106 protein-coding genes, 3 pseudogenes and 1 riboswitch (1 of these 110 cut by a window edge) are annotated in these 110,842 nt (G+C 73.6%); of the genes and pseudogenes, 56 read left to right on the top strand and 53 right to left on the bottom strand.

Annotation, left to right across the window (positions count from 1 at the left end):
* Positions 1–1,763 carry the 5' portion of an endonuclease/exonuclease/phosphatase family protein gene (locus ACZ66Z_RS27700; protein ID WP_469938075.1) on the bottom strand. It extends 106 nt beyond the left edge of the window, so 1,763 of the gene's 1,869 nt are visible here — the first part of the coding sequence; the start codon lies at positions 1,761–1,763; its stop codon lies beyond the left edge, outside the window.
* Positions 1,764–1,972: 209 nt separating this feature from the next.
* On the opposite strand from ACZ66Z_RS27700, the gene ACZ66Z_RS27695 reads away from it, so the two are divergent.
* The 4 genes from ACZ66Z_RS27695 to ACZ66Z_RS27680 all read left to right on the top strand — a co-directional run bounded on the left by ACZ66Z_RS27695 (position 1,973) and on the right by ACZ66Z_RS27680 (position 7,149).
* Positions 1,973–3,445, top strand: coding sequence for a hypothetical protein (locus ACZ66Z_RS27695; protein ID WP_469938074.1), 1,473 nt, complete (start codon positions 1,973–1,975; stop codon positions 3,443–3,445).
* A 357-nt stretch (positions 3,446–3,802) separates the two neighbouring features.
* Positions 3,803–5,227: an alkaline phosphatase PhoX gene (locus ACZ66Z_RS27690; RefSeq protein WP_469938073.1), complete on the top strand. Its 1,425-nt coding sequence runs from the start codon at positions 3,803–3,805 to the stop codon at positions 5,225–5,227.
* 54 nt (positions 5,228–5,281) lie between these two features.
* The gene (locus ACZ66Z_RS27685) at positions 5,282–6,010 is read left to right on the top strand and encodes a GntR family transcriptional regulator (protein ID WP_469938072.1); all 729 of its coding nucleotides are present in this window, start codon (positions 5,282–5,284) and stop codon (positions 6,008–6,010) included.
* Between the two features lie 122 nt (positions 6,011–6,132).
* Complete coding sequence (locus tag ACZ66Z_RS27680) at positions 6,133–7,149, top strand: 1-aminocyclopropane-1-carboxylate deaminase (protein WP_469938071.1); 1,017 nt, start codon at positions 6,133–6,135, stop codon at positions 7,147–7,149.
* 15 nt (positions 7,150–7,164) lie between these two features.
* Here ACZ66Z_RS27680 and ACZ66Z_RS27675 read toward each other — a convergent pair whose 3' ends face one another.
* Together ACZ66Z_RS27675 and ACZ66Z_RS27670 are read right to left on the bottom strand one after the other, a co-directional pair.
* Complete coding sequence (locus ACZ66Z_RS27675) at positions 7,165–8,409, bottom strand: TerD family protein (protein ID WP_469938070.1); 1,245 nt, start codon at positions 8,407–8,409, stop codon at positions 7,165–7,167.
* Between the two features lie 36 nt (positions 8,410–8,445).
* Positions 8,446–8,685: a hypothetical protein gene (locus ACZ66Z_RS27670; RefSeq protein ID WP_469938126.1), complete on the bottom strand. Its 240-nt coding sequence runs from the start codon at positions 8,683–8,685 to the stop codon at positions 8,446–8,448.
* 55 nt (positions 8,686–8,740) lie between these two features.
* Here ACZ66Z_RS27670 and ACZ66Z_RS27665 point away from each other — a divergent pair, with 55 nt between their 5' ends.
* Positions 8,741–9,742, top strand: a complete 1,002-nt coding sequence (locus ACZ66Z_RS27665) for an AraC family transcriptional regulator (RefSeq protein WP_469938069.1) — start codon at positions 8,741–8,743, stop codon at positions 9,740–9,742.
* A 253-nt stretch (positions 9,743–9,995) separates the two neighbouring features.
* On the opposite strand, the gene ACZ66Z_RS27660 is transcribed toward ACZ66Z_RS27665, so the two are convergent.
* On the bottom strand, positions 9,996–10,805 hold the full coding sequence (locus tag ACZ66Z_RS27660; protein WP_469938068.1) for an NAD-dependent epimerase/dehydratase family protein: 810 nt from the start codon (positions 10,803–10,805) through the stop codon (positions 9,996–9,998).
* A 213-nt stretch (positions 10,806–11,018) separates the two neighbouring features.
* Here ACZ66Z_RS27660 and ACZ66Z_RS27655 point away from each other — a divergent pair, with 213 nt between their 5' ends.
* The gene (locus ACZ66Z_RS27655; protein ID WP_469938067.1) at positions 11,019–11,954 is read left to right on the top strand and encodes a 5-dehydro-4-deoxyglucarate dehydratase; all 936 of its coding nucleotides are present in this window, start codon (positions 11,019–11,021) and stop codon (positions 11,952–11,954) included.
* On the opposite strand, the gene ACZ66Z_RS27650 is transcribed toward ACZ66Z_RS27655, so the two are convergent.
* The 6 genes and pseudogenes from ACZ66Z_RS27650 to ACZ66Z_RS27625 all read right to left on the bottom strand — a co-directional run bounded on the left by ACZ66Z_RS27650 (position 11,899) and on the right by ACZ66Z_RS27625 (position 19,658).
* Entirely contained in the window at positions 11,899–12,171 is a 273-nt protein-coding gene (locus tag ACZ66Z_RS27650; RefSeq protein WP_469938125.1) for a hypothetical protein, read from the bottom strand. The genes ACZ66Z_RS27655 and ACZ66Z_RS27650 overlap by 56 nt on opposite strands.
* Before the next feature lie 124 nt (positions 12,172–12,295).
* Positions 12,296–12,481, bottom strand: a pseudogene (locus ACZ66Z_RS27645) (GntR family transcriptional regulator); the annotation flags it as partial.
* Between the two features lie 144 nt (positions 12,482–12,625).
* On the bottom strand, positions 12,626–15,412 hold the full coding sequence (locus tag ACZ66Z_RS27640; RefSeq protein ID WP_469938066.1) for a SpoIIE family protein phosphatase: 2,787 nt from the start codon (positions 15,410–15,412) through the stop codon (positions 12,626–12,628).
* Complete coding sequence (locus ACZ66Z_RS27635) at positions 15,409–17,511, bottom strand: SpoIIE family protein phosphatase (protein ID WP_469938065.1); 2,103 nt, start codon at positions 17,509–17,511, stop codon at positions 15,409–15,411. Before ACZ66Z_RS27635 ends, ACZ66Z_RS27640 begins: the two co-directional genes overlap by 4 nt.
* A gap of 132 nt (positions 17,512–17,643) precedes the next feature.
* Positions 17,644–18,027: a hypothetical protein gene (locus ACZ66Z_RS27630; RefSeq protein ID WP_469938124.1), complete on the bottom strand. Its 384-nt coding sequence runs from the start codon at positions 18,025–18,027 to the stop codon at positions 17,644–17,646.
* A 182-nt stretch (positions 18,028–18,209) separates the two neighbouring features.
* Positions 18,210–19,658: a peptidoglycan D,D-transpeptidase FtsI family protein gene (locus ACZ66Z_RS27625; protein WP_469938064.1), complete on the bottom strand. Its 1,449-nt coding sequence runs from the start codon at positions 19,656–19,658 to the stop codon at positions 18,210–18,212.
* Positions 19,659–19,796: 138 nt separating this feature from the next.
* Here ACZ66Z_RS27625 and ACZ66Z_RS27620 point away from each other — a divergent pair, with 138 nt between their 5' ends.
* The gene (locus ACZ66Z_RS27620; RefSeq protein WP_469938063.1) at positions 19,797–20,894 is read left to right on the top strand and encodes a hypothetical protein; all 1,098 of its coding nucleotides are present in this window, start codon (positions 19,797–19,799) and stop codon (positions 20,892–20,894) included.
* A gap of 203 nt (positions 20,895–21,097) precedes the next feature.
* Here ACZ66Z_RS27620 and ACZ66Z_RS27615 read toward each other — a convergent pair whose 3' ends face one another.
* From ACZ66Z_RS27615 to ACZ66Z_RS27605, 3 genes are read right to left on the bottom strand one after another with little or no spacing between them, the layout of a single operon-like run.
* On the bottom strand, positions 21,098–21,712 hold the full coding sequence (locus ACZ66Z_RS27615; protein ID WP_469938123.1) for a response regulator: 615 nt from the start codon (positions 21,710–21,712) through the stop codon (positions 21,098–21,100).
* A gap of 41 nt (positions 21,713–21,753) precedes the next feature.
* A complete protein-coding gene (locus ACZ66Z_RS27610) occupies positions 21,754–22,989 on the bottom strand; it encodes a sensor histidine kinase (RefSeq protein WP_469938062.1) in 1,236 nt (411 codons plus the stop codon).
* A complete protein-coding gene (locus ACZ66Z_RS27605) occupies positions 22,986–23,999 on the bottom strand; it encodes a hypothetical protein (RefSeq protein ID WP_469938061.1) in 1,014 nt (337 codons plus the stop codon). Before ACZ66Z_RS27605 ends, ACZ66Z_RS27610 begins: the two co-directional genes overlap by 4 nt.
* A gap of 173 nt (positions 24,000–24,172) precedes the next feature.
* Here ACZ66Z_RS27605 and ACZ66Z_RS27600 point away from each other — a divergent pair, with 173 nt between their 5' ends.
* Positions 24,173–24,670 (top strand): cupin domain-containing protein, encoded by a 498-nt coding sequence (locus tag ACZ66Z_RS27600; RefSeq protein WP_469938060.1) that lies wholly within the window; start codon positions 24,173–24,175, stop codon positions 24,668–24,670.
* A 9-nt stretch (positions 24,671–24,679) separates the two neighbouring features.
* On the opposite strand, the gene ACZ66Z_RS27595 is transcribed toward ACZ66Z_RS27600, so the two are convergent.
* Positions 24,680–25,450, bottom strand: coding sequence for an IclR family transcriptional regulator (locus ACZ66Z_RS27595; protein WP_469938059.1), 771 nt, complete (start codon positions 25,448–25,450; stop codon positions 24,680–24,682).
* Between the two features lie 153 nt (positions 25,451–25,603).
* On the opposite strand from ACZ66Z_RS27595, the gene ACZ66Z_RS27590 reads away from it, so the two are divergent.
* Entirely contained in the window at positions 25,604–27,106 is a 1,503-nt protein-coding gene (locus tag ACZ66Z_RS27590; protein WP_469938058.1) for an aldehyde dehydrogenase (NADP(+)), read from the top strand.
* A gap of 15 nt (positions 27,107–27,121) precedes the next feature.
* Here ACZ66Z_RS27590 and ACZ66Z_RS27585 read toward each other — a convergent pair whose 3' ends face one another.
* A complete protein-coding gene (locus ACZ66Z_RS27585; RefSeq protein WP_469938057.1) occupies positions 27,122–27,517 on the bottom strand; it encodes a zinc-binding dehydrogenase in 396 nt (131 codons plus the stop codon).
* Between the two features lie 9 nt (positions 27,518–27,526).
* Between ACZ66Z_RS27585 and ACZ66Z_RS27580 the strand changes: the two are divergent.
* The 4 genes and pseudogenes from ACZ66Z_RS27580 to ACZ66Z_RS27565 form a co-directional block, all read left to right on the top strand.
* Positions 27,527–28,059: pseudogene (locus tag ACZ66Z_RS27580) on the top strand (helix-turn-helix transcriptional regulator); the annotation flags it as partial.
* A 90-nt stretch (positions 28,060–28,149) separates the two neighbouring features.
* On the top strand, positions 28,150–29,715 hold the full coding sequence (locus ACZ66Z_RS27575; RefSeq protein WP_469938122.1) for a phosphatidylinositol-specific phospholipase C domain-containing protein: 1,566 nt from the start codon (positions 28,150–28,152) through the stop codon (positions 29,713–29,715).
* 235 nt (positions 29,716–29,950) lie between these two features.
* Positions 29,951–30,658, top strand: coding sequence for a DsbA family oxidoreductase (locus ACZ66Z_RS27570; RefSeq protein WP_469938056.1), 708 nt, complete (start codon positions 29,951–29,953; stop codon positions 30,656–30,658).
* A gap of 110 nt (positions 30,659–30,768) precedes the next feature.
* Positions 30,769–31,827, top strand: a complete 1,059-nt coding sequence (locus ACZ66Z_RS27565; protein ID WP_469938055.1) for an aminotransferase class V-fold PLP-dependent enzyme — start codon at positions 30,769–30,771, stop codon at positions 31,825–31,827.
* 15 nt (positions 31,828–31,842) lie between these two features.
* On the opposite strand, the gene ACZ66Z_RS27560 is transcribed toward ACZ66Z_RS27565, so the two are convergent.
* Positions 31,843–32,355 (bottom strand): MarR family winged helix-turn-helix transcriptional regulator, encoded by a 513-nt coding sequence (locus ACZ66Z_RS27560; RefSeq protein WP_469938054.1) that lies wholly within the window; start codon positions 32,353–32,355, stop codon positions 31,843–31,845.
* Between the two features lie 113 nt (positions 32,356–32,468).
* On the opposite strand from ACZ66Z_RS27560, the gene ACZ66Z_RS27555 reads away from it, so the two are divergent.
* Positions 32,469–33,539 carry an alkene reductase gene (locus ACZ66Z_RS27555; RefSeq protein ID WP_469938053.1) on the top strand — a complete coding sequence of 357 codons (1,071 nt, stop codon included), beginning with the start codon at positions 32,469–32,471 and terminating at the stop codon, positions 33,537–33,539.
* Positions 33,540–33,636: 97 nt separating this feature from the next.
* Here the strand turns inward: ACZ66Z_RS27555 and ACZ66Z_RS27550 are convergent, their stop codons facing one another.
* Positions 33,637–34,737 carry a pyridoxal-phosphate-dependent aminotransferase family protein gene (locus ACZ66Z_RS27550; RefSeq protein WP_469938121.1) on the bottom strand — a complete coding sequence of 367 codons (1,101 nt, stop codon included), beginning with the start codon at positions 34,735–34,737 and terminating at the stop codon, positions 33,637–33,639.
* A gap of 247 nt (positions 34,738–34,984) precedes the next feature.
* Between ACZ66Z_RS27550 and ACZ66Z_RS27545 the strand changes: the two genes are divergently transcribed.
* Positions 34,985–36,043, top strand: a complete 1,059-nt coding sequence (locus ACZ66Z_RS27545; protein WP_469938052.1) for a hypothetical protein — start codon at positions 34,985–34,987, stop codon at positions 36,041–36,043.
* Positions 36,044–36,092: 49 nt separating this feature from the next.
* Positions 36,093–37,178, top strand: a complete 1,086-nt coding sequence (locus tag ACZ66Z_RS27540) for an amidohydrolase family protein (RefSeq protein WP_469938051.1) — start codon at positions 36,093–36,095, stop codon at positions 37,176–37,178.
* A 27-nt stretch (positions 37,179–37,205) separates the two neighbouring features.
* On the opposite strand, the gene ACZ66Z_RS27535 is transcribed toward ACZ66Z_RS27540, so the two are convergent.
* From ACZ66Z_RS27535 to ACZ66Z_RS27525, 3 genes are read right to left on the bottom strand one after another with little or no spacing between them, the layout of a single operon-like run.
* Complete coding sequence (locus ACZ66Z_RS27535; RefSeq protein WP_469938050.1) at positions 37,206–37,766, bottom strand: GNAT family N-acetyltransferase; 561 nt, start codon at positions 37,764–37,766, stop codon at positions 37,206–37,208.
* Complete coding sequence (locus tag ACZ66Z_RS27530) at positions 37,763–39,982, bottom strand: penicillin acylase family protein (protein WP_469938049.1); 2,220 nt, start codon at positions 39,980–39,982, stop codon at positions 37,763–37,765. The genes ACZ66Z_RS27535 and ACZ66Z_RS27530 overlap by 4 nt, the downstream gene beginning before the upstream one ends.
* Positions 39,983–40,023: 41 nt before the next feature.
* Positions 40,024–40,161: a hypothetical protein gene (locus ACZ66Z_RS27525; protein ID WP_469938048.1), complete on the bottom strand. Its 138-nt coding sequence runs from the start codon at positions 40,159–40,161 to the stop codon at positions 40,024–40,026.
* Between the two features lie 157 nt (positions 40,162–40,318).
* On the opposite strand from ACZ66Z_RS27525, the gene ACZ66Z_RS27520 reads away from it, so the two are divergent.
* Positions 40,319–41,305: an SCO1860 family LAETG-anchored protein gene (locus ACZ66Z_RS27520; RefSeq protein WP_469938047.1), complete on the top strand. Its 987-nt coding sequence runs from the start codon at positions 40,319–40,321 to the stop codon at positions 41,303–41,305.
* 146 nt (positions 41,306–41,451) lie between these two features.
* On the opposite strand, the gene cobC is transcribed toward ACZ66Z_RS27520, so the two are convergent.
* Positions 41,452–43,200 (bottom strand): Rv2231c family pyridoxal phosphate-dependent protein CobC, encoded by a 1,749-nt coding sequence (gene cobC / locus ACZ66Z_RS27515; RefSeq protein ID WP_469938046.1) that lies wholly within the window; start codon positions 43,198–43,200, stop codon positions 41,452–41,454.
* Between the two features lie 6 nt (positions 43,201–43,206).
* Between cobC and ACZ66Z_RS27510 the strand changes: the two genes are divergently transcribed.
* Positions 43,207–43,935, top strand: a complete 729-nt coding sequence (locus ACZ66Z_RS27510; RefSeq protein ID WP_469938045.1) for a ZIP family metal transporter — start codon at positions 43,207–43,209, stop codon at positions 43,933–43,935.
* A 2-nt stretch (positions 43,936–43,937) separates the two neighbouring features.
* Here ACZ66Z_RS27510 and ACZ66Z_RS27505 read toward each other — a convergent pair whose 3' ends face one another.
* The 7 genes from ACZ66Z_RS27505 to ACZ66Z_RS27475 all read right to left on the bottom strand — a co-directional run bounded on the left by ACZ66Z_RS27505 (position 43,938) and on the right by ACZ66Z_RS27475 (position 52,268).
* The gene (locus ACZ66Z_RS27505; RefSeq protein ID WP_469938044.1) at positions 43,938–45,284 is read right to left on the bottom strand and encodes a cobyrinate a,c-diamide synthase; all 1,347 of its coding nucleotides are present in this window, start codon (positions 45,282–45,284) and stop codon (positions 43,938–43,940) included.
* A complete protein-coding gene (gene cobO / locus ACZ66Z_RS27500; protein WP_389306123.1) occupies positions 45,278–45,886 on the bottom strand; it encodes a cob(I)yrinic acid a,c-diamide adenosyltransferase in 609 nt (202 codons plus the stop codon). The genes ACZ66Z_RS27505 and cobO overlap by 7 nt, the downstream gene beginning before the upstream one ends.
* Positions 45,886–47,952: a putative cobaltochelatase gene (locus tag ACZ66Z_RS27495; RefSeq protein ID WP_469938043.1), complete on the bottom strand. Its 2,067-nt coding sequence runs from the start codon at positions 47,950–47,952 to the stop codon at positions 45,886–45,888. The genes cobO and ACZ66Z_RS27495 overlap by 1 nt, the downstream gene beginning before the upstream one ends.
* A gap of 49 nt (positions 47,953–48,001) precedes the next feature.
* Entirely contained in the window at positions 48,002–49,510 is a 1,509-nt protein-coding gene (locus tag ACZ66Z_RS27490; RefSeq protein ID WP_469938042.1) for a cobyric acid synthase, read from the bottom strand.
* On the bottom strand, positions 49,507–50,481 hold the full coding sequence (locus ACZ66Z_RS27485) for a cobalamin biosynthesis protein (protein ID WP_469938041.1): 975 nt from the start codon (positions 50,479–50,481) through the stop codon (positions 49,507–49,509). The genes ACZ66Z_RS27490 and ACZ66Z_RS27485 overlap by 4 nt, the downstream gene beginning before the upstream one ends.
* Before the next feature lie 35 nt (positions 50,482–50,516).
* Positions 50,517–50,656, bottom strand: a riboswitch (cobalamin riboswitch).
* Between the two features lie 111 nt (positions 50,657–50,767).
* Entirely contained in the window at positions 50,768–50,989 is a 222-nt protein-coding gene (locus ACZ66Z_RS27480) for a hypothetical protein (protein ID WP_469938040.1), read from the bottom strand.
* Between the two features lie 16 nt (positions 50,990–51,005).
* Complete coding sequence (locus ACZ66Z_RS27475; protein ID WP_469938039.1) at positions 51,006–52,268, bottom strand: inorganic phosphate transporter; 1,263 nt, start codon at positions 52,266–52,268, stop codon at positions 51,006–51,008.
* A 417-nt stretch (positions 52,269–52,685) separates the two neighbouring features.
* Between ACZ66Z_RS27475 and ACZ66Z_RS27470 the strand changes: the two genes are divergently transcribed.
* Together ACZ66Z_RS27470 and ACZ66Z_RS27465 are read left to right on the top strand one after the other, a co-directional pair.
* Positions 52,686–53,813, top strand: a complete 1,128-nt coding sequence (locus ACZ66Z_RS27470) for an alpha/beta hydrolase (protein ID WP_469938038.1) — start codon at positions 52,686–52,688, stop codon at positions 53,811–53,813.
* A gap of 54 nt (positions 53,814–53,867) precedes the next feature.
* Positions 53,868–55,280, top strand: coding sequence for a hypothetical protein (locus tag ACZ66Z_RS27465; RefSeq protein ID WP_469938037.1), 1,413 nt, complete (start codon positions 53,868–53,870; stop codon positions 55,278–55,280).
* Positions 55,281–55,295: 15 nt separating this feature from the next.
* Here ACZ66Z_RS27465 and ACZ66Z_RS27460 read toward each other — a convergent pair whose 3' ends face one another.
* Positions 55,296–55,697, bottom strand: coding sequence for a VOC family protein (locus tag ACZ66Z_RS27460; RefSeq protein ID WP_469938036.1), 402 nt, complete (start codon positions 55,695–55,697; stop codon positions 55,296–55,298).
* A gap of 58 nt (positions 55,698–55,755) precedes the next feature.
* Positions 55,756–56,646, bottom strand: coding sequence for a KPN_02809 family neutral zinc metallopeptidase (ypfJ, locus tag ACZ66Z_RS27455; protein WP_469938035.1), 891 nt, complete (start codon positions 56,644–56,646; stop codon positions 55,756–55,758).
* 279 nt (positions 56,647–56,925) lie between these two features.
* Between ypfJ and ACZ66Z_RS27450 the strand changes: the two genes are divergently transcribed.
* The 3 genes from ACZ66Z_RS27450 (at position 56,926) to ACZ66Z_RS27440 (ending at position 60,045) form a co-directional block, all read left to right on the top strand.
* Positions 56,926–58,524, top strand: coding sequence for an ABC-F family ATP-binding cassette domain-containing protein (locus ACZ66Z_RS27450; RefSeq protein WP_469938034.1), 1,599 nt, complete (start codon positions 56,926–56,928; stop codon positions 58,522–58,524).
* Positions 58,525–58,889: 365 nt separating this feature from the next.
* On the top strand, positions 58,890–59,111 hold the full coding sequence (locus tag ACZ66Z_RS27445) for a helix-turn-helix domain-containing protein (RefSeq protein WP_006123601.1): 222 nt from the start codon (positions 58,890–58,892) through the stop codon (positions 59,109–59,111).
* A gap of 133 nt (positions 59,112–59,244) precedes the next feature.
* Positions 59,245–60,045: an enoyl-CoA hydratase/isomerase family protein gene (locus ACZ66Z_RS27440; protein ID WP_469938033.1), complete on the top strand. Its 801-nt coding sequence runs from the start codon at positions 59,245–59,247 to the stop codon at positions 60,043–60,045.
* Between the two features lie 78 nt (positions 60,046–60,123).
* On the opposite strand, the gene ACZ66Z_RS27435 is transcribed toward ACZ66Z_RS27440, so the two are convergent.
* Positions 60,124–60,810, bottom strand: coding sequence for a hypothetical protein (locus ACZ66Z_RS27435; RefSeq protein WP_469938032.1), 687 nt, complete (start codon positions 60,808–60,810; stop codon positions 60,124–60,126).
* A 93-nt stretch (positions 60,811–60,903) separates the two neighbouring features.
* Here ACZ66Z_RS27435 and ACZ66Z_RS27430 point away from each other — a divergent pair, with 93 nt between their 5' ends.
* The 5 genes from ACZ66Z_RS27430 to amaP are packed head-to-tail and all read left to right on the top strand — an operon-like array spanning position 60,904 to position 63,223.
* Complete coding sequence (locus ACZ66Z_RS27430) at positions 60,904–61,380, top strand: Asp23/Gls24 family envelope stress response protein (protein WP_469938031.1); 477 nt, start codon at positions 60,904–60,906, stop codon at positions 61,378–61,380.
* A 42-nt stretch (positions 61,381–61,422) separates the two neighbouring features.
* Positions 61,423–61,614: a hypothetical protein gene (locus ACZ66Z_RS27425; RefSeq protein ID WP_469938030.1), complete on the top strand. Its 192-nt coding sequence runs from the start codon at positions 61,423–61,425 to the stop codon at positions 61,612–61,614.
* Between the two features lie 9 nt (positions 61,615–61,623).
* Positions 61,624–61,989 carry an Asp23/Gls24 family envelope stress response protein gene (locus ACZ66Z_RS27420; protein ID WP_469938029.1) on the top strand — a complete coding sequence of 122 codons (366 nt, stop codon included), beginning with the start codon at positions 61,624–61,626 and terminating at the stop codon, positions 61,987–61,989.
* Entirely contained in the window at positions 61,986–62,639 is a 654-nt protein-coding gene (locus ACZ66Z_RS27415) for a DUF6286 domain-containing protein (RefSeq protein ID WP_469938028.1), read from the top strand. The genes ACZ66Z_RS27420 and ACZ66Z_RS27415 overlap by 4 nt, the downstream gene beginning before the upstream one ends.
* The gene (amaP, locus tag ACZ66Z_RS27410; protein WP_469938027.1) at positions 62,636–63,223 is read left to right on the top strand and encodes an alkaline shock response membrane anchor protein AmaP; all 588 of its coding nucleotides are present in this window, start codon (positions 62,636–62,638) and stop codon (positions 63,221–63,223) included. Before ACZ66Z_RS27415 ends, amaP begins: the two co-directional genes overlap by 4 nt.
* 102 nt (positions 63,224–63,325) lie before the next feature.
* Here amaP and ACZ66Z_RS27405 read toward each other — a convergent pair whose 3' ends face one another.
* The 6 genes from ACZ66Z_RS27405 to ACZ66Z_RS27380 all read right to left on the bottom strand — a co-directional run bounded on the left by ACZ66Z_RS27405 (position 63,326) and on the right by ACZ66Z_RS27380 (position 68,826).
* A complete protein-coding gene (locus ACZ66Z_RS27405; protein ID WP_469938026.1) occupies positions 63,326–64,081 on the bottom strand; it encodes an SDR family oxidoreductase in 756 nt (251 codons plus the stop codon).
* A 4-nt stretch (positions 64,082–64,085) separates the two neighbouring features.
* Positions 64,086–65,870 (bottom strand): glycoside hydrolase family 15 protein, encoded by a 1,785-nt coding sequence (locus ACZ66Z_RS27400; RefSeq protein WP_469938025.1) that lies wholly within the window; start codon positions 65,868–65,870, stop codon positions 64,086–64,088.
* A gap of 34 nt (positions 65,871–65,904) precedes the next feature.
* A complete protein-coding gene (locus ACZ66Z_RS27395; protein WP_469938024.1) occupies positions 65,905–66,720 on the bottom strand; it encodes an SURF1 family cytochrome oxidase biogenesis protein in 816 nt (271 codons plus the stop codon).
* A gap of 81 nt (positions 66,721–66,801) precedes the next feature.
* Entirely contained in the window at positions 66,802–67,035 is a 234-nt protein-coding gene (locus tag ACZ66Z_RS27390; RefSeq protein ID WP_030691654.1) for a hypothetical protein, read from the bottom strand.
* A 64-nt stretch (positions 67,036–67,099) separates the two neighbouring features.
* Entirely contained in the window at positions 67,100–68,074 is a 975-nt protein-coding gene (locus ACZ66Z_RS27385) for a DEDDh family exonuclease (RefSeq protein ID WP_469938120.1), read from the bottom strand.
* Between the two features lie 128 nt (positions 68,075–68,202).
* On the bottom strand, positions 68,203–68,826 hold the full coding sequence (locus ACZ66Z_RS27380; protein WP_469938023.1) for a TetR/AcrR family transcriptional regulator: 624 nt from the start codon (positions 68,824–68,826) through the stop codon (positions 68,203–68,205).
* Between the two features lie 98 nt (positions 68,827–68,924).
* Here ACZ66Z_RS27380 and ACZ66Z_RS27375 point away from each other — a divergent pair, with 98 nt between their 5' ends.
* From ACZ66Z_RS27375 to ACZ66Z_RS27340, 8 genes are all read left to right on the top strand, one after another.
* Positions 68,925–69,722: an acetoacetate decarboxylase family protein gene (locus ACZ66Z_RS27375; RefSeq protein ID WP_469938022.1), complete on the top strand. Its 798-nt coding sequence runs from the start codon at positions 68,925–68,927 to the stop codon at positions 69,720–69,722.
* Positions 69,722–70,606, top strand: coding sequence for an SDR family NAD(P)-dependent oxidoreductase (locus ACZ66Z_RS27370; RefSeq protein ID WP_469938021.1), 885 nt, complete (start codon positions 69,722–69,724; stop codon positions 70,604–70,606). Before ACZ66Z_RS27375 ends, ACZ66Z_RS27370 begins: the two co-directional genes overlap by 1 nt.
* A 12-nt stretch (positions 70,607–70,618) precedes the next feature.
* Positions 70,619–71,911, top strand: a complete 1,293-nt coding sequence (locus ACZ66Z_RS27365) for an amidohydrolase family protein (RefSeq protein ID WP_469938020.1) — start codon at positions 70,619–70,621, stop codon at positions 71,909–71,911.
* Positions 71,908–73,134: an amidohydrolase family protein gene (locus ACZ66Z_RS27360; RefSeq protein ID WP_469938019.1), complete on the top strand. Its 1,227-nt coding sequence runs from the start codon at positions 71,908–71,910 to the stop codon at positions 73,132–73,134. The genes ACZ66Z_RS27365 and ACZ66Z_RS27360 overlap by 4 nt, the downstream gene beginning before the upstream one ends.
* 24 nt (positions 73,135–73,158) lie before the next feature.
* Positions 73,159–73,875, top strand: a complete 717-nt coding sequence (locus ACZ66Z_RS27355) for a VIT1/CCC1 transporter family protein (protein WP_469938018.1) — start codon at positions 73,159–73,161, stop codon at positions 73,873–73,875.
* A 103-nt stretch (positions 73,876–73,978) separates the two neighbouring features.
* Positions 73,979–74,992 carry a sterol desaturase family protein gene (locus ACZ66Z_RS27350; RefSeq protein WP_469938017.1) on the top strand — a complete coding sequence of 338 codons (1,014 nt, stop codon included), beginning with the start codon at positions 73,979–73,981 and terminating at the stop codon, positions 74,990–74,992.
* Positions 74,989–75,654, top strand: a complete 666-nt coding sequence (locus ACZ66Z_RS27345; protein ID WP_469938016.1) for a lysoplasmalogenase — start codon at positions 74,989–74,991, stop codon at positions 75,652–75,654. The genes ACZ66Z_RS27350 and ACZ66Z_RS27345 overlap by 4 nt, the downstream gene beginning before the upstream one ends.
* Positions 75,655–75,672: 18 nt before the next feature.
* Positions 75,673–76,716 carry a zinc-dependent alcohol dehydrogenase family protein gene (locus ACZ66Z_RS27340; protein WP_469938015.1) on the top strand — a complete coding sequence of 348 codons (1,044 nt, stop codon included), beginning with the start codon at positions 75,673–75,675 and terminating at the stop codon, positions 76,714–76,716.
* Positions 76,717–76,792: 76 nt separating this feature from the next.
* Here the strand turns inward: ACZ66Z_RS27340 and ACZ66Z_RS27335 are convergent, their stop codons facing one another.
* The gene (locus ACZ66Z_RS27335; RefSeq protein WP_469938014.1) at positions 76,793–78,091 is read right to left on the bottom strand and encodes a CoA transferase; all 1,299 of its coding nucleotides are present in this window, start codon (positions 78,089–78,091) and stop codon (positions 76,793–76,795) included.
* A gap of 76 nt (positions 78,092–78,167) precedes the next feature.
* Positions 78,168–79,700, bottom strand: a complete 1,533-nt coding sequence (locus ACZ66Z_RS27330; protein ID WP_469938013.1) for a S8 family peptidase — start codon at positions 79,698–79,700, stop codon at positions 78,168–78,170.
* 273 nt (positions 79,701–79,973) lie between these two features.
* On the opposite strand from ACZ66Z_RS27330, the gene ACZ66Z_RS27325 reads away from it, so the two are divergent.
* The 3 genes from ACZ66Z_RS27325 to moaA all read left to right on the top strand — a co-directional run bounded on the left by ACZ66Z_RS27325 (position 79,974) and on the right by moaA (position 83,108).
* On the top strand, positions 79,974–80,345 hold the full coding sequence (locus tag ACZ66Z_RS27325) for a DUF485 domain-containing protein (protein WP_469938012.1): 372 nt from the start codon (positions 79,974–79,976) through the stop codon (positions 80,343–80,345).
* Complete coding sequence (locus ACZ66Z_RS27320; RefSeq protein WP_469938011.1) at positions 80,342–81,967, top strand: solute symporter family protein; 1,626 nt, start codon at positions 80,342–80,344, stop codon at positions 81,965–81,967. Before ACZ66Z_RS27325 ends, ACZ66Z_RS27320 begins: the two co-directional genes overlap by 4 nt.
* 151 nt (positions 81,968–82,118) lie before the next feature.
* Positions 82,119–83,108 carry a GTP 3',8-cyclase MoaA gene (gene moaA, locus ACZ66Z_RS27315; protein ID WP_469938010.1) on the top strand — a complete coding sequence of 330 codons (990 nt, stop codon included), beginning with the start codon at positions 82,119–82,121 and terminating at the stop codon, positions 83,106–83,108.
* Here the strand turns inward: moaA and ACZ66Z_RS27310 are convergent.
* Both ACZ66Z_RS27310 and ACZ66Z_RS27305 read right to left on the bottom strand, forming a co-directional pair.
* Positions 83,091–83,324, bottom strand: a complete 234-nt coding sequence (locus ACZ66Z_RS27310; RefSeq protein ID WP_469938009.1) for a hypothetical protein — start codon at positions 83,322–83,324, stop codon at positions 83,091–83,093. The two genes, moaA and ACZ66Z_RS27310, sit on opposite strands and share 18 nt — an antisense overlap.
* Positions 83,325–83,458: 134 nt before the next feature.
* The gene (locus ACZ66Z_RS27305) at positions 83,459–83,785 is read right to left on the bottom strand and encodes a DUF3099 domain-containing protein (RefSeq protein ID WP_469938008.1); all 327 of its coding nucleotides are present in this window, start codon (positions 83,783–83,785) and stop codon (positions 83,459–83,461) included.
* Positions 83,786–83,954: 169 nt separating this feature from the next.
* Here ACZ66Z_RS27305 and ACZ66Z_RS27300 point away from each other — a divergent pair, with 169 nt between their 5' ends.
* The gene (locus tag ACZ66Z_RS27300; protein WP_469938007.1) at positions 83,955–84,233 is read left to right on the top strand and encodes a GlsB/YeaQ/YmgE family stress response membrane protein; all 279 of its coding nucleotides are present in this window, start codon (positions 83,955–83,957) and stop codon (positions 84,231–84,233) included.
* Between the two features lie 59 nt (positions 84,234–84,292).
* Here the strand turns inward: ACZ66Z_RS27300 and tyrS are convergent, their stop codons facing one another.
* The 3 genes from tyrS to ACZ66Z_RS27285 all read right to left on the bottom strand — a co-directional run bounded on the left by tyrS (position 84,293) and on the right by ACZ66Z_RS27285 (position 88,536).
* Positions 84,293–85,558, bottom strand: coding sequence for a tyrosine--tRNA ligase (gene tyrS / locus ACZ66Z_RS27295; RefSeq protein ID WP_469938006.1), 1,266 nt, complete (start codon positions 85,556–85,558; stop codon positions 84,293–84,295).
* 66 nt (positions 85,559–85,624) lie between these two features.
* Positions 85,625–87,016 carry a metallopeptidase TldD-related protein gene (locus ACZ66Z_RS27290; protein WP_469938005.1) on the bottom strand — a complete coding sequence of 464 codons (1,392 nt, stop codon included), beginning with the start codon at positions 87,014–87,016 and terminating at the stop codon, positions 85,625–85,627.
* Positions 87,013–88,536: a TldD/PmbA family protein gene (locus tag ACZ66Z_RS27285; RefSeq protein ID WP_469938004.1), complete on the bottom strand. Its 1,524-nt coding sequence runs from the start codon at positions 88,534–88,536 to the stop codon at positions 87,013–87,015. The genes ACZ66Z_RS27290 and ACZ66Z_RS27285 overlap by 4 nt, the downstream gene beginning before the upstream one ends.
* 252 nt (positions 88,537–88,788) lie before the next feature.
* Between ACZ66Z_RS27285 and fabG the strand changes: the two genes are divergently transcribed.
* The 3 genes from fabG (at position 88,789) to ACZ66Z_RS27270 (ending at position 90,865) form a co-directional block, all read left to right on the top strand.
* Entirely contained in the window at positions 88,789–89,508 is a 720-nt protein-coding gene (gene fabG / locus ACZ66Z_RS27280; RefSeq protein ID WP_030691676.1) for a 3-oxoacyl-[acyl-carrier-protein] reductase, read from the top strand.
* A gap of 5 nt (positions 89,509–89,513) precedes the next feature.
* The gene (fabI, locus tag ACZ66Z_RS27275) at positions 89,514–90,290 is read left to right on the top strand and encodes an enoyl-ACP reductase FabI (RefSeq protein WP_030322735.1); all 777 of its coding nucleotides are present in this window, start codon (positions 89,514–89,516) and stop codon (positions 90,288–90,290) included.
* Between the two features lie 161 nt (positions 90,291–90,451).
* Positions 90,452–90,865 (top strand): hypothetical protein, encoded by a 414-nt coding sequence (locus tag ACZ66Z_RS27270; protein ID WP_469938003.1) that lies wholly within the window; start codon positions 90,452–90,454, stop codon positions 90,863–90,865.
* Here the strand turns inward: ACZ66Z_RS27270 and ACZ66Z_RS27265 are convergent.
* Complete coding sequence (locus ACZ66Z_RS27265; protein ID WP_469938002.1) at positions 90,801–91,523, bottom strand: FadR/GntR family transcriptional regulator; 723 nt, start codon at positions 91,521–91,523, stop codon at positions 90,801–90,803. The genes ACZ66Z_RS27270 and ACZ66Z_RS27265 overlap by 65 nt on opposite strands.
* Before the next feature lie 63 nt (positions 91,524–91,586).
* Here ACZ66Z_RS27265 and ACZ66Z_RS27260 point away from each other — a divergent pair, with 63 nt between their 5' ends.
* The 4 genes from ACZ66Z_RS27260 to ACZ66Z_RS27245 all read left to right on the top strand — a co-directional run bounded on the left by ACZ66Z_RS27260 (position 91,587) and on the right by ACZ66Z_RS27245 (position 93,997).
* Positions 91,587–92,969, top strand: coding sequence for a CynX/NimT family MFS transporter (locus ACZ66Z_RS27260; RefSeq protein ID WP_469938001.1), 1,383 nt, complete (start codon positions 91,587–91,589; stop codon positions 92,967–92,969).
* Positions 92,970–92,986: 17 nt separating this feature from the next.
* Positions 92,987–93,103 (top strand): SGM_5486 family transporter-associated protein, encoded by a 117-nt coding sequence (locus ACZ66Z_RS27255; RefSeq protein WP_256341457.1) that lies wholly within the window; start codon positions 92,987–92,989, stop codon positions 93,101–93,103.
* Positions 93,104–93,239: 136 nt separating this feature from the next.
* Positions 93,240–93,443 carry a hypothetical protein gene (locus ACZ66Z_RS27250; RefSeq protein ID WP_469938000.1) on the top strand — a complete coding sequence of 68 codons (204 nt, stop codon included), beginning with the start codon at positions 93,240–93,242 and terminating at the stop codon, positions 93,441–93,443.
* Between the two features lie 35 nt (positions 93,444–93,478).
* Complete coding sequence (locus ACZ66Z_RS27245) at positions 93,479–93,997, top strand: SixA phosphatase family protein (RefSeq protein WP_469937999.1); 519 nt, start codon at positions 93,479–93,481, stop codon at positions 93,995–93,997.
* Between the two features lie 186 nt (positions 93,998–94,183).
* Here the strand turns inward: ACZ66Z_RS27245 and serB are convergent, their stop codons facing one another.
* Complete coding sequence (gene serB, locus ACZ66Z_RS27240; RefSeq protein ID WP_469937998.1) at positions 94,184–95,401, bottom strand: phosphoserine phosphatase SerB; 1,218 nt, start codon at positions 95,399–95,401, stop codon at positions 94,184–94,186.
* A 197-nt stretch (positions 95,402–95,598) separates the two neighbouring features.
* On the opposite strand from serB, the gene ACZ66Z_RS27235 reads away from it, so the two are divergent.
* Complete coding sequence (locus ACZ66Z_RS27235; RefSeq protein WP_469937997.1) at positions 95,599–98,181, top strand: ABC transporter ATP-binding protein/permease; 2,583 nt, start codon at positions 95,599–95,601, stop codon at positions 98,179–98,181.
* A gap of 58 nt (positions 98,182–98,239) precedes the next feature.
* Here ACZ66Z_RS27235 and ACZ66Z_RS27230 read toward each other — a convergent pair whose 3' ends face one another.
* The 3 genes and pseudogenes from ACZ66Z_RS27230 to ACZ66Z_RS27220 all read right to left on the bottom strand — a co-directional run bounded on the left by ACZ66Z_RS27230 (position 98,240) and on the right by ACZ66Z_RS27220 (position 101,146).
* A complete protein-coding gene (locus ACZ66Z_RS27230) occupies positions 98,240–99,031 on the bottom strand; it encodes a transglycosylase SLT domain-containing protein (protein ID WP_469937996.1) in 792 nt (263 codons plus the stop codon).
* A gap of 429 nt (positions 99,032–99,460) precedes the next feature.
* On the bottom strand, positions 99,461–100,450 hold the full coding sequence (locus tag ACZ66Z_RS27225) for an S-adenosylmethionine:tRNA ribosyltransferase-isomerase (protein WP_469938119.1): 990 nt from the start codon (positions 100,448–100,450) through the stop codon (positions 99,461–99,463).
* Positions 100,450–101,146 (bottom strand): annotated as a pseudogene (locus ACZ66Z_RS27220) (SDR family NAD(P)-dependent oxidoreductase). The gene ACZ66Z_RS27225 and the pseudogene ACZ66Z_RS27220 overlap by 1 nt, the downstream one beginning before the upstream one ends.
* A gap of 171 nt (positions 101,147–101,317) precedes the next feature.
* Here ACZ66Z_RS27220 and ACZ66Z_RS27215 point away from each other — a divergent pair.
* The 3 genes from ACZ66Z_RS27215 to ACZ66Z_RS27205 all read left to right on the top strand — a co-directional run bounded on the left by ACZ66Z_RS27215 (position 101,318) and on the right by ACZ66Z_RS27205 (position 103,496).
* Positions 101,318–102,463, top strand: coding sequence for a GAF domain-containing sensor histidine kinase (locus ACZ66Z_RS27215; protein ID WP_469937995.1), 1,146 nt, complete (start codon positions 101,318–101,320; stop codon positions 102,461–102,463).
* Positions 102,456–103,103 (top strand): response regulator, encoded by a 648-nt coding sequence (locus ACZ66Z_RS27210; protein WP_469937994.1) that lies wholly within the window; start codon positions 102,456–102,458, stop codon positions 103,101–103,103. Before ACZ66Z_RS27215 ends, ACZ66Z_RS27210 begins: the two co-directional genes overlap by 8 nt.
* A 153-nt stretch (positions 103,104–103,256) precedes the next feature.
* On the top strand, positions 103,257–103,496 hold the full coding sequence (locus tag ACZ66Z_RS27205) for a chaplin (RefSeq protein ID WP_469937993.1): 240 nt from the start codon (positions 103,257–103,259) through the stop codon (positions 103,494–103,496).
* 53 nt (positions 103,497–103,549) lie between these two features.
* On the opposite strand, the gene ACZ66Z_RS27200 is transcribed toward ACZ66Z_RS27205, so the two are convergent.
* Positions 103,550–104,341 (bottom strand): hypothetical protein, encoded by a 792-nt coding sequence (locus tag ACZ66Z_RS27200; RefSeq protein ID WP_469937992.1) that lies wholly within the window; start codon positions 104,339–104,341, stop codon positions 103,550–103,552.
* Positions 104,342–104,476: 135 nt separating this feature from the next.
* On the opposite strand from ACZ66Z_RS27200, the gene ACZ66Z_RS27195 reads away from it, so the two are divergent.
* The 4 genes from ACZ66Z_RS27195 (at position 104,477) to ACZ66Z_RS27180 (ending at position 107,680) form a co-directional block, all read left to right on the top strand.
* Complete coding sequence (locus ACZ66Z_RS27195) at positions 104,477–105,274, top strand: ABC transporter ATP-binding protein (RefSeq protein ID WP_469937991.1); 798 nt, start codon at positions 104,477–104,479, stop codon at positions 105,272–105,274.
* 76 nt (positions 105,275–105,350) lie between these two features.
* Positions 105,351–105,782: an NfeD family protein gene (locus ACZ66Z_RS27190; protein WP_469937990.1), complete on the top strand. Its 432-nt coding sequence runs from the start codon at positions 105,351–105,353 to the stop codon at positions 105,780–105,782.
* Between the two features lie 93 nt (positions 105,783–105,875).
* On the top strand, positions 105,876–106,814 hold the full coding sequence (locus ACZ66Z_RS27185; protein WP_148004710.1) for an SPFH domain-containing protein: 939 nt from the start codon (positions 105,876–105,878) through the stop codon (positions 106,812–106,814).
* Positions 106,815–106,906: 92 nt separating this feature from the next.
* Positions 106,907–107,680 carry a sulfite exporter TauE/SafE family protein gene (locus tag ACZ66Z_RS27180; protein WP_469937989.1) on the top strand — a complete coding sequence of 258 codons (774 nt, stop codon included), beginning with the start codon at positions 106,907–106,909 and terminating at the stop codon, positions 107,678–107,680.
* An 80-nt stretch (positions 107,681–107,760) separates the two neighbouring features.
* On the opposite strand, the gene ACZ66Z_RS27175 is transcribed toward ACZ66Z_RS27180, so the two are convergent.
* The 3 genes from ACZ66Z_RS27175 to ACZ66Z_RS27165 form a co-directional block, all read right to left on the bottom strand.
* Positions 107,761–108,267 (bottom strand): HNH endonuclease, encoded by a 507-nt coding sequence (locus ACZ66Z_RS27175; protein WP_093876792.1) that lies wholly within the window; start codon positions 108,265–108,267, stop codon positions 107,761–107,763.
* 165 nt (positions 108,268–108,432) lie between these two features.
* A complete protein-coding gene (locus ACZ66Z_RS27170) occupies positions 108,433–108,972 on the bottom strand; it encodes a YbhB/YbcL family Raf kinase inhibitor-like protein (RefSeq protein WP_469937988.1) in 540 nt (179 codons plus the stop codon).
* A 44-nt stretch (positions 108,973–109,016) separates the two neighbouring features.
* Positions 109,017–109,799 (bottom strand): sporulation protein, encoded by a 783-nt coding sequence (locus tag ACZ66Z_RS27165; protein ID WP_469937987.1) that lies wholly within the window; start codon positions 109,797–109,799, stop codon positions 109,017–109,019.
* Between the two features lie 88 nt (positions 109,800–109,887).
* Here ACZ66Z_RS27165 and ACZ66Z_RS27160 point away from each other — a divergent pair, with 88 nt between their 5' ends.
* A complete protein-coding gene (locus ACZ66Z_RS27160) occupies positions 109,888–110,550 on the top strand; it encodes a DNA-3-methyladenine glycosylase (protein WP_469937986.1) in 663 nt (220 codons plus the stop codon).
* Positions 110,551–110,842 lie beyond the last annotated feature (292 nt).

The raw sequence follows: 110,842 nt of genomic DNA, 5'->3' as shown, positions 1-110,842 counted from the left end.
GTCAGGATCTGGTCGAGGACCTGGCTGTTGCCCTGGTAGACGTACGAGTAGCGCTCGCTGACGGGCAGCGACTTCACGGCCGGGTACAGCACGCCGCCGTCGGTCAGCGCCCGCGCCGTCCCGGAGAACTCGAAGTCGTTGATATCGCCGACCACGAGCACGTCGGCCTGCTTGTCGACCGCGACGATGTCCTTCACGAAGGCGTTGACGGCCTGCGCCTGGAGCAGTCGCTTCGCGTCGGAGGAACGGTTCGGCGGCTGGTGGTGCGAGACGATGGACTCGTCGCCGCCCTTCGAGCCGAAGTGGTTGGCGATCACGAAGACCGTACGGCCGCGGAAGACGAACTCGCCCGCGAGCGGCTTGCGGCTGGCCTCCCAGGCGGCGTTCGCCGGGTCGACGCGGCCGGGGGAGAGGGTCAGCGCGGCGCGGCCCTTGGTGCCCGTGACGGCGGTGGCGGTGGTCGCGTCGCCGCCCGCGCGGTCCGTGAAGGAGACCCGCTCGGGGTTGAAGAGGAAGACCTGGCGGATGTTGCCGCCGGGCTCACCGCCGTCCTTGCCGTTCTCCGGGTCGATCGAGCGCCACTCGTACGCAGGGCCGCCGGCCGCCACGATCGCGTCGGTGAACTTCTTCACCGTCACGTCGGCGGCGACCGTACCGTCGTTCTTGGCGCCGTTGTTGTCCTGGATCTCCTCCAGGGCGACGATGTCGGGCGAGGCGAGGTTCTCGACGACCGCCTTCGCGAGCGCGTCGAACTTCTCCTGCGGGTCGCTCGGGTCGAGGTTCTCGACGTTGTACGTCGCCACGGCCAGCTCGTTCTTGTGCTGCTTGTCCGTGGTCTCGCGCTCCAAGCCCTCGTCGACGACCGTGCCGAGGGTGCGGGCGGTCAGCGTGTAGCCGCCGAACTGGTTGAAGTCGAGCGGGCCCTCGGTGGTGCCGGTCAGCCGGTCGCCCACGTTCGCCTTGGGGAAGGGCTGCTGGGCCAGCGGGGTCAGCGACTGGACCTGGAGCCGGCCGGTGTTCTGGGACTCGTACGAGCCATAGACCGTACCGCCGCGCAGATCGCGGTTCTCCCAGGGCTTCACCGTCACCCAGAGCTCCGCGTACGCGTCGGTGGCGCCGACGATCCGCGAGGAGCCGATCCGGACGTTGGTGCCCTCCAGGGACTCGTAGTAGTCCAGGGCGTACGTCTCGGGGTCCAGGGTCAGGCCGTTGATCGAGCCGCCCGCAGCCGGGTCGCCCTCGGGGGCGTACGCGTCCGGGACCGACCAGGCCGAGATCGTCACCGGGGCCGGGACCGGGTTGCCCCGGGAGACGACCGTGACGACCGGCTTCGAGATCTGGGTCAGCGACTGGTTGCCCGAGTTCAGGCCGCCGGGGACGTACTCGGTGACCGTGCCGTTCAGGCTGACCGCGTCGCCGACGGCGACGGTCGGGACGGAGCTCGTGAAGACGAAGACGCCCTCGCTGGTGGCCGGGTTCGCGTCGGCCTCCGGGTCCTGGATCCAGAATCCACGCGAGCCGTAGGTGCGGACGCCGGTGACGATGCCCGTGACGCCGGTGACCTGCTTGCCGACGAGGGGGGAGACGCGCGTCGTGCCCTGGATGTCGTGGATGCGGACGCCGGCGGCGGTGCCGTCCGCGGCGGCGGCCTCCGCGGTGGTGACCTCCGCGGCGGCGCTCGACGGACCCGCGAGCAGACCGGCGGCGAGGGCGGAGGCGACGACGGCGGAGACCGCGGCGAATCTCGGTATGGACGAAGACATCAGAGGCTCCGAGGGTGCTTGGAGGATCGGCAGATGGATCTACGCGCGTCAATCTCTTGCGGGAGCCCCGTACTTGTCAAGGGTCGACGGATGTACGAAGGCTGACGGATCCGTGAACCGGCGGACGGGGTCCCGGATGCGTCTACCCTGAGGACGCTCGTCGAGTCCCTTTCACCTTCACCCACGCACGTGTCGAGGAGACCCCCCAGATGTCAGCGGAGCACCCCACCCTTCCCCCCGTTCGGCTGCCTGCGGACGCGGAGCTGGCGCGGGACGCCCTGGCCGCCCCCCTCCTCGCCCAGGCGGTACGGCTCGCCCGCTGGGCCGGACCCGGGACCCGGGTCGACGCCGGCGGCGAACTCGTCGACGAGCAGCTCCCCGAGGCCGCCGAGGTCCTGGGCCTCGCCGACGACGAGGACGGGGAGACCTGGGCCGGCGACGCCTGGCGGCTCGCCGTCGACACCGGTCTCGTCGCCGTCGAGGACGGCGAGGACGCCGAGGGGGACGAGGAGGGCGGGGCCGCCGACCTCCCCGGGCGGGCCGGTCCCGGCGAGAACCTCGCGCTGGTCACGGGCGGTTCGCCCCAGGACGTCCTCGGACTCTGGCTGGACGGCTTCGACGCCGTCTTCGCCGACGCCGTGGCGCCCGTCCTCGACGACCTGGACGCGATCCTCGGCGAGGACGGCCGGATCGACGTCGAGGCGCTCGACTGGGACCCCGAGGCCGAGGCCGAGTTCCTGGAGGGCGTCCTCGGCAACCTCTACCTGCTGACCGTCAGCGAGGGCGGTGCCGGCGAAGGCCCCGTGCCGCTGCCCGCGCTCGCCGCGTCGATGGTCGTCCCCGACGACATGGGCGAGCCCACCGACGACGTCCTGGAGCAGGTCTCGGACGCGATGATGCGGCTCGACGAGCAGTTCCGGCTGCTCGAACCGATCGGACTCGTCGAGTACCAGCCCGTCGACGAGGCCCTCATGGTCGAGGAGGGCGAGGAGCCCGCGCCGCCCGTCGACGACGAGGACGTCACCCGCTACGGCATGGTCCGGCTCACCCCGCTCGGGCTCTACGGCGTCCGGGCCCGGATGCTGGAGGCCGGTGTGGACGCGCCCGCGGTCGGCGACCTGACGGAAAAGGGCGCCGACGCGCTCCTCGACGGGATCGCCGGCTACCCGGAGGCCGCGGCCCGCGAGGAGACCGCCGCGTGGCTGGCCGGCCGCGACGCGCTCGGCGCCGCCCGCGAGCTGCTGCACGCGGCCCGGGGCTCCGACGCGGGTTCCCCGCTCCGCCGCCTCCACTGCCAGCAGACGCTCTCCCTCGTGGGCGCCGAGGCGGAGCCCGCCGTCCGGGAGGTCCTGGACGACGCGGAGCTCGGCGGCCTCGCCCGGGTCTGGCTCGCCGAGCACGGCGCGACGGACGTGCCCGCGCCGCCGGAGTCGATGATCTTCTGGTTGGCGATCGACACGATCGCGGCCCAGCTCTCCTCGGAGGGCGACCTCCAGGAGCTCCAGGAGCTCATCGAGGGACTGACCGGCCGTCACGGCGGCTTCTTCGAGGCGGCCTGGCGGGTGGAGCACCCGGCCACGGCGGAGGTCCTGGAGGCGATGGGCCGCCTGCACCGTGACAAGACGGTGGCGAAGGAGGCCCGCAAGGCCGCCTTCAAGGCCCGCTCCCGCTCGGGCTCCTGACCCGGGGCCACGGGACGGGCGGGCCCGCCCGGGGCGACATCCGGGAGTGACGCGCCCCGGCGAGACGGCCCGGGGCGGCGCCCCGCGGGGACGGCCCTCTGGCGGGGCGGTCCCTTGGCGGGGCGGTCCTCTCGGCCGGTCGGTCCTCTCGGCCGGTCGGTCCTCCTGGCGGGGCATCCTCCTGTCGGGGCGTCCCTCCTGGTGGGGCGACCCCTCCGGGAGGGCCGCCCCGGGCGGTGTGTCCGGGGCCCGGGCCGGCGGGTGCCCGGTGGTGTTCCCGTGGTGTTCAGGCGGCGTTCGCGGGGGCGCGGGAGGGTGGCCCGCGAGATCCGGCCACCACAGGGAGACCCCACCACCATGCCGCTCAACCGCAGAGAGTTCACCAAGCAGTCCGCCGCAGCCGGCGCGGGCCTCGCCCTCACCGGAACCGTCAGCGCCCTCGCCACCGCCCCCGAGGCGCTCGCCTCCGACGAGCCGGAGGCGTACGGCGCGGGCCACGGTCACGGGCGGACGCTCGGGTACGGCCCGCTGGTCGCCGACCCCGACGGGATGCTCGCCCTGCCCGAGGGCTTCTCGTACCGCGTCGTCACCCACAGCGGCGTGACGCGCCTGGAGTCCGGCGAGTTCACGCCCTCCAACCACGACGGCACCGCCGCCTTCGCCGGCCCGCGCGGCACCACGTACCTCGTCAACAACCACGAGCTCAAGGGCCCCCGCGCCACGTGGGAGCACCCCGTCCCGCTCACCGAGGGGCTCGTCTACGACCCGGCCGCGGCCGGCGGCTGCACGGTCGTCGAGGTGCACCGCGACGGCACCGTCGCCGAGTGGGTCGGCGTCGCCGGCACCTCCACCAACTGCGCGGGCGGCCGCACCGCCTGGGGCACCTGGCTGACCGGCGAGGAGACCGAGGACCTGGCCGGCAAGAACGGCATGACCAAGGACCACGGCTACATCTTCGAGGTCGACCCGCACGACCGCCGCGCCAACCGCGCCCCGAAGCCGATCAAGGCCTTCGGCCGCTACGCCCACGAGGCCGTCGTCGTCGACCCCAAGCGCGGCCACGCCTACCTGACCGAGGACGCCTCCGGCCCCAACGGGCTGCTCTTCCGCTGGGTCCCGCCGCACGGCTTCGAGCACGGCCGCGGGAAGCTCCGCACCCTCGCCGACGACGCCGGCGTGCTCCAGGCCTTCAAGTGCATCGACTCCTCCGGCCGCTTCGTGGACGACCTGTCCCGCGCCACCCGGATCGGCACCGTCTACGGCGTCGACTGGGTCGACGTCCCCGACCGCGACGCCCGCACCACCTCCGTCCGCAAGCAGTTCACGGACGGCCAGGTCACCCGCGCCCGCAAGCTGGAGGGCATGTGGTGGGCCGACGGCGGCGCCTACGTCGTCTCCTCCTACGCGCGCGAGGAGAGCCCCGGCGCCGCGCACGACGGTCAGGTCTGGTTCTACGACCCGAAGCGCCGCACCCTCACCCTCAAGGTCCTCCTCGGCGTGAACGCGGCCCCGGACGAGGACGGCGCCTTCGACGGCCCCGACAACATCACCGTCTCCCCGTACGGCGGGCTCGTCATCGCCGAGGACGGCGAGGGCGTCCAGCACCTCTTCGGCGCGACCGACTCGGGCCGCACCTACCCCATCGCCCGCAACGACCTCAACGACAGCGAGTTCACCGGCGTCGTCTTCTCGCCCGACGGCGACACGCTGTTCGCCAACATCCAGACCCCGGGCATCATGGTCGCGATCACCGGTCCCTGGCGCCGCCAGCCCCGTCGTTGAGGCCTAAACTGATCTCTGGTCAGCCCCGGGGACTGACATCTAACATGGCAGCCCATGGACGCACTGCGGCCCGTGGGCCGGACCCTGCTGCGTGACCGGGCGTACGAGGCGCTGCGCGAGGCCATCGTCCGCGGCGACCTCGCGCCCGGCGCCTCGCTGAAGGACGCCGATCTCGCCGAACGGCTCGGGCTCTCGCGCGCACCCGTGCGCGAGGCCCTGGCCCGGCTCGGCGACGAGGGGCTCGTCGAGTCCAAGCCGCAGAGCTACACCCGGGTCACCCGGCCGGTCAGCCGGGTCGTCCGGGACGCCGCCTCGGTGGTGCGGGTGATGCACGAGCTCGCCGCCAGGACCGGCGTGCCGCTGCTCGGCCCCGAGGGCATCCGGACCATGCGCGAGGCCAACGAGCGCTTCGCGGCGGCCGTCCGGGCCTCCGACGTGGAGGCCGCCCTGAACGCCGACGACGAGCTCCACCAGGTCCTCGTCGTCGCCAGCGGCAACCACGCCGCCGCCGCCACGATCGCGCGCTACACCCCCCTGATCCGCCGCGTCGAGCGGCGCCTCTTCGGCGACTCCGGGAGCTGCGGATCGGCCGAACTGCACGCCCGGCTCATCGAGGCGTGCGCGGCGGGGGACGCGGAGGAGGCCGTGCGGGTCACCACGGAGATCTGGGCCGCGCTCGAACAGCTCGCGGACGACGCCATCGAGGTGGCCGAGGTGACCGGCATCCCGGCGCCCCCGCCCGCCGGAGCGCCGGTCCAGGGGAGCCCGCCGCCCGTTCCGTAGCACTGTTCCGCAACGCCGGTCGCGCAGCGGCGTTCCGCAGCCGTTCGCGGCGCTGGTCGCGCGGCGCCGTTCCGCAGCACGTCCAGGACCGTCGACCGTCGCCGCATCCACCGGGAGCCGCTTTGCCGATCAACGACTTCGACCGCTACCCGCTCCTCTTCGGGCCCTCCCCGGTCCACCCCCTCGAACGGCTGACGCACCACCTCGGCGGCGCCGCCCTCTGGGCCAAGCGCGAGGACTGCAACTCCGGGGTGGCGTACGGCGGGAACAAGACCCGCAAGCTGGAGTACCTGGTCGCCGACGCGCTCGCCCAGGGCTGCGACACCCTCGTCTCCATCGGCGGGGTCCAGTCCAACCACACCCGCCAGGTCGCCGCCGTCGCCGCCCGCGCCGGACTCGCGTGCGTCCTCGTCCAGGAGAGCTGGGTCGACTGGCCCGACTCCGTCTACGACAAGGTCGGGAACATCCTGATCAGCCGTCTCGCGGGCGCCGACGTGCGCCTGGTGAAGGCCGGTTTCGGCATCGGCTTCAAGGAGAGCTGGGAGCAGGCCCTGCGCGAGGTCGAGGAGCGCGGCGGCAAGCCGTACGCGATCCCGGCGGGCGCCTCCGACCACCGGCTCGGCGGCCTCGGCTTCGCGAACTGGGCCTACGAGGTGGCCGAGCAGGAGCGCGGGCTCGGCGTCTTCTTCGACACGGTCGTCGTCTGCTCGGTGACCGGCTCCACCCAGGCCGGCATGGTCGCGGGCTTCGCCGCGCTCGCCGAGGAGGGCGGCCCGGCCCGGCGGATCATCGGCGTCGACGCCTCCGCGAAGCCCGTCCCGACGCACGAGCAGATCACCCGGATCGCCCGGAACACCGCCGCCCTCATCGGCGTCGAGCGCGAGGTGACGGCGGCCGACGTCGAGCTCGACGAGCGCTACCACGCCGGGGTGTACGGGGTCCCGGACGAGGCCACGCTCGACGCGATGCGGCTGGCCGCCCGCACCGAGGGCATGGTCACCGACCCCGTCTACGAGGGGAAGTCGATGGCGGGTCTGGTCGACCTGGTGGACCGGGGCGAGATCGGCCGGGACTCGACCGTGCTCTACGCCCACCTCGGCGGCCAGCCCGCCCTCAACGCCTACAGCGCGCTGTTCTGAGGGGCGTCCGGCCGCTCAGAGCGCCTGGGCGGCCGGCTTCACCATGCCCCGGACGGTCCGCGACTTCACGAACTCGCCCATCGCCGTCATCTCCCACTCGCCGGAGAACTGCTTGATCAGCTTGGCCATCATCACGCCGGTCTGCGGCTCGGCGGTGGTCAGGTCGAAGCGGACCAGCTCCTCGCCCGTCGCCCCGTCGATGAGCCGGCAGTAGGCCTTGGCGACCTCGGTGAACTTCTGGCCCGAGAAGGAGTTGACCGTGAAGACCAGGCCGGTGGCGTCGGCCGGGAGGCGGCCGAGGTCGACGACGATCACCTCGTCGTCGCCCGCGCCCTCGCCGGTGAGGTTGTCGCCGGAGTGCTTGACCGAGCCGTTCAGGATGGACAGCTTGCCGAAGTAGCAGCTGTCCAGGTGGTTGCGCTGCGGGCCGTACGCGATGACGGAGGCGTCCAGGTCGATGTCCTTGCCCCGGTAGGCGGGCTCCCAGCCGAGGCCCATCTTGACCTGGGAGAGCAGCGGGCGACCGCCCTTGACCAGGGACACCGTCTGGTTCTTCTGGAGGCTGACCCGGCCCTTGTCGAGGTTGATCTTGCCGGTGGGGACGGGGGCGGCGGCCGGGGGAGCGGCCGGGGCCGGCGGGACCGGGGCCGCGACGCGCGGGTCCACCGGGGCGGCGGGCGGCGCGGGCGGCACCGGCGGGGCCGGGGCGGCGGGCGCCGGGGTCACGGGAGCCGCGGGGGCCGGTGCGGCGGCGGGCTCGTCGTCCACCGAGACGCCGAAGTCGGTCGCGATGCCGGCCAGCCCGTTCGCGTACCCCTGGCCCACCGCGCGGGCCTTCCAGGCGCCGTTGCGCAGGTAGATCTCGACGACCACCAGCGCCGTCTCCGTGGCCAGCCGCGGCGGCGTGAACGTGGCGATCACGGCGCCGTCGTCCGCGTTCCGGAGGGTGGCGGTCGGCTCGATGCCCTGGAAGGTCTGGCCCGCGGCGTCCGGGCTGGCCGTGACGACGATCCTCTCGATGCCGGCCGGGAGGGCGCCGGTGTCCACCAGGATCGCGTCGGGCGCGGCCCCGCCGCCGGAGCGGTAGGTGACACCGGGCCCGGTCGGCTGGTTGTAGAAGATGAAGTCGTCGTCCGAGCGCACCTTGCCGTCGGCGCCGAGCAGCAGGCCCGAGACGTCGAGCCGCACGGGGGCGGCCACGTCCACCGCCACGCGCGCGGCGGTGAGAGGAATGTTCGAGCCGGGGGTCATAGCGGTCATGCCAGGGGTAACGATCCGGCCCCCTTTGCCGTTCCCTTACCGGCCACCGGTTCGGCCACCCCGGTGACGCGGGTGACTCCTGGCCTGCCGTTCGTTGCCGAAGCGGTACGAGCCCGTCCAGCGGGCCATCACCAGCTGGGCGTCGCCCGTCTCCACCTCCGCGAGGAACTTCTCGGCCCGGCCGCCGCGCAGCACGCCCGCGGCGCGGCCCTGGTGGGTGAGGACGACGGAGCCGTCGCGGCGCCGCTCGTAGGAGAATCCATGGGGTCGTGGCATGCCGGGCATCCTGCCGTTCCCGGTCAGATCCGTCATGCGAATATTCTTTCGGTTCATGGGAGCTGTGGGGGTCGCGGGCGGCGTGGGGGTGACGGGCGGGAACTCGTTCCGCACGCGGGACGTGGACGAGGCGCGCGAGGAGCTCGACGCGCGCTACTACGCGAACCGCATGGCCGTCGTCGACGGGGAGCGGCGCCCCTTCGCGGCCCGGTTCGACACCGTGTCGCTCGGACCGCTGGTCATCGGCGACCTCAGCTGCGGCGCCGACGTGCGGATGAGCTTCGGCGAGCTCGGCGCGTACCACCTCAACGCGCCGCTGAGCGGGACGATGGAGATGCGCCAGGGCGGCTCCCGGATCGTCGCGACGCCCGCCGAGGCGCTGCTCCTCGACCCGGCCGGGGACACCTTCCTCGACCGCTGGAGCGGGGACTGCCGGGCCCTGTCCGTGAAGGTCGGCGCGGCCGAACTGCGCGACCGCCTCGAACGGCTGACGGGCCGGCCGCCGCGCGGCCCGCTCGTCTTCGCGCCCCGCCTGGACATCACGCGCGGCCCCGGCCTGAGCTGGGTGCGCTTCGCCCGTCAGGTCGCCGCCGAGGCGCTCGCCGGGGAGGGCCTCGTCACGCACGAGCTGGTCGCCGGGCCCCTGCAGGAGGCGCTGCTGAACGGCCTGCTGCTGGCCGCCGAGCATCCGTGGCGGGAGTCGCTCGCCCGTCCGGGGGAGGCGCGGCGGCCGGCCCCGGTCAAGCGCGCCATGGACGCGGTGCGGGAGCGCCCCGAGCACCCCTTCACCACCACCGAACTCGCCGCCCTGGCCCGCGTCAGCGTGCGGCGTCTTCAGGAGTCCTTCCGGGAGTACGTGGGGATGTCCCCGATGGCGTACGTGCGGGAGGTCCGGCTCGACCGGGTCCGCGAGGAGCTGCGGGCGGCCGCGCCGGACGAGGTGAGCGTGAGCGAGGTGGCCTGGCGCTGGGGCTTCGCCCATCAGGGCCGGTTCGCGGCCCGCTACCGGGAGAGGTTCGGGGAGTCGCCGTCCCGGACGCTCCGCGCGGGCCGCTGAGCGGGGAAGGGGCACGTCCGCGCGTGCGTGTGCCCCCGGTGCGTCGACCCACCGCGCAATCCGGACAGGTGCCGCGTTCCGCGGCTCGCGATGATCTTCGACCGGGCCTACGGTGAGCTGGTCAGGTGCGTCGGCGCACCGAGGCCCGGGTCCCGGCCGGCTCCCCCGTATCAGTCCGGCCGGGGCCCGTGTATCCCCTGGTCGGGTCCCGTGCATCCCCTGGTCGGCGCGACCGGGTCCCGCGTGCCCCCGGTCAGTGCGGCCAGCGGGGCGGGTCCACGCAGAAGTGGCCGCCCACGTAGAGGTCGTCGGGGCCGCCCTCGGCCGGGAGGCCCTGCTCGGCGACGACCTTCTCGGCGTGGACCTCCGAGTCGTCCTCCGGCGCGTAGCCGAGCGCCCGGGCCGTGGAGAGGTCCCACCACGCGCGCGTGTTGGCGGAGGAGCCGTACGCGACCGTGTGGGCCACGTCCTCGGCGGTGAGCGCCGCGTGCAGGAGGCGGGCGCAGTCGGCGGGGCTGAGCCACAGCGAGAGCATCCGCACCGAGGTGGGCTCCGGGAGGCAGGAGCCGATGCGCAGGGAGACGGTCTCGATCCCGTGCAGGTCCCAGTAGAGCTGGGCCAGGTCCTCGCCGAAGCACTTGGAGAGGCCGTAGAAGGTGTCGGGCCGGTGCGGGGTGTCGACCGGGAGCGGCGGCTCGCCCCCGCGCGGGCGCCGGGTGAAGCCGACGGCGTGGTTGCTGGAGGCGAAGACCACGCGCCGGACGCCCTCCTCGCGGGCGGCCTCGTAGAGGTGGTGGGTGCCGACGATGTTGGCGGCCACGATCTTCTCGAAGTCGGCCTCCAGGGAGATGCCCGCCAGGTGCACGATCGCGTCGACGCCCCGGACCGCCTCGCGCAGCGCCGCGCGGTCCGCGAGGTCGGCGACGACCGCCTCCGGCGCCCCCGGCACGGGGGCGACGTCCAGGAGGCGCAGCTCGTAACCGTACGGGGGCAGCAGCTCCCGCATCAGCGTGCCGACGCCCCCGGCGGCGCCGGTGAGCAGGACGGTGCGGGGTGCGGTCATGGTGCGGTCTCCTCCGTCGAGCGGCATGCAGATGAGCGGCATTCACAACCGTGGAGACGCTAGGGAGGCGTCCGACGGGGCGTCAAGATCCTTGACCGGGCTGCACAATCGCCTTGACAGGCCGATCGGCGACGCTCCGGCGTGCGTCAGCCGGTGTTCATGCGTATGTATGGAAGTCACGACCGTGCACGACGGACTTCCCTGGGAGCACCCGTGACCACCGCCCCGCTCGCCGGCCGCCTCGACGGCCCGCTGTTCTTCCCCGTCACCGCCTTCGCGCCCGACGGTTCCGTCGACCTCGCCGCCTTCCGCACCCACGTCCGCGCCGGCGTCGACGCCGGCGCCGCGGCCGTGTTCGCCTGCTGCGGCACCGGCGAGTTCCACGCCCTCGTCCCCGAGGAGTTCCGGGACTGCGTCGCCGCCGCCGTCGAGGAGGTCGCCGGCCGCGTCCCCGTCGTCGCCGGCACCGGCTACGGCACCGCGCTCGCCGTCCACTACGCGCGCCTCGCCGAGGGGGCCGGTGCCGACGGGCTCCTCGCCCTGCCCCCCTACCTCGTCGTCCCCGACCAGGCCGGACTGCTCCGCCACTACGCCGAACTCGCCGCCGCCACCTCGCTCGACGTCATCGTCTACCAGCGGGACAACGCGGTCCTCACCCCCGACACCGCCGTCGCCCTCGCCCGCACCGACGGCGTCATCGGCCTCAAGGACGGCCTCGGCGACCTCGGCCTCATGCAGCGGATCGTCAGCGCCGTCCGCGCCGAGGGGCTCGACCTGCTCTGCTTCAACGGTCTGCCGACCGCCGAACTCACCGGCGCGGCCTACCGGGGCATCGGCGTCACCCGCTACTCCTCCGCCGTCTTCTGCTTCGCCCCCGACCTCGCCCTCGCCCACCACCGGGCCCTCGCCTCCGGCGACGACGCCACCGTGAACCTGCTCGTCGACGGCTTCTACCGGCCCCTCGTCGGACTCCGCGAGCTGGGCCGGGGATACGCCGTCTCGCTCGTCAAGGCGGCCGTGCGCAGGAGCGGCCCGGACGTGGGCGAGGTGCGGCCGCCGCTGAGCGAGCCCGCGCCCGAGCACGTCGACGCGCTCATGCTGCTCGTCGAGCGCGGCCGGACCCTGCTCGCGAGGCCGCCCGCCCGGTAGTCGTGCGCACGCGTGTCCGGCACCCCCGCGCCCCGGGGGACGCCCGCCGGTCAGGCCGGGGCCGTGGCGTCCGGCAGGACCGCGAAGAGGTGCTGCGCCGCGGCGCGGGTGTCGGCGACGTGGGCGCGGGCCAGGGCCTCCGCGCCCGCGCCAGGAGCCGCTCCAGGTCCCGCAGCCGGGCGGGGGTCGCGTGCCGGGCGGCGAGCCGCGCGGCCAGGCCCTCCAGGTTCTCCCGTACGTCGAAGAGGTAGGTGCTCGGCGTCCCGCGGGCCGAACCCGGCCACCACCGAGCCCCGGCGCGGCTGCACGGAGAGGAGGCCCTCCGACTCCAGGCGCTGCATCGCCTCGCGCACCGGCACCCGGGAGACCCGCAGCTCGTCGGCGATCTCCCGCTCGACGAGCCGCAGCCCCGCCGGGTGGTCGCCCTCGACGATCCGCTCGCGCAGCTCCCCGTACACCCTTTCCCGCAGGGACGGATGGGCGTCCCCGACGGCGGTGCCGCGGGCGGCGGGGCGGGGGGCGGTCATCGGGAGGGCTCCGGTCGGGAGGCGCGGGGGCGGTGCTTCCCCGATCTTCGCAGACCGGTCGGGAAAGATCCCGAAGAAGGGCTGCGCCCCGTCGTCCGGCATGCGGCATACCGGCTGCCCTGGCGCCGCGCCGCGACCGGTCGTTCACCAGGCCAGGTCCTCCAGGGCGTCCAGGTCCGGTACGGCCATCGCGACCGGTTCGGAGCCGTCCGCGCCCACGCGCAGTTCCGCCCAGATCGTCTTGCCGCGCCGGGCGTACCGCGTGCCCCAGCGCTCCGCGTACTGGGCGACCAGGTAGAGCCCGCGCCCGCCCTCGTCCGTCGTCGCCGCGTGCCGCAGGTGCGGCGAGGTGCTGCTGCCGTCCGAGACCTCGCAGATCAGCGTCCGGTCGTGGAGGAGCCGTACGCGCACCGGATCGGCCCCGTACCGCACCGCGTTCGTGAGCAGCTCGCTGAGGATCAGCTCCGCCGTGAACGCCAGCCCGTCGAGCCCCCACTCCGACAGCTTCGCCGCCGCCGCGTTCCGTACCGGCGACACCGCCGACGGGTCCCGGGGCACCTCCCACTCGGCGATCCGGTCCCGGTCGAGCAACCGGGTCTCCGCCACGAGCAGCGCGATGTCGTCCCGCTGCGTCGGCGAGAGGAGCGTCGCGAGCACGTCCGCACAGGTCTGCTCCGGGCTCCGGCCCGCCTGGGCGAGCGTCGTCCGCAGCAGCCCCAGTCCCGTGTCCACGTCCCGCCCGTGGTCCTCCAGGAGGCCGTCCGTGAACAGCACCAGCTTGCTGCCCTCCGGCAGCCGCAGCTCCGTCGACTCGAAGGGCACGTCGCCCAGGCCGAGCCCCAGCGGCAGCCCCGGCGACAGCTCGGGGAACTCGACCCGCCCGTCGGGAGCGACGAGCGCCGGACCGGGATGGCCCGCGCTCGCCACCGTGCAGAGCCCGGACGCCGGATCGTAGATCGCGTACAGACAGGTCGCGCCGGTGATGCCCTCGTCCCGCCGCCGCGCCTCGCCGCCCGTGCCCTCGCCGTCCCCGTCCTCGATCCGGCCCGTCAGCTCGTCGAGGTGGCCGAGCAGCTCGTCCGGCGGCACGTCCAGGGTCGAGAAGTTGTGCACCGCCGTCCGCAGCCGCCCCATGGTCGCCGCCGCGTGCAGCCCGTGCCCCACCACGTCCCCCACCACGAGCGCCACCCGCGCCCCCGGCAGCGGGATCACGTCGAACCAGTCGCCGCCCACCCCGGCCTTCGCCGGCAGGTACCGGTACGACACCTCCACCGCGCTCTGATCCGGCAGCACCCGGGGCAGCAGGCTCCGCTGGAGCGTCACGGCCATCGCGTGCTCCCGCGTGAACCGGCGCGCGTTGTCGATCGCGACCGCCGCCCGCGCCGCCAGCTCCTCCGCGAACGACAGGTCCTCCTCCCCGAACGGCTCCGGGGTGTCCGCCCGCCAGAAGTTGGCCATCCCGAGGACCACCCCGCGGGCGAGCAGCGGCACCGTGAGGAGCGAGTGCATCCCGTACGCCAGGGCCTGCGCCGCCCCCTCCGGGTCCTGCGCCCGCCAGCCCTCCGCCGCGGCCAGCTCCGGCTCCACCACCGCGTGCCCCGCGTACAGGGCCTTCGCCATCGGGGTGCTGCGGACGTCGAAGCGGACGGTGTCCCCGACCGGCTGGAGCGGCTGGTCGGGCCGCAGCCCGCTCAGCGCCGTCCGCCGCATCTCCGTGGACGCGGCCGCGGGGGGTTCCTCCCCGCGCAGCACCGGTTCGAGCAGCTCCACCGTCGCGAAGTCCGCGAACCGGGGCACCGCCACCTCCGCCAGCTCCTCCGCCGTCCGGACGACCTCCAGCGTCGTCCCGATCCGCACCCCCGCCTCGTACAGCAGTTGCAGCCGGCCGCGGGCCACCGCCGCCCGGCCGGTCACGGCCGCCAGCTCGGTGGTGTCCCGCATCGTCATCACACTGCCGGATTTGGTGCCCTCCGAGAGCGTGGGCCGCACGCTCACCGCGAGCAGCCGGTCGCCCGCCCGGTGCACCTCGTCCGTCGCCGACCGCCCCGACTCCAGGAGCTCGACCGTCCGCGGATCGAGGCCGAGCTCCGAGACGGGCAGCCGCTCCGCCTCCGCCGAGAGGCCGAGCAGCCGCCGCGCCTCGTCGTTGGCGAGCAGCAGCCGGTGGTCGGCGCCCACGATCAGGACCCCTTCCCGGACCGCGTGCAGCACCGCCTCGTGGTGCTCCTTCATCCGGGTCATCTCCGCCGGCCCCAGACCGTGCGTCTGCCGCCGCAGCCGCCGGCTCACCAGGGCCGCCCCGCCCACCGCCGCCACCAGGGCGCCGCCCGCCGCGCCGAGGAGCAGCGGCAGCCGGTCCTGCACCGAGTGCGAGATGCTCTCGACCTCGATGCCGCTGCTGACCAGACCGACGATCCGGCCCTTGTCGTCCACCACCGGGACCACGGCCCGCACGGCGTCGTTGGGGGCGCCCCGGAACAGCTCCGTGTACGACTCGCCGTCCACCGCCGCCCGCGAGAGGTCCCCGGTCGCCTTCTGGCCGATCAGCCCCGGCTGCGCGTCGGTGTACCGCACCCCGGAGGGGCTCAGGACCGCGATGAAGTCCACGCCCGTGGCCCGCCGGGTCGCCTCCGCCCGGCTCTGCAGCTCCGCCGTCGGATCGGGCGAGGTCAGCGCCGTGTCGATGCCGGGCGCGTGGGCGAAGGCCTCCGCGACCGCGAGCGAGCGGATCCGGGCGTCCCGCTCGGTGTCCCGCCGCTCCTGGTGGAACGTCACGAACGCCGCCACCGCGATCACCAGGAGCGCGATCAGCGCCTCCAGGGCGAAGACCTGCCCGGCGACGCTCCGCAGCCCCGTGCCGCGCCCCCCGGCCCGTGTCCGGGCCCGCGCGTGGGTGGGCTCCCGCCCCCTGCTCCGGTCGCCGGCCGTCATCCGGTGCTCCTGGCGATCAGCAGCGCCACGTCGTCCGGGGCCCCCGGTCGGCGCAGCGCCCGCAGGAGCCGGTCGCAGGTCTCCTCCAGCGGCCCGCGGTCCTCGTCGAGGAGGCGTACGAGCAGGTCGAGCCGTTCGTCGATCGCCTCGTGGCGGGTCTCGATCAGACCGTCCGTGTAGAGCACCAGGAGGTCCCCGGGCCGGAACGGCACCCGGGCCGTCCGGAAGGTCCCCCCGCCGACGCCCAGGGGCACCCCCGTCGAGAGCCGCACCAGCTCGGCCGGCCCGTCCGCCGGGACCCGCACGGGCGGCAGATGGCCCGCGTTCGCGATCCGGCACCGCTGCCGCACCGGGTCGTGCACGGCGAAGAGACAGGTCGCGATGTAGTGCTCCAGGCCCGCCGTGATCCGGTCCAGGTGCCGCAGGACCTGGGCCGGGGAGAGATCGAGGTCCGCGAACGCGCAGGTCGCGGTCCGCAGCCGGCCCATCGTCGCCGCCGCGTCGATCCCGCTGCCCATGACGTCCCCGACGACGAGCGCCGTCTTGTCGTCGGGCAGCGCGATCACGTCGTACCAGTCGCCGCCGACCTCGCTCGACGCGTGCGCCGGCTGGTAGCGGGCGGCGACCTCCAGTCCCGTCCGCGCCGGGGGCGCCCCCGGCAGCAGACTCCGCTGGAGCGTCACCGCCGAGTTCCGCACGCTCTGGTACCAGCGCGCGTTGTCGATGCTGACGGCCGCGCGGGCCGCCAGCTCCGTCGCGAGCAGGACGTCGTCCCCGTCGAAGGGCAGCGCGTTGCGGTCCCGCTTGAGGTCCAGTGCGCCCAGCACCTCGCCGCGTGCGATCAGCGGCACCGCCAGGTACGAGTGGACCCCGGCCCGTGCCAGCAGCTCCGCGGCCTCGGGGCTCCGCGCGATCCGCGCCAGGTCGCCCGGGCCCACGTGCTGCACCAGGACCGGCAGGCCGGTGTGCACGCACCGGGTGACCAGCCGGTCCGCGCCGTACATCGCGACCTCCCCGGGCGGGTCCGCCGCGGGCAGCGCCTCCGTGCGGCTCCCGGCCTTCACCGCGAGCGCGCGGAACAGCTCGGGCCCCTCCTCGGGCGCGCCGGGCCTGCGCAGCGCCAGGACGGAGTCGAGGACGTCGACCGCGGCGATGTCCGCGAGCTCCGGCACCACCACCGAGGCCAGTTCGTCCGCCGTCCGCTCCACCTCCAGGGTGGTGCCCACCCGCGCCGAGGCGTCCGCGATGAGCGCGAGCCGCCGTCGGGACCGGTCGGCGTCCGCGTCCGCCCGGTGCCGCTCGGTCACGTCGATCACCGAGGCGGCGACGCCCTGGACGCGACCGTCCGCACCCTCCAGGCGGTAGAAGGAGAGGGACCAGGTGTGCTCCTGCCCCGGGTCCGCCGGGGTCCGGCCCACCACCGAGTGGTCGAGCACGGGCGTCCCCGTCGCCAGCACCCCGCGCAGCGCCGCCTCCATGGCCACGGCGTCGACCTGCGGGAGCATGTCGCCGATCCGCCGGCCGAGGTGCTCCGCGGCCGGGACGCCGTTGATCCGTTCCAGGGCCGGGTTCACCAGGACGTAGCGCAGTTCGGTGTCGAGGACGGCGAGGCCGATCGGCGACTGGGACACCAGCCGGTCGGAGAGCGCGAGCTCGGTCTCGACCCGCTCGACGGCGGCGCCGTCGGCGAGGATCCCCAGCGCGTACAGGTCGCCCAGGTCGTCGGTGAGCCGCATGTTGCGGAACTCCACCCGCCGGACGGAGCCGTCCTTGTGCCGTACGGGAAAGGTGCCCGCCCAGGCCGTGCCGCCGTGCAGCACCTCGCCGAAGAGGCGCATCGCCTCCTCCCGGTGGTCCGCGCCCACGATCAGCTGGGCCACGTAGCGGCCGAGGGCCTCGTCCGCGCGGAACCCGAAGAGGTTCTCCGCCTGCGGGCTCCACAGCACGATCCGGCCGCGGGCGTCCACGACGACCGCCGCGACCCCGAGCACGTCGAGGAGCCCCTTGCCGTCCAGGGGCACACCGACCCGCCCCGTCGTTCCCGGGAAGGAACCGGCCGTCACACTGCCCTCCTCCCGCCGCGCCGTGCTTGTCTCCATGCTCCCCGTCCCCGGGTCCCCCCGCACCGCGAGGCGCCCGTTGTGAGCAGTCGTCCCACGGGGGTGGTACCCGCCCCGCGCCCCCGCATGTGGGCCGGGGGCCGGCGGTCGGGGCGGGCCGCGCGGACCGGTTCATCCGCGCGCGCCCACCCGCTCCTCGTACCGCAGCGCGGCCCCCGTCACCACCGCCCCGAGGCCCTCCCACAGGCCCACGCCGACGAAGCCGGCCGGGGCGCGGCCCGTGACGACCGCGAGGGTGAAGACGGCGCAGGTGAGCAGCCGGAAGGGAACCGTCCACCGGAAGAACGGCTTCCAGTCGGCGAGCGCGGCGAGCACGTAGTACACGCCCATGTTGAGCGCGGCCATCGAGGAGGCCGTCAGGAAGACCAGGGTGTGGTCCCCGTCCGCGCGCCCGCCCTCGGGCACCGGCTCGAAGCCCATGACGGTGAGCAGGGCGTCCGGGGCGACCAGGCCCACCGCCCCCAGGGCGGCGGCGAGCACGCCGAAGACCGCCATGGTCCAGCCGGACAGGGAACGGGGCAGGCGCACGGCGGTCCTCCGTGGGACGGGAGCGGTGGGTCGGGAGAAGGGGGACGGAAGCAGGGGCACACCCGTGATGCGCATGTGTGCGCGCATCACGGGTGTGCCCCTGCATACCGTGCGACGGGGCGCGACGGCCAATCGGTCCCCGTCTCACGTCACTTCAGCGCCGCCTCCATCATCTTCCGCGCCACCGGGGCCGCCAGGCCGTTGCCGCTGACCTCGGAGCGGGCGGCGCCCGAGTCCTCGATCATCACCGCGACGGCGACCCGCTTCCCGGTCGAGGGGTCCTTCGCGTAGGAGGTGAACCAGGCGTAGGGCGTCTTGCTGTTGTTCTCGCCGTGCTGCGCGGTGCCGGTCTTGCCGCCGACCTCGGCGCCGTCCACGGCCGCGTTGGTGCCGGTGCCCTCCTCCACCACGGTCACCATCGCGCTGCGCAGCTGCTCGGCCGTCGAGGAGGAGACGATCCGCTCGGTGTCCCCGTCCCCGAACGAGGTCAGCGCGTCGCCGTCGGAGTCGACGACCTCCGAGACCACGTGCGGGGCGGCGAGCAGACCGTCGTTCGCGATCGCGGCCGACACCATGGCCATCTGCAGGGGCGTGGCGGTCACGTCGAACTGGCCGATGCCGGTCAGCGCCGTCTGCGCCCCGTCCATCTTCGAGGGGTACACGCTCGCGTAGGCGCGGACCGGGACGTCCAGCTCGGCGTCGTCGAAGCCGAACCTGTCCGCCATCGCCTTCACCTTCTCCTGCCCCAGGTCGACGGCCATCTTCGCGAAGACGTTGTTGCAGGAGTACCGGAGCGCGGTGCGGATCGTGGCGTTCTCGCAGGGCGCGGAGGCGTTCTCGTTCCTCAGCACGGTCCGGGTGCCCGGCAGCGTGTACGGGTCGGGACTCTTCGTCGCCGTGTCCACGGAGCCGTACAGGCCGTCCTCCAGGGCGGCGGCCGCGACGACCAGCTTGAAGGTGGAGCCGGGCGGGAGCGGCTGCCGGAGCGCGCGGTTCACCAGCGGCTTGTCCTCGTCGGTGGTCAGCTCCTTCCAGACGTCGCCGTCGTTCGTCCCGGAGATCTTCGACGGGTCGTAGGACGGGGTGGAGACCATGGCGAGGATCCGGCCGGTCGCCGGGTCGACGGCGACGGCGGCGCCCTTCTTGTTCCCGAGCGCCCGGTAGGCGGCCTTCTGCACCTCCGGATCGATCGTGGTGACGACCGTGCCCGGCTCCTGCTGCTTGCGGGTGACGGCGTCCAGGGGGTTCTTCAGCCGGTCGTCGGTGCCGTCGAGGACGTCGGAGTAGATGCCCTCCAGCTGGGTGGCGCCGTAGGCCTGCGAGCTGTAGCCGGTGACCGCCGCGTACAGCTCGCCGTCCGTGTAAGTGCGCTTGTACGCGAGGTCCGATCCCTCCGTCCTCTTCGAGCCGGTGACCGGGGAGCCGGCCACGACGATGTTCCCGAGCGGCTGCGCGTACTGCGCCATGGTCTTCCGCCGGTTCTTCGAGTCGTCCGCGAGCGCCTTGCCTTCGTACGCCTGCACCCAGGTGGCCCGCCCGAGCAGGGCGAGCACCAGGAGCAGGACGAAGACCGACGTGTGCCTGATCGTCTTGTTCATCGCACTGGTGGGGACGAACGGGCCGGTGGAGGACGTTCCGGATGTGTCCCGTTTCTCAGCGAACCTTCATGTCCGAGCGCCGTGTGATCATGTGGGGGCGCCCCGGGGGAGGGGCGGAGGGACACGGGGAGGAGCGACGTGAGCGCGCGTGGGGAGCGGGACGGTTCGTCCGTGCCGGACGAGGTGTGGGAGGAGTTCCTGCGGAGCTCCGTCGAGGGCGCGGACGACGCGCCGAAGGAGCCGTCCGCACGGGACCGCGAGGCCGCGGGCCGGCTCCGGACCGAGCGCGCGGAGCCGACTCCCTGGCGGGCGCACACGCCCGGGCGGCCCGCGCGGCCTCCCCGGCGCAGGACGGGCTGGTACGTGGCGGGGTTCGTGGCCTCGCTGGTGCTGCTCGTCGTGGCCCTGGACCCGGGAGGCGTCGTCGGCCCGTCCGGTGACGGGGCCCCGGCCGCCGCGCCCCTGGCACAGGAGACGGGGCGACCGGACCACGCGCCTCCCGCGGAGCCCGGCGGGCGGGCCACCCTCGACGAGCCCTTCCGGGGCTCCCCGGCGGCACGCTGGGCGGACGGCACGGCCGGCATCACCGTGCCCGCCGCCCGGGCGACCGGCTGGATGACGAAGGCGGAGGTGGAGCGCGCCCTCGCGCGGTCCCGCGACTTCCTCGCCGCGTCCGGCCTCGACCCGCGGGTGCTGCGCGGCGGACGGCCGGAGAAGGCGATCGCCCTGATGAACCCGCACCAGCGGGACGTCACGGCCTTCGTCACGACCGCGCTGCGCGCACCGGACGGGGAGCACGACCCGCTGCTGCTCTTCAGCCGCTTCGACCCCGCGCAGGCGCGCCCGGTCGGGGACGTGGTGAAGACCCGCGGCCGGCTGAGCTACCGGGAGGGGCGGCGCGGGGCCCTGGAGGTGACCGCCGACGTCACGTACGTGTACCCGGCCGCGCCGGCCGGCGGCGGCGACGAGGTCGTGCGGGTCGTCGTGCGGCGGGAGACGGTGCTGAGCTGGGACGACCCGACGAAGGTGAGCACCGAGGAGGGGACCTTCAGCCTCCTGTCGTACAAGACCGACATGACGAACGGCGGCTGTGACAACGCCACCGGCTACTTCCGACCGGAGTTCGGCGGGGGAGGGACGGGCGCCGGCACGGGTGGCGGGACGATCGACCCGTACGACCGCACCGGACCGATCACCGAGGGCCGCGACGGCTGCGGGACGGCCACGCGGTCGTGAGCCCCGGACGGCACCCGGCCGTCCGCCCCCGGCCCCGCCCCGTCCGCCCCGGCGCCCGGCCCCCGCACCCCGGCCCGTCCGTCCCGGCCCCTCGCCCCGCCCGCTCCGGTACCCCGCCCCCGTGCCCCGGTCGTCCGTCCCGGCCCCTCGCCCCGCCCGCTCCGGTACCCCGCCCCGTGCCCCGGCCCGTCCGTCCCCGGTCCTCACCCCGCCCGGACGAACCCCGACTCGTACGCCAGGATCACCGCCTGGGTGCGGTCCCGGGCGCCGAGCTTCGCCAGGAGCGCCGCCACGTGCGTCTTCACCGTCGCCGGGCCGACGCCCATCCGGTCGGCGATCTCCGCGTTCATGAGGCCCGTCGCGACCAGGCGCAGCACCTCCGCCTCCCGCTCGGTGAGCCGCGCCGCCCACGGCGCCACCGGCGGCCGGCGGCGGGCGTGCTCGGCGGCCAGGCCCCGCACCGCCGCCGGGTAGAGCAGCGAGTCGCCGCGCGCGACCAGCCGGACCGCGCCCACCAGCTCCTCCGCCTCCGCCCGCTTCAGCAGGAAGCCCGCCGCCCCCACGCGCAGCGCGTCGTACACGGAGGAGTCGTTCTCGAAGGTCGTCACCACCACGATCCGCGGCGGCTCCGCCATCCCGGCGAGGATCTGCTCGGTGGCCCGGATCCCGTCGGTCTCCGGCATCCGCACGTCCATGAGGACGACGTCCGGCCGCTCCGCCCGCACCACCGACACCGCCTCGGCGCCCGTGGAAGCCTCGCCGACGACCCGGAGGCCGGGCTCCGCGTCCAGGATGACCCGCAGCGCCGTCCGGACCATCCGCTCGTCGTCGGCGAGGACGACCCTGATCTCCGGGGCGCTCACCGGGGGACCCTGACCGCGAGGCGCCACACTCCGCCCGCCGGGCCCGCCTCCGCGGTGCCGCCGAGCAGCCGGGCCCGCTCGGCGATCCCGCGCAGGCCGCGCCCGCCGTCGGGCCGGGCGGCCGGGGGGCGGTCGGGCAGGGGGTTCTCCATCGTGATCCCCAACTCCTCGGCACGGGCGTCGAGTCGTACGGCGACGGGCGCGCCGCCCGCGTGCCGGGCCGCGTTCGTCAGCCCCTCCTGGACGATCCGGTACGCCTCCCGCGACAGCCCCTCCGGTACGGAGCCCAGGTCTCCGTCCACCGTCAGCGCCACCCGCGGCCCCGCGCCCCGCACCAGGGCCTCCAGGGCGTCGAGCCCCGGACCCAGGCCCTCCTCGGCGCCCTCGCCCCGGCGCAGCAGGCCGAGGGCCCGGTCCAGTTCGCCGACCGTGCGCCGGGTGGTCCCCTCGATCGCGGCCAGCGCCTCCCGTACGAAGTCCAGGTCGGCCCGGTCGCCGTCCAGGACCCGGCGGGCCGCGCCCGCCTGGAGGGTGACCGCGCTCAGGGCGTGGCCGACCGAGTCGTGCAGCTCGCGGGCGAGCCGGTTGCGGGCCTCCGCCTCGGCGGCGCGCCGCTCCGCCGCCGCGAGCCGGTCCGCCGGGCTCGGTCCGAGCAGCCGCGGCGCCTGCCGGGCGATCAGGGCCCCGGTCGCGGCGGCGCCGACGGCGAGCGCGAGCAGCATGAACAGCCCGGCCGGGACCGCGCCCCAGACGGTCCAGGTCGCGTCCAGGCCCCAGAACCGGCCGAGTTCGGAGTCACGGAGCCCCGGCGAGAACGGCAGCGCGAGGACCGCGACCGCGAACGGCGGCAGGGCCAGCGTCGCCCCGCTGACGAGCGCCCCGGCACCCAGGTGCAGGACGAACCACGCGGCCGTCCGGGCCCTGGCCCCCCGGCCGCGCGCCGGCCCGTCCGCGAACCGCTCCGACGGCACCCCGCACAGCGTCCGTGCCGCCGCCACCGACATCGGCCGGGCCAGCGGGAAGAGCGCGACGGCCGCGGCGAGCGGCAGCCCCACCGCGTACGCCCCGAGCTGGGCCCCGAGGCCGCCGCCGAACATGCCGGCGTCGTCGAGCAGCGGCGCCACGACCAGGGAGCCGACCATCCAGAACGGCATGAACAGCGCGCCGCCCAGGATCAGATGGAGCCAGCGCAGCCGGGCCCGCTGCCCGAACAGGGCCGTGGCCGGCCTCACGCTCCGGCGCTCCGCCGCCGCGGGGCTGCGCCCTTCTTCAGGAAAGCCGCCACGCACGCGGCGAGCAGGAAGCCGGTGATCATGTCGCCAGCGTAGGACAGCCGTACGAGCCCGGGGACGCGCTCGGCCGGATCCGACCCCGGCAGCAGCGCGACCAGCGACAGATAGGCGCCCCAGCAGCCGACGGCGGCCGGGGCCGTCCAGGCCAGCGCGAGCGCGGTGCGCACCCGGAGCCGGGCGGGCCGGCGCAGCACCAGCAGGAGGGTGAGGACGACGGCGACGGCGAGGAACCCGAACCGCTGGGCCTCCAGGACGTGTTCGTCGGAGCCGCGTGCGACGGTCGGCCGGGCGGACAGGCCCGTGGTCGAGCCGGCCGCCCACAGCAGGTGGAGCGCGCCCGGCACGAGCGCGGTCACCGCGCCGGCCACGGCGAGGGCCCGCGCCCCGGGCCCGGACGTCCGGGCGGACAGCTCGCCGAGCCGGCCCTGCCACACGTGGCCCCAGCGGTCCCGGGCGTACAGGGCGAAGAGCGAGCCGAGGGCGAGGCCCTGGAGGATGAACCCGCCGTAGACGACGGCGAAGACCCAGTCGTCCAGGAAGGGCCGGCCGGGGGCGGCCGCCTCCTCGTCGCCGGCGAGGAGGGCGACCGCGAGCTGCGCCGGGTAGCCGGTCATGATCGGGGCGAGCAGTCCGGTCGCCGCCCAGACGGGGAGGGCGAGCGGCCAGGCGGGGAACCTCCGTCCCCAGGCCTGGGTGAGCAGCAGCGCGAGGACGACGACGAGGAGGTCGGCGACCACCGAGACCGCGTTGCCGACCGCCATCGTCCGGGGGTGTTCCAGGAGCACGCTCCCGGCCGGGATGCCGATCTCCCCGCCCAACACCCAGACGACCTTGAGCGAGACGTACGGGAGGCAGGCGAGGATCGCGAGGGCGCGCAGCGCCCGGCGGGCGGCGCCGGGACGGTGACCGGCGGCGGGCGCCGGGGCGGGGAGGGGCGCGGTCTGTGTCATGACCCCACGCTCCCGCGCCGCCCCGGCCGCCGCCTCCTGCCGGGCGGTGAACCCTCTCCGCCGCACGGGGGAGGAGCCCTCCTCCCGTCCGTCACACGCGGCCGGATTGGCCCAGGCCATCGATGATCGATTGTCCCTGTCCTTCGGGCCAACGGGACTCTAGAGTAAGGAACATGAACGAGATCGAGACCTTCGCCCCGCTCCTCGCCCGCGCCGCCACCGCCGAGACCACCGCCGATCCGAGCAGCGTGATGACCCTCCTCGCCGACTCCGACACCACCGGCGGACAGCTCACCAGCTACCGGTCGACGTTCGCGAAGGGCGCGGTCGGCGCCCCGGCGCACTTCCACACCAAGGCCTCGGAGATGTTCTTCGTGCTCGGCGGCTCGCTCCAGGTCCTGGTCGGCGAGGAGCTGACCGTCCTGGAGCAGGGCGACTTCCTCCTCGTCCCGCCGCACACCCCGCACGCCTTCGCGGCCGCGCCCGGCGCCGAGGCCGACGTCCTCTTCGTCTTCACGCCCGGCATGGCCCGCTTCGACTACCTGCGCCTCCTCGGTCGCGTGATGCGCGGCGAGGCGAGCTTCGAGGAGATCAAGGCGTCCTCGGAGCAGTACGACAACCACTACGTCGAGAGCCCGGTGTGGCAGAAGGCCCTCGCCGACCGCGCGTGAGCGGGTGGTTCAGAGGCGGCGGGTCGCGAGCGTCAGCCGGTCCCGCGCGTCGAACAGGGCGTCCTTGATCATCTGCTCGTGGGCCGGGGTGAGCCGCGCCACCGGCACCGAGCAGCTGATCGCGTCCCGCGCCGGGGTCCGGTAGGGGACCGCGACGCCGAAGCAGCGCAGCCCCAGCGTGTTCTCCTCGCGGTCCACCGAGTAGCCCTGCTCGCGGATGACGCGCAGCTCCTCGATGAGCTTCTCGCGGTCGGTGATCGTGTGCCCGGTCAGCGCCGGGAGCGTCTCCGGGAGCAGTCTGCGCACCTGTTCGTCGCTGTGGGTGGCGAGCAGCGCCTTGCCCAGCGAGGTCGAGTGCGCGGGCAGCCGGCGGCCGACCCGGGTGAACGGCCGCAGGTAGTGCTGGGACTGACGGGTCGCCAGGTAGACGACGTTGGTGCCGTCGAGCCGCGCCAGGTGGATGGTCTCGGTGGTGTCGTCGGAGAGCCGGTCGAGGGTGGGCCGGGAGGCGGCCACCACCTCGTCGCCGTCGATGTACGAGGTGCCGACGAGCAGCGCCCGCACCCCGATCCCGTACCGGGTGCCCGTCGCGTCCGTCTCCACCCAGCCCAGCTCGACCAGGGTGCGCAGCAGCATGTACAGGCTGGACTTGGGGTAGCCGACGGCCTCCTGGACGGCGGCGAGCGAGTGCATCCCGGGGCGTCCCGCGAAGTGTTCGAGCAGCTCCACGGTCCGCACCGCGGACTTCACCTGTGCCCCACCCGCGTCGGCAGTCGCCATGACCCTCGCCCCTTTTCCGTTGTGCCGGACGCCCCCCCGGCCGCCCCGGCCGAACGGGGCCCCTTGTGGAGACGCCCGGGCCGTCAATAGAGTCCCGCCCAGATGCGTTCATCTACCGGAACTGTGTTCAGAGTAGCGAACAGGGGCGTGGCGGTGGCGGCAGAACCAGTGTGGAGCGTGGACCCCCGGACGGGGAAGCCGCGCGAACAGGTCGCGGTGGAGGCCACGGCCGAGGAGGTCGACCACGCGGTCAGGGCCGCGCACGCCACCCGCGCGGCCCTCGCCGACCGCACTGCGCGGGCCGCCTTCCTCCGTGCCGCCGCCGACCTCCTCGACGCCTCCGGCGAGCACGTCGTCGAGGCGGCCGACGCCGAGACCGCCCTCGGACCCGTCCGCCTCACCGGCGAACTCGCCCGCACCACCGCACAGTTGCGCGCCTTCGCGGACGTCGTCGAGGACGGCTGGTTCCTCGACGTCCGGATCGACCCGCCCGACCCCGGGGCCGTCCCGCCCCGCCCCGACCTGCGCCGCTGGAAGATCCCGCTCGGCGTCGTCGCCGTCTACGCCGCCGGCAACTTCCCGCTCGCCTTCTCCGTCCCCGGCGGCGACACCGCGAGCGCCCTCGCCGCCGGCTGCCCCGTGGTGGTCAAGGCCCACCCCGACCACCCCGCCACCTCCGAGCTCTGCGCCTCCCTGCTGCGCCGGGCCGCCGCCAAGACCGGGCTCCCCGAGGACGTCGTCGTCCTCGTCCACGGCTTCGACGCGGGCGTGGAGCTCGTCCGGCACCCGCTCGTCGCGGCGGCCGGCTTCACCGGCTCGGTCCGCGGCGGCCGGGCCCTCTTCGACGCGGCCGTCGCCCGGCCCGTCCCCATCCCCTTCCACGGCGAACTCGGCTCCCTCAACCCGGTCGTGGTCACCGAGGCCGCCGCGGCCGAACGCGCCGAGGAGATCGGCGCCGGGCTCGCCGGCTCCATGACCCTGGGCTCCGGCCAGTTCTGCACCAAGCCCGGCTTCGTCCTCGCCCCCCGGGGAGGGGACGGCGACCGCTTCCTCGACGCCCTCACCGCCGCCGTCAGCGAGACCGAACCGGCCGTCATGCTCGACCACCGGATGCGGGACGCCTTCGTCGCCGGCGTCGCCGAGCGCGCCGCGCTCGCCGGCGTCGACACCCCGGTCACCCCCGGCGCGGGCGGCCCCCACACCGTCAGCGCCGGAGTCCTCGCCGTCGACGCCGCCGCGCTCGCCGACGGCGGCCACCGCCTCCTCCTGGAGGAGTGCTTCGGGCCGGTCACCGTCGTCGTCCGCTACTCCACCCGGGAGGAGGCGACCGCCGTCCTCGGCCTGCTGCCCGGCAACCTCACCGCCACCCTGCACAGCGCCGCGGATCCCGCCGAGGACCCCGAGGCCGCCCCGCTGCTCGCCGAACTCACGCCGCTGGCCGGCCGCGTCCTCGTCAACGGCTGGCCCACCGGCGTCGCCGTCGCCCCCGCCCAGCACCACGGCGGCCCCTACCCGGCCACCACCTCCACCTCCACCTCGGTCGGCGCGACCGCGATCGAGCGCTGGCTGCGCCCGGTCACCTACCAGTCGACCCCCGAACCCCTCCTGCCGCCGGAGCTCCGCGACGGCAACCCGCTGGGAGTGCCGAGGCGCTGACGCCCGCCGGGGCCGTCAGACGACCGCGTCGGACAGGTCCCGGGAACGGACGCGCACCACGATCTTCCCGAGGTGCGCGTGCGACTCCATCAGCCGGTGGGCGTCGGCGATCCGCTCCAGACCGTCGAAGGTCTCGACGATCACCGGCGCCGGGGAGCCGTCCCGCAGTCCCGAGCCGATGAACCCGGCGGCCCGCCGACGCCCCTCCGCCGTCCTGGCGAGCTTCCCGTTCGCGTACGTGTGCGCGGTCAGCGGCCAGTTCCGCGACAGTTCGGTCGGCCGCGGGTCCAGCCAGCCGTACAGCACGGCGGTGCCACCGGTCCGCAGCGCGTCGCCGAGCCGGGCGAAGCCGGGCCCGCCGATCGCGCCGAAGGCGAGGTCCGCGCCCGCCCCGCCGGTGATCCGCCGCACCTCCTCGACCTGCTCACCGAGCTCCCGCCGTTCGTCCACCTCCCCGCCCGGGTCGGCTCCCACCCGAGGCTGCGCGCCGCCGTCGACCTGCTCGGCGCCGAACCGGCCGAGCCCCGGCCGGGGTCCGACGCCATCGTCCCCGCCCTCCTCGACACCCTGCTCCTGTACCTGCTGCGCACCTGGTGGCCCGCCGAGCGCGCCGACCGCTCCACCGGCTGGTCGGCCGCACTGAGCGACCCGGCCGTCGCGGGCGCCCTGCGCGCCCTCCACGGCGACCCCACCAGGGCCTGGACGGTCGAGGAGCCGGGCGCGCTCGGCGGCCTCTCCCGTGCCGCCTTCGCACGCCGCTTCACCACCCTCGTCGGACGCCCGCCCCTCGCGTACCTCACCTGGTGGCGCATGACCACGGCGGGCCGCCTCCTGCGCTCCGACGACCTCCCCTCCGTGCGGTCGCCGAACGCTCCGGCCACTCCTCGGAGTTCGCCTTCGCCAAGGCCTTCAGGCGCGAGTACGGGGTGGCCCCCGGCCGCTACCGCAAGGGAGCCCAGGGCGTTAGCGGAACGTCAGCGGAACGCCAGGGGTGGTGGCCAGACTGGTCTCCGCATCGCCACCCCTACCCGGACTGGAGTCCCATGTCCCGCCTCATCCCCCACGCCACGGGCGCCGGATCGCTCCGGCGCTCCCGTCGGCTGACCGGCCTGATGACGGCCGCCTGTCTCGCTCTGGGAGCCGCGCTGCTGACGCCCGCCCCCGCCGATGCGGCGGGGTCGACGAACCAGGACGCCTACCGGAACATCGGGCAGCCGGACCGGGCCGAGTGGATGTGGGGCATCGCGAGCGACACCCCGCTCTCCAGCATGTCCATCCCCGGCACCCACGACACGCTCGCCATCCACGCCGGCTCCAGCGTGCAGACGCAGGAGGACTGGGGAGACAGCGCGGACACCCTGACGGCGCAGCTGGAGCGGGGCATCCGGGCCATCGACGTCCGGGCCCGGGTCTCCGGGGACTCGGCCTTCACGATCCACCACGGCGTGTACTACCAGCAGGCCAACTTCGACGACGTCCTGACCAAGGCGCAGTCCTTCCTCCGCGCGCACCCGACCGAGACGATCGTGATGCGGCTGAAGTCCGAATGCCCATATTCGGACGTGGGCACCTTCGAGTGCGCCCACGACCCGAAGTCCACGACCCCGGGGAGGGTCAGGGCGATCTTCAAGGACTACGTGGCGAGGTACCCCAACCTCTTCTACGCGCCCTCGACGTCGGGCTCCGGCAGGGCGGCGGTCCCGACGCTCGGGCAGGTCCGCGGCAAGCTGGTCCTGGGCAGCTTCGACAGCGTCGACAGCGACGACTACGGGATCGTGGGCTTCAACGACCACAAGGAGGACCACTGGGCGGCGGAGACCGTCGCGGAGAAGTGGGGCTACGTCAAGGGCAACGTCGACCAGGCGCGCTCCGGCCGCTCCGGTGACACGTACGTGACGTACTCCTCCGCGTCCAACGCCCCCTTCGGCCTGTTGCCGTCCGACTACGCCGGAGGCTGGAAGCTGGGCAACGAGAACGGTGACATCGTCCACGAGGAACCCGGTGTCAACGTCCAGCTGATGAAGCACCTCAACGGCAGCACCGGCCGTGTCGGCATCGTCATGACGGACTTCCCCGGCTGGGGCCTGGTCAACGCGATCATCGACCACAACGCCGACAACGCCGTCAAGGGCGGCAACCGGACGATCTGGCTGGTCAACGCCGACAAGACCTACGTCAACAGCCTATACGGCCGCTGCATGGTGCGGGGCCCCGAGTTCGACAGCTCCAGGACCGGCGGCCTGGTCACCCAGCGCGAGTGCCAGTCGACCCCGCCCAGCAGCCACCAGTGGGGGGCCGAGAAGCCGTCGACGTACGACGGAAAGGGCTTCTACTGGATCAAGGCGAACAACGGCAAGTGCCTGACCGTCCCCTACAACAACGGCACCCGGCCGGGCTCCGGCACCCAGCTCTTCTGGTGGGACTGCGAGACCCGCTGGTTCTCCGGCAGCCAGCTGTGGAACGTCATCCCGACCAAGCTCGCCACCGCGACCGGGTCCCGGCCGGCGTACCAGTTTATCAACAACTGGACGGGCCTGTGCCTGTCGATGGACCCGGCCACCGCCGCCACCGCGGGCGGCAAGGTGACCCAGGAGACCTGCTCCAAGTAACGCCCGCCCGCAGGGGGTCCGGCGCGCGACGCGCCCGCCCCGCCCGTGCCCCAGGCCGTCCTTTCCCCCGAAGGGCGGCCTGGTCGTGTCGGCTCGACGCCGCCCCCGGCCCCCGACGCCCGGTGCTCCTGCTCACACCGGCGCCGGAAACGGAATGAAACGGACCGGCCGGCGCGTTCCCTCCGGCGTACACACCCCCGTACACCCCACCGGCGACCCCTCGGAGAGAAGTCACATGCGCGTCGAGATCTGGAGCGACATCGCCTGCCCCTGGTGCTACATCGGCAAGGCCCGCTTCGAGAAGGGGCTCGCGGCCTTCGCCCACCGCGACGACGTCGAGGTCGTGCACCGCTCCTTCGAGCTCGACCCGAACCGCGCCAAGGGCGACACCGGCCCCGTCCTGGAGATGCTGGCGAAGAAGTACGGCCGCACCCTCGACGAGGCCCGCGCCATGGAGGCGCACGTCGCGTCGAACGCGCACTCCGAGGGCCTCGCCTACCTCGCGGACGGCCGCGACCACGGCAACACCTTCGACATCCACCGGCTGCTGCACCTCGCCAAGGAGCGCGGCCGCCAGGGCGAGCTCCTGGACCTGGCCTACCGCGCCAACTTCGCCGAGGAGCGCTCCGTCTTCGACGCCGAGACCCTGGCGGCGCTGGGCGTGGAGGCCGGTCTCGACGAGGCCGAGGTCCGGGCCGTCCTCGCCGACGAGTCGGCCTACGCCGAGGCCGTACGGGAGGACGAGCGGGAGGCCGCCGCGCTCGGCGCCACCGGCGTGCCGTTCTTCGTCCTCGACCGCCGCTACGGCGTCTCCGGCGGCCAGCCCGCCGAGGTCTTCACCCAGGCCCTGGAGCAGGCCTGGCAGGGCCGCGTCCTGCAGCCGGTCGGCACCGACGCGGAGGTCTGCGGTCCGGACGGCGCCTGCGAGGTCCCCTCGGCCTGACCGCTCCGATCCGTCCGGGGGCACAGGGGTCGACCTGCGGGGACGACCGCGGCCCGGACTTCCCCGCGATCACCGTTGACGGGCGGTCGCGGGGAATCCAGGGTGGGGTCATGGAATCCCTCGATCAGCCGCTCAGAGGCGCCGAGTTCGCGCCCAGGAAGACCTATCTGAACACCTCCGCCTGCGGGCTGCTGCCCCGCCGGACCGTCGAGGCCGTCACCCTCCTCGCCGAGGAGACCGCGGACGGCCGCGCCGGTGGCGCCGGCAGCTTCGACGTCGTCGACGAGGCCCGCGCCGCCTTCGGCCGGATCGCCGGCGTCTCCCCCGAGCGCGTCGCCGTCGGCAGCTCGGTCGCGGTCCACTGCGGGATGATCGCCCAGTCGCTGCCGGCCGGGTCCGAGGTCCTCTTCCCCGAGGGCGACTTCTCCTCCGTCATCACCCCCTTCACGATCCGCGGCGACCTCAAGACCCGCTTCGCGCCCCTGGACCGGCTCGCCGAGTCCGTCCGGCCCGGGACGGCGCTCGTCGCCTTCTCGGCCGTGCAGTCGGCGGACGGCCGCACGGCCGACTTCGCGGCGGTCCGGGAGGCGGCGGCCGCCCACGGCGCCCGCACCCTCCTCGACGCCACCCAGTCGGCGGGCTGGCTGCCGCTGCGCGCGGGGGAGTGGGACTACACGGTCGCCGGCGGCTACAAGTACCTGCTCTGCCCGCGCGGCGCGTCCTTCCTGACCGTCACGGAGGAGGCGCAGGACTCGCTGCTCCCGATCCACGCGGGCTGGGTCACGGGCGAGGAGCGGTGGGTCAACAGCTACGGGCCGGTCCGCGAACTGGCCCGCTCCGCCCGCCGCTTCGACGAGCCGGCCGCCTTCCTCTCGTACCACGGCGCGGCCCGTTCGCTCGCCCTCCTGGAGGAGATCGGCATCGAGCGGATCGAGGCCCACGACAAGGGGCTCGCGGCCCGCTTCCGCGCCGGGCTCCTCGACCTCGGGCACGCGCCGGTCATGGACGACTCGACGGTCGTCGCCGTCCCCGGCCTCGGGGACCGGGCGGACGCCCTGCACGACGCGGGCGTCCTGCTCTCGGCCCGCGCGGGCAACCTGCGGGCGTCGTTCCACCTGTACAACACCGCGGCGGACGTGGACCGCGCCCTGGACGTCCTGGCGGGCTGATCCCCGGACCGGTCCTCAGCAGACCGGTCCGCCCGCCTCCTCGCCCGCCTCCTCGGTCAGGTTCCCGCCCACGAGGCCGAGCAGGCGGGCGAGCTCCGCCCGGTCGGCCGGGGCGAGCCCGGCGAGCGTGCTCTCCTCCAGGTCCGCCCACGCGCCCTCGACCCCGTCGCGCAGGGCCAGGCCCTTCTCCGTCGCCTCGACCAGGACCGCGCGCCGGTCGGCCGGGTCCGGGCTGCGGCGGACGTATCCGCACTGTTCCATGCGCTGGAGCATCTTCGTCACCGTGGAGGGGTCGAGGCCGAGCGACTGGATCAGCTCCGACTGGCGGACCGCCCCGCAGTCCCAGAGGCGCATCATCATCAGCTCCTGGCCCGGATAGAGGCCGAGGTCCCGCAGCCGTCGGCCCATGGCGATCCGGTGGAGCCGCGCGACCCACGCCAGGGCGTGGCTGACGGTCCCGCGGCAGGCGGCGGCCCCCGGCCCGGGGGACGGCGCCGGCTCGGTACGGACGGGTTCGGTTCCTGGCACGGGGGCTCCTCGGGGCGGCTCTCCCCCAAGATTACCTTGGTCGGCCAATGAATGGGTTACAGTGGCGTCGGCCCAATTACTTGGCCGACCACATATTCTTGTGAGGGACAGCCATGACCACTGCGTTCGACCCGATCGACCTCGCCGGCACCCGACTCGCCAACCGCATCGCGATGGCCCCGATGACCCGCAGCCGCGCCAACGGCGAGGACGGCACCCCCACGGCGGTCGTCGCCGAGTACTACGCCCAGCGCGCCTCCGCCGGGCTGATCATCACCGAAGGCGTCCAGCCCGTCCCCGAGGGCCAGGGCTACCCCGACACCCCCGGACTCCACAGCCGCGAGCAGATCGCCGCCTGGCGCGAGGTCACCACCGCCGTCCACGAGCGCGGCGGCCGGATCTTCGCCCAGCTCATGCACGCCGGCCGGATCGGCCACCCCGACATCCTCGACGGCGACCTCCACCCCGTCGGCCCCTCGCCCGTCGCCGCCGCCGGCCAGGTCTACACCCACGAGGGCCCCAAGGACTTCGTCGCCCCGCGCGAGCTCACCGGCGACCAGGTGCGCGAGGCGGTCGCCGGCTTCGCCTCCGCCGCCCGCAACGCCGTCGAGGCCGGCTTCGACGGCGTCGAGATCCACGGCGCCAACGGCTACCTGATCCAGCAGTTCCTCGCCTCCGGCTCCAACCACCGCACCGACGAGTGGGGCGGCCCGGTCGAGAACCGCATCCGCTTCGCCGTCGAGGTCGTGAAGGCCGTCGCCGCCGAGATCGGCCCCGAGCGCACCGGCCTGCGGATCTCCCCGGCCAACACCCTCAACGACATCAGCGAGACCGACACCGAGGAGCTCTACACCGAGCTGCTCACCGCGATCGAACCCGTCGGCATCGCCTACCTCCACGTCCTGGAGACCGCCCCCGAGCGCCGCCCGTTCGTCCTCGACCTGCGCAAGCGGTTCGCGGGCGCCTTCATCCTCAACCCGGCCACCGGCGCCGACCCGACCGGCGCCGAGTCCCTGTCCCTGATCGAGGACGGCACCGCCGACCTCGTCGCGTACGGCAGGCTCTTCATCGCCAACCCCGACCTGCCCGCCCGCCTGCGGACCGGCGGCCCCTACGCCGTCCCGGACCCCGCCACCATGTACGCCGGCGGACCCCAGGGGTACATCGACTACCCGGCGCTGTAGTCCCGGGTGCCGGGGGCGCCGTGGTCCCGGACACGGAGAGGGGGCGGGGGTCCGGTCGACCGGACCCCCGCCCCCGCCCCCTCCCCTGCGTCGACCGCTACTTCCAGGCCTCCGTGACCGCCCGGCGCGCGCCCTCCAGGTCCACCGCGCGGCCCGACTCGCCGAGCGCAGCGCCCAGGGCGGCGAGGGAGGACTGCACGGCCCCCGGAGCCGCGTCCACCCCGTAGTGGTTGACCCGGATCATCTCCCGGGCCAGCGCCCCGCCGCCCGCGATCAGCGGCAGCGACGGATCGGCCGTGAGGGCCTTCGCCACCAGCTCCGAGGCGTCGACGCCCGCCGGCGTGCGCAGCGTCGTCGCCACCGGCGCCGCGTCCTCCGCCTCGTGCACGTACGGCTCCAGGCCCCCGCCCAGGGCCAGCGCGCCCGCCCGGGTCGCGGCCGCCGCCGAGGCGTGCCGGGCCATCAGCACGTCCAGGCCCTCCGTCTCGATCCGCTCCACGCAGGCCTCCAGGGCCAGCATCTCCAGCTGTGCCGGAGCGTGCAGAAGGGCCTTCCGGCCGCCGTCGATCCAGCGCTCCTTCCAGTCCAGGAGGGAGAGGTACGAGCGGCGCGGCGCGGCCGGGTTGGCGGCGAAACGCTCCCACGCCCGCGCGCTCACCGACACCGCCGACACGCCCGCGGGCCCGCCCATCGCCTTCTGCGCGCCGATGATGCACATGTCCACGCCCCAGGCGTCCGGCAGCACCGGCTCGGCGCCGATCGACGCCACGGCGTCCAGGTAGAACAGCGCGCCGTGCGCCCGCACGACCTCGCCGATCTCCGCCACCGGGTTGGTGTTCCCGGTCGCCGCCTCCGCGTGCACCAGCGACACGAAGTCGATCTCCGGGTGCTCGGCGAGCGCCCGCTCCACCTGCTCCGCCGTCACCGCCGCGTGGAAGGGCACCTCCAGGTCGACCACGGTCGCCCCGCAGTCCCGCAGCCAGTTCCCGAAGGTCTGGCCGTACGGGCCGGTGACGACGTTCAGCGCGGTCGAACCGGCCCGCGCGCCGCTGCGGATGCACCCCTCCAGGGGCAGCAGCGCCTCGCCCTGGGTGATCACCACGTCCTGCTCCGTGGAGAGCAGGGCGGCCACCCGGCGCTCGATCGACGCGAAGTGCGCGGCGGTCATCGGAGCCAGGTCCAGCAGCGGATGTGTCACGGTCACGGAGGTTCCTTCTTCGGTGTCGCATGCGTGTGGCATACATCGGGATCGGGCTCGTGCCAGCGTAAGTGCTCCGTGCTCCTCCGGAGCGCCCCGCCCGGGGACGGGGTGCCGTCACGGTGGTGTCCGGAACGTGTCACAGGGTCCGTACCACCGCGCACGGACGCTTCCCCCGGAGCCCCGCCGGTGGGATGTTCCGGGCCGGAGCGGCCGCACCCGGCGGGCCGTCGAGAAGGAGAACGGGGTGGGCACCGTGACGCACGGCACCGGCGGACACGACAGACGCGACAGGGACGGCGGGAACGGCGGGGCGCGGGGCCGACGGGCCGTGGTGGCGGCCGCGGCGCTGGCCCTGGCGGCGTCGACGGCGCTCGGCGCGGCGGCGGCCGCGGGCGCGACGGGCCCCTCGGCCACGCCGCCGGTGACGGCGATGGCGACGCTGCCGGTGACGCGGCCGACGCTCCCGCCGCTGGAGCACGCGGTGATCGACCGCCCCATCGTCTTCTCCCGCTACACGGCGACGGCCTCGACCGAGGACCTCTACGCGGTGTCCCCGAGCGTCGGCACGGCCGTCAAGGTCACCCACACCCCGACGGTCAGCGACGTCATGCCCAGCTGGTCCCCGGACGGCAAGCGGGTGGCCTTCGTCCGCTACGGGTCCGGCGGCGCCGTCGACGGCATCTGGACCATGAAGTCCACCGGCGGCGCCCCGGCCCTCGTCCCCGGCACCAAGGGCGCCTCCGAACCGGCCTGGTCCCCGGACGGCACGCGGCTCGCCTTCACCAAGCCGGTCGGCTCGCAGCGCGAGATCCACGTGGCCGACGTCGACGGCAGCCCCTCCACCCGCCTCACCTTCGACGCCGCCGACGACCTCCACCCGACCTGGTCCCCGGACGGCGCGTACCTGGCGTTCAACCGCGCGGACGCGGCCGGGAACAGCCGGCTGATCCGGCTCAGGCTCTCCACCCACGCCCAGACGCCGATCACCGCGCCCGCCTCCCACGACTGGACGCCCGACTGGTCGCGCACCGGCCGGATCGTCTTCAGCCGGGTCGACGCCACCGGCTTCGCCCATCTCCACGTCGTCCGCCCCGACGGCACCGGCCTGGTCCGCATCACCTCGGCCCGCGCCAACGACAAGTACCCCTCCTGGTCCCCGGACGGCAGCCGTCTCGTCTTCACCCGGGGCGGCACCGACGACGCGGACCCCGAGCACCTCTGGCTGGTCCGCGCCGACGGCACCGCCCCGAAGCAGCTCACCGAGACCCCGTCCCACGACCAGCAGGCCGACTGGCGCCCGTAGCCGACCGCCGGCCCGACGGCCCCCGCCCGGCGGCTCGTAGAGTGCGGGTATGAGCGATCACGAGGTGCTGCACGTGAAGGGGCGGGTGCTCGTCGGCCCGGAGGACGTCCGCGACGAACTGTGGTGCGTCGACGGGCGGATCACCTTCGACCGGCCCGCCGCCGGGGCCGTCACCGTGGAGGGCTGGGTGCTCCCCGGGCTCGTCGACGCCCACTGCCACGTCGGCCTCGACCGGCACGGCCCCGTCGACGAGGCCACCAGCGAGAAGCAGGCCCTCACCGACCGGGACGCCGGCACCCTGCTCATCCGGGACGCGGGCTCGCCCTCCGACACCCGCTGGATCGACGGGCGCGAGGACCTCCCGAAGATCATCCGGGCGGGCCGGCACATCGCCCGCACCCGCCGCTACATCCGTGACTACGCCCACGAGATCGAGCCCGCCGACCTCGTCGCGTACGTCGGCCGCGAGGCCCGCCGCGGCGACGGCTGGGTCAAGCTCGTCGGCGACTGGATCGACCGCGAGGTGGGCGACCTCACCGCCTGCTGGCCGCGCGCCGAGGTCGAGGCGGCCATCGCGGAGGCGCACCGGCTCGGCGCCCGGGTCACCGCGCACTGCTTCGCCGAGGACTCGCTCCGCGACCTCGTCGAGGCCGGCATCGACTGCATCGAGCACGCCACGGGCCTCACCGAGGACACCATCCCGCTCTTCGCCGAGCGGGGCGTGGCCATCGTCCCGACCCTCGTCAACATCGCGACCTTCCCGCACCTCGCCGACGGCGGCCAGGAGAAGTTCCCCCGCTGGTCGGCGCACATGCGCCGGCTCCACGAGCGGCGTTACGACACCGTGCGGGCCGCCTTCGACGCCGGCGTGCCCGTCTTCGTCGGCACCGACGCGGGCGGTTCCCTCGCCCACGGCCTGGTCGCCGAGGAGGTCGAGGAGCTGACCCGGGCCGGCATCCCGCCCGTCGACGCGCTCTCGGCCACCGCCTGGGGGGCCAGGGCCTGGCTGGGCCGCCCCGCCCTGGAGGAGGGCGCCCCGGCCGATCTCGTCGTCTACGGCGAGGACCCGCGCGCGGACGTCCGCGTCCTCGCGGCGCCGCGCCGGGTCGTCGTCAACGGCCGGGTCGTGGGCTGAGCCGGGCCCCGGCCGACCGGGCCCCGGTCAGCGGCTCAGGAACGCCAGCCGGGCCCGCTTCTCCGGGAGGAACACCTCCGGCAGGTCCACCTCGGGGAGCACCACCTCCGGGCCCAGCTCGAAACCGGCCCGCAGCATGCGGGCGATCGCCTTCTCGTTGGCGGCGTCGGGCTCGATCACGATCCGGGTGCGGTCCGTCAGCGCGAAGGCGACGAGCGCGGTGAGCAGCCGGCCCGTGAAGCCGGCCTCGGGGGCGAGCCCCGGTGCGACGAGCAGGTGCACGCCGATGTCGCCGGGCCGCACCTCGTAGCACTCGCTCACCCGGTCCGCCGCCGGGTCGTACGTCTGGAAGAGGGCGACCGGCTCCCCGTCCCGGCTGACCAGGTAACCGTGGTGGGTGGTCAGCGAGTCGAGGTGGGCGTAGACCTCCCGGACCTGCTCGACGGTGGTCCCGGCCATGCCCCAGAAGCGGGCCCGTTCCTCGTTGACCCAGCCGTGCAGGAGCGGGGCGTCCCCGTCGGGGTCGACGGGGCGGACCGTGACGGTCCCGAAGCCCTCGACGGTCTGGACGTGTACGGCGGTGGTCATCCCTGCTCCTTCGTGAGCTTCTGCCAGTCGGTGGTGACGGGGGCGAGCTCGCCCCGCAGCCACAGGGGGAGTTGGTCGCGGTGGTGCGGGTCGCCGGGGACGCCGGACGCGCCGAACGGCACGATCCAGCGGCTCCGCTCCCGGTCGGCCAGGTCCCAGACGTACCGCGCGGCGGAGGCGCGGGCGCTGCGGTCGGTCCAGCCGGGCACGCTGGACGTGGAGAGCACGCAGTCGTGGTCCCCGCCGAGCCCCGGCCACCGGTCGTCGTCCGGGTCGGGCAGCGCCTGCCAGGGCGCGAGCCGGTGCGTCGTGCCCCAGGCGGCGGGCGGCTCCCCGGCGCCGACCTCGTCGAGCGCCTCGCGCACGATCCGGTCGACGTCCTCGGCGGGCACGGGCCCGGCCACGAGCAGCGTCTCCAGGGCGAGGGCGACGCGCGGTCCGAGCGCCAGCCAGGGCCGGAAGAGGTCGGGGTACGGGGCGGGTTCGCGCAGCGCCGCGAAGGCCTCGTGGCCGGCGAGCCGTCGCACGACGGCCCCGCGCACGGCCGCGTAGAGCCCGGCGTCGACGCTCTCGGCGTCCATCCGCCGGTCCCAGCCGAGCAGCCGCCGCCGGACGTCGGAACCGGCGGGGGAGAGGCGGGCGGACCGCCCGTCCCCGCTGGCGGCCCCCGAGCCCCCGCCGGTGGTCCCGCGGTCCTCGCCGGTGGCCCCCGGGTTCTCGCCGGTGGTCCTCGGGCCCTCGCCGGTGGTCCGGGGGGCCTCGCCGGTGGCCCCCGGGTCCCCGCCCGCGCGTCGTACCGCTTCGAGCAGGCGGGCCGCCGAGGGGTTGTCGGTGTCCGTGTGGATCGCGGCCGTCGTCTCCGGGGTCCAGGCCGCCGAGGCGCGGAGCAGCTCGTCGATCCGGGCCGCCCGGTGCGGCGGCGCGAACTCGACGCCCAGCGGCGCGGCCAGGCCCCGGGCGTTGGCCATCACGGCGTGGCCGTGGACCTCGGCGCGGGGCAGGGGGGCCGGCGCGTCGGCCCAGGCGTGCGCCGGGTCCCAGGCGGGCACGACGCGCAGGGAGTTGGCCCGGTCCCGTACGGGCACGTGGCCGGCGACCCGGTGCAGGAGGCCGCCCCGGGCGTCGGCGGCCTGGACGACGTTCACCGGCTCGACCCAGCGGTCGAGGGCCGCGTCCACGTCGGCGACGGTCCGGGCGCGCAGCAGCGCGGGCAGCGCCCCGAAGCCGAGCTCCCCGGTGACCCGCGGCGGGTGGCGCAGGCCGAGGCCCTCCCCTTCCGCCTCCGCGGAGCCGTCCCCGGGCCCGCCGATGATCACCGGCCCCCGGTCGGTCTCGATCACCTCGATCTCCACCGGCTCCGCGCCCGCGATCCCGACCGTCTCCGTGTGCGCGGTCGCCGGGGCCCAGCCGTCGGGGCCGAGGGCCTCCACGGTGCCGTCGGGAAGCCGTCGCAGCCGTTCCCTGTACAGGTCCTGGTAGTCCGCCATCGCGTTGGTGATCGCCCAGGCCACCGGTCCGGCGTGGCCGAAGTGGGCGAGCCCGGGGACGCCGGGCACGGCGAGGCCCACCACGTCGTACGCGGGGCAGGCGAGCCGGATCTGCTGGTAGACGCCCGGCGCCTCGATGAACCGGTGCGGGTCGCCGGCCACCAGGGCCGCCCCGCTCGCGGTCCGTCCACCGGCCACGACCCAGCCGTTGGAGCCCGCGGTCCCGGGCCCGTCGGTCGCGAAGAGCTCCGTCCACTCCTCGCCGAGCCGCCGGGCGACCTCGTCCCGCCACAGTTTGGTGGGGAAGCCGGCGAAGAGGATGTGGGTCGAGAGCCAGACGGCGAGCGGGGTCCACGGCTCCCACCGGCCGGGCGCGAGGCCGGTCGCCGCGAACTCGGGCGCGCGGGCCGCGCCTTCGGCGAGACCGTCGTCGACCCCGTCCACGTACGCGCGCACCCACGCCGCCGTCGCCGCGTCGGTCTCCTCGAGCCGCTCGAAGCAGCGGCGGGCGGTGTCGGCGAGCCGGGCCCGCCGGACGAAGGAGTCCCAGCCGAGCTCGGCGGCGCCGAGGAAGGCGGCGCTGGTGCCCTGGGCCCGGTGCCGCTCGACCTCCAGCTGCCAGGCGCGGTCGCGGGCGGTGACCCGTCCCTGGGCGAAGGCGAGTTCCTCCGGGTCCGCGGCCCGCAGATGGGGGACGCCCCAGGCGTCCCGGTAGACCTCGATGCTCACGGAGTCCTTCGTTCGCTTAGGTTAGGCTGGCCTAAATTAATCTACAGCAGGTCTTCGGGTTGACGATCCGTGACCCCGGTGCGCAGCGGATCGTTCTCACTCTCCGCGTGCACGCCTTCCCGTGCGAAACGCGCGGGATGGCTGAGAACGGTTGTGTCGAAAAAATCGAAAATGAACACGGAAACCCCCCTTTGGAGTGAACTCACGACAGGCGACTGCCGGTTCACTCTCCGTGCGTAAAGATTCCGGTGTCTCAAGTCGCCGAGGCCGCGCCGACCCACCGTCCCCGTGGTGAGCGGCCGGCGACGCCATGTCTCCTGTGGGGGTTCCACCATCTTGAACAGCAACACCTTCCGCCTGCCCGTACGTCGTTCCGCCGCCGCCGCGACCGTCGCCGCCCTGGCCGTCGGACCCGTGCTCCTCGCGGCCCCGGCGGCGCACGCCACGGGCGGCGAAGGGCGCTCCACCGCCGTCGTGCTGCGGGCGGGCCTCGACGTCTCCCTCCTCGGCAAGACCGTGGACGTGCCGGTGCGGACCTCCCTCAACGAGGTCGAGGCGCCGGCGAGCGAGAACGAGACCGCGCTCTCCGTGAAGGTGCGGGGGGCCGAGGGCGGGAAGCCGGTCGACCTCCTCAGGGCCGACGTCGCCACGTCGGACGCGACCGTGGACGAGAAGAAGGCCGAGGGGTACGTCAACCTCGTGAAGGCGCGGGTGCACGTCCCCGGGATCCCGCTGCTCTCCCTCGTCGAGGTCGAGAAGGTCACGTCCAGGGCGCTGTGCGAGGTGGGGAAGAAGCCGGTCGCCGAGTCCGACGTCCTCGGTCACGTGACCGTGTTCGGCAAGAAGACCACCCTGTCCGCGGGCGGCCGGACCCAGGTCGCCGTGCCGGGCGTCGGCAAGGTCACCCTGGACCTCTCCCGCACCTCCACGACCTCCCGCACCGCCGCGGCCACGGCCCTCGAACTCAAGGTCGAGGTCGACCCGCTGAAGCTCGGCGTCGCCGCGGTCGACGGCACGGTCACCCTCGCCGAGGCCACCTGCGAGACGCCGAAGGGCACGACCCCGACCGAGAAGCCCACCGAGAAGCCGACCGGGAAGCCCACCGACGAGCCGAGCGAGCGGCCCGCGCAGCAGCCCTCGGTCAAGCCGAGCGACGCCGGCGGCGTCAAGACGAACAACGGCGGCACCACGCCCACCGAGCACCTCGCCGAGACCGGCGGCAGCTCCACCACCCCGTACATCGCGGCCGGAGCGCTCGCCCTCCTCGTCGCCGGCGGCGGCGCCCTCGCCGTGACCCGCTCGCGCGCCCGCTCCCGCGACTGACGGCCCGAGGGGGAAGCGCCGGGGGGCGCCGGGAGGGAAGCGGGGGTCCGGGGAGGGCGGCGGTGACGACACGGCCCTCCCCGGGCCCTTCCGCGCGCACCCGGCGGGGGCGAGCGGCCGTCGAGCAGCCGTCGAGCAGCCGCCGATCAGCCGCCGATCAGCAGCGCCTGGTCCAGTGCCTGCAGGAAACGGTTCGTCGTCGCCCGGTCGCGGACCGCGATCCGCAGCCAGTTCCGGTCGAGCCCCGGGAACGTGTCGCCCCGGCGGACCGCGAACCCGAGCGACCGCAGCCGCTCCCGTACCGCGTCCGCCCCGTCGGTCCGCAGCAGCACGAAGGGGCCCTCCGCCCCCGCCACCGTCCGCACCTCGTCGAACTCCGCGAGCCCGGCCAGCAGATGGGCCCGCTCCACCCCGATCCGGTGCGCCGCGTGCTCCGCCTCCGCGAGCGCCGCCCGCGTCATGCACGCCTCCGCCGCCACCAGGGCGGGCGTCGACACCGGCCACAGCGGCTGCGTCCGCTCCAGGGCCGCGATCGTCTCCGGCTCGGCCAGGACGTACCCGATCCGCAGCCCGGCGAGCCCCCAGGTCTTGGTGAGGCTCCGCAGCACCACGAGTCCCGGCACGTCGGTCCGCCCGGCCAGCGACTCCCGCTCGCCCGGCACCGCGTCCATGAACGCCTCGTCGACCACCAGGGTCCGCCCCGGGCGGGCGAGCGCGGCGATCGTGGCGGCCGGGTGCAGCACGGAGGTCGGGTTCGTGGGGTTCCCGATCACCACCAGGTCCGCGTCCTCCGGAACCGCCGCCGGATCCAGCCGGAAGCCGTCCTCCTCGCGCAGCAGCACCCGGCCCACCTCGTGCCCGGCGTCCCGCAGCGCCGCCTCCGGCTCGGTGAACTGGGGGTGCACCACCACCGGCCGCCGCACCGGCAGGGCCCGTGCGAGCAGCACGAACGCCTCCGCCGCGCCGGCCGTCAGGAGCACCCGCTTCGACGGCAGGTCGTGCCGCTCGGCGACCGCGGCCCGCGCGACCCGGCCGTCCGGATAGGCCGCGAGACCGGTCAGCGAGTCGGCGATCCTCTTCCGCAGCCAGTCCGGCGGGGTGTTCGTACGGACGTTGACCGCCAGGTCGATGAGTTTCTCGTCCCGGACCTCGGCGTCACCGTGGTGGCGCAGGTCGTGGGCGTCGGTGTGCGTGTGCGTGTCCATGGCCGCCGTCGTGTGGGGGGTGGGGATGGTGGGGGGTGAGCCAGGCTCGCCAGCGATGTACCCGTGCGTCAAGGGCAACAACCGTGCGATGGAGGTCACTTCGTTCGGACGAAACGGGGCGAAAGCGGCGATCGCGCAGGTCGCACGCCGAGATTTCCGCTTCGGGACGAGCAGCACGGCGCCGCCCCGGCCGCCGGGCGGCGCCCCGGGCCCCGCCTCCGCGCCCGTGGCCGCCTCCGCGCCCGCGCCCGAGTCCCCGCCCGAGCCCGCCCCCGCAGGCCCGCCCGCCCCCACCGGCTCATCCGTCCCCACCGGCCCACCCGCGTCCGGGGACTCGTCCGTCCCCGCCGTCCCATCCGCCCCCGCCGTCCCTGCCGCGAGCAGCGCCGCCGCCTCCGCCACGGAGGCCGTGCCCGTCGCGGCCAGCGGCAGCGCGGAGGGATGCGGTACGGGAACGGCCGCCAGCTCCCGGGCCGAGAACCCCCGCACCGGCACCCCGAGGGCCACCGCGGCCGCCACGATCCCCGGCTCGACGGCCCGCGCGTCCAGCGTGGCGAGCGAGCGCACGCGTCCGACCGGGAGCCCCGCCTCCCGCAGGACCTCCCCGATCAGCGCGAGCAGCTCGTCCGCCGCCGTCCCCGGCCGGGCCCCGACACCGAGGTGCGCACCCGCCGCCCCATCCGATAGCAAAGGCCCATGGCAGTAGTCGTCGCGCTCGGCGCGTTCCTCATGACGCTCTTCGGCGGCTGGGTCGCCGGGCGCGTCACCGACCGCCGCCACCTCGTCCTCGGCCTCGCCGGCGGACTCATGCTCGGCGTCGTCGGGCTCGACCTCCTGCCGGAGGCCCTGGAGGCCGCGGGGAGGAAGGTCTTCGGCGTCCCGGAGGCCCTGCTGCTCTTCGTCGGAGGCTTCCTCTTCGCGCACGTCGTCGAACGCCTCCTCGCCGTCAACCGTGCCGCCCACGGCGTCGGCGCCGACGAGAGGGTCCCCCAGGTCGGCCTCACCGCGGCCGCCGCGATGGTGCTCCACAGCCTCATGGACGGCATCGCGCTCGGCGCCGCCTTCCAGGTCAGCGGCGGCATGGGCGCCACCGTCGCGCTCGCCGTCATCACCCACGACTTCGCCGACGGCTTCAACACGTACACGATCACGAGCCTCTACGGGAACGCCCGCCGCAAAGCCCTCGCCATGCTCGTCGCGGACGCCGTCGCCCCGCTCGTCGGCGCCGGACTCGCCACCCTGTTCACCCTTCCGGAGGAACTGCTCGGCTGCTATCTCGGCTTCTTCGGCGGTGCCCTGCTCTACCTCGCCGCGGCCGAGATCCTGCCGGAGGCCCACCACGAACACCCCGCCCGCTCCACCGTGCTGTGCACGGTGGCGGGCGTGGTCTTCATCTGGCTCGTGGTGGGCGTCTCCGGCGGCTGATCTCACGCGCAGTGCCCCACGAACCGTGCGGCGACCTCCGGGGACCCCGCCCAGTGGGTGTGCACGTAGCTGGCGTGGACCCCGTCCCGCACGAAGCCCTCCACCCGCCGCTCCGGCTGCCGCAGCCCCCAGGCCGCCGACGGCCCGGCGCCCGGCTCGACGACGGTGCGGTGGAACTCGTGTCCCCGCATCCGCGTCCCGGCCGGCGCGAGGACGCTGTCGCTCACGGCGACGGCGTCCCGGTAGCCGAGCGTGAGCCGCTCCGACATCCGCGCGTCGGCGTCGAGCACCCCGCACATGGGCCGGCCGTCCAGCGACCGCGCCAGGTACAGCAGCCCGGCGCACTCGGCGGCGACCGGCGCGCCGGAGGCGGCGAGCTCGGCGACGGCCTTCCGCAGCTGCTCGTTGGCGGAGAGCTCGGCCCCGTACATCTCGGGGAAGCCCCCGCCGATGACGAGCCCGCTCGTCCCCTCGGGGAGGGCCTCGTCCCGCAGCGGATCGAACGTGACGACCTCGGCGCCGGCGGCCCGGAGCAACTCCGTGTGCTCGGCGTACGAGAACGTGAAGGCGGCCCCACCGGCCACGGCCACGCGCCGTGGTGGACCACCGGCGCGCAACCGCTCTCCGACCGCCGGCACCCACGGCTCGGCGCTCAACGGCGGAGCCGACCGCGCAAGCGCCAGCAGCGCCTCCAGATCGCAACCCGCCCGCACCTGCTCCGCCTGCGCCGCCACCGCCTCCACGGCAGCCGCCTGCCGCTCGGCGACCGGCACGAGCCCGAGGTGCCGAGACGGCGTGGCGACGGCGGGCGCACGCCGCAGCACGCCGAGGACGGGCACGCCCGACTCCCCGAGCGCCTCCCGCAGCAGGTGCTCGTGCCGGTCCGTCGCGACCTTGTTGAGGATCACGCCCCCGATCCGCACCTCCGGGTCCCAGGACGCGAACCCGTGCACGAGCGCCGCCACCGACCGCGACTGCGAGGACGCGTCGACGACGAGGACCACCGGCGCCTTGAGCAGCTTCGCGACCTGCGCGGTGGACGCCAGCTCGCCCTGGTCGGCGGCGCCGTCGTACAGGCCCATGACCCCCTCGACCACGGCCAGGTCGCAGCCGCGCGCCCCGTGCAGGAAGAGCGGCGCGACCAGCCCCGTACCGCACATGTACGCGTCGAGGTTGCGGCCCGGGCGGCCGGTCGCGAGCGCGTGGTAGCCCGGGTCGATGTAGTCGGGCCCGACCTTGTGCGGGGAGACGGCCAGACCACGGCCGGCGAACGCGGCCATCAGGCCGGTCGCGACCGTGGTCTTGCCCGCGCCGGACGAGGGCGCGGCGATGACGAGACGTGCTACCACTCGATGCCCCGCTGGCCCTTCTGACCCGCGTCCATCGGGTGCTTCACCTTCGACATGTCGGTCACCAGGTCGGCGAAGTCCTGGAGCTCCTGCGGCGCGTTGCGACCGGTGATGACGACGTGCTGCTGCCCGGGCCGGTCGCGCAGCACCTCGACGACCTCCTCGACGTCGATCCAGCCCCAGTGCAGCAGGTACGCGAACTCGTCGAGGACGTAGAACTTGTACCTCTCCTCGGCGAGGTCGCGCTTGACCTGCTCCCAGCCCTCGCGGGCCTTCTCCTCGTGGGACTGCTCGCCCTCGGCGACCTCGCGCTGGATCCAGGACCAGCCCTCGCCCATCTTGTTCCAGGTGACCGTGCCGCCCTTGCCGGTCTCGCCGAGCGCCTTGAGGGCGTTCTCCTCGCCGACCTTCCACTTGGCGGACTTGACGAACTGGAACACCCCGATCGGCCAGCCCTGGTTCCAGGCGCGCAGCGCCATGCCGAACGCGGCGGTCGACTTCCCCTTGCCGACGCCGGTGTGCACCATCACCAGGGCACGGTTGCGGCGCTGACGGGTGGTGAGACCGTCGTCGGGCACGACGGTCGGCTGTCCCTGCGGCATCAAGCGGCCCTCCATGCTGTCTGTGTCGTCTGTCCTGCTGCCTGTACGTCTCTGACGAGCCCGGCGATCGAGTCGGCGCGCAGCTCGTCCAAGGTCACGGCGGTGCCGCCGAGTTCGCGCGCCAGGACCCCCGCGAGCCCGAGCCGCACCGGTCCGGTCTCGCAGTCCACGACCACCGACGCCGTGCCCTCGGCCGCGTGCAGCCGTGCCGCGCGGGCCGCGAGCGCCACCGGGTCGGCGCCCCCGCCGGTCGCCCGCCCGTCGGTCACGACGACGAGCAGCGGGCGGCGCGAGGGGTCCCGCAACCGCTCGACCCGCAGCACGTCGTGGGCCTTGAGCAGCCCGGCGGACAGCGGCGTACGGCCTCCGGTCGGAAGCTTCTCCAGGCGGGCGGCGGCCGCGTCCACGGACGAGGTCGGCGGCAGCGCCACCTCGGCGTCCCGCCCCCGGAAGGTGACGAGCCCGACCTTGTCGCGCCGCTGGTAGGCGTCGAGCAGCAGCGAGAGCACGGCGCCCTTCACGGCGCCCATCCGCTGCCGTGCCGCCATGGAGCCGGAGGCGTCCACGGCGAAGAGCACCAGGTTCCCCTCGCGCCCCTCCCGGGTCGCCTGCCGCAGGTCGTCCCGGCGGACCACCAGGCCGGGCCCGGACCGGCCGCGCGCCCGCTGGTGCGGGGCGGCGGCCCGGACGGTCGCGGCCAGGTGCAGCTTGGTCAGCGCGCCCCGGGGCCGGGTCGAGCCGGTGGTGCGGCCGTGCTCCGTGCGGGCCCGGGAACGGCGACCGGCCGCGCCCTGGCCGAGACCGGGCACGCTCAGCACCTTCGTGCGGAAGGGCTCGCCGGCCTTGACGGCTCCACGCCCACCGGCACCGGAGCCCTGCGGGGCAGGTGCGCTCCCGGGGGTGTCGGCGGACCCGGGGGCGTCGGCGGACTCGGGGGCGTCGGCGGACTCGGGCGCGGGCCCGTCGGGGCCCTCTCCCTGCGGGGGGACGCCCCCGCCACCGCCGGGCCCGCCGTCCCCCGGGCCGTCCGGCTCCGGATCGTCGTCCGGCTCGTCCCCCTTGAACCGCTCCAGGGTCTCGTCGAGCTTGTCCTCGTCGAGACCGGGCGCGTCGAAGGGCGAGCGCCGCCGCCGGTGGGGGAGGGCCAGGAGCGCGGCCTGCCGCACGTCCTCCGAGGTGACCTCGGTCCGTCCGGCCCAGGCGGCGAGCGCGGTCGCGGTGCGGGCCATCACGATGTCCGCGCGCATGCCGTCCACCTCGAAGGCGGCGCAGGTCGCGGCGATCTGGAGCAGCACCGCGTCCCCGAGCTCCACCTGCGGCAGCAACTCCCGGGCGGTGACGATCCGTTCGCGCAGGGCGCGCTCCTCGTCGGCCCAGCGGGCGGCGAAGGCGGCCGGGTCGTCCTCGAAGGCGAGCCGCCGCCGGACGACCTCGACCCGCTGCTCGGGGTCCCGCGACGCGGCCACCTCGACGGTCAGCCCGAACCGGTCGAGCAACTGCGGCCGCAGCTCGCCCTCCTCGGGGTTCATGGTCCCGACGAGCAGGAAGCGGGCGGCGTGCCGCACGGAGACGCCCTCGCGCTCGACGTGGGACTGGCCCATCGCGGCGGCGTCGAGCAGCACGTCGATCAAGTGGTCGTGGAGCAGGTTGACCTCGTCGACGTAGAGGATCCCCCGGTGCGCGGCGGCGAGCAGCCCCGGTTCGAAGGCCTTCACGCCCTCGGCGAGCGCCTTCTCGATGTCGAGCGCGCCGACGAGCCGGTCCTCGGAGGCGCCGACGGGCAGCTCCACCATCCGGGCGGGACGGGAGGTGCCGGGCGCGTTGCCGTGCGGTCCGTCGGGGCAGCCGAGGTCGGGCGAGTCGGGGTCGCAGCTGAAGCGGCAGCCGACGATGATCGGCACCTCGGGCAGCAGCTCGGCGAGCGCGCGCACGGCGGTGCTCTTCGCCGTGCCCTTCTCACCCCGCACCAGTACGCCGCCCACGGCCGGGCTGACGGCCGTCAGCAGCAGCGCGAGCCGCAGGTCGTCCATGCCGACGACGGCGGTGAACGGGTAGCGGGTGTTCATCGGGGGTTCGCTCCTTCGGTGGGTACGGATGCCTGGACCGGGCGGGCGCTCACGGCGCCCCCGGAGGCACGAACGGCAGCCCCGCGGGGGCGCCCTCCTCGATCAGCCGCAGCAGCGCGTCCGTGTCCGCGTGCTCCTCGATCAGGTCGCCGAGCCGGTCGAGCTGCTCCTCCCGCAGGGCGCCGAACGACGTGTCGGGCGCCGGCACGAACCGCCGCCCGGCCGCCGTCGCGACCTCCCGCAGGAACGCCCGCCGGAAGCCGTCGCTCTCCAGCGAGCCGTGCCAGTGGGTGCCCCATACGGAGCCGACCCGGCAGCCGTCCAGGAAGGGTTCCCCACCCCGTACGTCCGCGACGCCGTGGTGGATCTCGTACCCCTCGACCCGCTCGCCGAGCGCCTCGCCGACCGGCCGGGCGAGGGTCTTCTCGGCCTGGAACCGGACCCGTACGGGCAGCAGCCCGAGCCCGTCGACCACGCCGGCCCTCGACTCGACCTCGTCCTCGATGCGCTCGCCGAGGGCCTGGAAGCCGCCGCAGACGCCCAGCACCGGCCGGCCCTCGGCCGCGCGCCGGACGAGGGCGTCGGCGAGCCCCCGCTCGCGCAGCCACGCCAGCGCCTTGACCGTGCCCCGGGTGCCCGGGACGACGACGAGGTCCGCGTCGACGAGCTCCTCGGGCCGGTCCACGAACCGGACGACGACGCCGGGCTCGGCGGCCAGCGCGTCGACGTCCGTGAAGTTGGACATCAGCGGCACGGCGCACACGGCGACCCGCAGCACGTCCTCGCCGACCGGCGGCGCGACGACCGACTCGCGGACGGTGCCCCGCAGCGAGACCCGCAGGCCGTCCTCCTCGTCGATGCCGAGCCCGTGCGCGTACGGCAGGACGCCGAAGGTCCGGCGGCCGGTGAGCCCGTGCAGCATGTCGAGGCCCGGCTCCAGGAGGGTCACGTCGCCCCGGAACTTGTTGACCAGGTACCCGGCGACGAGCGACTGGTCCTCGGGACCCAGCAGCGCCGTCGTCCCGAAGAACTGGGCGAAGACCCCGCCCCGGTCGATGTCCCCGACGACGACCACGGGCAGCTTCGCGGCCCGCGCGATGCCCATGTTCACGATGTCCGTGCGCCGCAGGTTGATCTCGGCCGGACTGCCCGCCCCCTCGCAGATCACGGCGTCATACGTGCCCCGCAGCTCCTCCAGGCACGCCAGGACCGGCTCGAAGAGCTCCTTCTGCCGGCCACCGTGGTAGCCGCGGGCGCTCAGTTCGCCGACCGGCCTGCCCATGAGGACGACCTGGCTGGAGCGGTCGCTGCCGGGCTTGAGCAGCACCGGGTTCATCAGCGCGGTCGGCTCCACCCGCGCGGCCTGCGCCTGCATGGCCTGCGCCCGGCCGATCTCGGCTCCCTCCCGGGTGACGAAGGAGTTCAGGGACATGTTCTGTCCCTTGAACGGCGCGACCTTGACGCCCTGCCGGACCAGCCAGCGGCAGATGCCGGCCGTGACGACGCTCTTGCCCGCGTCGGACGTGGTCCCGGCGACGAGCAGCCCCCCACCCCTCATGCGTTCCTCCGCTTCAGCGCGCTCGCGATCGTGCGGCCGCCCACGCAGGCGGCCAGGGTCAGTCCGGTGATCCGGCGGGACAGCCGGACCGCGCGGTCGACGTCGGCGACCTCGACGGGCCGGCCCTCCCCGTTGAGGACGGGCCGGTCCTCGACCCGCCCGGCGTACGAGAGGGTCCCTCCGAGCCGTACGCCGAGGGCGCCCGCGAAGGAGGCCTCGACGGGGCCCGCGTTCGGGCTCGGGTGCTTCGCGGCGTCCGCCCGCCAGGCCCGCAGGGCGCCGCGCGGGTTCCCGCCGGCGACGGTCGCGAGCGCGGCGGTCAGCCGGGCCCCGGGCCAGCCGGCCAGGTCGTCGAGGCGGGCCGAGGCCCAGCCGTACCTCCGGTACCGGGGCGACTTGTGGCCGACCATCGCGTCGAGGGTGTTGACGGCCCGGAAGCCGACGAGTCCCGGCACGCCCGCGACGGCGCCCCAGAAGAGGGCGCCGACCACGGCGTCGGAGGTGTTCTCGGCGACGGACTCGACGACCGCGCGGGCCATCGCGGGACCGTCGAGGGACTGCGGGTCGCGTCCGCACAGGTGCGGCAGCCGCTCCCGGGCCGCCTCCAGGTCGCCGGCGGCGAGGGCGCCGCCGATCGCGCGGGCCTCGCGCCCCAGGGTCGTGCCGCCGACGACGGCCCACACGGCCGCCGCGGTGAGCGCCACGGATCCGGCGCGGCTGCCCCGTGCCGTACGGGCGGCGAGGGCACCGGCCGCGACGGTGGCACCGGCGCAGACGGCGGTGTGCAGGGCGCCCCAGCCGCGGTGGTCGCGCCACAGGGCCCGCTCGACGCGGGCCGCCGCCCGGCCGAAGGCGGCGACGGGGTGTCCGCGGCGGGGGTCGCCGACGAGCAGGTCGACGGCGAGGCCCAGGGCCGCGCCGTACGCGAAGACACCGGTGGTCGGGGAGACGCTGCGGCCGCGGCCGGGCATGGCGCTCTGTCCTCACTCAGGGTCCGCGCCCTGGATCGACGTGACCGGCGGCGAGAGTTCCTGACTCCCGGACCCGTGGGATCCGGTCACAGTGGCGGGACCGCGCCGGATTCGCACCGGACTTCCTCTACTGCCGCCGTCATGGCCCCGGCAGTCCACCACGGGCCGAGAACAGCCGTCAACTCACCCTTGACCTGCACCGCGTCACTGTGCGAAGCACCACAGACACGACGACCGGGCGGTCCGCATCCGAGGATGCGGACCGCCCGGTCGGGGAGCGGGACCGTCAGGCGACGATCAGGTAGATGCCGTACGCCACGGCCGCCAGGCACAGGGCGAAGGCGGCGTAGGCGCCGGTGCGGGCCAGGGCTGCGGAGCCTCCCTGGGCGGCGGCCCGCTCCTGCTTGGAGAGGCCGACGACACCGAGGGTGAAGAGGCCCACGAGGGCGACGGTCGCCACGAGGCTGACTCCGAAGACGGAGCCGAGGGCTGCCCAGTCGATCTTCATGCTTGGTTCCAGTTCCTTAGACCGCGGCGGGGGCCGGGGGAGCGGCCGGGTCCGTGGGGACCGGCGCGGGGATGGTGGTCTTCAGGTCCTCGTCCGCGACGGCGGCGACGGAACCGGCCGGCGGCGGGGTGACGGCCGCGATCGCGGTGGTCACGACGCCGGCGGCCTCGTCGTCGGCCTCGACGTCGTTGACGTTGGTGTGGTCGACCACCTGGCGGCGGGAGACGAGCCAGATGCCGGCGCAGGAGGCGATCAGGAAGGCCGCGACGACGTAGACGCCCCAGTCGCCCTGGCGGGCGACGTACTCGGCGCCCGCGCCGACCAGGCCGGCGGCCGGCAGGGTCAGGCCCCAGGCGACGAACATGCGGGTGGCGGTCGACCAGCGGACGACGCCGCCCTTGCGGCCGAGGCCCGCGCCCATGACGCCACCCGAGACGACGTGGGTGGTGGAGAGCGAGAAGCCGAGGTGGGAGGAGGCCAGGATGGTCGTGGCCGCGCTGGTCTGGGCGGCGAAGCCCTGCTGCGGCTGGAGGTCCGTGAGGCCCTTGCCCATCGTGCGGATGATGCGCCAGCCGCCGAGGTAGGTGCCGAGCGCGATCGCCAGGCCGGCGGAGACGATGACCCAGACGGGCGGGTTGGAGCCGGGGGCGAGGGTGCCGCCGGCGACCAGGGCGAGGGTGATGATGCCCATCGTCTTCTGGGCGTCGTTGGTGCCGTGGGCGAGGGAGACGAGACCGGCGGAGGCGATCTGGCCGACCCGGTAGCCCTTGGCCGTGTCCTTCTCGTCCGTCCTGGCGCCGATCCGGTACGTCAGCTTCGTGGCCAGCATCGAGGCGATGCCCGCGACGATCGGCGCGGCGACGGCCGGGAGGAGGACCTTGCTGACGACGACCTCGCCGTTGACGCCGCTGACGCCGATCGAGGCGACGGTCGCGCCGATGAGGCCGCCCATCAGGGCGTGGGAGGAGCTGGAGGGCAGTCCGACCAGCCAGGTCACCAGATTCCAGAGGATCGCGCCGACGAGCGCGGCGAGGATCACTTCGGGCTGGATGCCCTCCTCGTTGACCAGCCCCTTGGAGATCGTCTTGGCGACCTCCACGGACAGGAACGCGCCGGCGAGGTTCAGCACGGCGGACATGGCCACCGCCGTCTTGGGCTTGAGCGCACCGGTCGAGATGGTCGTGGCCATCGCGTTGGCGGTGTCGTGGAAACCGTTCGTGAAATCGAACACGAGAGCTGTCACGACCACAATGGCGAGCAGCAGCGTGATGTGTTCCATTTACCCAGGCAATCGTTTGACGTCAGTGGCGCGTCGAACGTAAGCAACCTGGGTGAACGGAAGATGAACTGGGACGGGCGACGTGGTGTCCCTATCCGGTGTCAAGGGATTCCGCTTCTCGCCCCGGAGCGCCCGGTGTCCACGATGCGGTCATCCGGAACCACGGGCGATCCCGGGCCTGCCGGGGGTCGTGCCCGCCGCCCCGCCCCCTTCCCGGCCGACCGGTTCCGCTCCCTGGACAGAACCGCCCGGCCGGAGGGCCCCGCGGAGGAGACCCACGTCACTCTCCCGGGCGGCCCCGCGCCCTCCGCCCCGCCGGACCCCTTCGCCCTCCGCCCCGCCGCGCCCGTCCGGTTCTCCACCCCGCCGGGCCCGTCCGGTGGCAGGCCCGGCCCGCCCTGCCCGACACTGGGGAGCGTGCGCCCGGCTACAGCGACGGCAGCGGCCGTCACCACCCTGATCGGTGTCGGCGCGGCCGCGATCGCGGCCGGCCGGTACGCCAGCGACGTCGCCCTCAAGGCGCCGTCCGGACGACCCCTGCCCGGGGATCCCGGACTCACCGTGCACGCCACGGGGCCCGGACGGGTCACCCTCACCCGCAGCCTCGCCTCGCTGCGCCCCGGCACGTACGGAATGGACGCTCCCGGCCTGCACGCCGTCCTCGGCCCCGTCCTGGACCGGGTGCCGCACACCGCCGACACCGTCGTCCGCCGCCTGGAACGGGTCGAACTCGGCGTCCTCGGGACCGGCGCCCGCGTCCGGCTCACCCCCCAGCTCCACCGCGGCACCCCGACCGGTGCCCTCGGCCTCCTCCACGAGGACGTCGAGATCCCCGGCGAGCTCGGCCCCCTGCCCGCCTGGCTCGTGCCCGGCCCCCGGAGCACCTGGGTGATCGCCCTGCACGGGCTCGGCACCACCCGCGAGCACCCGCTGAACCTCGTCCCCTTCTACAACCGCCGCAAGATGCCCGTCCTCGTCCCCGCCTACCGGGGCGACGAGGGGGCGCCCGCCTCCCCGGACGGCCTCGCCCACCTCGGCGACTCCGAGTGGCGGGACGTCGACGCCGCCATCCGCTACGCCGTCCGCCGGGGTGCCGGGAAGGTCGTCCTGCACGGCTGGGGGACCGGCGCCACGATGGCCCTGCGCGCCGCCGCCGAGTCGGGCGTGCGCGACCGGATCAGCGGCCTCGTCCTCGACTCCCCGGTCCTCGACTGGGAGGCCGCCCTCCGCAACCTCGCGGCGGCCCGCCACGTCCCGGGACTCCTGCTCCCGCTCGCCGTCCGCGCCGCCCAGGGCCGGACCGGCCCGCACGGCGACCTCCTCCGGACCGCCTCCGAGCCGGGCGCCCTGCGCGCCCCGACCCTCCTCTTCCACGGCCCCGACGACACCCTCGCCCCCTGGGAGCCCTCCGTCGAGCTCGCCGCCCGCCTGCCCGGTCTGGTCGGCCTCCGGACCGTGAAGCAGGCCCCGCACGCCGCGATGTGGAACGCCGACCCGAACCACTACGAGGAGTCCCTGCGGCGCTTCCTCACCCCGCTGCTCTGACGGCGCTTCCGATTCCGATTGGGCTTTCGGGCCGTCAGCGGGAAGACTGCCCCCGTGACGTCTCGAAAGCCCGATGAACCATTGGCGCGCAACTCCAGACTCCGACTCGTCCGCCCGCGGGCGCTGGCCACCGCCCGACGGGCCGTGACGACCCGGCGCACCCGGCCGGCGCCGCGGCCGCCCGAGGGCACTCCGCCCCGCGCGGAGCTCGCCCGCCAGGCCCGGCAGGTCCTCGCCGACGCGGTACGGATCGCCCGCTGGGCCGCCGTCGAGCACGGGGCCGACACGGCACCCCGCACCGGCCCCGGCGCCGGCCCCGCCCAGGAACGGGCCGCGGCCGCACTGGACCTGACGCCCGGCCAGGTCCGGGCCGGTTGGGACCGCGCCCGGCTCGCCGGACTCGTCGAGCTGCACGGCGACACCGCCCGCCCCGGCTGGCGGCTGCGCGCCTGGGACCGCGACGACTCCGCCGTCCTGCGCGGCTGGGTCGCGCTCTTCGACGCCTGGTCGCTCGTGCACCCCGCTCCCGAGGGGGTCGCCCCGAGCGCCGTCGCCGAGGTCGTCGAGGCCGTCCCGCAGGTGCTCTCGCTGCTCCAGCTCTCCCAGGGGCCCGTGCCCGTCCCCGCCCTCCTCGATCTCCTCGGCCAGCGCGTCGAGGAACTCCGCGAGGAGCGCTGCGAGGTCCCCGCGGCCGAGCCGGCGCCCGAGCCGGTGGCCGCCCCCGCCGCCCTCGACGGGCTGCCCGCCCTCCTCGACTGGGCCCTGGAGGGCCTGGCCGCCGTCGGCGCGCTCACCCTGGACCCCGGCACCGACGAGCGTCACGCCACCCTGACCCCGCTCGGCAACTGGGCGGTCTGGGTCAAGCTGGAGCAGATCTGCGTCGCCGCGCAGAGCCCGGCGGGCAACATCGAGCAGTCCGCCGAGGACATGCTCCGCGGCTGCGCCCGACTCACCCCGGGCCCGGCCCGCGACGAGTACCGCGCCTGGCTCGCGGCCCGCACCCTGTCCAGCGCCGTGAGCGAACTCCTCGCCGTCGCCCGCGGTGAGGACGCGCTCCTGCGCGGTCTCGCCTTCGAGGCGCTCCGCGTCGTCGGGGCGCCCGCCGAGGCCGAGGTGCGGGCCACCGTCGCCGAGCCCTCGCTCCGCCCGTACGCGCTGCTCTGGCTGGCCGAGTACGAGGGGGCCGACCCCGACGAGGCCCAGGAGGTGCTGACCCGCGAGGAGTCGACCTGGCTCTGGGTCGACACCGCGGCGGCCGTCGCCGACCACGGCGAGAGCGAACTCCTCGTCCGCCACCTCGACTCCGCCGTGCAGGGCACCGTCCCGGCGCTGCTCGACGAGGTCCGCGCCGTCGGCCACCCCCGCACGGTCCAGGTCCTGGTCGCCCTGGCGGCCGCCCACCCGGACCCGGCCCTGGCCAAGGCGGTCCGCCGGGCCGCCTTCCAGGTCCACACCGGCGGAGCCTGACCGCTCGGGGGACGCTCAATCCGTCGCGCCGGGGGCGTACGTACCGAAGCTCCACACGTTGCCCTCGGCGTCCCGGGCCGTGTAGTCCCGCGCGCCGTACTCCTGGTCCCTCGGCGGCATCACGATCTCGACGCCCTGCGCCACCGCCCGGGCGTGGTGCTCGTCGACGTCGTCCACGCGCACGTACACCGCGGTGGGCCCGGCGTCGCCCATCAGTCGGTCGAACTCGGTGCCGCCGCCCTTGCTGCCGAGCATCACCATGCCGTTCCCGCAGGCGAGCTCGGCGTGCAGCACACGGCCGTCCTCGCCCTCGTACACGGCGCGCTCGGTGAAGCCGAAGCCCTCCGTGAGCTGTTTGATCGCGGCCTTGGCGTCCTCGTACCGCAGCGCCGGACAGATGTCGGGGGGCCCAGCCATCCCGATCACTTCCTCTCGATGTGACCTGGATCTCAGTCTGGCAGCCGCCGCCGACAACTCAGCGGAAGGTGTTGCACCGGGCCATGTCGCCGGTCCGGTAGCCCTCGTAGAACCACTGCTGCCGCTGCGCGGCCGAGCCGTGCGTCCAGCTCTCCGGCGTCACCCGCCCCTGGAACCTCTCCTGGATCCGGTCGTCGCCCACGGCCGCCGCCGCGTCCAGGCCGTCCCGGACGTCCTCGTCGGTGAGCCGGGTGAGCAGCGGCCGGCCCGTCTTCTCGTCGGGGGTGGTCGTCGCGTGCCGCGCCCAGACCCCGGCGTAGCAGTCGGCCTGGAGCTCGACCCGCACGGCGTTGGAGTCCGCGCCGGTCCGCCCGTCCTGGGCGCGGCCGAGGGTCCCCATCAGGTTCTGGACGTGGTGGCCGTACTCGTGCGCCACCACGTACGCCTGGGCGAAGGGCCCGCCGGTCGCCCCGAATCTGGTGCGCAGCTCGTCGAAGAAGTCCAGGTCCAGGTAGACCCGCCGGTCGCCGGGGCAGTAGAACGGCCCCACCGCCGAGGTCGCCGTGCCGCACGCGGTCCCGACCCGCTGGGTGAAGAGCTTGGTGGGGGCGGTGCCGTAGGTCCCGCCCCGGCGCTCGTACTCGCCCCGCCAGTAGTCCTGCACGCTGTTGACGACGGCGACGATCCGGCAGTCCTCGCGCGTGTTGGCGTCCGAACCCTTCTTGCAGACCTGGTCCACCCGGGCCGCCGAGGACGAGGTCGCGGCCGGCTGGTCGCCGCCGTCCGAGAGTCCCAGCTGGTCGGGCCCCACCCCGAAGAACAGCCCCAGGACCAGCGCGACGAAACCGATGATCCCGCCGCCGATGGTCGCCCCGCCGCCCGGGATCCGGCCTCCCCGGGAGTCACTGACCTCCGAGGTGTCCAGATCGGCGTCGTCGTCGAACTGCACGGTCCACCGCCCTCCGCTGTCCGCCGGGCAGAGACCGCCGCCCTGCGCCGAGTATCGGACGGTCGTGTACCCGCCGCTCCTTTTGCGAAGCGTCGGTGGGAACGGCGGGCGGAGGGCGCGGGGCGCGGACGGCGGCGGTCCGTGCCCCGCACGGCCGAAAACCAGTTGCAGGCGCCCGTTAGACTGGCCGCATGGCCATTCTCCTTTGGGTGCATTAGCGGCGTCGAAGCCCGCCACCAGCCGTCCTTCCGCCCTTCCCCACCGCCCTGGAGTCTGTCCGTGATCACCGCTTCCGGCATCGAGCTGCGCGCCGGCGCCCGCGTCCTCATCGAATCCGCTTCCTTCCGCGTCGCCAAGGGCGACCGCATCGGCCTCGTCGGCCGCAACGGAGCGGGCAAGACCACCCTCACCAAGTGCCTCGCCGGCGAGGGCCAGCCGGCCGCCGGCAGCATCGCCCGCTCCGGCGAGGTCGGCTACCTCCCGCAGGACCCGCGCACCGGTGACCTCGACGTCCTGGCCCGCGACCGCATCCTCTCCGCCCGCGGCCTCGACACCCTGCTCAAGAAGATGCGGATGAACGAGGAGCGCATCGCCACCGGCTCCGGCGCCACCCGCGACAAGGCGCTGCGGCAGTACGAGCGCCAGGAGACCGAGTTCCTGACCAAGGGCGGTTACGCGGCCGAGGCCGAGGCCTCCACCATCGCCGCCGCCCTCGGCCTGCCCGACCGGGTCATGGGCCAGCCGCTGCACACCCTCTCCGGCGGTCAGCGCCGCCGCGTCGAGCTCGCCCGGATCCTCTTCTCCGACGCCGACACCCTGCTCCTCGACGAGCCCACCAACCACCTCGACGCCGACTCCATCGTCTGGCTGCGCGACTACCTGAAGACCTACCGGGGCGGCTTCATCGTCATCTCCCACGACGTCGACCTCGTCGAGACCGTGGTGAACAAGGTCTTCTACCTGGACGCCAACCGCTCCACGATCGACGTCTACAACATGGGCTGGAAGCTCTACCAGCAGCAGCGCGAGGCCGACGAGAAGCGCCGCAAGCGCGAGCGCCAGAACGCCGAGAAGAAGGCCGCCGCGCTCAATTCGCAGGCCGACAAGATGCGCGCCAAGGCCACCAAGACCGTCGCCGCGCAGAACATGGCCAAGCGCGCCGAGCGGCTGCTCTCCGGCCTGGAGGCGGTGCGGGCCTCCGACAAGGTCGCCAAGCTCCGCTTCCCGGAGCCCGCGCCCTGCGGCAAGACCCCGCTGACGGCCGAGGGGCTCTCCAAGTCCTACGGCTCGCTGGAGATCTTCACCGATGTGAGCCTCGCGATCGACAAGGGCTCGCGCGTCGTCATCCTCGGCCTCAACGGCGCGGGCAAGACGACCCTGCTGCGCCTCCTCGGCGGCGTCGAGAAGCCCGACACCGGCGAGGTCACCCCGGGCCACGGCCTGAAGCTCGGCTACTACGCCCAGGAGCACGAGACGCTCGACCCCGAGCGGACCGTCCTGGAGAACATGCGCTCGGCCGCGCCCGACCTCGACCTCGTCGACGTGCGCAAGACGCTCGGCTCCTTCCTCTTCTCCGGCGACGACGTCGACAAGCCGGCCGGCGTCCTCTCCGGCGGCGAGAAGACCCGGCTCGCGCTCGCGACCCTCGTCGTCTCCTCGGCGAACGTGCTGCTCCTCGACGAGCCCACCAACAACCTGGACCCGGCCAGCCGCGAGGAGATCCTCGGCGCGCTGCGCACGTACAAGGGCGCCGTCGTCCTCGTCACCCACGACGAGGGCGCCGTGGAGGCGCTCGACCCGGAGCGGATCATCCTGCTCCCGGACGGCGTCGAGGACCTGTGGGGCGCGGACTACGCGGACCTGGTGGCCCTCGCCTGACCTTCCGCGGGGCGTCCAGGGGTTCCGTCCGGCCCCGGACGATCATCCCGGGCTGGATCATTCGGCTCATGGGAGATCCGTCATCTGAGTGAGGATGTCTCGTACATTCCGGCGCGGTGCTCTGCCGAATCCTTCCGGCAGGCCCGCGCCGTACGTGTGTTCCCCTTGCCCCGCTGACCTGGCACTTCCCGTACCGACCGGTCCGCAGGTGCCTTTCCAAGCCTGCGGAATGTGGGCTTCCGTTCGTGATGACGGCGTACTCGTCCGCAAACCCGGCGGCACCGACCTTGTCGAATGGGTGGCCAGGACGGACGGGAGGGGTGATCATGAGAAGTCCAGAGCGCACTTCCCATGAGGAGGCACGGGTGGCCGAGACTCTGAAGAAGGGCAGCCGGGTGACCGGCGCCGCGCGCGACAAGCTCGCGGCAGACCTGAAGAAGAAGTACGACTCCGGTGCGAGCATCCGGGCGCTGGCCGAGGAAACGGGCCGCTCCTACGGATTCGTCCACCGGATGCTGAGCGAGTCCGGAGTCACGCTGCGTGGACGCGGCGGGGCGACACGGGGCAAGAAGGCGGCCTCGGCCTGACATCGGGGCGGCTCGACCGGTCCACCGGGACCTCCCGGTGGGCACCCGGTCGGCCCTGCGGTCGGCCAGGTGGTTACTGTGCAGTCACTTAGCATGTCGCATGCCGTGCTGCACCGGAACCGGAGGCGCCCCCATGACCACGCTCCACGACTCTGAGCTCGTGTTCGACAAGGACGGTGTACGGCTCACCGTCGAGGACGCCGTTGCCACGGTGACCCTGACCAATCCGGCGAAGCGCAACGCCCAGTCTCCCGCTCTGTGGCGGGCGTTGACGGAAGCCGGCCGGTCGTTGCCCGGCAGCGTGCGGGTCGTCGTCCTGCGCGGCGAGGGCAAGTCCTTCTCCGCCGGACTCGACCGGCAGGCGTTCACGCCCAAGGGCTTCGACGGCGAGCCGTCCTTCCTCGACCTCGCGCGCGGTTCCGACGAGGACCTCGACGCGGTCATCGCCGAGTACCAGGAGGCGTTCACCTGGTGGCGCCGCAGCGACCTCGTGTCGATCGCGGCCGTCCAGGGCCACGCCATCGGCGCGGGCTTCCAGCTCGCCCTCGCCTGCGACCTGCGGGTCGTCGCCGAGGACGTGCAGTTCGCCATGCGCGAGACCAGCCTGGGCCTCGTCCCGGACCTGACCGGGACGCACCCGCTCGTCTCGCTCGTCGGCTACGCCCGCGCCCTCGAGATCTGCGCCACCGGCCGCTTCGTGCACGCGGAGGAGGCCGAGCGCATCGGTCTCGCCAACCTGTCCGTGCCCGCCGACGAGCTCGACGCGGCGGTACGGGACCTCGGCGCCGCCCTGCTCGCGGCGCCCCGCGACGCGGTCACCGAGACCAAGGCGCTGCTCCGGGGCGCCTCCGGGCGCTCCTACGAGGAGCAGCGCACCGCCGAGCGCGCCGCCCAGGCCCGCCGCCTGCGCGACCTGGCGGGCCTCGGCGACTGACGCACGCGCGCGTGCGGGGCGGCGCCGACCCGGGCGTGCGTCGCCGGGCCGGCGTGCTGCCGCGCCGCACGCGCGCGTTCAGCGCAGCTCCGACACCAGCACCGTGACCGCGGTCGCCCCGTCGGCGGCCGCGGTCGCGGCGTTCCGGGCGGCGCGGACCACGTCCAGCGGGCGGTGACCGGCCGTCACGGCCAGCTCCACCCGCACCCCGTCCGGGTCCCGGTGCACCGGCGGCCCCCAGGAGTCCGTCACGCCCGCCACGCCCTCGACCCGCAGGACCGCCAGGGCCACCGGGTCGTCCGTCGCCGGGGCCGGGCGTCCCGGCGGGGGAGCGTCCTGATCCGCCTCCGGCTCGACGTCGAGCAGCTCCGTCACCCGCAGGTCCACGGCCGTCACGAGCAGCCCGAGCCCGTCCCGCGCCGCCCCGAGCAGGGTCGCCCGCAACTCCTCGGCCAGCTCCGGCAGCGGACGGCCCGCGACCACCCCGAAGTCCGCGGTGATCCGCAGCACCCCCGGCCCGAGCGCGCCCGGCGGGACCGGAAACGGCTCGGCTCCCGCCGCCCCGTCGTTCTCGGCCTCCAGGTCGGGCCCGACCCGCAGCCTGCCCGGCACCACGCCCCGTACCGTCGCGGCGGCCGGGCCGAGGACGCCCCGTACCGCCCGTTCGGTGATCCAGGCGCCGTCCCCGGCCGTTCCGAGCGGCAGCAGCCTGCCCGGCGCGAGCCGTTCCCGTACCGCCGCCGTCCATCCCTCAGCAGTCGTCATTCCCCCAGCCTGCCGCATCCCTGGGGCGAATCGGGGCAAGTCGCCTTAATGTGGGCGAGGAACCCCGAAATATTACGGAAGGGGCTAGAACTCATGACGGACACCACTCACTCAGGAGACTTCACGGGAGACGAGTCGCGCCGTGGCTCCATGGTCAAGCGGGGCGGCGGCCCGGCCGCCTCCCGGGGCCGGACCACGATCGCCGACGGAGTCGTGGAGAAGATCGCCGGGCTCGCCGCGCGCGACGTCGACGGCGTCCACGCCATGGGCAGCGGCCTCTCCCGCACCTTCGGCGCCGTCCGCGACCGGGTCCCCGGTACGGGCGGCGGCAAGTCGAGCGTCACCCGGGGCGTCAAGGCCGAGGTCGGCGAGGTGCAGACCGCGCTCGACCTGGAGATCGTCGTCGACTACGGCGTCTCCATCGCCGACGTCGCCGGGGACGTCAGGGAGAACGTCATCGCCGCCGTGGAGCGGATGACGGGTCTCGAGGTCGTCGAGGTCAACATCGCGGTCAGCGACGTGAAGTTGCCCGAGGACGAGGAAGAAGAGCCGGAGCCCCGGCTCCAGTAGGCGTCGGAACCCCGGCTACGGGGGCCAGGAAAGGGACTCGGAATGAGCATGGCGATGGTCGGCCTGCTGGCCGGCATGGCTCTCGGATTCGCCGGATACTTCGGCGGCTTCGGAGCGTTTCTGGTGATCGCGGCCCTCGGCGCGATCGGCTTCGTGGCCGGGCGGTTCCTCGACGGGGACCTCGAACCCGGAGACCTGTTCCGAGGGCGCGAACGCGGCGACCGGCGGCGGTGACCCGAGGTGGTGACCGACCTGGCAGACAATCCGGTACGGGACGGAGTGCGGGACCGGGGGGCGACCACCATCGCCGACCGCGTCGTCGCGAAGATCGCCGCCCGGGCGGCGGGAGAAGCCCTCGACTCCGTCCCCGAAGGGGGATCGAAGCCGCACGCCTCGGTCGTCGTCCACCGGGACACCGCCCGTGTCTCGGTGAGCCTCGACCTCGACTACCCCTCCGACGTCGGCCGCCAGTGCGGCGCCGTCCGGAACCGGGTACGCACCCGCGTGGAGGAGCTCGTCGGCCTGGAGGTCCACGAGGTGGCCGTCCACGTCGAGCACCTCCACTCCGCGCACACCCGCAACACCTCGCCGAGGGGCCGCCTCGCATGACCACCACCCCGGAAACGGACCCCACGGCGGACGCGGACCTTCCGGCCGGACCCGCCGACGGCGCGACGGCCGCGCTGGCCGACGCGCCGGCCCCCCGCGCCCGCCGCTTCTGGGCCGTCCGCCGCATCCCCGCCGCCCTCCTCGCCGCCGTCGTCCTCGGCGCCGCCGGGCTGCTCCTCTACGACGTCGCGGCCGTACGGGCCGACCGCTCGGCGATGTCCTGGCGGCGCGAACTGGCCCACGCCCTCGCGACCCGACCGCTCGACGACGCGGTGATCGTCGCCGGCGCGTCCGTCGCCGTCCTGCTCGGCCTGTGGCTCGTCGTCCTGGCCGCCACGCCCGGGCTGCGCGACGTCCTCCCGATGCGCCGCGAGCACACCGACGTACGGGCGGGACTCGACCGCAAGGCCGCCGCCCTCGCCCTGCGGGACCGCGTCATGGAGGTCTCCGGGGTCCGGTCCGTCCGGGTGAGGGTCCGCCGGGCGAAGGTCGGCGTCCGGGCGGTGTCCCACTTCCGCGCCCTCGACGAGGTCCGCGCCGACGTGCAGACGGTGCTCGCCACCGGGATCGACGAGCTGGGCCTCGCCCGCCCGCTCACCCCGACGGTACGGGTGGCCCGGCCGTCCCGGAAGGAAGGGAAGGCCAAGTGACCCGCGTCCTCCGGCGCGTCAACCGCGTCCTGCTCGGTCTCGCCGGGCTGCTCCTCGTGGTCGTCGGCGGCGCGGTCCTCGCCGCCGCCGTCGACCTGCCCGTACCGTCCTGGTGGCCCTGGTCGGGCCCCTCCGACGTGCTGCTCTCCACCGCCGACCGGCAGCGCTGGCGGGACGAGGGCTGGTGGTGGCCGGTGGTCATCGCCGCCCTCGGGATCATCGTCCTGCTGGCCCTCTGGTGGCTGTTCGTCCAGTTCCGGCGGGCCCGCCTCGCGGAGGTCCTCGTCGAGACCGGCGACGGCGAGGAGGCGGTCCTGCGCGGCCGGGCCCTGGAGGGCGTCCTGGAGGCGGACGCCGCCTCGCAGGACGGCGTCGCCCGGGCCAAGGTCGCCCTCACGGGCCGCCGCACCGCCCCCCGGTCCCGGATCGCGCTCCTCCTGGAGCCGCACGCCTCCCCGGGCGACACCCTGACCGCCCTCAGCACCCGGACCCTCGCCCAGGCCCGCACCTCGACGGGGCTGCCCGAACTGCCCACCGAGGCGCGCCTGCGCGCGGTGAAGCACCGCGCCCGCCGGGTCGCCTGAGCGCCCGGACGCCGTCGCCCGGCGGCGGGAACGCCACCGGGCCGGAACGGCCGTCGCGCGCGGTCGGAACGCGCCGCCGGGGGACGGAGCGCCGCCCCGGGATCAGAACCCGGCGCGCGCCCCGCCGTCCACCGGCAGCATCAGCCCCGTCAGGTATGAGGCGGCCGGGGAGAGCACGAAGGCCGCCGTGCGCCCGAACTCCTCCGGGGTGCCGTAGCGCCGCAGCGGGATCGTGAGCTCGTTGGCCGCGCGGGTCGCGTCCGCGTCGCCGGAGAGCGCGTCGAGGGAGCGGACCCGGTCCGTGTCGATGCGGCTCGGCAGCAGGCCGACGACCCGGATCCCCCGCGGGCCCAGGTCGTTGGCGAGGGACTTGGCGAAGCCGGCCAGTCCCGGGCGCAGGCCGTTGGAGACGGTGAGGCCGGGGATCGGCTCGTGGACCGAGCCGGACAGGACGAAGCCGATGACCCCGCCCTCGCCGAGCGTCTCGGCGGCCGCGCGGGCCAGCCGCACCGCCCCCAGGAAGACCGTGTCGAAGGCGGCCGCCCACTCCTCGTCGGTGTTGTCCGCCCCGAAGCCGGGCGCCGGGCCGCCGACGCTGATCAGGATGCCGTCGAAGCCGCCGAAGCGGGCCCGCGCCTCGGCGATCAGCCGGGCCGGGGTCCCCGGGTCGGCGTTGTCGGCGGCGATCCCGGCCGCCCCCTCGCCCAGCTCGGCCACCGCGTCGGCGACCGTCTTCTCCTCGCGCCCGGTGACCAGCACCTTCGCGCCCTCGGCGAGCAGCGCCTCGGCCGAGGCCCGGCCGAGCCCCCGCGTCGCACCGGTCACCACGTACACACGGTCCTTCAGTCCAAGATCCATGCCCCTATCCTGCCGCGTCCTCGGCGGCCAGGGCGAGAGCCGTCCCCACCAGACCGATGTGGCTGAAGGCCTGCGGGAAGTTCCCCAGCTGCCGTCCCGCCACCGGGTCGTACTCCTCCGCGAGGAGCCCCACGTCGTTGGTGAGCGTGAGGAGCCGCTCGAAGAGCTCGCGGGCCTCCTCGGCGCGTCCGGTCAGCCGCAGCGCGTCCGCCAGCCAGAACGAGCAGACCAGGAAGGTCCCCTCCTGCCCCGGGAGCCCGTCCAGGGCCGTCGAGTCGGGGCTGTACCGGCGCAGGAAGCCGCCGTGCATCAGCTCCTCCCGCACCGCGTCCACCGTCCCCACCACCCGGGGGTCGTCCGGCGGCAGGAAGCCGACCTGGGGGATGAGGAGGGTGGCGGCGTCCAGCTCGGACGAGCCGTACGCCTGGGTGAAGGTGTTCCGCACGGGGTCGTAGGCCCGCGCGCACACCTGGGCGTGGATCTCGTCCCGCATCGTCCGCCACCGCCCCACGTCCCCCGGCAGCGTGGGGTCGGCCTCCAGGGTGCGGACCGCGCGGTCGGCGGCGACCCAGGCCATCACCTTCGAGTGGGTGAAGTGCCGGCGCGGCCCGCGGACCTCCCACAGGCCCTCGTCGGGCTCCCGCCAGGTGGACTCCAGGAAGCCGAGCAGGCTCAGCTGGAGGTTCCAGGCGTGCCGCTCCGGCGGGATCCCGGCCTCACGCGCGCGGTGGAGCGAGTCCATGACCTCGCCGTACACGTCCAGCTGGAACTGGTCCACCGCCGCGTTCCCGGTCCGCACCGGCGCCGAGTCGGCGTAGCCGCGCAGCCACGGCAGGCTGGTCTCCGGCAGCCGGCGCTCCCCGGCCGGCCCGTACATGATCTGCAGGTCGGCGGGGTCGCCCGCGACCGAGCGGAGCAGCCAGTCCCGCCAGGCGGCCGCCTCCTCCTCGTACCCGGCGGCGAGCAGCGCGCCGAGGGTGAGGGAGGAGTCGCGCAGCCAGCAGGCGCGGTAGTCCCAGTTCCGCACGCCGCCGAGCTCCTCCGGCAGCGAGGTGGTGGGAGCGGCCATGATCCCGCCGGTGGGGGCGTACGTGAGCGCCTTGAGGGTGATCAGGGACCGCAGCACCTCCGACCGGTACGGACCCTCGTAGGTGCAGCGGGCCGTCCACTTCCGCCAGTCCTCGAGGCACTGCTCCAGGGCCTCGAAGGGGTCGACGAGGTCCGGGCGCGGCTCGTGCGAGGGGTGCCAGGTCAGGACGAAGGCCACCTTCTCGCCCGCGGCGACGGTGAAGGAGGACTGGGTGGAGAACTGCTGGCCCCAGGTCTTCACGTGCGGTTCGCTGCGCAGCCAGGCCGAGTCCGGCCCGGCGATCGCGACCCGGTGGCCGTCGATCCTGCGCACCCAGGGCACGATCGAGCCGTAGTCGAAGCGGAGCCGCAGCACGGAGGCCATCTCGACGTTGCCGCTGACGCCCTCCACGATCCGCATCAGATCGGGGGAGGTGTCCCGCTGCGGCATGAAGTCGATGACCTTGACGGTGCCCGTACGGGTCTCCCAGTAGGTCTCCAGGACGAGGGTGTCCTCGGCGTAGCGGCGGGTGGTGCAGCCGCTGGCGCCCTTGGGCGCGAGGGTCCAGTGGCCGTTGTTCTCGTCGCCGAGGATGGCGGCGAAGCAGGCGGCGGAGTCGAAGCGGGGCAGACACAGCCAGTCGACCGACCCGTCGCGGCCGACGAGTGCGGCGGTCTGGAGATCGCCGATGAGGGCGTAGTCGTCGATGCGTTGCGTCACGCTTCGGCCTGTTCCCGGAAGCGGCGACGGTCAATCAGCGGGACGGAGTGGCCTGCGCCTCCGTCGTGTCCCGCTCCGGGGATCCGGGGGCGTCGGCGGCGGCCCCGGTCTCCCGGTCGCGCTTCTCCCGGCGCACCAGGACCACCCAGCCGACGGGCACCCCGGCGGCGAAGAGCCACCACTGCACGGCGTACGCCATGTGGGGACCGATCGAGTCGTGGTCCGGCTCGGCGATCGTCTCGGGGGTGTCGCCGGGCGGCTGGGGCGCGGTCAGCTCCAGATAACCGCCGAGCACCTCGCGGCCGATGAGCCGGGCCTGCTGCCGGCTGCTGATCAGCATGACCTGGCGGTCCGGCAGCCCCTTCAGGTCCTTGATGCCGCTGGCGCCCGTCGTCTCGTCCGCCTTGAGCCGGCCCGTGACGGTGACCTCGCCCCTGGGGGCGGGCGGCACCGGCGGGTAGGCGTGCTGGTCGGAGGCGGCCGGGACCCAGCCGCGGTTGACCAGGACGACCCGGCCGTCGCGGAGCACCAGCGGGGTCAGGACGTGCACGCCCACCTGGTCGTCGGAGGAGGTGCGGCGGCGGACGACCACCTCGTGGGCGGTGTCGAAGGTGCCGGTGGCGGTGACCCGCCGCCAGTAGTCGGCGCGCGGGACGGTGCGGCCGGGGGAGCTGAGCTCCTCGACCGGAAGCGGCTCCGCCTTCAGGTTGTCCGCGATCAGGGCGTTCTGGGCGACCCGGTGCTCGTGCCGGTGGAACTGCCAGAATCCCAGCTCGATCATCGTGGGGATGAGGGCGAGGGCGACGAGGGTGAGGATCACCCACTGTCGGGACAACAGGAACCGGTACACCCCACGACCGTACAGCGCGGGTCGGGGGGTGCACGCACGGGGGGTTCGGGTCGGTTCGCCCGGCCGCCCGGGGTCGTTTCCTCACACCCTGTCGACGATGCCCACCTTTCCCTCCGCGCGGGCGCAGTGGCCGCCGCAGTACCAGCTGCCCTCGACCTCGACGCCCTGTCCGATGATCTGGACCCGGCAGTGCTCGCAGATGGGCGCCATGCGGTGGATGGCGCAGGCGAAGCAGTCGAAGACGTGCACCGCGCCCTGCGCGTGCACTTCGAAGGACATGCCGTAATCGTTTCCGCAGACCTCACAACGTGCCATGCGCCACAGGGTGGGGCGCCCGGCGGGCGGGTGCGGCGCGGCGCGCCCGCCGGGCCGGGGGGTGTCACCCGTCTGCCGGGGTCACGTCCCGCAGCAGCTGGGTGTAGGCGGCCTCGTCGACCACCGGGGTGCCGAACGAGCGGGCCTTGAGGGTCTTGGAGGTGGCGGAGTCCGGGTCGTTGGTGACCAGGAGGCTGGTCAGCCGGGAGACGCTGGTGGCGACGTGGAGGCCCGCCTCGACGGTGCGGTCCTCCAGGAGCTCCCGGTCGATGGAGGTGTCGCCGGAGAAGGCCACCCGCATGCCCTGCTTGAGCGGTTTGTCCGACTCGTAGCGTCCGGGGTTGGGGTACGGGCACGACGGGCGCCTCCGCGAGGGCCGCCAGCCGCCCGCCCGGTAGGAGGACGCGGGGCCGGTCCGGGGCTGCGTCGGCGCCGAGGCCCACTCGGTGAGCGGCCGGCACTCGAGCAGCGGCAGCCGCACGTTCCGCTCGGCCGCCGCGTGCAGGCTCGGCCGGAACGCCTCGGCGAGCACCCGCGCGTCGTCGAGCGCGTTGTGCGCCCGCTGCTGCACGACGCCGAAGTGCGCGGCGAGCGACTCCAGCTTGTGGTTGGGCAGCGGCAGCGACAGCTCCTTGGCGAGCGCGATCGTGCACAGCCGCTGGCGCACCGGCGCGGCGGACTGCGCGCGCGCGTACTCCCGGGCGATCATCTGCCAGTCGAACATCGCGTTGTGCGCGACGAGCACCCGCCCGTCGAGCCGCGCGGCGAATTCCGCCGCGATCTCCGGGAAGAGCGGCGCGCCCTCCAGGACGTCGCTGGTCAGGCCGTGGATCCAGACGGGGCCGGGGTCCCGCTCGGGGTTGACCAGGGTGTACCAGTGGTCCTCGACGTTCCCCTGGGCGTCCAGCCGGTAGACGGCAGCCGACACTATCCGGTCGTCGCGGGCGAGTCCGGTGGTCTCCACGTCGACGACCGCGTACCCCTGCGGGTAGGCGGTCGGCCACGTCGCTGCTGTCGTACGGTCGTCAAGCACGGTAATGGAGGATACGGGCCTCCACGGACAACCGGGTCCCCGGCGCCGGATTCCGGGGCGGTGATCCGCCACCGCTCCGGCCGGAATCCGGTGTCGGAGGCCCTCGCGGGCCGGGGCGCGGAGGCCGGTCCTCCTCAGTGCAGCAGGCCCGTCACCAGCGCCCGCACCGCCACCAGGAACAGGGCCTCCGTGTCGATCGGGGCGGCGAGGGCGCGGGCGAGTTCCGGGTCGGGGGCGGTGAAGCCGGTCGGCTCCGTGGTCCAGGGGTCCGTTCCGGCCGACGGCTGGGCGGGGGCGCGCTCGCGGTTGCGCTCGACGAGGACGTGGCCGACGACCTGGAACTGGACCACGTGGACCAGGGCGGCCGCGCGGGCGCCGCGCAGCCCCGCCGCGTGGGCCTCGTGGACCAGGGCCCGCCGGGCCGGCAGGAACATGCGCTCCGTCAGGCCGCGCTCGTGGACCATCGCCACCAGGTGCGGGCGTTCGCGCAGGGCGCGGCGCAGGGCGCGGGCGACCGAGACGATCCGCTCGGCCGGGTTCGCGCCCCGGGGGCGGATCGTGCCGAGGTCGGCGACGGTGCGGGCGACGAGGGCGTCGAGGAGCGATTCGCGGTTGCCGACGTGCCAGTAGATCGAGGTGACCGCGGTGCCGAGCTCGGCGGCGAGCCGACGCATCGTCAGCGCGTCCGGGCCGTGTTCCCGCACCAGGGCGGCCGCCGCGTCCAGGACCTCGTCGCGGGTCAGCGCGGAGCGTGTCATCGGTTCCCCCAACTCCTCTGCGTGCGGCCCTCTTTACCCTGCGGGGCGGTCGGTGTAACTGTGTTACAGGCCGATACGTTCCCGAAGGGCGGTACGTCATGGCACGAGTACGGTACGGGGCTCGCGGCGACGCGGAGGCGGCGGCGGCCCGCGAGCGGTCCGCCAGGCTCCCCGACATCTGGTCCACCGGCGTGGTCGCCGTCTGGGAGACCGACCCGGACGTCGTGGCGGCGGTCCTGCCGCCCCCGCTGAAGCCCACCGCGCGCCCCCTCGTGCGCGTCAACATCAGCAAGGTCGACCTGCCCGGCTACCCGCTCGGCGCCGGTTCGGTCGCCGTCGCCGCCGCCCACGGCGACCGGGAGGGCTGGTACCCGCTGGTCATGCCGATGACCTACGAGCGGGCCCTGATCGGCGGGCGCGAGGTCTTCGGCGAGCCTAAGAAGCTGGGCGAGGTCACCGTCGAGCGCGACGGGCTCGTCGTGCGCGCCGCCCTCGCCCGGCACGGCATCGCCTTCGTGGAGGTGCGCGGCGCGGTCTCCGGACCGCTGCCGCTGCCGGAGCCCGTCGAGAAGACCGACTTCTACTTCAAGTTCCTGCCGGGCGTGGAGGGGACCGGCTTCGACGCCGACCCCGTCCTCGTCCACTGCGTGCGGAACGAGAGGGTGCGGAAGCTGGAGCGGATCACGGGCGACGTGGTCCTGCGCGAGTCCATGTACGACCCGGTCGCCGACCTCCCCGTCCGCCGGCTCGTCGAGATCACGATCGGCGAGAAGACCACCGACCAGAAGGGCACGGTCGCCGAGCGCGTCTCGGCCCGGGACCTGCTGCCCTTCGTCCACCAGCGGTACGACGACCCGCTCCAGGTCCTCGACGGCCCCCCGGAAGGAAGCGCCTGATGGAGCTGCGCGAAGGACAGGTCGCCGTCGTCACGGGCGCGGCGAGCGGCATCGGCCTCGCGATGGCCCGCCGCTTCGCCGCCGAGGGCCTCGCCGTCGTCCTCGGGGACGTCGAGCGGGGTGCGCTCCAGGAGGCCGCCGACGAGCTGATGGAGAGCGGGGCGCAGGTCCTCGCCCGGACGGTCGACGTGTCGGACCCCGACGAGGTGCGGGCGTTCGCCGACGCCGCGTACGACACCTTCGGCGCCGTCCACGTCCTCTGCAACAACGCGGGCGTCGGCTCCGGCGCAGAGGGCCGCATGTGGGAGCACGAGCCCAACGACTGGAAGTGGGCCTTCTCCGTCAACGTCTGGGGCGTCTTCCACGGCATCCAGGCCTTCGTCCCGCGCATGCTCGCCGGCGGCGGACCCGGCCACGTGGTGAACACCTCCTCCGGCGACGGCGGCATCGCCCCGCTGCCCACCGCCTCCGTGTACGCGGTCACCAAGGCGGCCGTCGTCACCATGACCGAGTCGCTCTACGCCCATCTGCGCGCCGAGCACGCGCGCGTGGGCGCCTCCGTCCTCTTCCCGGGTCCGCACATGCTCCGCACCGGACTGTGGGAGTCGCACCGCAACCGGCCCGAGCGGTACGCCAAGCAGCGGCCGCGCAGGACCCCGTACCGCAGCCTCGACCAGTGGGAGGCGGCGATGAAGGAGGCCGGGCACGAGGTGGCCTTCACGCCGGTGGAGGAGGTCGCCGAGCACGTCGTCGACGGCATCCGCGCCGACCGCTTCTGGATGCTGCCGGAGAGCGAGCACAGCGACCGCCTGATCAGGGCGCGCTCGCGATCCATGCTCGACCGCGCCGATCCGTCGTACCTGGAGAGCTTCATCCTCGACTGAGGGAGCCGCACGATGAGCCATGAGGACCCGTATCTGATCATCTCCTCCGACTGCCACGCCGGGCTGCCCACCGAGGAGTACCGGCCCTATCTCGACCCCCGCTTCCACCGGGAGTTCGACGACTTCCTGGCGGGGCGCGAGGCCCGCCGCGAGGCCATGACCCGGCTCGGGGTGCGCAACGAGGCCTTCGCGGACAGGTGGTTCAGCGACAACGAGGAGGGCCTGCGCGGCGGCTGGGACCCCGCGCAGCGGATCAAGGAGCTCGACGGCGACGGGGTGGCCGCCGAGGTCGTCTTCCCCGACGCGGACGCCGTCGACAGCCGGACCGCCGCCCCCTTCGGCGTCGGCCTCGGGCTCTCCGGGGACCAGGACCCGGAGCTCGGCATGGCGGGGGCGCGGGCGCACAACCGCTGGCTCGCCGAGTTCGTGGGCGGGAACGCCGACGACGCGGCCCGGCACTGCGGGGTCGCCCTCCTCCCCGTCACCGCCGACGTCCGCGAGGTCGTCGCCGAGATCCACCGCGCCAAGGAGTCCGGGCTCGGCGCGCTGATGATCCCCTCCATGTGGGTGGACAAGGCCCCGTACCACGACCGGTGCTACGACCCGGTGTGGGCGGCGGCGGCCGAGACCGGCATGCCGGTCGTCACCCACTCCGGGGCGGCGCCGCGCGAGGAGTACGGCGACCACCTCGGGATCTACGTCTCCGAGGTCACCTGGTGGCCGGCCAGGCCGCTGTGGTTCCTGCTCTGGTCGGGCGCCTTCGAGCGCCACCCCGGCCTGCGGTTCGGGGTCGCCGAGTCCGGCTGCTGGTGGCTGCCCAACCTGCTCTGGTTCATGGACCGGCTCTACCTGGGCGCGCACGGCGGCAAGAAGCTGTCCCCGTTCGCGGAGTTGAAGCGGCCGCCGAGCGAGTACCTGGACCGGCAGGTCTTCGTCTGCGCGACCAACACCAAGCGGCGCGAGCTCGCACAGCGGTACGAGATCGGCGTCGACAACATCCTGTGGGGCTCGGACTTCCCGCACCCGGAGGGCACGTGGCCGGACACGCGCGCGTGGCTGCGGAGGACGTTCCACGACATCCCGGTCGAGGAGACGCGGCGGATGCTCGGTCTCGCCGCCGCGGAGGTCTTCGGATTCGATGTCCGAACACTGGATCCGATAGCCCGTCGGATCGGCCCCACCCCCGCCGACCTCGGCCAGCCCGCCGACCAGACCGCCGTCGAGGCCTCCTGGGCCCGCTCGCGCGAGGTCGGCAGGCACTGGCTCACCGACCACGAGTTCCCGGTCCTGGGGGTGAACCCGTGACCGACCGCTACACCGTGATCTCCGCCGACTGCCACGCCGGCGCCGACCTCCTCGACTACAAGCCGTACCTGGAGAAGAAGCACCACGACGACTTCGACGCCTGGGCGGCGACCTACGTCAACCCGTACGAGGACCTCCTCGCCGACACCGCCGACCGCAACTGGAACTCGCGGCGCAGGCTGCGCGAGCTGGAGGCGGACGGCATCGTCGCCGAGGTCGTCTTCCCGAACACCATCCCGCCGTTCTTCCCCGAGGCCTCCCTGATGGCCCGGCCGCCCGCCCCCGCCGAGTACGAGCTGCGCTGGGCCGGTCTCCGGGCGCACAACCGCTGGCTGGCCGACTTCTGCGCGGACGCCCCGGGGCGCAGGGCGGGCGTGGCGCAGATCCTCCTCAACGACGTGGGCGCGGCGGTCGCGGAGATCCGCCGCGCCCGCGAGGCCGGACTGACCGGGGGCGTCCTGCTGCCGGGGGTCCCGCCGGGCTCGCCCGTCCCGGAGCTGCACTCGGCGGCGTACGACCCGATCTGGGCGGTCTGCGCCGAGCTCGACGTCCCGGTCAACCACCACGGCGGCTCGGCCTCGCCCCCGCCGGGCGACGAACCGGCCGCCCGCGCGGTGTTCATGGTGGAGACCACCTGGTTCTCCCACCGGGCGCTGTGGCACCTGATCTTCGGCGGCGCGTTCCGGCGCCACCCGGGGCTCAAGCTGGTCCTGACCGAGCAGGGTTCGGGGTGGATCCCCGGCGTGCTCGACATGCTGGACTACTACCACCGGCGCCTGGTGTCGGCCGCGACGGGGGCCGCCACCGCCGAGTCCAAATTCGGCGCCGGCCTCGCGGAGTCCATGGGCAAGGGCCCCGGCGAGGTCTGGCGGGACAACTGCTTCGTCGGCGCGAGCTTCATGCGCCCCCACGAGGTGCCGCTGCGCGGCCGGATCGGCCTCGACAAGATCATGTGGGGCAGCGACTACCCGCACGACGAGGGCACCACCCCGTACTCCCGCGAAGGCCTCCGCATCGCCTACGCGGGACTGCCACGGGAGGAGGTCGCCGCCATGGTCGGCGGGAACGCGGCCCGCGTCTACGGCTTCGACCTCGCCCTCCTCGACCGCCTCGCCGCAGTCCACGGCCCGACCGTCGAGGAGATCGCCCGGCCCCTGGAGGAGGTCCCCGCGGGCGCCACCAGCCCGGCCTTCGCCCCGGGCGGGTCGGTCCGCGTCTGGTGAGCCGCCGGGTGCGACCCTCCTGACGTGACCGAACCCCCCGCGCACGACGCCGAGGCCCACGGCGGCGGCCTCGGCTCCCGTCTCAACTGGCTCCGGGCGGCCGTGCTCGGAGCCAACGACGGCGTCGTCTCCACCGCCGGCCTCGTCGTCGGCGTCGCCGGCGCCACCCAGTCCCGGGCCGCACTGCTCACGGCCGGCCTCTCGGGGCTGCTCGCCGGCTCCATGTCGATGGCGGCGGGGGAGTACGTCTCCGTCTCCAGCCAGCGCGACTCCGAGAAGGCCGCGCTCGCCCAGGAGAAGCGCGAACTGCGCGAACAGCCGGAGGTCGAACTCGCCGAACTCACCGGCCTGCTCGCCGCCCGCGGCCTCTCCCCGGAGGTGGCCCGCGAAGCCGCCGAACAGCTCACCGAGCGCGACGCGCTCCGGGCCCACGCGCGCGTGGAGCTCGGCATCGATCCCGACGACCTCACCGACCCCTGGCACGCGGCCGGCGCCAGCTTCCTCGCCTTCACCGTCGGCGCCCTGCTCCCGCTCCTCGCGATCGTCCTCCCGCCGGCCTCCGCCCGCCTCTGGATCACGGTCCTCTCCGTCCTCGCCGCCCTCGCCCTCACCGGCTGGGGGAGCGCCCGCCTCGGCGCCGCCCCCACGGGCCCCGCGATCCTGCGCAACGTGGCGGGCGGCGCCCTCGCGATGGCGGTCACCTACGGGGCCGGGTCCCTGCTGGGAGCGACGGGGGTCTGAGGCGCTTGTCGGAAGGTGCCAAAGCTTGCTGACAAGTCGTCTCGCATACTTGTTGGTAACCACGTCTAGCCGTCCCCCGCCACCCGCCTCTACCGTCGACGCCATGCCGAACCTGCCCGATGTCGTGCTCTGGTCCATACCGGCGTTCGTCCTGCTCACCGTCGTCGAGATGGTCAGCCACCGAATCCACCCCGACGAGGACGCCGCCGGGTACGAGACGAAGGACGCCGCCACCAGCCTCGGCATGGGCCTGGGGAGCCTCGCCTTCGACGCGCTGTGGAAGATCCCCGTGGTCGCGATCTACACCGCCGTCTACGAGCTGACCCCGCTCCGCGTCCCCGTCCTCTGGTGGACGATCCCGCTCATGCTGCTCGCGCAGGACTTCTTCTACTACTGGCAGCACCGCGGACACCACGTCATCCGCATCCTCTGGGCCTGCCACGTCGTCCACCACAGCAGCCGGAAGTTCAACCTCACCACCGCCCTGCGGCAGCCGTGGACCAGCGTGACCGGCTGGCCGTTCTACCTGCCGATGATCGCCCTGGGCGTCCACCCGGCGGCCGTCGCCTTCTGCTACTCGGTCAACCTCGTCTACCAGTTCTGGATCCACACCGAGCGCATCGACAGGCTGCCCCGCCCCTTCGAGTACGTCCTCAACACCCCCTCGCACCACCGCGTCCACCACGCCTCCCAGGGCGGCTACCTGGACCGGAACTTCGGCGGCATCCTCATCGTCTGGGACCGGATGTTCGGCTCCTGGGTCGCCGAGACCGAGCGGCCCGTCTACGGCCTCACCAAGAACATCGAGACCTACAACCCGCTGCGCGTCGCCACCCACGAGTACGCCGCCATCGCCCGCGACCTGCGCGCCGCGCACGGCTGGCGCGAGCGCGCCGGACGGGTCTTCCGGGGCCCGGGCTGGCAACCGGCCCCGGCCGCCGCGACGGGCCCCGCCACCGCGACGGGCCCCACCGCCGGGACGGGCCCCACCGCCGGGACGGGCCCCGCCGCCGGGACGGGCCCCACCGCCGGGACGGGCCCCGCCACCGCGACGGGCCCCGCGTCGGACGCCCTGCCCGCCCCGCAGGCCGGTGCCGCGCCCGAGGCCGCCGCGTGAGCACCGCCCCCGCGGCCGCCCGCGCCGTCCCGACCGCCGCCTCCCGCGCGCTCCTCGCCGCCTTCGGACTCGCGACCGCCGTCGACCTGGTCTCCCTGCTCGCCGGCGCCGACCTCGGCCACCAGATCGCCAAACCGCTCCTGATGCCCCTGCTCGCCGCGTACGCCGTCGCCCTCGGCGCCCCGCGCCTGCTCACCGCCGCGCTCCTCCTCGGCTGGGGCGGCGACGTCCTCCTGCTCTCCGACGCCGACGGGGCCTTCCTCGTCGGCATGGGCTCCTTCGCCGCCGGACACGTCTGCTACCTGGTCCTCTTCGGGCGGAGGCGCACCTCCCCGGCGCTCGGCGCCCTGTACGCGGCCGCGCTCGTCGGCACCGTCGTGCTCCTCTGGCCCGACCTCCCCGCCGACCTGAGGATCCCCGTCGCCGGCTACTCACTGCTGCTCACCGCGATGGCCTACCGCTCCAGCGCCCTCGGTCTCGCGGCCGGCCTCGGCGGCGCCCTGTTCCTGCTGTCCGACACCCTCATCGCGACCGGCGTCGCCGAGTGGCCCCAGCTGCCGGCGCCCGACTTCTGGGTCATGCTGACCTACATCGCGGCGCAGTACCTGCTGACGGCGGGAGCGCTCCGCGCGATGTACGGTGAACGTCGTACAACCGTCTGACAGCAAGGACCGTTCCGCATGCGCGCCACCACCATCCACGCCCCCTTCGACATGCGCGTGGAGGACGTGCCCGACCCGGTGATCCAGGAACCCACGGACGTCGTCCTGCGGGTCCTGCGCGCCTGCATCTGCGGCAGCGACCTGTGGGCCTACCGCGGCGAGTCCGCCCGGCAGCCCGGCCAGCGCATCGGCCACGAGTTCCTCGGCATCGTCGAGGCGGCCGGCTCCGACGTCACCGGCTTCGCCGCCGGCGACCTCGTCGTCGCCCCCTTCGTCTGGTCCGACGGCACCTGCGAGTACTGCGCCGAGGGCCTCCAGACCTCCTGCCCGAGCGGCGGCTTCTGGGGCTCGGTCGGCTCCGACGGCGGCCAGGGCGAGGCCGTCCGCGTCCCCTTCGCCGACGGCACCCTCGTCAAGCTCCCCGCCGACGCGGCCTCCGACGACCGGCTCCTGACCGCGCTGCTCGCCCTCTCCGACGTCCTGGGCACCGGCCACCACGCGGCCCTCGGCGCGGGCGTCACGAAGGGCTCCACGGTCGCCGTCGTCGGCGACGGCGCCGTCGGCCTGTGCGGCGTCCTCGCCGCCAAGCGACTCGGCGCCGAGCGGATCATCGCGCTCGGCCGGCACACCGCCCGCACCGACATCGCCCGCGCCTTCGGCGCCACCGACGTCGTCGCCGAGCGCGGCGAGGCCGCCGAGGCCGCCGTCCGCGAGCTCACCGGCGGCCAGGGCGCCCACGGCGTCATCGAGGCCGTGGGCACCGAGCAGTCCATGCGCACGGCCGTCGCGATCGCCCGCGACGGCGGCTCCATCGGCTACGTCGGCGTCCCGCACGGCAGCGGCACCGGCCTCGACCTCTCCGTCATGTTCGACCGCAACATCGCGCTGCGCGGCGGCGTCGCCCCGGTCCGCGCCTACATCCCGGAACTCCTCCCGGACGTCCTGGCCGGCACCGTCGACCCGTCCCCGGTCTTCGACCTGACGGTCGGCCTGGACGGCGTCCCGTCCGGCTACCGGGCGATGGACGAGCGCACGGCCCTGAAGGTCCTGGTCAAGCCGTAGCCCGCACGGGCCGCCTCCCGGACCCGCCGCGTGGGCACGGGAGGCGGCCCGTGGCGCGGGTCCGGGCCGGGCCCTGTCAGGCCCCCGCCCACTCCGCCGGGTCCGCCCCCGCGACCCCCGGCGCCCGGGACCACCCCGAGGGCCCGTTCTCGTACGACACCGGCGACACCGCGTGCCGCAGCCGCCCGAGCGGCCCCTCCGACTCCGCGAGGTACCGCTCCGGCTCGTACCGGGGCAGCGTCCCCGTGAGCCAGTGGCCCGTCTGCGCGAGGGCCAGGCGGACGAGCCGGCTCCCGCCCTCGGTCCGCTGCTCGGTCAGCGACCGCAGCACCGCCGCCGCGAGCAGATACCCCGTGCCGTGGTCCAGCGCCTGCGCCGGCAGCGCGCCCGGCTCCTCCGCGGACCCCTCCACGGCGGCGATCCCCGTCGCCGCCTGCACCAGGGAGTCGAAGCCGCGCCGCCCGCCCCACGGCCCGTAGTCGCCCCAGGCGGAGAGGCGGGCGGTCACCAGGCCCGGCCGCTCCAGGTCGAACCGGTCGAGCGCGCCGGGCCGGTAGCCGGTGACCAGCACGTCGGCGGAGTCGAGGAGCTCGCCGAAGGCGCGCCGGTCCGACGGCCGGTCCAGGTCGAGCGCGGCCGTCCGCTTGCCGACGTCCGTGTCCGCGTGCTGGTCCGGCAGTTCGGGGTTGCCCGGAGGGTCGATCCGCAGCACGTCCGCGCCGAGCAGCGCCAGCGTCCGGGTCGCGACGGGCCCGGCGAGCACCCGGGTCAGGTCGAGGACCCGCAGCGGGCCGGTGCGGTGCCGGGGCGCGGCCCCGTCGAGCCGCTCCCGGGTCAGCAGCGGCCGCGCCGCCACCTCCCGGCCCTGCTCGCCCGCCGCCCACTCCTCGGGCGTGCGCAGGGCGACGGCCAGGCCCCCGGCCGCGTACACCGCCGTCTCGACCTCGACGGCCTTCCGCTCGCCGATCGCCGCCGCGACGGCCCCGACGGAGTCCGGGACCCCCAGGGCCGCCAGCAACGCCGCCTTGTGGTGCGGATAGTTGGCGTGCGTGCGAACCCAGCCGTCGACGGCTCGCCAGAACCGCGACAGCGGTGCGAAGCTCACCGGCGCCCGCCCGTCGATCCGCAGGTGGCGCTCGCTCACGAAGGCGGTGGCGACGGCCCCGTCGTCGACCCGTACCGCCCCGGCGAGCCCGGCGTGCTCCACCGCGGCGAGCGAGCAGACCGCGACCGCCGCGCGCGCCAGGTCCATCACCGGCAGCCGCGCGGGCAGCAGCCCGGAGACCCCGCCGTACTCCACGCGGTCGACGAGGGCGGGATCGCCGCCCAGGGCCGACCACAACAACTCCGTACCGGTGCGCACTGTGTTGTCCATGACCGCAGTGTGGCACTCGGTGCCATGCGAAAGGGCCCCGGCGTGGCGCACCGCACCGGGACCCTCGGGGCACCGCTTACTTCACGGCGGCCAGGGCGTCGATCAGACCGGCTCCGTAGAAGCCGTTCTTGTTCTTGCCGCCCTCGCAGACGGCGTCGATCTTGCCGTCGCCCTCGATGTCGTACGGGTTGGTGCAGGCGCGCTCGTCGGCCTGCGCGTACAGCAGCGCCTTCAGCGCCGCCGGGCTCGCGTGGGGGTGCGTCGACTTGAGGAGCGCCAGGACGCCCGCCGTGTGCGGCGAGGCCATCGACGTGCCGGCCTTGTAGTTGTAGCCGCCGTTGACCGTGGTCGACAGGATGCGGCCGTTGACCGCCGGGGCGTCCGGCGTCTGGTACTCGGTGCGGTCACCGCCGGGGGCGGCGACGTCGATCACGCCGAGACCGTAGTTGGAGTAGGACGCCTTGAGGCCCTTGGCGCCGGTCGCGGAGACCGTCACGACGCCCGGCAGCATCGACGGGTAGTCGAGGCACTGCTTCGGGTCGATGACCCGGTCGCCCGGCGTGGTGTCGTTCGGGCTGCTGTTGTCGAGGATCGAGTCGGCGGCCAGGTCGAACTTGGAGTTGCCGGCCGCGGCGACGTTGACCGTGCCCTTCTTCTCCGCGTACCGGGTGGCGCGGGAGACCGCCTCGATGAGAGCCTTCTGGTCCTCGTCGTTCTTGCAGGCGAACATCCACGGGTCGGTGTAGTAGCTGTTGTTCGTGACGTCGACGCCGTGCTCGGCCGCCCACACGAAGCCACAGACCACGGCCTCGGTGTAGAAGAAGCCGTCCGGGGTGGACACCTTGATGCCGGCGAGCTTCACGCCCGGCGCGACACCGGTGACGCCGATGCCGTTCTTGGCGGCGCCGATGGTGCCCGCGACGTGCGTGCCGTGGTCGCTCTCGCCCGGGTTCGGACGCCACGAGCCGGCGGTGGTGTCCGGCTTGCCGGACACGCAGTTGGCGGACGCGGCGGCGTCGAAGTTCGGCGCCAGGTCCGGGTGGGTGTCGTCGACACCGGTGTCGATGATGCCGACGGTGACCCGCTTGCTGCCGAGGGTCTTCTGGTGCGCCTTGTCGGCCTTGATCGCCGGGAGGTCCCACTGCAGGGGCTCCAGCGGGTCCTGCTCGTCCGTCGCCCGCGCGGCGGCGGCCTTGGCCTCGGCCGCGGACAGCGTCTGCGCGCCCTCGTCGACGGCGTCGTCGGACTGGGCGGAGAGCGGGGCGGTCCGGGTCGAACCGGCCGACACCACACCGCGCGCCTGGCGGATCGTCTTCGCGAACTCGGGGTTCTGCGAGTGGACGACTATCACGCCTATCTGGTCGTACGAGACGACCACCTCGCCGCCCGCGGCGGCGATCGCCTTCTTCACCGAGGCGCCGGTCCAGTGACCGCCCGCGACGTTGACGACGTACGAGAGCTTCGGGCCGTTCGTGGCCACGGTGGCCGGAGCGTCGCTCAGTTCCGCGGCGGAGGCGGCGCCGGGGGCGAGGAAGCCGAGCGAGGCCGTGAGCGCGAGACCAACCGGCAGGGCAAGGGCCCGGCCGCGCCTCGATCCCAGATGAGCCATGGGTTCTCCACATCATCCGTATGTACTGTCCGCGCGCGGGTTTGCGCGTGAACAGGTGCATGACGAGTGAAGCTATCGCTGATCTTCCCGAAGCTTCAATGAGTTGAGAAGACTTCATGAAGATCTGTTCAAGAAAATCCCGTGGGTGAACCGCTTCGCTTCCGGCTCCGTGCCGTTGGTCAGGGGAGGGGCTCCGCTCGGCGCCCCGCCTTCCGCACCCCTGGTGAGGTCCCCTTGACCATGCCGACCGCCCCCGCGTCACGAGGAGATGCCGTGACTACCGAAGCATCGCCGCCCAGAGACGGCACGGAGACCGCCCACGACCCCGCGTCGCCCACGACGGAGCAGTTCGTCGAGGTGCAGGAGGGCGCGGAGTTCGGCGAACTGCGCCGGGCCCACCGCTCCTTCGCCTTCCCCCTCACCCTGGCCTTCATCGCCTGGTACCTGCTGTACGTGCTGCTCTCCAACTACGCGGCCGGCTTCATGGGGACCAAGCTGTTCGGCAACGTCAACGTGGCGCTCGTCCTCGGCCTCGGCCAGTTCGCCACCACGTTCCTCATCGCCTGGCTCTACTCACGACACGCGGCGAAGCGCATCGACCCCAAGGCCGAGGCCATCAAGCACCGCATGGAGGCCGACGCATGAGCACCCCCGTCCTGCTCGCGGCGGGCAACGCCACCACCGAGCACCGGCCCCTGATCGTCGCCCTGTTCGGCGCCTTCGTCGTCGCCACCCTCGTCATCACCGTCCGGGCCGGCCGCCAGACCCGCAGCGCCGCCGACTTCTACGCCGGCGGACGCCAGTTCACCGGCTTCCAGAACGGCCTGGCGATCTCCGGCGACTACATGTCCGCCGCGTCCTTCCTCGGCATCGCCGGAGCCATCGCCCTCTTCGGCTACGACGGCTTCCTGTACTCGATCGGCTTCCTCGTCGCCTGGCTCGTCGCCCTGCTCCTGGTCGCCGAACCCCTGCGCAACTCCGGCCGGTTCACCATGGGCGACGTCCTCGCCTACCGGATGCGCCAGCGGCCCGTCCGCACCGCCGCCGGCACCTCGACGATCGTCGTCTCGATCTTCTACCTGCTCGCCCAGATGGCGGGCGCGGGCGTCCTCGTCTCGCTCCTGCTCGGCATCACCAGCGACGGCGGCAAGATCGCGATCGTCGCCCTGGTCGGCCTCCTGATGATCGTGTACGTGACGATCGGCGGCATGAAGGGCACCACCTGGGTGCAGATGGTCAAGGCGGTCCTGCTCATCGCGGGCACCCTGCTGATCACCTTCCTCATCCTCCTCAAGTTCCACTTCGACATCTCGGAGCTGCTCGGCGCCGCCGCCACCAACAGCGGCAAGGGCGACGCCTTCCTGGAGCCCGGCCTCAAGTACGGCGCCACCGCCGTCTCCAAGCTGGACTTCCTCTCGCTCGGCATCGCGCTCGTCCTCGGCACGGCCGGCCTGCCCCACATCCTGATCCGCTTCTACACGGTGCCGACCGCCAAGGCCGCCCGTAAGTCCGTCAACTGGGCCATCGGCATCATCGGCGCCTTCTACCTGATGACGATCGTCCTCGGCTTCGGCGCCGCCGCCCTCCTCAAGAACAGCGACATCGTCGTCTCCAACAAGGCCGGCAACACGGCGGCCCCGCTCGCCGCCCTGGAGATCGGCGGCGGAGCCGGCTCCACGGGCGGCGCGATCCTCCTCGCCGTCATCTCGGCCGTCGCCTTCGCGACCATCCTGGCCGTCGTCGCCGGTCTGACCCTGGCCTCCTCCTCGTCCTTCGCGCACGACATCTACGCCAACGTCATCCGGCGCGGGAAGGCCACCGAGCAGGAGGAGGTGCGGGCCGCCCGCTGGGCGACCGTCCTCATCGGCGTCGTCTCCATCGCGCTCGGCGCCCTCGCCCGCGACCTCAACGTCGCCGGCCTGGTCGCCCTCGCCTTCGCGGTCGCCGCCTCGGCCAACCTGCCGACGATCCTCTACTCGCTCTTCTGGAAGCGGTTCACCACCCGGGGCGCCCTGTGGTCGATCTACGGCGGCCTGGTCTCCGCCGTCGTCCTCGTGGTCTTCTCGCCGGTCGTCTCCGGCAAGCCCACCTCGATGTTCAAGACGGTGGACTTCTACTGGTTCCCGCTGGAGAACCCCGGCCTCGTCTCCATCCCGCTCGGCTTCCTGCTCGGCTGGCTCGGCTCGGTCCTCTCCAAGGAGGAGCCGGACAAGGGCAAGTACGCGGAACTGGAGGTCAAGTCCCTCACCGGAGTCGGAGCGCACTGAGACGCACACGGTCCGCGACCGCCGGACGGCCGCGTCGTAGGGTTCTACGACGCGGCCGCGCCGGTCCTCGTGACAATCTGCCCTGCTCGTTGTCCGTGCACTCGCGTAGGCTCGAAGAACACGCATCCGGAATACGGGGAGGGGGCCCACAGTGCTCATCGACACCTACGGCCGTGTGGCCACTGACCTGCGCGTCTCGCTCACGGACCGGTGCAACCTGCGCTGCACGTACTGCATGCCGGAAGAGGGCCTCCAATGGCTCGCCAAGCCGGACCTCCTCACCGACGACGAGATCGTCCGGCTGATCCGCATCGCGGTCACCGACCTCGGCGTCACCGAGGTCCGCTTCACCGGCGGCGAGCCGCTGCTCCGTCCCGGCCTCGTCGGGATCGTCGAGCGCTGCGCCGCCCTGGAGCCCCGCCCCCGGATGTCCCTGACCACCAACGGCATCGGACTCAAGCGCACCGCCGCCGCCCTCCAGGCGGCCGGCCTCGACCGGGTCAACGTCTCCCTCGACACCCTGCGCCCCGACGTCTTCAAGACCCTCACCCGGCGCGACCGCCACCAGGACGTCCTCGACGGCATGGCCGCCGCCCGCGAGGCCGGCCTCACCCCGGTCAAGGTCAACGCCGTCCTGATGCCCGGACTCAACGCCGACGAGGCCCCCGACCTGCTGGCCTGGGCGATCGAGGAGGAGTACGAGCTCCGCTTCATCGAGCAGATGCCCCTGGACGCCCAGCACGGCTGGAAGCGCGACGGCATGATCACCGCCGGGGACATCCTGGAGTCGCTGCGCACCCGCTTCACCCTCACGCCCGAAGGCGCCGAGGAGCGCGGCTCGGCCCCCGCCGAGCGCTGGGTGGTCGACGGCGGACCGCACACGGTCGGCGTCATCGCCTCCGTCACCCGCCCGTTCTGCCGGGCCTGCGACCGCACCCGCCTCACCGCCGACGGTCAGGTGCGCACCTGCCTCTTCGCGACCGAGGAGACGGACCTGCGGGCCGCGCTCCGCTCGGACGCCCCGGACGAGACGGTCGCGGAGCTCTGGAAGAAGGCCATGTGGGGCAAGAAGGCCGGCTCGGGTCTCGACGACCCGAGCTTCCTCCAGCCCGAGCGCCCGATGTCAGCCATCGGCGGTTGAGTCCCACTCGCCCAGCGGCACGACGTCCTTCAGGAAACCCCGTACGCCCAGGAACTGCGAGAGGTGCTCGCGGTGCTCCTCGCACGCGAGCCAGGTCTTGCGGCGCTCGGGCGCGTGCAGCTTGGGGTTGTTCCACGCGAGGACCCAGACGGCGTCGGCGCGGCACCCCTTGGCGGAACAGATCGGCTTCTCTTCGCTCACTGGACCATTGATCACCCGATCATTGTCCAGCAACAGCGATGCCGGGCAGCCACGGGGGGAGCTGCCCGGCATCGGTCCGTCGCTCCGACGGGGGATGCGGAGCGCGTAGGCAGTATGTCACGGCACACGGGGTGCGGTGCACCGGATCGTCATGATTGATCTGAGGTTTTCTTGAGGTTCGGAGGGTCGAGCTCGGGGCGCACCGGAGGGGGGACGAAGGTGGAGGGAAGGGACGGAGCCCTCTCGCGTCCCGCGTTGGCGATCACCACGGCGACGTAGGGGAGCAGAAGGCCCAGGCCCAGCGCCACGAAGGCGACGTGCCGCTCGACGTTCCACAGCACCGTCGCGGCGATCACGGAGAGCGTCCGCACCGTCATCGAGATGACGTAGCGCCGCTGTCGTCCCCGGACGTCGTCGGCGAGCCCCTGCCGGGCCCCCGTGATCCGGAAGACCTCGGTCCCGCCATGCTTCTGCATCGCCGCTCACCACCCGCCGGTCGCGCCGGACCCTCCCCGGTCCGGACCTCTCTCCACGGTACGCCCGCACCCCGGAGACGACGAGGCCGGGGCACGTATGGCGCTGTCCGACATGCGCCGTATGGCCGAGGCGCCGAGACTGGGCCCACATGCGTACTAGGAGGCGACGATGAGTTGGTTGTGGGCGATCATCGTGGGACTGGTCCTCGGTCTGATCGCGAAGGCGATCCTGCCGGGCAAGCAGCAGATCCCGCTGTGGCTGACGACCGTGTTCGGCATTCTCGGCAGCGTGCTCGGAAACGCGGTCGCGACCTGGATCGGAGTCAATGACACCAAGGGCATCGACTGGATCCGGCACCTGCTCCAGCTGATCGGCGCCGTCGTCGTCGTCGGCCTGGGCGACATGCTGTGGGCCTCGATCAGGGGCAACGGGCGACAGCGCGCCTGAGACGGAAAGAGGCCCGGTACGGCGCACCGCGCGCGTACCGGGCCTCTCCCATGACCCCGCTAGCCGACGAACTCGATCGCCGCCAGGTTCTTCTTGCCGCGCCGCAGCACCAGCCAGCGGCCGTGCAGCAGCTCCTCCGCCGCCACCTCGGCGTCCTCGGCGGTCACCTTCACGTTGTTCACGTAGGCCCCGCCCTCCTTCACCGTGCGGCGCGCCGCCGACTTGCTCGCCACGAGCCCGACCTCGGCGAACAGGTCCACGACCTGGCCGAGGGTGCTCACGCGCGCGTGCGGAAGCTCGGACAGCGCGGCGGCGAGCGTCGGCTCGTCCAGCCCGGCCAGGTCGCCCTGCCCGAACAGCGCCCTGGAGGCGTCGATGACGGCCGCGCACTGCTCCGCGCCGTGCACCAGGGTGGTGAGCTCCTCGGCCAGCGCCCGCTGGGCGGCACGCGCCTGCGGCCGCTCGGCGGTCTGCGCCTCCAGCTCCTCCAGCTCCTCGCGGGACCTGAAGGACAGGATCCGCATGTACGTCGAGATGTCCCGGTCGTCCACGTTCAGCCAGAACTGGTAGAACGCGTACGGCGTCGTCATCTCCGGGTCCAGCCAGACGGCCCCGCCCTCGGTCTTGCCGAACTTGGTGCCGTCCGCCTTCACCATCAGCGGGGTCGCGAGCGCGTGCGCCTGCGCGCCCGGCTCCAGGCGGTGGATCAGGTCGAGGCCGGCCACCAGGTTGCCCCACTGGTCCGAACCGCCCTGCTGGAGCGTGCAGCCGTAGCGGCGGTACAGCTCCAGGAAGTCCATGCCCTGGAGCAGCTGGTAGCTGAACTCGGTGTAGCTGATGCCCTGCTCGGACTCCAGGCGCCGGGCGACGGAGTCCTTGGTCAGCATCTTGTTGACCCGGAAGTGCTTGCCGATGTCCCGCAGGAACTCGATCGCCGACATCCCGGCGGTCCAGTCCAGGTTGTTCACCATGATCGCCGCGTTCTCCCCTTCGAAGGAGAGGAAGGGCTCGATCTGCGAGCGCAGCCGGGTCACCCAGTTCGCGACCGTCTCCGGGTCGTTCAGGGTGCGCTCGGCCGTCGGACGCGGGTCACCGATCTGCCCGGTGGCCCCGCCGACCAGCGCCAGCGGCCGGTGCCCGGCCTGCTGCAGCCGGCGGACGGTGAGGACCTGGACCAGGTGGCCGACGTGGAGACTGGCCGCGGTCGGGTCGAAACCGCAATAGAACGTGACGGGACCGTCCGCGAGAGCCTTGCGCAGTGCGTCCTCATCGGTGGACTGGGCGAACAGCCCGCGCCACTTCAGCTCGTCGACGATGTCCGTCACGATCGTCCGTCTCCTCAGAAAGTCGTCAGAAAGTCGTCAGTGCTACGGCGACCCAGTCTAGGCGGGTCAGACCCCCTTGCTGACCGAGCTCATGTTGAAGTCCGGCACCCGCAGGGCGGGCATCGCGGCCCGGGTGAACCAGTCGCTCCACTCGCGCGGCAGCGTCTTCTCCGTACGGCCCGCCTCCGTGGCCCGCGACAGCAGGTCCACCGGCGACTCGTTGAACCGGAAGTTGTTCACCTCGCCGACCACCTCGCCGTTCTCGACGAGGTAGACGCCGTCCCGGGTCAGGCCGGTCAGCAGCAGCGTCGCCGGGTCGACCTCGCGGATGTACCAGAGGCAGGTCAGCAGCAGGCCCCGCTCGGTGGAGGCCACCATCTCCTCCAGGGAGCGCTCGCCGCCGCCGTCCAGGATCAGGTTCCCCGCTCCCGGCGCCACGGGCAGGCGAGTGAGCTCCGCCGTGTGCCGGGTGGTGATCAGGTGCGCCAGGGCGCCGGCCTTCACCCAGTCGACCGGTCCGACCGGCAGGCCGTTGTCGAAGACGGAGGAGTCGTCGCCGGAGGAGTGCGCGATCACGAACGGCGAGGACTCCAGGCCCGGCTCGTTCGGGTCGCTGCGCAGCGTCAGCGGCAGCGGGGAGAGCGTCTCGCCGAGCCGGGTGCCGCCGCCGGGCTTGGAGAAGACCGTACGGCCCTCCACCGCGTCCCGGGCCGCCGAGGACCACAGCTGGTAGATCATCAGGTCGGCCACGGCGGTCGGCGGCAGCAGCGTCTCGTACCGGCCGGCGGGCAGCTCGATCCGCCGCTCCGCCCAGCCGAGCCGGGTCGCCAGCTCGGCGTCGAGCGCGGCCGGGTCGACGTCCTTGAAGTCCCGGGTCGAGCGACCGGCCCAGGCGGAGCGCGAGCGGTCGGGGGACTTGGCGTTGAGCTCCAGGGTCCCGTTGGGCTGGTCGTGGCGGAGCCGCAGCCCCGTGGACGTGCCCAGGTAGGTGGAGGTCAGCTCGTGGTTGGCGAAGCCGTAGAGCTCGCGCCCGCCGGCACGCGCGCGTGCGAAGGCCTCGCCGAGCGCCGGGGCGAAGTCGGCGAAGACGGTGGAGGAGGTCTCCGCCGGGGCGTCCGTGAAGTCGGGCGAGGCGGGCACGCCCTCCACCAGCGGCTGGGCGTCCTCGGCGGGCCCGGCGGCACGCGCGGCGGCCTCGGCGGCCCGGACCAGGGGCTCCAGGTCGTCGACGGTCACGGCGGACCGCGAGACGACGCCGGAGGCGGTGCCCCGGGCGCCGTCGACGGTCGCGATCACGGTGAGCGTCCGGCCCCGGGTCACCCCGTTCGTGGTGAGCGCGTTTCCGGCCCAGCGCAGGTTGGCCGAGGACTCCTCGTCGGCGATGACGACACACCCGTCCGCGCGGGACAGCTCCAGGGCCCGCTCGACGATCTCGTACGGCTTGCTGACGCGGCTCATCGACCGGCCTCCTGCGTCGTGTTCAGGATGTTGACGCCCCGGAAGAGGGCGGACGGGCAGCCGTGCGAGACGGCGGCGACCTGGCCCGGCTGGGCCTTGCCGCAGTTGAAGGCACCACCGAGGACGTACGTCTGCGGGCCGCCGACCTGCTCCATCGAGCCCCAGAAGTCCGTGGTCGTCGCCTGGTACGCCACGTCCCGCAGCTGACCGGCGAGGCGGCCGTTCTCGATGCGGAAGAAGCGCTGGCCGGTGAACTGGAAGTTGTAGCGCTGCATGTCGATCGACCAGGACCGGTCGCCGACCACGTAGATGCCGCGCTCCACGCCCCCGATCAGGTCCTCCGTCGACAGACCGCCCGGGTCCGGCTGGAGCGAGACGTTCGCCATCCGCTGCACCGGGACGTGCGCGGGGGAGTCGGCGAAGGCGCAGCCGTTCGACCGGCCGAGGCCCGTGAGCTTCGCGATCCGCCGGTCCAGCTGGTAGCCGACGAGCGTGCCGTCCTTCACCAGGTCCCAGCTCTGCGCCTCGACGCCCTCGTCGTCGAAGCCGACCGTGGCGAGACCGTGCTCGGCGGTCCGGTCGCCCGTCACGTTCATGATCGAGGAGCCGTACGCCAGCTTGCCCAGCTGGTCGAAGGTGGCGAACGAGGTGCCCGCGTAGGCCGCCTCGTAGCCCAGCGCCCGGTCCAGTTCGGTGGCGTGCCCGATGGACTCGTGGATCGTCAGCCACAGGTTCGACGGGTCGACGACCAGGTCGTACCGGCCCGCCTCCACGCTCGGCGCCCGCATCTTCTCGGCGAGCAGCCCCGGGATCTCGTCGAGCTCCTTGTCCCAGTCCCAGCCGGTCCCCGTCAGGTACTCCCAGCCCCGTCCGACCGGCGGCGCGATCGTCCGCATCGAGTCGAACTCGCCGGTCGTCCCGTCCACGGCGACCGCCGTGAGCTGCGGGTGCAGCCGGACGCGCTGCTGGGTGGTCACGGTGCCAGCCGTGTCCGCGTAGAACTTGTTCTCGTGGACGGTCATCAGCGAGGCGTCCACGTGCGCCACGCCCTCCGCCCGCAGCAGCCGCGCGCTCCAGTCGGCGAGCAGCGCGCTCTTCTCCTCGGCGGGCACGGAGAAGGGGTCGATCTCGTACGAGGAGACCCAGGTCCGCTCCGCGTGCACCGGCTCCTCGGCCAGCTCCACGCGCTCGTCGGAGCCCGCCGCCGCGATCACCTTCGCCGACAGCTTGGCCATGGCGACCGCCTGCGAGGCGACCCGCGCGGCCCCGTCCATCGTCAGGTCGACGCCGGACGCGAAGCCCCAGGCCCCGCCGTGCACCACCCGCACCGCGTAGCCCAGGTCCGTGGTGTCCGAGGACCCGGACGGTTTGGCGTCGCGCAGCCGCCACGAGGCGCTGCGCACCCGCTCCAGCCGGAAGTCCGCGTGCTCGGCGCCGAGCGCGCGCGCTCGGGCGAGCGCCGCGTCGGCGAGCGCCCGCAGGGGCAGCGCGACGAACGAAGTGTCGATCTGATGGACCACGAGCGGCCTCGCTCTCGGCGATCGGAAGACGGCGGTTGAACTGTCCGGGAAGTCAATCACGGGACGGGCGGCCGAGTCCGCGCATTGGATCGGAGTGCGCTCCCGGCGAACCCGCGGACCGGTCCGGGCCGGCCCCGGGCTGTAGGGATCCGACAGTGCGACCCGTACGCCACTGTCGGAGGTCGATTCCTCATGTCGGGAGCGATACCGATAGGTTTTCGGCTACCAGACCGCTATCGAAAGGGTGATCCGTTGAGCCGCTCGGTTCTCGTCACCGGAGGAAACCGGGGCATCGGCCTCGCCATCGCCCGCGCGTTCGCCGAGGCCGGCGACAAGGTCGCGATCACGTACCGCTCCGGCGAGCCCCCGGCCGCCCTGGTCGAGCTCGGCTGCCTCCCCGTCAAGTGCGACATCACCGACGCGGAGCAGGTGGAGACGGCCTACAAGGAGATCGAGGAGAAGCACGGCCCGGTGGAGGTCCTCGTGGCCAACGCCGGCGTGACGAAGGACCAGCTCCTCATGCGCATGACCGAGGAGGACTTCACGTCCGTCCTCGACACCAACCTCACCGGCACCTTCCGGGTCGTCAAGCGCGCCAACCGCGGGATGCTGCGCGCCAAGAAGGGCCGCGTCGTCCTGATCTCCTCGGTGGTCGGTCTGCTGGGCTCCGCGGGCCAGGCCAACTACGCCGCCTCCAAGGCCGGTCTGGTCGGTTTCGCCCGTTCCCTCGCGCGCGAGCTGGGCTCGCGCAACATCACCTTCAACGTCGTCGCCCCCGGCTTCGTCGACACCGACATGACCGCGGTGCTCACCGACGAGCAGCGCGCGGGCATCGTCTCCCAGGTGCCGCTGGGCCGTTACGCGCAGCCGGAGGAGATCGCCGCCGCGGTGAAGTTCCTCGCCTCCGACGACGCCTCGTACATCACTGGAGCCGTCATCCCGGTTGACGGCGGATTGGGCATGGGTCACTGATCACCATGAGCGGAATTCTCGAGGGCAAGCGCATCCTCATCACCGGTGTGCTGATGGAGTCCTCCATCGCCTTCCACGCCGCGAAGCTGGCCCAGGAGCAGGGTGCGGAGATCATCCTCACCGCCTGGCCGCGGCCGACGCTGACCGAGCGCATCGCCAAGAAGCTGCCCCACCCCGACAAGGTGAAGGTCCTGGAGCTCGACGTCTCGAACGACGAGCACCTCGCCCGCCTGGAGGGCCAGGTCCGCGAGCACCTGGGCGACCGGCTCGACGGCATCGTGCACTCCATCGGCTTCGCGCCGCAGGACGCGCTCGGCGGCAACTTCCTGAACACGCCGTTCGAGTCCGTGGCCACCGCCATGCACGTCTCCGCCTTCTCCCTGAAGTCGCTGACGATGGCGCTGCTGCCGCTGATGTCCGAGGGCGGTTCGGTCGTGGGCCTGACCTTCGACGCCAAGTTCGCCTGGCCGCAGTACGACTGGATGGGCCCGGCCAAGGCCGCCCTGGAGGCCACCAGCCGCTACATGGCGCGCGACCTCGGCAAGCAGAACATCCGCTGCAACCTGATCTCGGCGGGCCCGCTCGGCTCCATGGCCGCGAAGTCCATCCCGGGCTTCGGCGAGCTGGCCTCCGTGTGGGACAGCCGTTCCCCGCTGGAGTGGGAGCTCTCGGACCCCGAGCCGGCCGGCCGCGGCATCGTCGCGCTGCTCTCGGACTGGTTCCCGAAGACCACGGGCGAGATCATCCACGTGGACGGCGGCCTGCACGCCATCGGCGCGTAACCGTTCCGCACCTCCGTGCGGCAGGGAGGGCCGTGTGTCCGCCGAGTGGCGGACACACGGCCCTCGCCGTTCCGCAACTCCTGCACGAGTCGAAAATCAGCCCGAACCACCCCAGACTGGGGCAGAGCGTGATGGTCTGCTGACGGGGAGGAGGTACGGGCATGCGCGCGATACGTCAGGGCTTCGGGGCGATCGCCTCCGTCGCCGTCCTGATCACCGGGACGGCCGTCGCCACCGAGCTGCGGGCGGCTCCCGCCCCGGCCGAGGAGTCCCCCGCCCCGACGACGGAGGAGCCGGAGGACTTCGGAGCCTCTTGCCGCACCGTCGTCGAGGGCTCCCGCGTCACCGCCCACTGCGGCAACCCGTATCCCCGCACCGACCGCGTCCGCCTCCACGTCGAGTGCGAGCGCTGGTGGGACGTCGACAGCGACAGCGCCCCCGTGGAGGTCGGTCCCGCCGACTACGCCCAGGTCACCGGCCGCTGCTGGAAGGAGGTCCGGTCCGCCTGGGTCACGCACCAGCCCGCGGATCCGGCTCCCGCTCCGGGGCCGCCCCTTCCGGTGCGGGGCTCCTGAGGCACATGAAGGGGTAGCCGGCCGCCTCCGTGCCGGCCCGCTCGGCATCGCCCCCGCGGATCGCGTCCACCAGGCGCGCGTGGTCCATGTGGTTCTCCGGCCGCAGCACCTGCCCCACGTCGTCGCGCAGCCAGTCCCGCAGCAGATCGCCCAGGTCCGCGTAGAGCTCCGTCAGCACCTCGTTGCCCGAGGCGGCGACGACCGCGTGGTGGAAGGCCGCGTCGGCCGTCACGAACCGCTCCGCGTCCCCCGACTCCCACGCCTCCTCGCGCCGTACGAGCAGGGCGTCCAGCTGCTTCAGGTCCCGCTCCGTGCGCCGCCCGGCCGCGAACCGCGCCGCGGCGGACTCCAGTGTGGAGCGCAGCTCGGCGACGTGCCGGGGATCGGAGCCGGCGAAGCGCCGGTGCATGACGCCCGCCAGCTCGCTGGTGGCGACGACGTACGTCCCCGAGCCCTGGCGGATGTCGAGCAGGCCGTTGTGCGCGAGCGCGCGCACCGCCTCGCGCACCGTGTTGCGGGCCACGCCCAGCTGCTCGACCAGTTCGGGCTCGGTCGGGATGCGTGAACCCACCGGCCACTCGCCGGAGGTGATCTGGTTCCGCAGCTCGGCGATCACCTGGTCGGAGAGACCGGTGCGCCGGGGGTGACCGAGGGCCATGGAGCGCCTTTCCGTTCGTTCGAGATTGGACAACAAATCATCCCATGATTCTATGATGGCCTCATGCCTGACGAGCCGAAGACCCTCGACCCCGCCGCACCACCGGCCGGAACCACCGCCGCGACCGCGTCCTCCGGGGCGTCCGCCACCGTCGGCGATTCTCCCGCGCCGGGCCCGGCACGCCGTCGGCTCCTCGGTCTCGTCGCCGTCGGACTCGTCCTGGCCGCCCTCAACCTGCGTCCCGCCATCACCAGCCTCGGCGCCCTCCTCGAAGAGGTCAGCGAGGACCTCCACATGAGCGGCAGCGTCGCCGGCGTCCTCACCTCCGTCCCCCCGCTCTGCTTCGCGGTCTTCGGCATCACCGCGCCCCGCCTCGCCCGCCGCTTCGGCCCCGCCGCCGTCGTCTGCGCGGGCATGGCCGCGATCTTCACCGGCCTCGTCCTGCGCCCCTTCGCGACCGGCACCGCCGCCTTCCTCGCCGCCAGCGCCCTCGCCCTCATGGGCATCGCCGTCAGCAACGTCCTGATGCCCGTCATCGTCAAGCGGTACTTCCCCGAGCGCGTCGGCAGCATGACCGGCCTCTACTCCATGGCGCTCGCCCTCGGCACCTCCGTCGCCGCCGCCGCGACCGTGCCCGTGACCGACGCCCTCGGCGGCGACTGGCGCCTCGGCCTCGGCGTCTGGGCGGCCCTCGCCGCGCTCGCCGTCCTGCCCTGGCTCCCGCTCCTGCGCGACCGGGACGCCGGCACGGCCCGCCCGGCGACCGCGGCCCCGACCCCCGAAGCGACCCCGCGGAACGGCGCAGCCGCATCGCGGAACGCGCAGCCGGCGCCGCGGAACGACGACGCCGCACCCGAGGCCCCCGCGCCGCGCATCACCCGCAGCCGCACCGCCTGGGCGCTCGGCGTCTTCTTCGGCCTCCAGGCCACCGGCGCCTACATCACCATGGGCTGGATGCCGCAGATCTTCCGCGACGCCGGCGTCCCCGCCGCCACCGCGGGCGTGCTCCTCGCCGTCACCATGGTCATGGGCGTCCCGCTCGCCTTCGTCATCCCCCGCCTCGCGACCCGGATGAAGAACCAGGGCCCGATCGTCGTCGCGCTCGGCCTGTGCGGACTCACCGGCTACACCGGACTCTTCCTCGCCCCCGACGCCGGAGCCTGGGTCTGGGCGGTGCTCCTCGGCATCTCCAACTGCTCCTTCCCGCTCGCCCTCACGATGATCGGCATGCGCTCGCGGACCGGCGCCGGCGTCGTCCGGCTCTCCGCCTTCGCGCAGAGCGTCGGCTACCTCATCTCGATCCCCGGCCCCCTCCTCGTCGGCGTGCTCTACCAGCACAGCGGCGGCTGGGGACTGCCCATCGCGCTCATGGGCGGGCTCATGGTGCCGCAGATGGTCGTCGGAACCCTGGCGGGCAGGGACCGGACGGTCGAGGACGAATGCTGAGATGCGAGACTGTTCCCATGCCAGTCCTCGAACCCAACCCCCAGAACGGCCAGAAGAAGCTGCTGCTCGTGCTCGGCGCGATGCTCGGCATCACGGTCGTCATCGCCGTCATCGCCTCCTTCGCCTCCCCGTGAGGTAGGGCGGGCCCCCGCATCCCCTAGGGGGCGGACCTCAGGGTGAAGTGGGTGGATCACCGGATGGGCCGGGAGACGCGCGATCCGTACGTTGGTGACAACGGCGAAAGCGCGGAACTCACCCACGGAGGCGGCCATGTCGGCCCCCACGCACCCCGGCATCCGGACCACGACCACCGGCGTCGACACCCGGCTGCCCTGGTGGGCCCTCGCCCTCCCGGCAGCCGCCTTCCTCGCCCTCCTGGTCCTCATGACCGGGGCGGACGGGGCCGGGGCGACCACGGGTGAACTCGCGGTCGGCCGCGTCCTGGAGCACCTCTGGCAAACACTCTCTCTCTGAGTCGAAGTGGCCTGTTTCGTGCGAAGCTGTGGACCATGAGCGTCGATACATCCCGCAGCATCGTGCTCCTCCGACATGCGAAGGCAGACTGGAGCGACGAAACCGATCACGAGCGACCGCTCGCCGACCGCGGCCGCCAGGACGCCCCGGTGGCCGGCCGCAGGCTCGCCGACAGCGGCATCGCCTTCGACCTGGCCCTCTGTTCGACCGCCGTCCGCACCCGCGAGACGTGGAAGCTGGCGGTCTCGGAGCTCCCGCACCGCCCGAAGACCGTGTACGAGGAGCGGGTGTACGAGGCCTCCCTCGGCGAGCTCATCGCCGTGGTCAACGAGGTCCCGGACTCCGTGAACAACCTCCTGCTCATCGGCCACAACCCGGGGATGCACGCGCTCGCCGACGCTCTGGCGGGCGACTCCGAGGGCGACGCGCTGCCCCGGATGAACCGCAGCGGCTTCCCGACCTCCGCCTTCGCCGTCATCACCTTCGACGGCACCTGGAAGTCCGTGGAGCACGGCGTCGGACGACTCGTCGACTTCTGGACCCCGCACGCCTGATCCCGCACGGCTGAACCCGTACGACGGCTCCGCACGGCAGACCCCGTACGTCCGGTCCCGTACGCCTGATCCCGTACGACGGCCCCGTGCGCCCGATCGCGTACGGCCGGCTCGTGCGCCCCACTCCGAACGCGGGAGGGCCCGGGCGTCGTCCGACGCCCGGGCCCTCCCGCACACCCCCACCGCTCAGTGCGGCAGGTCGTCCTCGCCGAAGTCCGCCGCCTCGACCTCCTCGCGCGTGATGCCGAGCAGGTACAGCACGGTGTCCAGGAACGGCACGTTCACCGCCGTGTGGGCCGCCCGGCGCACCACCGGCTTCGCGTTGAACGCCACCCCGAGTCCGGCCGCGTTCAGCATGTCCAGGTCGTTGGCCCCGTCGCCGATCGCCACGGTCTGCGCCAGCGGCACCCCCGCCTCCGCGGCGAACCGGCGCAGCAGCCGCGCCTTGCCCGCCCGGTCGACGATCTCGCCGGTCACCCGGCCGGTGAGCTTCCCGTCCACGATCTCCAGCGTGTTGGCGGAGGCGAAGTCGAGACCCAGGCGCTCCTTCAGGTCGTCGGTGACCTGCGTGAAACCGCCGGAGACGACGCCCACCTGGTAACCGAGCCGCTTGAGCGTGCGGATCAGGGTCCGGGCGCCCGGAGTCAGCCGCACCTCGGCGCGGACCTTGTCGACCACCGAGGCGTCGAGGCCGGCGAGCAGCTTCACGCGCGCGTGGAGCGACTGCTCGAAGTCCAGCTCGCCGCGCATCGCCGCCGCCGTCACCTCGGCGACCTCGTCCTCGCAGCCCGCGTGCGCGGCGAAGAGCTCGATCACCTCGTCCTGGATCAGGGTCGAGTCGACGTCCATGACCACGAGCCGCTGGGCCCGCCGGTGCAGACCGGCGGAGACGACGGCCACGTCGACCCCGATGCCGTGCGCCTCGACGGCCAGCGCGGTCCGCAGCGGCTCGGTCCCGCAGCCCGAGACGGCGAACTCGACCGCCGTCACCGGGTACTTCGCGAGGCGGAAGATGCGGTCGATGTTGCCGCCGGTCTCCGCGATCCTGGCCGCTATGGCCGCCGTCTGCTCGGCGGTGAGCGGGTTGCCGAGCACGGTGACGTGCGAGCGGCCCTCGCCACGGGGACGGTTGTCGCCCGTGCCGGAGATGATCTCGGCCTGGAGCTTCAGCGACTCGGCCCAGCTGTGCACGGTGGCCCGGAGTTCGCCCTGCGGGACGACGGTCGGCTCGGTGACGAGCGCGCACAGGACGAGGCGGCCCCGGGAGACCACCTGTTCGATGTCCACGACGTCGACGGAGTAGGCGGCGAGGGTGTCGAAGAGTCCCGCGGTGATCCCGGGACGGTCCTTCCCGAAGATCTTGACGAGAAGGGTGGGAACGTCTGAGGTCTGCGATGCGCTCATGGTGCTTCCACCGTATCGGGCACCGTGTGCCGCCCGAGCCCCCGTCCCGCCCTGCGGACACCCGACCGGTCCGGAAGACGCCCCGAAGGTCTTCACGCGGCCCGACTTTCCGAGACGGGACCGGGCCTGAAATAGTTCCCCAGGATGATTCGCCATCCCTGGACTCCCGACGACGGGGGTACATCGGGGGACAAGTAGTGGGGCATGGAGTGCCAGAACTCGTACTGGAATTGAACGGCAGGACCTGGACGCTCGATCCGTCCCGGTCGTACACCCTGGGCAGGGACCCTCAGGGTGACCTGGTCATCGACGACGCCAGGGTCTCGTGGCGCCACGCCACCATCAGCTGGGGCGGCCGGAGCTGGGTCATCGAGGACCACGGTTCCACGAACGGCACCTTCCTCCAGGGCCAGAGGGTCCACCAGGTGGAGATCGGCCCCGGTTCGGCCGTCCACCTGGGCAACGCGACCGACGGGCCGCGGCTGAATCTCGCCGCCGCCGGCGCGGCCGCCGCGCCCCAGCAGCAGGCGCCGCAGCAGCAGGTGCCCCAGCAGCAGGCCCCCGCGCACCAGGCCGCCGCGCACCAGGCCGCCGGGGCCCAGGCCGACTGGGCCACGCACCAGGCGCCTCCGCAGCACCAGGCGCCGCAGCACCAGGGCTGGCAGCAGCCGCCGGTCCACCAGCAGGCTCCGCAGCAGCAGGTCCCGCACCAGCAGGGACCCGCCCAGGGGCACCCCGGCGGCGCCGCGGGGGCGCCGTCGCCCTACGGCGACCGCAGCCCGACCACCTTCTACCAGCTGGACCTCGGCCGCGTGATGCGCATCGGCCGTGCCCTCGAGAACGAGCTGGTCGTCTCCGACCTCCAGGTCTCGCGGCACCACGCCGAGTTCCACGCGACGCCCGACGGCCGCTTCGAGATCCGCGACCTCGGCTCGCACAACGGCACGTACGTCAACGGCCAGCCGATCCCCAAGGGCGGCACGGCCCTCCTCGGCCCGCAGGACATCGTCGGCGTCGGCCACTCGACCTTCCGCATCGTCGGCGGCCAGCTCGAGGAGTTCGTCGACACCGGCTCGGTCTCCTTCTCGGCCCGCCACCTCACGGTCACGGTCGACGGCGGCAAGCAGATCCTCAAGGACGTCACCTTCGGCGTCCCGGAGAAGTCGCTGATCGGCGTCATCGGCCCGTCCGGCTCCGGCAAGTCCACCCTGCTCAAGGCGCTGACCGGCTACCGCCCGGCCAACGAGGGCGACGTCCTCTACGACAACCGGAGCCTCTACAAGCAGTTCGCCGAGCTGCGCCAGCGCATCGGTCTGGTCCCGCAGGACGACATCCTGCACAAGGAGCTGACCGTCCAGAAGGCGCTGCGCTACGCGGCCAAGCTCCGCTTCCCCGGCGACACCGCCGCGACCGAGCGCGAGGCCCGCATCGACGAGGTGCTGCGCGAGCTCAAGCTCGACATCCACAAGGAGAAGAAGGTCACCTCCCTCTCCGGTGGCCAGCGCAAGCGCGTCTCCGTCGCCCTGGAGCTCCTCACCAAGCCCTCGCTGATCTTCCTGGACGAGCCGACCTCCGGCCTCGACCCGGGCATGGACCGCGACGTCATGCAGCTGCTGCGCGGCCTCGCGGACGACGGCCGCACGGTCCTCGTCGTCACCCACTCGGTGGCCGAGCTGGGCCTCTGCGACAAGCTGCTGGTGATGGCGCCGGGCGGCTCCGTGGCGTACTTCGGCCCGCCGGAGGAGGCGCTGAACTTCTTCGGCTACTCCACCTGGGCCGACGTCTTCTCCGCCTTCGAGAACTACCGCGACTACGACTGGGCGGGCCGCTGGAAGGGCTCGCAGCACTACCAGATGTACGCCGCGGACATCGACGCCGTCGCCGCGCAGCCCGTCCAGATGCCGCCGCAGGCCATGGCCAGGCCGCCGAAGCCGCAGGGCTGGGGCTCCCAGCTGTGGACCCTGATCCGCCGCTACGTGTCGGTGATCGCCTCCGACAAGGGCTTCATGGCCCTGATGGTGATCCTGCCCGCCGTCCTCGGCGCGGTCTCCGTCGTCATCCCGGCCGACTTCGGCCTGGGCCGGCCCAAGCCGCCGTCCCGCTTCAACGGCGACGCCGGCACGATCATGCTGATCCTGGCGGTCGGCATGTGCTTCTCCGGCGCGGCCAACTCCGTGCGAGAACTGATCAAGGAACGGGTCATCTACGAACGGGAGCGCGCCGTCGGCCTCTCCCGCTCCGCGTACCTCATGTCCAAGGTCATCGTCCTCGGCCTGATCACCGCCTTCCAGGGCGTGATCATCTGCGGCATCGGCTTCTCCACCCGTGAGCTGCCCGAAGAGGGCCTGTTCATGCCGCCGGCCGTCGAGCTCTGCGTCCAGGTCATCGCGCTCGGCCTGACCTCGATGATGGTCGGCCTGGTCATCTCCGCGCTGGTGAAGACCGCCGAGAAGACCATGCCGCTGCTCGTCATGTTCGCGATCATCCAGGTCGTCTTCACCGGCATCCTCTTCCAGGTGTACGGCTCGCCCGGCCTGGAGCAGTTCGCCTGGCTCATGCCCTCCCGCTGGGGCATCGCCGGCGCCGGCACCACCCTCGACCTGGCGCACCTCATGCCGCCGTGGGACCACAAGGACCCCACGAACACCGACCCGCTGTGGGAGCACACGGTCGGCCAGTGGAGCCTCGACCTCGGCATCCAGCTGATCATGGCCACGGTCTGCTGCGTCCTCGTGGCGCGGCTGCTGCGCCGCCACGAGCCCGAGGTCATGCGCAAGTAACGCCCGCCCCACCACGCCGAAGGGCGGCACCCCCTGCGGGGTGCCGCCCTTTCGCGCGTCAGTACGCGCTGTTGACGTTGTCGATCGAGCCGTAGCGGTCGGCCGCGTAGTTGGCGGCGGCGACGATGTTGGCGACCGGGTCGTACTGGTCGAACTTGGTGCCGGCGATGTGGTACGTCTTGAAGGTCGGGTAGATCACCTGGAGCAGGCCCTTGGACGGGACGCCGTTGATGGCGTTGATGTCCCAGTTGTTGATGGCGTACGGGTTGCCGCTGGACTCGCGCATGATGTTCCGGTGCAGGCCGTTGTAGGTGCCCGGGATGTTGTGCTTGTCCATGATGTAGAGCGCCTCGCGGATCCAGCCGTCGAGGTTGTTCGCGAAGACCGGCTTGCGGGCGACGGAACGGCTCGCGGCCGCCTTCTCCGCGGCGCGCTTCTTCGCGGCGGCCTTCGCCTGGGCGGCGGCCTTCGCCTTGACCTCGGCCTTCGCCTTCGCGGTGGCCTTCGCCAGGGCGTCGGCCTTGGCCTTCGCGGCCTTCGCCTGGGCGTCGAGCTTCGCCTTCGCGGCGGCCTTGGCCTTCGCCTCGGCCTCCTGCTTGGCCTTCAGACCGATGGTGGTCTGCTGCTCGTTGACGCTGGCGGCCAGTGCCTTGGCCTGCGGGCTGTTCGCGTTGTACGACCAGGCCACCTGCTGGGTGCCGGACAGGGCCTGGGGCTCGGTCTCGGTGCCGCCGTGGTGAGGCACGAGGGAGAGGGTGAGCGCTGCGGCGCCCAGAGCGGCGACGCCGGCGATCGTGGCCTTGTGGGTCTTCTTCAGACCACGACTGTGGCTAGGGGTGTTCGCAGACATGCAGGACTACCTCTTCGAATCGCTGGGGGTCGTCGCTCGGCCGGGGCGGCGCTGCGCCTACTCGGCGGCGACGGAGGCAATTCTTAGCGGCAGCAAAATCCCGTGGCAAAGGTGTGACGTACGAAGCCGGGTAGTGGATCAGGGCCCCGCACGGGGGCCGCACCATGCCCCCTGTGGCCCGTTTTCTCCGCCCATATCCGGCAACAAAGGGTCCACTAGGGGGCTTCGTAAGTGACGTGCGTCCTATGCGCGGCCTCACATCGGCCGCATGGCGAACTCACCGTGAGTTGCTCCAGCAATGCGGATGGTGAGCCCTCTCCTACGGGAGGAGGAGAGGGAGGTCGCCGAACTCGTGCCAGAGGTGGCGCTCCCGTACCGCGGCGGCGTACGCGCTCCGCAGCGCGGGCCGCCCGGCGACCGCCTCCAGCATCAGCAGGTCGAGGCCTCCGGCTCGTGCAGCCCGGTGAGCAGCCCGTCCACCACCCGCACCCCGCGCGCGGGCGTCACCACCAGATCGGTCCGTCCCGCCGCGGCCCGCACCACCCCGCCGCGCCGCACGTCCGTCCCCCCTGTCGGCGCCCGGGTCCCCCCTTCCGGCCCGGCGGCGGCCGATTCCAGCGCCCGCACCACGGTCGTCCCCACCGCGATCACCCGGCCGCCCCCGGCGCGGGCCGCGTTCACCAGGGCCGCCGTCGCCGCCGGGACCTCGAAGCGCTCCGGGTAGGGCGGCTCGTGCACCTCCGCCGACGCCACCCCCGTATGAAGGGAGAGGGGAGCGATCCGTACGCCCCGGTCGACCAGCTCCGCCACCGGCCGGGCCGTGAAGGGCCGCCCCGCGCTCGGCATCTCCGCCGAGCCCGACCCGTCGGGGGAGGGGCGCGCGAAGACCGTCCGGTACGCCGACAGGGGCTGGTCCCGGTCCGTGTACCCGTACCGGACGGGCCGCCCGTACCGCCCGAGCAGCCCCGGCACGTCCACGCTCGCCCGCGCCCACCACAGCCGCCCGCCGCCGGGCACCAGCGGCTCCTCCGGCACCAGCCGCGCCCCTCCCGGCAGCCGTACGACCACGCCCGCGGGACCGCCCCCACGCGGGCGCGTACTGCCGACGGCTCCGGCGTCCGCAGCTCCACGGCCCAGCGCCCGTCGTCCCCCCCGGGTCGAGAAGTGCACCACCACCGGCTCCCCGCCCGGCTCGGGACCGAGCCGCCCGTCCACGGCCGCCGCGAGCGTCGTCGAGGTGTTGACGACGAGCACGTCCCCGGTCCGCAGCAGCGCGGGCAGCTCCCCGAAGGAGTGGTGGGACACCGCCGTGCCCCGCGACACGAGCAGCCGCACGTCGTCCCGGCCGAGCCCGGGCCCCCGCTGCTCGGCCGGGATCCGCGCCGACAGCTCCGCCGGCACCCGCACGGCCAGGTCCATCACGCCCCCAGGAGGGCCGGCGCGGAGTACCGGCCGCTCGCCGGCCGTTCGTCGAGCAGCCGCAGGAAGGCGGGGGCGAGTCGGTCGGGGAGGGGGTCCCGGACAGGTCCTCGCCGGGTTCCGCGGCGGCGAGCATGTCCGTCCGCATGTCGCCCGGGACCCCCCCCACCAGACCCGCAGCCCCGGCTCCTCCACCGCCAGGACCGCCGACAGCCGGTCGAGCGCCGCCTTCGTCGCCCCCTACGCGCCCCAGGTCCGGTACGCCTTCACGGCCGCGTCCGAGCTCAGGCCGATCACCGCCCCGGCGGGCGCCGTGCGCAGCAGCGGCAGCGCCTCCTGCGGGAGCCCCAGCGGGGCCACCACGTTGACCTCCAGGGCGGCCCGGAAACCGTCCAGCGGGTGCCTGTCGAGCGGCACCAGCGGTTCCGCGCCCAGGGTCCCCGCGTTGTTCACGAGCAGGTCGAGCCCACCGAGCCCCTCCGCCGCCGCCACGAGCTCCCGCCGGTGCGCCGCGTCCGTCACGTCCCCCGCCGACGCGACCACCCGTGCGCCCCGTGCGCGTGCCGCCGCCGCGCTCTCCTCCAGAACGTCCGCCGTACGGGCGTCGAGCACCAGGTCCCGGCCCCGCCCGGCGAGGGCCTCGGCGAGCGCCCGGCCGAGTCCTCTCGACGCCCCCGTGACGATCGCGACAGCCATGGCGTCCATCCCCTCTTGTCCGGATGGCCCCGCCCTCCGCCCGCGGGCCCGTCCACCGCCTCGTCCCCGGGCCCGGACCGCCGAGGGCACTTCGGCCTAGGTCCCGGGACCTGCTCCGCCCTCGTCCCCGGACGGATACGGACCGTCACACCCCGCCGGTACGGTGAACACATGAGCCATCGACCGAGCTCCGGCCTGGCCGCCGTGAGCACCGCACTCCTGGCGATGAGCCGCCACCTGGAGGTCCGCGACGTCCTCAAGACGATCGTGGCCTCCGCGCGCGAGCTGCTCGACGCCGAGTACGCCGCGCTGGGCGTCCCGGACGACCACGGCGGCTTCGCCCAGTTCGTGGTCGACGGCGTCAGCGACGAGCAGTGGAAGGCGATCGGCCCGCTGCCCCGCCAGCACGGCATCCTCGCCTCGATGCTCCACAGGGCCGAGCCCGAGCGGCTCGCCGACGTCCGCAGGGACCCCCGCTTCGAGGGCTGGCCGGACGCCCACCCCGAGATGTCCGACTTCCTCGGCCTGCCCGTCCGCGACGGCGACGAGATCCTCGGCGCCCTCTTCCTCGCCAACAAGCGCTGCCCCAGGGAGGACGGCGGCTGCGGCTTCACCGCGGAGGACGAGGCACTCCTCTCGATCCTCGCCCAGCACGCGGCCATCGCCCTCACCAACGCCCGGCTGTACGAGCGCAGCCGGGAGCTCACCATCGCCGAGGAGCGCTCCCGCCTCGCCCACGAGCTGCACGACGCCGTCAGCCAGAAGCTCTTCTCGCTCCGCCTGACCGCCCAGGCCGCCGCCGCCCTCGTCGACCGCGACCCGGCCCGGGCCAAGGGCGAGCTCCAGCAGGTCGCCGCGCTCGCCGCCGAGGCCGCCGACGAGCTGCGCGCCGCCGTCGTCGAGCTCAGACCCGCCGCCCTCGACGAGGACGGCCTCGTCCACACGCTCCGCACCCAGATCCAGGTCCTCGACCGCGCCCACTCCGCCCGGGTGACCTTCGAGAGCCCGGGGACCCGGGCCCTGCCCGCCGCCCAGGAGGAGGCCGTCCTCCGGGTCGCGCAGGAGGCCCTGCACAACGCCCTGCGGCACGCGGACGCGAAGCTCGTCGCGGTCTCCCTCACCCGCAGCGGCCAGGGCGCGCGGCTCACGGTCACCGACGACGGCAAGGGATTCGACCCGCGCACGGTCCGCAGCGCGGGCCGCCACCTCGGACTGGTCTCCATGCGGGACCGCGCGAGCGGCGTCGGCGGCAGACTCACGGTGACCTCGGCCCCGGACCGGGGCACCACGATCGAGATGGAGGTCCCCGGTGGCTGACAAGCCGATCCGCGTGCTCCTGGTCGACGACCACCAGGTCGTCCGCCGAGGACTGCGCACCTTCCTCGAGGTGCAGGACGACATAGAGGTCGTGGGGGAGGCCTCCGACGGCGCCGAGGGCGTCGCCGGGGCGGAGGAGCTGCGCCCGGACGTGGTCCTCATGGACGTGAAGATGCCGGGCACGGACGGCATCGAGGCGCTCAAGCGGCTCCACGAGCTCGGCAACCCCGCACGGGTCCTGATCGTCACCAGCTTCACCGAGCAGCGGACGGTCGTCCCCGCGCTCCGCGCGGGCGCCCGTGGATACGTCTACAAGGACATCGACCCCGACGCCCTGGCCGGCGCGATCCGCTCGGTCCACGCGGGGCACGTCCTGCTCCAGCCCGAGGTGGCCGGTGCGCTCCTCGCCCAGGACGACTCCCACGGCGGGGGCACGGGGCGGGGCTCGACCCTCACGGAGCGGGAGCGCGAGGTCCTCGGCCTGATCGCGGACGGACGGTCCAACCGGGAGATCGCCCGCGCCCTCGTCCTCTCCGAGAAGACGGTCAAGACGCACGTCTCGAACATCCTGATGAAGCTCGACCTCGCGGACCGCACCCAGGCGGCGCTGTGGGCCGTACGGCACGGCCTCACCCGCTGACGCGCCCCTTCGTGCGCCGGGGCGCACGACCGTTCAGTCCTTCATGCCGTCGTGTGGATGCCCCCCGTTCGGCGTAACCGGGCGGGGGGTGCGGCGTTCTCCACGGCGTGCTGCGGCGGACCGGCCGCAGCGATGACCAGGAGGACGTACCCAGTGAAGAACCTCAAGAAGGCCGCCGCCCTCACCATGATCGCCGGTGGCATCGTCGCCGCCGGCGCGGGTGTCGCCTCCGCGCACGCGGACGCCGACGGGCAGGCCCTCCACTCGCCGGGCGTCGGCTCCGGCAACCTGGTGCAGGTCCCGGTCCACGTCCCCGTGAACGTCTCCGGCAACACGGTCAACGTGATCGGCCTGCTCAACCCGGCCTTCGGCAACACCGCCGTCAACGGCTGACCGCCTCCGCACCCGGTCCCCGGACGATCCCCCGGGGGCCGGGGCGCGGCCTTTCAGAAGCCCCGTTCCCGCTCCCTCTCCTCCACGTACGCGTTGTACGCCGCGACCTGCGCCCGCCGGGCCACCCGCTCCACCGGCCGCAACGCCGCCCCCCGCGCCGCCATCTCCGACGCGCTCACCGCACCCCCGTGGCCGTGGTCGTACGCGAGGTTCACCAGCAGGCCGATCCGCTGCGCCAGCTCCAGGACCCGCACCGCGCGCGGCGGATAGCCCGGGGCCAGCACCTCGCGGCCCACCTCCGCCCGCGCCCGGTACGCCTCGCGCGCCGCGTCCGCCGCGGGACCCGCGGCCGCCACGTCGAGCCGGGTCAGCACCGCCGTCGCGTCCCGCAGCGCCTCGGCCAGCTCCCGCTCCGCCTCGCCGAGCGAGGGCACATCGGCGGGCGGAGCCTCCCGTACGGCCAGACAGTGCCAGGTCACCGAGACGTGCACGTCACCCGCCGGCCCCGCCTCGGCGACCTCCGGCACGAGGCCGTACGGCGCGCCGAAGCCCACCGCCGCCTCCTCCGCCTCCAACGCGCGCGCGTTGAAGTCCGGCGGCCCGCTCAGCCCCAGCGGATGCCCCGGCGCCGGCAGCGCGACCCGCCATCCGGTCACCCCGAGCCGCCGCAGCCGGCCCAGCGCGAGCGTCAGCCCCACCGGTCCCGCCTCACCGGGCAGCCCCTCCACGCGGTGCACCGCGTCCTCCCCGACAATCGCCAGCGCCGCCTCGTCCGGCGACACCGCCCCGGCCAGCAGGGCATTGCCCCAGGCGGCCAGACGTCCTGAGCGTGGTTCCGAAAGCATCCCCCCAGACTAAGGACCCAAAGGAAGCCCTACGGACCGGTCCGCTCCGTCGATAACGTAGGTTTTCCCCTGGACGCCGCGCCCATCGGCGCAAGGCGACGACAAGACTCGACCGCAAGGGGAGACAACGCGCTCATGAGCGATGTACTGGAGCTGGTGGACGTATCCGTGGTCCGCGACGGACGGGCTCTGGTGGACGACGTCTCCTGGTCGGTCAAGGAGGGCGAGCGCTGGGTGATCCTCGGCCCCAACGGCGCCGGCAAGACCACCCTTCTGAACGTCGCCTCCAGCTACCTCTTCCCCACCAAGGGCACCGCGCGCGTCCTGGGCGAGCAGCTCGGCGGCGTCGGCACCGACGTCTTCGAGCTCCGCCCCCGCATCGGCATGGCCGGCATCGCGATGGCGGAGAAGCTCCCCAAGCGCCAGACCGTCCTGCAGACCGTCCTCACCGCCGCGTACGGCATGACCGCCACCTGGAACGAGGACTACGACCCGATCGACGAGGAGCGCGCCAAGGCCTTCCTCGACCGGCTCGGGATGAACGACTACCTGGACCGCAGGTTCGGCACCCTCTCCGAGGGCGAGCGCAAGCGCACCCTCATCGCCCGCGCGATGATGACCGACCCGGAGCTCCTCCTCCTCGACGAGCCCGCCGCCGGCCTCGACCTCGGCGGCCGCGAGGACCTGGTCCGCCGGCTCGGCCGCCTCGCCCGCGACCCGTACGCCCCCTCCATGATCATGGTCACCCACCACGTCGAGGAGATCGCCCCCGGCTTCACCCACGTCCTGATGATCCGCCAGGGCAAGGTCCTCGCCGCCGGCCCCGTGGAGATGGAGCTCACCTCCCGGAACCTCTCGCACTGCTTCGGCCTGCCGCTCGTCGTCGAGCGCGTCGGCGACCGCTGGACCGCCCACGGTCTGCCCCTGAAGTGACCGGCCCGGGCACCGGCGACCCGCACAGCCGCCCGCGCCCTGTCCCGGAAGGACCCCACCGCCCTACCATGACCACGTGGACATCGACGCGTGGGTCTGGTGGCTGATCGGAGCGGTGGGGCTCGGCATTCCGCTGGTCCTGACCGCGATGCCGGAGTTCGGCATGTTCTCCGTCGGAGCGGTCGCCGGGGCGGTGACCGCCGCCCTCGGCTTCGGCGTCGTCGCCCAGGTGCTCGTCTTCGTCGTCGTCTCCGTGGCGCTCATCGCGGTGGTGCGCCCGATCGCCGCCCGCCACCGTGACGACAGACCCCTGCACGCCTCCGGCATCGACGCCCTGAAAGGGCGTCAGGCGGTGGTCGTCGAACGGGTCGACGCGAGCGGCGGAGGCCGCATCAAGCTCGCGGGCGAGATCTGGTCCGCCCGCACGTTCGACTCCGACCAGACCTTCGAACCGGGCGAACGGGTCGACGTCGTCGACATCGACGGGGCCACCGCCGTCATCATGTGACCGAACGTCGCCCATGACATTGCGTCATCTGCGAGACTCGATCATCGAAAGCAACCCGGCAGACAACCGGCAGCGAAGGGCACGGGGAACACGATGTCAGCAGTCATCATCGTCCTGATCATTCTGGTGGTGCTCGTCTTCATCGCCCTGATCAAGACGATCCAGGTCATTCCGCAGGCGAGCGCGGCGATCGTGGAGCGCTTCGGCCGCTACACCCGCACGCTCAACGCCGGGCTGAACATCGTCGTCCCGTTCATCGACTCGATCCGCAACCGGATCGACCTGCGCGAACAGGTCGTCCCGTTCCCGCCGCAGCCGGTGATCACCCAGGACAACCTCGTCGTCAACATCGACACGGTCATCTACTACCAGGTGACCGACGCGAGGGCCGCGACCTACGAGGTCGCCAGCTACATCCAGGCGATCGAGCAGCTCACCGTCACCACCCTGCGCAACATCATCGGCGGCATGGACCTGGAGCGGACCCTGACCTCCCGCGAGGAGATCAACGCCGCACTCCGCGGCGTCCTCGACGAGGCCACCGGCAAGTGGGGCATCCGCGTCAACCGCGTCGAGCTCAAGGCGATCGAGCCGCCGACCTCCATCCAGGACTCGATGGAGAAGCAGATGCGCGCCGAGCGCGACAAGCGCGCCGCGATCCTCACCGCCGAGGGCACCCGGCAGTCCGCCATCCTCACCGCAGAGGGCGAGAAGCAGTCCGCGATCCTGCGCGCCGAGGGCGAGTCCAAGGCCGCCGCCCTGCGGGCGGAGGGCGAGGCGCAGGCCGTCCGCACGGTCTTCGAGGCCATCCACGCCGGCGACCCGGACCAGAAGCTGCTCTCGTACCAGTACCTCCAGATGCTCCCGAAGATCGCCGAGGGCGACGCCAACAAGCTCTGGATCGTGCCCAGCGAGATCGGTGACGCCCTCAAGGGCCTCTCGGGCGCCTTCGGCAACAAGGACGGCAGCGTCCCCGGCTTCAACACCAAGACCGTCGGGGCCCAGAGGCGGGACGAACCGCCGGTTGACTGACGCGTACACGTAATCCTCGTGCATGATCGGTGCGAGCCCCTCGACCTCGACGACCTCGGAGCGGGGAGGCGACTCGCTGACCATGTAAGGAGATGGCGTTGTCCATCTGGGAAGCCCTGGCAGTCCTCGCCGCCGGCATCGGCGCCGGCACCATCAACACCATCGTCGGATCGGGAACGCTCATCACGTTCCCGGTCCTCCTCGCGACCGGACTCCCCCCGATCACCGCGAACGTCTCCAACGCCCTCGGCCTCGTCCCCGGCTCCATCAGCGGAGCCATCGGCTACCGCCGCGAACTCAAGGGCCAGAAGGCCCGCATCCTGCGCCTCGGCTCCGTCGCCCTCCTCGGCGGCCTCATCGGCGCGATCCTCCTCCTCGCCCTGCCGTCCACGGCCTTCGACGCGATCGTCCCCGTCCTCATCGGCCTCGCGCTCGTCCTGGTCCTCTTCCAGCCCCGCATCGCCGCGGCCGTGAAGCGGCGCCGCGAACAGACCGGCACCGAGGCCCACCCCGACGGCGGCCCCGCCCTCCTCGTCGGCCTCCTCCTCGCCAGCATGTACGGCGGGTACTTCGGCGCGGCCCAGGGAGTCCTCTACCTCTCCCTCATGGGCCTGTTGCTCCACGACGACCTGCAGCGCATCAACGCCGTCAAGAACATCCTCGGCGCCCTGGTCAACGGAGTCGCCGCCGTCTTCTTCCTCTTCGTCGCCGACTTCGACTGGACGGCCGTCCTGCTCATCGCGGTCGGCTCCACCCTCGGCGGCCAGCTCGGCGCCAAGGTCGGCCGCAGACTGTCCCCCACGGTCCTGCGCGGAGTGATCATCGCCGTCGGCGTCATCGCCATCCTCCAACTGACCCTCGGTTGACCACGACGACGGAAGGGCCCGTCCTCCCCACCGGGGAGGACGGGCCCTTCCGCACGTCCGCCGATCACACCTCTACGCGTCTACGCGGCCGAGTCGGCCAGCCACGCCGGCAGCGCCGACCGCTCGCTCGCCCGCATCGCGAGCAGCATCGCGTCCGCCGGAGTCGGCTCGAACGGCTGGTGCAGCAGCGGCATCCCCGCCTGCTCCGGCGTCCGGTCCGCCTTGCGGTGGTTGTCCTCGGCACAGGAGGCGACCGTGTTCAGCCAACTGTCCCCACCCCCCTGCGCCCGCGGCACCACGTGGTCGACCGTCGTCGCCCGCCGCCCGCAGTACGCGCACCGGTGCTGGTCCCGGACCAGCACCCCCCGCCTCGACCACGGGGCCTGTCTTCGGAACGGCACCCGTACGTACCGGCAGAGTCTGATCACCCGCGGCACCGGGAGGTCGACGGCGGCACCCCGCACCCTCAGCTCGGGATGGGCCTGCTCGACGACGGCCTTGTCCTGCAGGACGAGCACCACCGCACGGTTGAGCGTGACCGTCGAAAGCGGCTCGAAGCTCGCGTTCAGTACCAGCGTGTCCCGCATGTTGCCCACCTCCCGTGTGCCGGCCCCAGCCCCCGCACGGGGGCTCCGGGCTTGGATCAACGATGGCCGGGCCGGCCGGGTCGGACAACGCAATTTCCCGCGAAACAAAAGATGCCCGCTTCTGATCTCTCCAAGACCAGAAGCGGGCAAACAACGAACGAACGATCAGTCCGCCGCGGGAGCCGCGTACTCACCGACCAACTGGGCACGGCCCAGCGTGTGGAACCGCAGGTTGAACCCGACGGCCGCCGGCGAGGTGTCGGCGTCCGTACCGAGCTTCTCCTTGTCCACCGCGTACACCGTGAAGACGTACCGGTGCGCCGGATCCCCCGCCGGGGGAGCGGCACCGCCGAAGTCCTTCGAGCCGTAGTCGTTCCGCGCGTGCACGGCACCGGCCGGCAGCCCCTCGAACGACCCGGACCCGGCACCGGCCGGCAGCTCCGTCACCGACGCGGGGATGTCGAACAGCACCCAGTGCCAGAACCCGCTGCCCGTCGGGGCGTCCGGGTCGAAGCAGGTGACCGCGAAGCTCTTCGTCCCCTCCGGGAACCCCTCCCAGCTCAGCTGCGGCGAGGTGTTCCCCGCCGAGTGCACCTGAGCGTCCTTCAGGACCCCGCCCGGCGCGACGTCGTCGCTCACCACGGTGAACTCCGCCACCGGCGGATGGAAGTCATGGGGGAGCGGCGCCCTCTTGCCCTCGGACACGTCGAGTACCTCCGAATCGTCCGTCAACGCTGACGGTCCCGAGCCTAGAGCCAGTTGCGACGGCCACCGACCTCGGCGAGCCACTGGTTGAGATAAGCCGCCCAGTCGGTCGTGTGGAAGTCGTGCAGACCCACCGTGAACGCACGGAAGGAGTCGCTGCCCTCGGTGAAGAGACCCGGCTTCTTGTCCATCTCCAGGACGACGTCCATCTCCCGGTCGTCCGCGACGAAGCTGACCTCGACCTGGTTCAGGCCCCGGTACTGCTGCGGCGCGAAGAACTCGATCTCCTGGTAGAACGGCAGCTTCTGCCGCGTTCCCCGGATGTGCCCGCGCTCCATGTCCGCGCTCTTGAAACGGAAGCCCAGCTGGATGAAGGCGTCCAGGATCGCCTGCTGAGCCGGCAGCGGGTGCACGTTGATCGGGTCCAGGTCACCGGAGTCCACGGCCCGCGCGATCTCCAGCTCGGTCGTCACCCCGATGTTCATCCCCCGCAGCTGCTGCCCGGCGACGGCGGTGACCGGCGTCTCCCACGGGATCTCCAGACCGAACGGCACGACGTGCACGGCGCCGGCCCTGACCTCGAAGGCACCGCCGAGACGCGTCCTCACGAACTCGATGTCCTGCTTGTGCTCCTGGTCACCGCCCTCGACCTCGACACGCGCCTGCAGCCCGACGGAGAGCCCCTCGATCTGCTGGTCGACGCTGCCGCCCTGGATCCGCACCTCGCCCTGGACGACCCCGCCCGGAACGACGTTCTCCTCCGTGAGCACCGTCTCCACGGTGGCCCCGCCGGCACCCAGGCTCGCGAGCAGCTTCTTGAATCCCATGACTTCCACTCCTTCTCGGGTCCTGACCCCTACATACGCGCGACGACCGTAGCCGGTTCCCCACCGCTCCCCGGTACGCTCGGACGGCATGATCGAGAGCCCCGACCGTACGCCGCTCCCACGGACCTTCTTCGACCGCCCCGTACTGGACGTGGCCCCCGACCTCCTGGGCCGCACCCTCGTCCGCAACACCGACGAGGGCCGGATGGAACTGCGCCTCACGGAGGTGGAGGCGTACGCCGGCGCGATCGACCCCGGCTCGCACGCCTTCCGCGGCCGCACCGCACGCAACGCCGTCATGTTCGGACCACCCGGCCACGCGTACGTCTACTTCACCTACGGCATGTGGCACTGCCTCAACCTGGTGTGCGGCCCCGAGGGACACGCGAGCGGCGTCCTGCTGCGCGCGGGGGAGATCGTCGAGGGCGCCGACCAGGCCCGCCCCCGCCGCCGCTCGGCCCGCTCCGACCACGAGCTGGCCAAGGGGCCGGCCCGCCTGGCCACGGCCCTCGACGTCGCCCTCTCCCTGAACGGCGCGGACACCTGCGCGGGTCAGGACGGGCCGCTCGCCCTGCTCACCGGCACGCCCCCGGCCCCGGACCGCATCCGCAGCGGCCCCCGCACGGGTGTCGGCGGCGACGGCGCCCCGCACCCCTGGCGCTTCTGGATCACGGAGGACCCGACGGTCAGTCCGTACCGGCCTCACACACCTCGCAAGAGGAGGCTTGACTCGTCGAGGACGACCGACTAACGTGGCCCGAGCCGCTGGAACCCGGCCTGCTTGTTCAAGCACCCCGGAGCGGACATCCACTACTCAAGATGATCACCCCGGTTGGGGTTCATTTCGGCATTCCGAAATTCATTTCGAATGACTCGATTATGAGCCTCCAGGGAAATCAGCTAAAGTAGTGACCACGCCGGAAGGGCCCGGAGCGAAAGCGAACGGGGCCGGAAAGCACCGAGGAAATCGGGTCGGAAAGATCTGATAGAGTCGGAAACGAAGGAAGCGCCCGGAGGGCCCGGAGATCGGGACCGAAGGAAGC

The organism is Streptomyces sp. NPDC107498, assembly GCF_055582805.1.
This window is presented reverse-complemented; position numbering and strand designations above follow the sequence as displayed.

Coding starts and splice junctions, on each gene's coding strand:
- ACZ66Z_RS27670 (WP_469938126.1), bottom strand. CDS start 8,685: ATGCCACGACCCCATGGATTCTCCTACGAGCGGCGCCGCGACGGCTCC.
- ACZ66Z_RS27440 (WP_469938033.1), top strand. CDS start 59,245: ATGACCACGCTCCACGACTCTGAGCTCGTGTTCGACAAGGACGGTGTA.
- ACZ66Z_RS27485 (WP_469938041.1), bottom strand. CDS start 50,481: ATGCCCGGCCGCGGCCGCAGCGTCTCCCCGACCACCGGTGTCTTCGCG.
- ACZ66Z_RS27230 (WP_469937996.1), bottom strand. CDS start 99,031: ATGTCTGCGAACACCCCTAGCCACAGTCGTGGTCTGAAGAAGACCCAC.
- ACZ66Z_RS27625 (WP_469938064.1), bottom strand. CDS start 19,658: ATGAACAAGACGATCAGGCACACGTCGGTCTTCGTCCTGCTCCTGGTG.
- ACZ66Z_RS27495 (WP_469938043.1), bottom strand. CDS start 47,952: ATGAACACCCGCTACCCGTTCACCGCCGTCGTCGGCATGGACGACCTG.
- ACZ66Z_RS27255 (WP_256341457.1), top strand. CDS start 92,987: ATGCCAGTCCTCGAACCCAACCCCCAGAACGGCCAGAAGAAGCTGCTG.
- ACZ66Z_RS27245 (WP_469937999.1), top strand. CDS start 93,479: ATGAGCGTCGATACATCCCGCAGCATCGTGCTCCTCCGACATGCGAAG.
- serB (WP_469937998.1), bottom strand. CDS start 95,401: ATGAGCGCATCGCAGACCTCAGACGTTCCCACCCTTCTCGTCAAGATC.
- ACZ66Z_RS27330 (WP_469938013.1), bottom strand. CDS start 79,700: ATGGCTCATCTGGGATCGAGGCGCGGCCGGGCCCTTGCCCTGCCGGTT.
- ACZ66Z_RS27265 (WP_469938002.1), bottom strand. CDS start 91,523: ATGGCCCTCGGTCACCCCCGGCGCACCGGTCTCTCCGACCAGGTGATC.
- ACZ66Z_RS27480 (WP_469938040.1), bottom strand. CDS start 50,989: ATGAAGATCGACTGGGCAGCCCTCGGCTCCGTCTTCGGAGTCAGCCTC.
- ACZ66Z_RS27575 (WP_469938122.1), top strand. CDS start 28,150: ATGTCCCGCCTCATCCCCCACGCCACGGGCGCCGGATCGCTCCGGCGC.
- ACZ66Z_RS27290 (WP_469938005.1), bottom strand. CDS start 87,016: ATGAGCCGCGTCAGCAAGCCGTACGAGATCGTCGAGCGGGCCCTGGAG.
- ACZ66Z_RS27320 (WP_469938011.1), top strand. CDS start 80,342: ATGAGCACCCCCGTCCTGCTCGCGGCGGGCAACGCCACCACCGAGCAC.
- ACZ66Z_RS27640 (WP_469938066.1), bottom strand. CDS start 15,412: ATGACGGCCGGCGACCGGAGCAGGGGGCGGGAGCCCACCCACGCGCGG.
- ACZ66Z_RS27370 (WP_469938021.1), top strand. CDS start 69,722: ATGGAGCTGCGCGAAGGACAGGTCGCCGTCGTCACGGGCGCGGCGAGC.
- ACZ66Z_RS27685 (WP_469938072.1), top strand. CDS start 5,282: ATGGACGCACTGCGGCCCGTGGGCCGGACCCTGCTGCGTGACCGGGCG.
- ACZ66Z_RS27225 (WP_469938119.1), bottom strand. CDS start 100,450: ATGGACCTGGCCGTGCGGGTGCCGGCGGAGCTGTCGGCGCGGATCCCG.
- ACZ66Z_RS27375 (WP_469938022.1), top strand. CDS start 68,925: ATGGCACGAGTACGGTACGGGGCTCGCGGCGACGCGGAGGCGGCGGCG.
- ACZ66Z_RS27215 (WP_469937995.1), top strand. CDS start 101,318: ATGAGCCATCGACCGAGCTCCGGCCTGGCCGCCGTGAGCACCGCACTC.
- fabI (WP_030322735.1), top strand. CDS start 89,514: ATGAGCGGAATTCTCGAGGGCAAGCGCATCCTCATCACCGGTGTGCTG.
- ACZ66Z_RS27615 (WP_469938123.1), bottom strand. CDS start 21,712: ATGGTCCGGACGGCGCTGCGGGTCATCCTGGACGCGGAGCCCGGCCTC.
- ACZ66Z_RS27180 (WP_469937989.1), top strand. CDS start 106,907: ATGGCGTTGTCCATCTGGGAAGCCCTGGCAGTCCTCGCCGCCGGCATC.
- ACZ66Z_RS27555 (WP_469938053.1), top strand. CDS start 32,469: ATGACCACTGCGTTCGACCCGATCGACCTCGCCGGCACCCGACTCGCC.
- ACZ66Z_RS27595 (WP_469938059.1), bottom strand. CDS start 25,450: ATGGCGACTGCCGACGCGGGTGGGGCACAGGTGAAGTCCGCGGTGCGG.
- ACZ66Z_RS27200 (WP_469937992.1), bottom strand. CDS start 104,341: ATGCTTTCGGAACCACGCTCAGGACGTCTGGCCGCCTGGGGCAATGCC.
- ACZ66Z_RS27305 (WP_469938008.1), bottom strand. CDS start 83,785: ATGCAGAAGCATGGCGGGACCGAGGTCTTCCGGATCACGGGGGCCCGG.
- ACZ66Z_RS27160 (WP_469937986.1), top strand. CDS start 109,888: ATGATCGAGAGCCCCGACCGTACGCCGCTCCCACGGACCTTCTTCGAC.
- ACZ66Z_RS27350 (WP_469938017.1), top strand. CDS start 73,979: ATGCCGAACCTGCCCGATGTCGTGCTCTGGTCCATACCGGCGTTCGTC.
- ACZ66Z_RS27600 (WP_469938060.1), top strand. CDS start 24,173: ATGAACGAGATCGAGACCTTCGCCCCGCTCCTCGCCCGCGCCGCCACC.
- ACZ66Z_RS27665 (WP_469938069.1), top strand. CDS start 8,741: ATGGGAGCTGTGGGGGTCGCGGGCGGCGTGGGGGTGACGGGCGGGAAC.
- ACZ66Z_RS27675 (WP_469938070.1), bottom strand. CDS start 8,409: ATGACCGCTATGACCCCCGGCTCGAACATTCCTCTCACCGCCGCGCGC.
- ACZ66Z_RS27695 (WP_469938074.1), top strand. CDS start 1,973: ATGTCAGCGGAGCACCCCACCCTTCCCCCCGTTCGGCTGCCTGCGGAC.
- ACZ66Z_RS27435 (WP_469938032.1), bottom strand. CDS start 60,810: ATGACGACTGCTGAGGGATGGACGGCGGCGGTACGGGAACGGCTCGCG.
- ACZ66Z_RS27475 (WP_469938039.1), bottom strand. CDS start 52,268: ATGGAACACATCACGCTGCTGCTCGCCATTGTGGTCGTGACAGCTCTC.
- ACZ66Z_RS27565 (WP_469938055.1), top strand. CDS start 30,769: ATGGAATCCCTCGATCAGCCGCTCAGAGGCGCCGAGTTCGCGCCCAGG.
- ACZ66Z_RS27460 (WP_469938036.1), bottom strand. CDS start 55,697: ATGGCTGGGCCCCCCGACATCTGTCCGGCGCTGCGGTACGAGGACGCC.
- ACZ66Z_RS27300 (WP_469938007.1), top strand. CDS start 83,955: ATGAGTTGGTTGTGGGCGATCATCGTGGGACTGGTCCTCGGTCTGATC.
- ACZ66Z_RS27270 (WP_469938003.1), top strand. CDS start 90,452: ATGCGCGCGATACGTCAGGGCTTCGGGGCGATCGCCTCCGTCGCCGTC.
- ACZ66Z_RS27660 (WP_469938068.1), bottom strand. CDS start 10,805: ATGACCGCACCCCGCACCGTCCTGCTCACCGGCGCCGCCGGGGGCGTC.
- ACZ66Z_RS27425 (WP_469938030.1), top strand. CDS start 61,423: ATGAGCATGGCGATGGTCGGCCTGCTGGCCGGCATGGCTCTCGGATTC.
- ACZ66Z_RS27535 (WP_469938050.1), bottom strand. CDS start 37,766: ATGACCACCGCCGTACACGTCCAGACCGTCGAGGGCTTCGGGACCGTC.
- ACZ66Z_RS27260 (WP_469938001.1), top strand. CDS start 91,587: ATGCCTGACGAGCCGAAGACCCTCGACCCCGCCGCACCACCGGCCGGA.
- ACZ66Z_RS27390 (WP_030691654.1), bottom strand. CDS start 67,035: ATGGCACGTTGTGAGGTCTGCGGAAACGATTACGGCATGTCCTTCGAA.
- ACZ66Z_RS27185 (WP_148004710.1), top strand. CDS start 105,876: ATGTCAGCAGTCATCATCGTCCTGATCATTCTGGTGGTGCTCGTCTTC.
- cobO (WP_389306123.1), bottom strand. CDS start 45,886: ATGCCGCAGGGACAGCCGACCGTCGTGCCCGACGACGGTCTCACCACC.
- ACZ66Z_RS27690 (WP_469938073.1), top strand. CDS start 3,803: ATGCCGCTCAACCGCAGAGAGTTCACCAAGCAGTCCGCCGCAGCCGGC.
- ACZ66Z_RS27415 (WP_469938028.1), top strand. CDS start 61,986: ATGACCACCACCCCGGAAACGGACCCCACGGCGGACGCGGACCTTCCG.
- ACZ66Z_RS27380 (WP_469938023.1), bottom strand. CDS start 68,826: ATGACACGCTCCGCGCTGACCCGCGACGAGGTCCTGGACGCGGCGGCC.
- ACZ66Z_RS27635 (WP_469938065.1), bottom strand. CDS start 17,511: ATGGAGACAAGCACGGCGCGGCGGGAGGAGGGCAGTGTGACGGCCGGT.
- ACZ66Z_RS27430 (WP_469938031.1), top strand. CDS start 60,904: ATGACGGACACCACTCACTCAGGAGACTTCACGGGAGACGAGTCGCGC.
- ACZ66Z_RS27490 (WP_469938042.1), bottom strand. CDS start 49,510: ATGAGGGGTGGGGGGCTGCTCGTCGCCGGGACCACGTCCGACGCGGGC.
- ACZ66Z_RS27250 (WP_469938000.1), top strand. CDS start 93,240: ATGTCGGCCCCCACGCACCCCGGCATCCGGACCACGACCACCGGCGTC.
- ACZ66Z_RS27340 (WP_469938015.1), top strand. CDS start 75,673: ATGCGCGCCACCACCATCCACGCCCCCTTCGACATGCGCGTGGAGGAC.
- ACZ66Z_RS27365 (WP_469938020.1), top strand. CDS start 70,619: ATGAGCCATGAGGACCCGTATCTGATCATCTCCTCCGACTGCCACGCC.
- ACZ66Z_RS27605 (WP_469938061.1), bottom strand. CDS start 23,999: ATGACACAGACCGCGCCCCTCCCCGCCCCGGCGCCCGCCGCCGGTCAC.
- ACZ66Z_RS27540 (WP_469938051.1), top strand. CDS start 36,093: ATGAGCGATCACGAGGTGCTGCACGTGAAGGGGCGGGTGCTCGTCGGC.
- ACZ66Z_RS27195 (WP_469937991.1), top strand. CDS start 104,477: ATGAGCGATGTACTGGAGCTGGTGGACGTATCCGTGGTCCGCGACGGA.
- ACZ66Z_RS27335 (WP_469938014.1), bottom strand. CDS start 78,091: ATGGACAACACAGTGCGCACCGGTACGGAGTTGTTGTGGTCGGCCCTG.
- ACZ66Z_RS27630 (WP_469938124.1), bottom strand. CDS start 18,027: ATGGCGGTCTTCGGCGTGCTCGCCGCCGCCCTGGGGGCGGTGGGCCTG.
- ACZ66Z_RS27405 (WP_469938026.1), bottom strand. CDS start 64,081: ATGGATCTTGGACTGAAGGACCGTGTGTACGTGGTGACCGGTGCGACG.
- ACZ66Z_RS27570 (WP_469938056.1), top strand. CDS start 29,951: ATGCGCGTCGAGATCTGGAGCGACATCGCCTGCCCCTGGTGCTACATC.
- ACZ66Z_RS27510 (WP_469938045.1), top strand. CDS start 43,207: ATGGCAGTAGTCGTCGCGCTCGGCGCGTTCCTCATGACGCTCTTCGGC.
- ACZ66Z_RS27165 (WP_469937987.1), bottom strand. CDS start 109,799: ATGGGATTCAAGAAGCTGCTCGCGAGCCTGGGTGCCGGCGGGGCCACC.
- ACZ66Z_RS27175 (WP_093876792.1), bottom strand. CDS start 108,267: ATGCGGGACACGCTGGTACTGAACGCGAGCTTCGAGCCGCTTTCGACG.